The organism is Kitasatospora sp. NPDC057940 (assembly GCF_042887425.1).
Taxonomy (GTDB): domain Bacteria; phylum Actinomycetota; class Actinomycetes; order Streptomycetales; family Streptomycetaceae; genus Kitasatospora.
Window position 1 is genome coordinate 277,720 of the sequence record NZ_JBHVPH010000004.1, and the last position, 111,798, is coordinate 389,517.

The 111,798-nt window shown below is 72.4% G+C and carries 104 protein-coding genes (1 of these 104 only partly in view); 28 read left to right on the forward strand and 76 right to left on the reverse strand.

Annotated elements, in window-relative coordinates:
- A protein-coding gene (locus ACFVTF_RS09575; RefSeq protein ID WP_387811355.1) for a discoidin domain-containing protein crosses the window boundary here: on the forward strand, nt 1–1,715 show its 3' portion. The gene continues 1,432 nt to the left of window position 1, outside the view; only the last 1,715 of its 3,147 coding nucleotides appear in the window; the start codon falls outside the window, past its left edge; it ends in the stop codon at nt 1,713–1,715.
- A gap of 115 nt (nt 1,716–1,830) precedes the next feature.
- On the opposite strand, the gene ACFVTF_RS09580 is transcribed toward ACFVTF_RS09575, so the two are convergent.
- The 19 genes from ACFVTF_RS09580 to hisI all read right to left on the reverse strand — a co-directional run bounded on the left by ACFVTF_RS09580 (nt 1,831) and on the right by hisI (nt 22,881).
- The gene (locus ACFVTF_RS09580; RefSeq protein WP_387811358.1) at nt 1,831–3,288 is read right to left on the reverse strand and encodes an aldehyde dehydrogenase family protein; all 1,458 of its coding nucleotides are present in this window, start codon (nt 3,286–3,288) and stop codon (nt 1,831–1,833) included.
- A gap of 84 nt (nt 3,289–3,372) precedes the next feature.
- A complete protein-coding gene (locus ACFVTF_RS09585) occupies nt 3,373–4,239 on the reverse strand; it encodes a helix-turn-helix domain-containing protein (protein ID WP_387811361.1) in 867 nt (288 codons plus the stop codon).
- Nucleotides 4,240–4,582: 343 nt separating this feature from the next.
- A complete protein-coding gene (locus ACFVTF_RS09590; RefSeq protein ID WP_371516587.1) occupies nt 4,583–6,043 on the reverse strand; it encodes a glutamate synthase subunit beta in 1,461 nt (486 codons plus the stop codon).
- Nucleotides 6,036–10,637 (reverse strand): glutamate synthase large subunit, encoded by a 4,602-nt coding sequence (gltB, locus tag ACFVTF_RS09595; protein WP_387811693.1) that lies wholly within the window; start codon nt 10,635–10,637, stop codon nt 6,036–6,038. The genes ACFVTF_RS09590 and gltB overlap by 8 nt, the downstream gene beginning before the upstream one ends.
- Before the next feature lie 454 nt (nt 10,638–11,091).
- Nucleotides 11,092–11,814 (reverse strand): VIT1/CCC1 transporter family protein, encoded by a 723-nt coding sequence (locus tag ACFVTF_RS09600; protein WP_387811696.1) that lies wholly within the window; start codon nt 11,812–11,814, stop codon nt 11,092–11,094.
- Between the two features lie 160 nt (nt 11,815–11,974).
- Nucleotides 11,975–13,066, reverse strand: coding sequence for a prolipoprotein diacylglyceryl transferase (gene lgt / locus ACFVTF_RS09605; RefSeq protein WP_387811364.1), 1,092 nt, complete (start codon nt 13,064–13,066; stop codon nt 11,975–11,977).
- 143 nt (nt 13,067–13,209) lie between these two features.
- On the reverse strand, nt 13,210–14,073 hold the full coding sequence (locus ACFVTF_RS09610) for a DsbA family protein (RefSeq protein ID WP_371516589.1): 864 nt from the start codon (nt 14,071–14,073) through the stop codon (nt 13,210–13,212).
- A gap of 67 nt (nt 14,074–14,140) precedes the next feature.
- Nucleotides 14,141–14,659: a MauE/DoxX family redox-associated membrane protein gene (locus ACFVTF_RS09615; RefSeq protein WP_350885695.1), complete on the reverse strand. Its 519-nt coding sequence runs from the start codon at nt 14,657–14,659 to the stop codon at nt 14,141–14,143.
- A 176-nt stretch (nt 14,660–14,835) separates the two neighbouring features.
- On the reverse strand, nt 14,836–15,084 hold the full coding sequence (locus ACFVTF_RS09620) for a hypothetical protein (RefSeq protein WP_387811368.1): 249 nt from the start codon (nt 15,082–15,084) through the stop codon (nt 14,836–14,838).
- Between the two features lie 214 nt (nt 15,085–15,298).
- Nucleotides 15,299–16,108 carry a tryptophan synthase subunit alpha gene (gene trpA / locus ACFVTF_RS09625; RefSeq protein WP_363582796.1) on the reverse strand — a complete coding sequence of 270 codons (810 nt, stop codon included), beginning with the start codon at nt 16,106–16,108 and terminating at the stop codon, nt 15,299–15,301.
- A gap of 2 nt (nt 16,109–16,110) precedes the next feature.
- Nucleotides 16,111–17,382, reverse strand: coding sequence for a tryptophan synthase subunit beta (gene trpB, locus ACFVTF_RS09630; protein WP_371516593.1), 1,272 nt, complete (start codon nt 17,380–17,382; stop codon nt 16,111–16,113).
- Between the two features lie 47 nt (nt 17,383–17,429).
- The gene (gene trpM / locus ACFVTF_RS09635) at nt 17,430–17,579 is read right to left on the reverse strand and encodes a tryptophan biosynthesis modulator TrpM (protein ID WP_167745855.1); all 150 of its coding nucleotides are present in this window, start codon (nt 17,577–17,579) and stop codon (nt 17,430–17,432) included.
- A gap of 9 nt (nt 17,580–17,588) precedes the next feature.
- Nucleotides 17,589–18,395, reverse strand: a complete 807-nt coding sequence (gene trpC, locus ACFVTF_RS09640) for an indole-3-glycerol phosphate synthase TrpC (protein WP_371516594.1) — start codon at nt 18,393–18,395, stop codon at nt 17,589–17,591.
- A gap of 347 nt (nt 18,396–18,742) precedes the next feature.
- Nucleotides 18,743–19,186: a DUF2752 domain-containing protein gene (locus ACFVTF_RS09645; RefSeq protein ID WP_371516595.1), complete on the reverse strand. Its 444-nt coding sequence runs from the start codon at nt 19,184–19,186 to the stop codon at nt 18,743–18,745.
- A gap of 129 nt (nt 19,187–19,315) precedes the next feature.
- Nucleotides 19,316–19,570: an HGxxPAAW family protein gene (locus ACFVTF_RS09650; RefSeq protein ID WP_350885707.1), complete on the reverse strand. Its 255-nt coding sequence runs from the start codon at nt 19,568–19,570 to the stop codon at nt 19,316–19,318.
- A 203-nt stretch (nt 19,571–19,773) separates the two neighbouring features.
- The gene (locus ACFVTF_RS09655) at nt 19,774–20,376 is read right to left on the reverse strand and encodes a TIGR02234 family membrane protein (protein WP_371516596.1); all 603 of its coding nucleotides are present in this window, start codon (nt 20,374–20,376) and stop codon (nt 19,774–19,776) included.
- A complete protein-coding gene (locus ACFVTF_RS09660; RefSeq protein ID WP_387811374.1) occupies nt 20,373–20,873 on the reverse strand; it encodes a Uma2 family endonuclease in 501 nt (166 codons plus the stop codon). The genes ACFVTF_RS09655 and ACFVTF_RS09660 overlap by 4 nt, the downstream gene beginning before the upstream one ends.
- A 64-nt stretch (nt 20,874–20,937) precedes the next feature.
- Nucleotides 20,938–22,461: an anthranilate synthase component I gene (locus ACFVTF_RS09665; RefSeq protein ID WP_363582808.1), complete on the reverse strand. Its 1,524-nt coding sequence runs from the start codon at nt 22,459–22,461 to the stop codon at nt 20,938–20,940.
- Between the two features lie 48 nt (nt 22,462–22,509).
- A complete protein-coding gene (gene hisI, locus ACFVTF_RS09670; RefSeq protein WP_063347172.1) occupies nt 22,510–22,881 on the reverse strand; it encodes a phosphoribosyl-AMP cyclohydrolase in 372 nt (123 codons plus the stop codon).
- A gap of 203 nt (nt 22,882–23,084) precedes the next feature.
- Between hisI and ACFVTF_RS09675 the strand changes: the two genes are divergently transcribed.
- From ACFVTF_RS09675 to ACFVTF_RS09685, 3 genes are all read left to right on the forward strand, one after another.
- The gene (locus ACFVTF_RS09675) at nt 23,085–23,654 is read left to right on the forward strand and encodes a hypothetical protein (protein ID WP_387811378.1); all 570 of its coding nucleotides are present in this window, start codon (nt 23,085–23,087) and stop codon (nt 23,652–23,654) included.
- Nucleotides 23,655–23,684: 30 nt separating this feature from the next.
- Nucleotides 23,685–24,329 carry a TIGR03085 family metal-binding protein gene (locus tag ACFVTF_RS09680; RefSeq protein WP_387811380.1) on the forward strand — a complete coding sequence of 215 codons (645 nt, stop codon included), beginning with the start codon at nt 23,685–23,687 and terminating at the stop codon, nt 24,327–24,329.
- Nucleotides 24,330–24,650: 321 nt separating this feature from the next.
- Nucleotides 24,651–25,184, forward strand: coding sequence for an NUDIX domain-containing protein (locus ACFVTF_RS09685; protein ID WP_387811383.1), 534 nt, complete (start codon nt 24,651–24,653; stop codon nt 25,182–25,184).
- 113 nt (nt 25,185–25,297) lie between these two features.
- Here the strand turns inward: ACFVTF_RS09685 and ACFVTF_RS09690 are convergent, their stop codons facing one another.
- Nucleotides 25,298–26,233 (reverse strand): hypothetical protein, encoded by a 936-nt coding sequence (locus ACFVTF_RS09690; RefSeq protein WP_387811386.1) that lies wholly within the window; start codon nt 26,231–26,233, stop codon nt 25,298–25,300.
- A gap of 173 nt (nt 26,234–26,406) precedes the next feature.
- Between ACFVTF_RS09690 and ACFVTF_RS09695 the strand changes: the two genes are divergently transcribed.
- From ACFVTF_RS09695 to ACFVTF_RS09710, 4 genes are all read left to right on the forward strand, one after another.
- Nucleotides 26,407–27,117 carry an ATP-binding protein gene (locus ACFVTF_RS09695; RefSeq protein ID WP_387811389.1) on the forward strand — a complete coding sequence of 237 codons (711 nt, stop codon included), beginning with the start codon at nt 26,407–26,409 and terminating at the stop codon, nt 27,115–27,117.
- Complete coding sequence (locus tag ACFVTF_RS09700; RefSeq protein WP_363618922.1) at nt 27,114–27,248, forward strand: hypothetical protein; 135 nt, start codon at nt 27,114–27,116, stop codon at nt 27,246–27,248. Before ACFVTF_RS09695 ends, ACFVTF_RS09700 begins: the two co-directional genes overlap by 4 nt.
- A gap of 69 nt (nt 27,249–27,317) precedes the next feature.
- The gene (locus ACFVTF_RS09705) at nt 27,318–28,127 is read left to right on the forward strand and encodes an aminoglycoside phosphotransferase (protein ID WP_387811392.1); all 810 of its coding nucleotides are present in this window, start codon (nt 27,318–27,320) and stop codon (nt 28,125–28,127) included.
- A 132-nt stretch (nt 28,128–28,259) separates the two neighbouring features.
- Nucleotides 28,260–29,042 carry a VOC family protein gene (locus ACFVTF_RS09710; protein ID WP_387811395.1) on the forward strand — a complete coding sequence of 261 codons (783 nt, stop codon included), beginning with the start codon at nt 28,260–28,262 and terminating at the stop codon, nt 29,040–29,042.
- A 75-nt stretch (nt 29,043–29,117) separates the two neighbouring features.
- On the opposite strand, the gene hisF is transcribed toward ACFVTF_RS09710, so the two are convergent.
- The 8 genes from hisF to hisD are packed head-to-tail and all read right to left on the reverse strand — an operon-like array spanning nt 29,118 to nt 34,932.
- A complete protein-coding gene (hisF, locus tag ACFVTF_RS09715; RefSeq protein WP_063347178.1) occupies nt 29,118–29,888 on the reverse strand; it encodes an imidazole glycerol phosphate synthase subunit HisF in 771 nt (256 codons plus the stop codon).
- Nucleotides 29,885–30,298: a RidA family protein gene (locus ACFVTF_RS09720; protein WP_387811398.1), complete on the reverse strand. Its 414-nt coding sequence runs from the start codon at nt 30,296–30,298 to the stop codon at nt 29,885–29,887. Before ACFVTF_RS09720 ends, hisF begins: the two co-directional genes overlap by 4 nt.
- A 14-nt stretch (nt 30,299–30,312) precedes the next feature.
- Nucleotides 30,313–31,038: a bifunctional 1-(5-phosphoribosyl)-5-((5-phosphoribosylamino)methylideneamino)imidazole-4-carboxamide isomerase/phosphoribosylanthranilate isomerase PriA gene (gene priA / locus ACFVTF_RS09725; protein WP_387811400.1), complete on the reverse strand. Its 726-nt coding sequence runs from the start codon at nt 31,036–31,038 to the stop codon at nt 30,313–30,315.
- 19 nt (nt 31,039–31,057) lie between these two features.
- Complete coding sequence (gene hisH, locus ACFVTF_RS09730; RefSeq protein WP_350885738.1) at nt 31,058–31,693, reverse strand: imidazole glycerol phosphate synthase subunit HisH; 636 nt, start codon at nt 31,691–31,693, stop codon at nt 31,058–31,060.
- A gap of 29 nt (nt 31,694–31,722) precedes the next feature.
- Complete coding sequence (locus ACFVTF_RS09735) at nt 31,723–31,875, reverse strand: hypothetical protein (RefSeq protein WP_350885740.1); 153 nt, start codon at nt 31,873–31,875, stop codon at nt 31,723–31,725.
- Nucleotides 31,872–32,465, reverse strand: a complete 594-nt coding sequence (hisB, locus tag ACFVTF_RS09740; protein WP_350885742.1) for an imidazoleglycerol-phosphate dehydratase HisB — start codon at nt 32,463–32,465, stop codon at nt 31,872–31,874. The genes ACFVTF_RS09735 and hisB overlap by 4 nt, the downstream gene beginning before the upstream one ends.
- A gap of 5 nt (nt 32,466–32,470) precedes the next feature.
- Complete coding sequence (locus ACFVTF_RS09745) at nt 32,471–33,571, reverse strand: histidinol-phosphate transaminase (RefSeq protein WP_363582829.1); 1,101 nt, start codon at nt 33,569–33,571, stop codon at nt 32,471–32,473.
- Between the two features lie 53 nt (nt 33,572–33,624).
- Nucleotides 33,625–34,932 carry a histidinol dehydrogenase gene (gene hisD / locus ACFVTF_RS09750; RefSeq protein ID WP_371516609.1) on the reverse strand — a complete coding sequence of 436 codons (1,308 nt, stop codon included), beginning with the start codon at nt 34,930–34,932 and terminating at the stop codon, nt 33,625–33,627.
- 91 nt (nt 34,933–35,023) lie between these two features.
- Between hisD and ACFVTF_RS09755 the strand changes: the two genes are divergently transcribed.
- From ACFVTF_RS09755 to ybaK, 3 genes are all read left to right on the forward strand, one after another.
- Nucleotides 35,024–36,601 carry an oxidoreductase gene (locus tag ACFVTF_RS09755; protein ID WP_387811406.1) on the forward strand — a complete coding sequence of 526 codons (1,578 nt, stop codon included), beginning with the start codon at nt 35,024–35,026 and terminating at the stop codon, nt 36,599–36,601.
- Between the two features lie 83 nt (nt 36,602–36,684).
- On the forward strand, nt 36,685–37,413 hold the full coding sequence (locus tag ACFVTF_RS09760) for an LON peptidase substrate-binding domain-containing protein (RefSeq protein ID WP_363582835.1): 729 nt from the start codon (nt 36,685–36,687) through the stop codon (nt 37,411–37,413).
- Nucleotides 37,414–37,531: 118 nt separating this feature from the next.
- On the forward strand, nt 37,532–38,026 hold the full coding sequence (gene ybaK / locus ACFVTF_RS09765) for a Cys-tRNA(Pro) deacylase (protein ID WP_371516611.1): 495 nt from the start codon (nt 37,532–37,534) through the stop codon (nt 38,024–38,026).
- Nucleotides 38,027–38,071: 45 nt separating this feature from the next.
- On the opposite strand, the gene ACFVTF_RS09770 is transcribed toward ybaK, so the two are convergent.
- From ACFVTF_RS09770 to ACFVTF_RS09795, 6 genes are all read right to left on the reverse strand, one after another.
- Nucleotides 38,072–38,911: a hypothetical protein gene (locus tag ACFVTF_RS09770; protein WP_387811410.1), complete on the reverse strand. Its 840-nt coding sequence runs from the start codon at nt 38,909–38,911 to the stop codon at nt 38,072–38,074.
- Nucleotides 38,912–39,031: 120 nt separating this feature from the next.
- On the reverse strand, nt 39,032–39,847 hold the full coding sequence (locus ACFVTF_RS09775) for an ABC transporter permease (protein WP_063347189.1): 816 nt from the start codon (nt 39,845–39,847) through the stop codon (nt 39,032–39,034).
- A complete protein-coding gene (locus ACFVTF_RS09780; RefSeq protein ID WP_387811414.1) occupies nt 39,844–40,842 on the reverse strand; it encodes an ABC transporter ATP-binding protein in 999 nt (332 codons plus the stop codon). The genes ACFVTF_RS09775 and ACFVTF_RS09780 overlap by 4 nt, the downstream gene beginning before the upstream one ends.
- Nucleotides 40,843–40,944: 102 nt before the next feature.
- Complete coding sequence (locus ACFVTF_RS09785) at nt 40,945–42,420, reverse strand: NYN domain-containing protein (RefSeq protein ID WP_387811417.1); 1,476 nt, start codon at nt 42,418–42,420, stop codon at nt 40,945–40,947.
- A gap of 297 nt (nt 42,421–42,717) precedes the next feature.
- Nucleotides 42,718–43,746, reverse strand: a complete 1,029-nt coding sequence (locus ACFVTF_RS09790) for an aspartate-semialdehyde dehydrogenase (RefSeq protein WP_387811420.1) — start codon at nt 43,744–43,746, stop codon at nt 42,718–42,720.
- Nucleotides 43,747–43,846: 100 nt separating this feature from the next.
- Nucleotides 43,847–44,737 carry a dihydrodipicolinate synthase family protein gene (locus tag ACFVTF_RS09795; RefSeq protein WP_387811423.1) on the reverse strand — a complete coding sequence of 297 codons (891 nt, stop codon included), beginning with the start codon at nt 44,735–44,737 and terminating at the stop codon, nt 43,847–43,849.
- Between the two features lie 72 nt (nt 44,738–44,809).
- Between ACFVTF_RS09795 and ACFVTF_RS09800 the strand changes: the two genes are divergently transcribed.
- Nucleotides 44,810–45,697: a LysR substrate-binding domain-containing protein gene (locus tag ACFVTF_RS09800; RefSeq protein ID WP_371516617.1), complete on the forward strand. Its 888-nt coding sequence runs from the start codon at nt 44,810–44,812 to the stop codon at nt 45,695–45,697.
- Between the two features lie 42 nt (nt 45,698–45,739).
- Here the strand turns inward: ACFVTF_RS09800 and dnaE are convergent, their stop codons facing one another.
- The 4 genes from dnaE to ACFVTF_RS09820 form a co-directional block, all read right to left on the reverse strand.
- Nucleotides 45,740–49,273: a DNA polymerase III subunit alpha gene (gene dnaE, locus ACFVTF_RS09805; protein ID WP_371516618.1), complete on the reverse strand. Its 3,534-nt coding sequence runs from the start codon at nt 49,271–49,273 to the stop codon at nt 45,740–45,742.
- Between the two features lie 139 nt (nt 49,274–49,412).
- A complete protein-coding gene (locus ACFVTF_RS09810) occupies nt 49,413–50,318 on the reverse strand; it encodes a hypothetical protein (protein ID WP_387811427.1) in 906 nt (301 codons plus the stop codon).
- A 187-nt stretch (nt 50,319–50,505) separates the two neighbouring features.
- Nucleotides 50,506–50,742 (reverse strand): hypothetical protein, encoded by a 237-nt coding sequence (locus ACFVTF_RS09815; RefSeq protein ID WP_063347197.1) that lies wholly within the window; start codon nt 50,740–50,742, stop codon nt 50,506–50,508.
- A gap of 29 nt (nt 50,743–50,771) precedes the next feature.
- Nucleotides 50,772–51,131, reverse strand: coding sequence for an ATP-binding protein (locus tag ACFVTF_RS09820; RefSeq protein ID WP_387811430.1), 360 nt, complete (start codon nt 51,129–51,131; stop codon nt 50,772–50,774).
- Between the two features lie 207 nt (nt 51,132–51,338).
- Between ACFVTF_RS09820 and ACFVTF_RS09825 the strand changes: the two genes are divergently transcribed.
- Entirely contained in the window at nt 51,339–52,202 is an 864-nt protein-coding gene (locus tag ACFVTF_RS09825) for a helix-turn-helix domain-containing protein (protein WP_387811433.1), read from the forward strand.
- Complete coding sequence (locus tag ACFVTF_RS09830) at nt 52,195–52,386, forward strand: DUF397 domain-containing protein (protein WP_387811436.1); 192 nt, start codon at nt 52,195–52,197, stop codon at nt 52,384–52,386. Before ACFVTF_RS09825 ends, ACFVTF_RS09830 begins: the two co-directional genes overlap by 8 nt.
- Nucleotides 52,387–52,482: 96 nt before the next feature.
- On the opposite strand, the gene ACFVTF_RS09835 is transcribed toward ACFVTF_RS09830, so the two are convergent.
- Complete coding sequence (locus ACFVTF_RS09835) at nt 52,483–52,860, reverse strand: nuclear transport factor 2 family protein (RefSeq protein WP_371516627.1); 378 nt, start codon at nt 52,858–52,860, stop codon at nt 52,483–52,485.
- 201 nt (nt 52,861–53,061) lie between these two features.
- Complete coding sequence (locus ACFVTF_RS09840) at nt 53,062–53,793, reverse strand: SDR family NAD(P)-dependent oxidoreductase (RefSeq protein WP_387811439.1); 732 nt, start codon at nt 53,791–53,793, stop codon at nt 53,062–53,064.
- A gap of 94 nt (nt 53,794–53,887) precedes the next feature.
- Between ACFVTF_RS09840 and ACFVTF_RS09845 the strand changes: the two genes are divergently transcribed.
- On the forward strand, nt 53,888–54,739 hold the full coding sequence (locus ACFVTF_RS09845) for a LysR family transcriptional regulator (protein WP_387811442.1): 852 nt from the start codon (nt 53,888–53,890) through the stop codon (nt 54,737–54,739).
- Nucleotides 54,740–54,775: 36 nt separating this feature from the next.
- Here ACFVTF_RS09845 and ACFVTF_RS09850 read toward each other — a convergent pair whose 3' ends face one another.
- Nucleotides 54,776–55,312, reverse strand: a complete 537-nt coding sequence (locus ACFVTF_RS09850) for a DUF3291 domain-containing protein (RefSeq protein ID WP_387811445.1) — start codon at nt 55,310–55,312, stop codon at nt 54,776–54,778.
- Nucleotides 55,313–55,551: 239 nt separating this feature from the next.
- Nucleotides 55,552–56,295, reverse strand: a complete 744-nt coding sequence (locus ACFVTF_RS09855; protein WP_387811448.1) for an SDR family oxidoreductase — start codon at nt 56,293–56,295, stop codon at nt 55,552–55,554.
- Nucleotides 56,296–56,394: 99 nt separating this feature from the next.
- Between ACFVTF_RS09855 and ACFVTF_RS09860 the strand changes: the two genes are divergently transcribed.
- Nucleotides 56,395–57,297: a LysR family transcriptional regulator gene (locus ACFVTF_RS09860; RefSeq protein ID WP_387811451.1), complete on the forward strand. Its 903-nt coding sequence runs from the start codon at nt 56,395–56,397 to the stop codon at nt 57,295–57,297.
- A 96-nt stretch (nt 57,298–57,393) separates the two neighbouring features.
- Here ACFVTF_RS09860 and ACFVTF_RS09865 read toward each other — a convergent pair whose 3' ends face one another.
- From ACFVTF_RS09865 to ACFVTF_RS09875, 3 genes are all read right to left on the reverse strand, one after another.
- The gene (locus ACFVTF_RS09865) at nt 57,394–58,383 is read right to left on the reverse strand and encodes a sterol desaturase family protein (RefSeq protein ID WP_387811454.1); all 990 of its coding nucleotides are present in this window, start codon (nt 58,381–58,383) and stop codon (nt 57,394–57,396) included.
- A 65-nt stretch (nt 58,384–58,448) separates the two neighbouring features.
- Nucleotides 58,449–59,174: a hypothetical protein gene (locus ACFVTF_RS09870; protein ID WP_387811457.1), complete on the reverse strand. Its 726-nt coding sequence runs from the start codon at nt 59,172–59,174 to the stop codon at nt 58,449–58,451.
- 344 nt (nt 59,175–59,518) lie between these two features.
- Entirely contained in the window at nt 59,519–60,562 is a 1,044-nt protein-coding gene (locus tag ACFVTF_RS09875) for a hypothetical protein (RefSeq protein WP_387811459.1), read from the reverse strand.
- Between the two features lie 210 nt (nt 60,563–60,772).
- Between ACFVTF_RS09875 and ACFVTF_RS09880 the strand changes: the two genes are divergently transcribed.
- Nucleotides 60,773–61,825 carry a HEAT repeat domain-containing protein gene (locus tag ACFVTF_RS09880; protein ID WP_387811462.1) on the forward strand — a complete coding sequence of 351 codons (1,053 nt, stop codon included), beginning with the start codon at nt 60,773–60,775 and terminating at the stop codon, nt 61,823–61,825.
- A 1-nt stretch (nt 61,826) separates the two neighbouring features.
- On the opposite strand, the gene ACFVTF_RS09885 is transcribed toward ACFVTF_RS09880, so the two are convergent.
- Nucleotides 61,827–62,075 carry a hypothetical protein gene (locus ACFVTF_RS09885; RefSeq protein ID WP_387811465.1) on the reverse strand — a complete coding sequence of 83 codons (249 nt, stop codon included), beginning with the start codon at nt 62,073–62,075 and terminating at the stop codon, nt 61,827–61,829.
- A 422-nt stretch (nt 62,076–62,497) separates the two neighbouring features.
- Here ACFVTF_RS09885 and ACFVTF_RS09890 point away from each other — a divergent pair, with 422 nt between their 5' ends.
- Nucleotides 62,498–64,492, forward strand: a complete 1,995-nt coding sequence (locus ACFVTF_RS09890; RefSeq protein WP_387811468.1) for a ricin-type beta-trefoil lectin domain protein — start codon at nt 62,498–62,500, stop codon at nt 64,490–64,492.
- Nucleotides 64,493–64,571: 79 nt separating this feature from the next.
- Here ACFVTF_RS09890 and ACFVTF_RS09895 read toward each other — a convergent pair whose 3' ends face one another.
- On the reverse strand, nt 64,572–65,165 hold the full coding sequence (locus ACFVTF_RS09895; RefSeq protein ID WP_387811471.1) for a TetR/AcrR family transcriptional regulator: 594 nt from the start codon (nt 65,163–65,165) through the stop codon (nt 64,572–64,574).
- 138 nt (nt 65,166–65,303) lie between these two features.
- Here ACFVTF_RS09895 and ACFVTF_RS09900 point away from each other — a divergent pair, with 138 nt between their 5' ends.
- Nucleotides 65,304–66,260, forward strand: coding sequence for an SDR family NAD(P)-dependent oxidoreductase (locus ACFVTF_RS09900; protein WP_387811474.1), 957 nt, complete (start codon nt 65,304–65,306; stop codon nt 66,258–66,260).
- Between the two features lie 67 nt (nt 66,261–66,327).
- Here ACFVTF_RS09900 and ACFVTF_RS09905 read toward each other — a convergent pair whose 3' ends face one another.
- The 6 genes from ACFVTF_RS09905 to ACFVTF_RS09930 all read right to left on the reverse strand — a co-directional run bounded on the left by ACFVTF_RS09905 (nt 66,328) and on the right by ACFVTF_RS09930 (nt 71,210).
- Nucleotides 66,328–66,918, reverse strand: coding sequence for a hypothetical protein (locus tag ACFVTF_RS09905; RefSeq protein ID WP_387811477.1), 591 nt, complete (start codon nt 66,916–66,918; stop codon nt 66,328–66,330).
- Nucleotides 66,915–68,315, reverse strand: coding sequence for a hypothetical protein (locus tag ACFVTF_RS09910; protein WP_387811480.1), 1,401 nt, complete (start codon nt 68,313–68,315; stop codon nt 66,915–66,917). Before ACFVTF_RS09910 ends, ACFVTF_RS09905 begins: the two co-directional genes overlap by 4 nt.
- The gene (locus tag ACFVTF_RS09915; RefSeq protein WP_387811483.1) at nt 68,312–69,124 is read right to left on the reverse strand and encodes an ABC transporter ATP-binding protein; all 813 of its coding nucleotides are present in this window, start codon (nt 69,122–69,124) and stop codon (nt 68,312–68,314) included. The genes ACFVTF_RS09910 and ACFVTF_RS09915 overlap by 4 nt, the downstream gene beginning before the upstream one ends.
- A gap of 32 nt (nt 69,125–69,156) precedes the next feature.
- Nucleotides 69,157–69,984 (reverse strand): anti-sigma factor, encoded by an 828-nt coding sequence (locus ACFVTF_RS09920; protein WP_387811486.1) that lies wholly within the window; start codon nt 69,982–69,984, stop codon nt 69,157–69,159.
- The gene (locus tag ACFVTF_RS09925; RefSeq protein WP_350884320.1) at nt 69,981–70,541 is read right to left on the reverse strand and encodes an RNA polymerase sigma factor; all 561 of its coding nucleotides are present in this window, start codon (nt 70,539–70,541) and stop codon (nt 69,981–69,983) included. The genes ACFVTF_RS09920 and ACFVTF_RS09925 overlap by 4 nt, the downstream gene beginning before the upstream one ends.
- A gap of 153 nt (nt 70,542–70,694) precedes the next feature.
- Complete coding sequence (locus ACFVTF_RS09930) at nt 70,695–71,210, reverse strand: hypothetical protein (protein ID WP_387811491.1); 516 nt, start codon at nt 71,208–71,210, stop codon at nt 70,695–70,697.
- A gap of 64 nt (nt 71,211–71,274) precedes the next feature.
- On the opposite strand from ACFVTF_RS09930, the gene ACFVTF_RS09935 reads away from it, so the two are divergent.
- The 3 genes from ACFVTF_RS09935 (at nt 71,275) to ACFVTF_RS09945 (ending at nt 73,837) form a co-directional block, all read left to right on the forward strand.
- Nucleotides 71,275–71,802: a GNAT family N-acetyltransferase gene (locus tag ACFVTF_RS09935; protein WP_387811494.1), complete on the forward strand. Its 528-nt coding sequence runs from the start codon at nt 71,275–71,277 to the stop codon at nt 71,800–71,802.
- An 86-nt stretch (nt 71,803–71,888) separates the two neighbouring features.
- Complete coding sequence (locus ACFVTF_RS09940; RefSeq protein ID WP_387811497.1) at nt 71,889–73,124, forward strand: sensor histidine kinase; 1,236 nt, start codon at nt 71,889–71,891, stop codon at nt 73,122–73,124.
- Nucleotides 73,121–73,837, forward strand: coding sequence for a response regulator (locus ACFVTF_RS09945; RefSeq protein ID WP_387811500.1), 717 nt, complete (start codon nt 73,121–73,123; stop codon nt 73,835–73,837). The genes ACFVTF_RS09940 and ACFVTF_RS09945 overlap by 4 nt, the downstream gene beginning before the upstream one ends.
- Nucleotides 73,838–73,868: 31 nt before the next feature.
- Here ACFVTF_RS09945 and ACFVTF_RS09950 read toward each other — a convergent pair whose 3' ends face one another.
- The gene (locus tag ACFVTF_RS09950) at nt 73,869–74,498 is read right to left on the reverse strand and encodes a dienelactone hydrolase family protein (RefSeq protein ID WP_363618886.1); all 630 of its coding nucleotides are present in this window, start codon (nt 74,496–74,498) and stop codon (nt 73,869–73,871) included.
- A 140-nt stretch (nt 74,499–74,638) separates the two neighbouring features.
- Here ACFVTF_RS09950 and ACFVTF_RS09955 point away from each other — a divergent pair, with 140 nt between their 5' ends.
- On the forward strand, nt 74,639–76,342 hold the full coding sequence (locus ACFVTF_RS09955) for an alkaline phosphatase D family protein (RefSeq protein ID WP_387811698.1): 1,704 nt from the start codon (nt 74,639–74,641) through the stop codon (nt 76,340–76,342).
- A gap of 71 nt (nt 76,343–76,413) precedes the next feature.
- On the opposite strand, the gene ACFVTF_RS09960 is transcribed toward ACFVTF_RS09955, so the two are convergent.
- From ACFVTF_RS09960 to ACFVTF_RS09985, 6 genes are all read right to left on the reverse strand, one after another.
- Complete coding sequence (locus tag ACFVTF_RS09960) at nt 76,414–77,283, reverse strand: ABC transporter permease (protein ID WP_387811503.1); 870 nt, start codon at nt 77,281–77,283, stop codon at nt 76,414–76,416.
- Between the two features lie 44 nt (nt 77,284–77,327).
- Entirely contained in the window at nt 77,328–80,132 is a 2,805-nt protein-coding gene (locus tag ACFVTF_RS09965) for an alpha/beta fold hydrolase (RefSeq protein WP_387811506.1), read from the reverse strand.
- A gap of 156 nt (nt 80,133–80,288) precedes the next feature.
- The gene (locus tag ACFVTF_RS09970; protein WP_363618884.1) at nt 80,289–80,750 is read right to left on the reverse strand and encodes a GNAT family N-acetyltransferase; all 462 of its coding nucleotides are present in this window, start codon (nt 80,748–80,750) and stop codon (nt 80,289–80,291) included.
- A 1-nt stretch (nt 80,751) separates the two neighbouring features.
- Nucleotides 80,752–81,690 carry an RluA family pseudouridine synthase gene (locus ACFVTF_RS09975; RefSeq protein ID WP_371516652.1) on the reverse strand — a complete coding sequence of 313 codons (939 nt, stop codon included), beginning with the start codon at nt 81,688–81,690 and terminating at the stop codon, nt 80,752–80,754.
- 60 nt (nt 81,691–81,750) lie between these two features.
- Nucleotides 81,751–82,329, reverse strand: a complete 579-nt coding sequence (lspA, locus tag ACFVTF_RS09980; RefSeq protein ID WP_387811511.1) for a signal peptidase II — start codon at nt 82,327–82,329, stop codon at nt 81,751–81,753.
- Between the two features lie 242 nt (nt 82,330–82,571).
- Nucleotides 82,572–83,039, reverse strand: coding sequence for a TraR/DksA family transcriptional regulator (locus ACFVTF_RS09985; RefSeq protein WP_244293330.1), 468 nt, complete (start codon nt 83,037–83,039; stop codon nt 82,572–82,574).
- A gap of 641 nt (nt 83,040–83,680) precedes the next feature.
- On the opposite strand from ACFVTF_RS09985, the gene ileS reads away from it, so the two are divergent.
- On the forward strand, nt 83,681–86,809 hold the full coding sequence (ileS, locus tag ACFVTF_RS09990) for an isoleucine--tRNA ligase (protein WP_387811515.1): 3,129 nt from the start codon (nt 83,681–83,683) through the stop codon (nt 86,807–86,809).
- Nucleotides 86,810–86,993: 184 nt separating this feature from the next.
- Here ileS and ACFVTF_RS09995 read toward each other — a convergent pair whose 3' ends face one another.
- From ACFVTF_RS09995 to rsmH, 16 genes are all read right to left on the reverse strand, one after another.
- Nucleotides 86,994–88,328, reverse strand: coding sequence for a DivIVA domain-containing protein (locus ACFVTF_RS09995; RefSeq protein ID WP_371516654.1), 1,335 nt, complete (start codon nt 88,326–88,328; stop codon nt 86,994–86,996).
- Nucleotides 88,329–88,387: 59 nt separating this feature from the next.
- The gene (locus ACFVTF_RS10000; RefSeq protein ID WP_063347232.1) at nt 88,388–88,669 is read right to left on the reverse strand and encodes a YggT family protein; all 282 of its coding nucleotides are present in this window, start codon (nt 88,667–88,669) and stop codon (nt 88,388–88,390) included.
- A 99-nt stretch (nt 88,670–88,768) separates the two neighbouring features.
- Nucleotides 88,769–89,371, reverse strand: a complete 603-nt coding sequence (locus tag ACFVTF_RS10005) for a cell division protein SepF (RefSeq protein WP_031071810.1) — start codon at nt 89,369–89,371, stop codon at nt 88,769–88,771.
- Between the two features lie 303 nt (nt 89,372–89,674).
- A complete protein-coding gene (locus tag ACFVTF_RS10010; protein ID WP_387811521.1) occupies nt 89,675–90,481 on the reverse strand; it encodes a YggS family pyridoxal phosphate-dependent enzyme in 807 nt (268 codons plus the stop codon).
- Nucleotides 90,481–91,212, reverse strand: a complete 732-nt coding sequence (gene pgeF / locus ACFVTF_RS10015; RefSeq protein ID WP_387811524.1) for a peptidoglycan editing factor PgeF — start codon at nt 91,210–91,212, stop codon at nt 90,481–90,483. Before pgeF ends, ACFVTF_RS10010 begins: the two co-directional genes overlap by 1 nt.
- Nucleotides 91,209–92,423 carry a cell division protein FtsZ gene (gene ftsZ, locus ACFVTF_RS10020; protein WP_371516657.1) on the reverse strand — a complete coding sequence of 405 codons (1,215 nt, stop codon included), beginning with the start codon at nt 92,421–92,423 and terminating at the stop codon, nt 91,209–91,211. The genes pgeF and ftsZ overlap by 4 nt, the downstream gene beginning before the upstream one ends.
- 363 nt (nt 92,424–92,786) lie before the next feature.
- Nucleotides 92,787–93,563, reverse strand: a complete 777-nt coding sequence (locus tag ACFVTF_RS10025; RefSeq protein ID WP_371516658.1) for a cell division protein FtsQ/DivIB — start codon at nt 93,561–93,563, stop codon at nt 92,787–92,789.
- On the reverse strand, nt 93,556–94,662 hold the full coding sequence (gene murG / locus ACFVTF_RS10030) for an undecaprenyldiphospho-muramoylpentapeptide beta-N-acetylglucosaminyltransferase (protein ID WP_063347235.1): 1,107 nt from the start codon (nt 94,660–94,662) through the stop codon (nt 93,556–93,558). The genes ACFVTF_RS10025 and murG overlap by 8 nt, the downstream gene beginning before the upstream one ends.
- Nucleotides 94,663–94,668: 6 nt before the next feature.
- Entirely contained in the window at nt 94,669–95,976 is a 1,308-nt protein-coding gene (gene ftsW, locus ACFVTF_RS10035; RefSeq protein ID WP_387811528.1) for a putative lipid II flippase FtsW, read from the reverse strand.
- Between the two features lie 131 nt (nt 95,977–96,107).
- Nucleotides 96,108–97,562, reverse strand: a complete 1,455-nt coding sequence (murD, locus tag ACFVTF_RS10040) for a UDP-N-acetylmuramoyl-L-alanine--D-glutamate ligase (RefSeq protein WP_387811530.1) — start codon at nt 97,560–97,562, stop codon at nt 96,108–96,110.
- On the reverse strand, nt 97,559–98,620 hold the full coding sequence (mraY, locus tag ACFVTF_RS10045; RefSeq protein ID WP_371516661.1) for a phospho-N-acetylmuramoyl-pentapeptide-transferase: 1,062 nt from the start codon (nt 98,618–98,620) through the stop codon (nt 97,559–97,561). The genes murD and mraY overlap by 4 nt, the downstream gene beginning before the upstream one ends.
- Nucleotides 98,620–100,023 carry a UDP-N-acetylmuramoyl-tripeptide--D-alanyl-D-alanine ligase gene (gene murF / locus ACFVTF_RS10050; protein WP_371516662.1) on the reverse strand — a complete coding sequence of 468 codons (1,404 nt, stop codon included), beginning with the start codon at nt 100,021–100,023 and terminating at the stop codon, nt 98,620–98,622. Before murF ends, mraY begins: the two co-directional genes overlap by 1 nt.
- Entirely contained in the window at nt 100,020–101,585 is a 1,566-nt protein-coding gene (locus tag ACFVTF_RS10055; RefSeq protein ID WP_063347240.1) for a UDP-N-acetylmuramoyl-L-alanyl-D-glutamate--2,6-diaminopimelate ligase, read from the reverse strand. Before ACFVTF_RS10055 ends, murF begins: the two co-directional genes overlap by 4 nt.
- A 93-nt stretch (nt 101,586–101,678) precedes the next feature.
- Nucleotides 101,679–103,856 (reverse strand): peptidoglycan D,D-transpeptidase FtsI family protein, encoded by a 2,178-nt coding sequence (locus tag ACFVTF_RS10060; RefSeq protein ID WP_387811534.1) that lies wholly within the window; start codon nt 103,854–103,856, stop codon nt 101,679–101,681.
- Nucleotides 103,853–104,338 carry a cell division protein FtsL gene (locus ACFVTF_RS10065; RefSeq protein ID WP_387811536.1) on the reverse strand — a complete coding sequence of 162 codons (486 nt, stop codon included), beginning with the start codon at nt 104,336–104,338 and terminating at the stop codon, nt 103,853–103,855. Before ACFVTF_RS10065 ends, ACFVTF_RS10060 begins: the two co-directional genes overlap by 4 nt.
- 133 nt (nt 104,339–104,471) lie before the next feature.
- The gene (gene rsmH, locus ACFVTF_RS10070) at nt 104,472–105,446 is read right to left on the reverse strand and encodes a 16S rRNA (cytosine(1402)-N(4))-methyltransferase RsmH (RefSeq protein WP_363582932.1); all 975 of its coding nucleotides are present in this window, start codon (nt 105,444–105,446) and stop codon (nt 104,472–104,474) included.
- Between the two features lie 574 nt (nt 105,447–106,020).
- Between rsmH and ACFVTF_RS10075 the strand changes: the two genes are divergently transcribed.
- The 4 genes from ACFVTF_RS10075 to ACFVTF_RS10090 all read left to right on the forward strand — a co-directional run bounded on the left by ACFVTF_RS10075 (nt 106,021) and on the right by ACFVTF_RS10090 (nt 111,655).
- Nucleotides 106,021–106,563, forward strand: a complete 543-nt coding sequence (locus tag ACFVTF_RS10075; RefSeq protein ID WP_350884373.1) for a carbonic anhydrase — start codon at nt 106,021–106,023, stop codon at nt 106,561–106,563.
- Between the two features lie 271 nt (nt 106,564–106,834).
- Nucleotides 106,835–107,881, forward strand: a complete 1,047-nt coding sequence (locus ACFVTF_RS10080; RefSeq protein ID WP_371516667.1) for an AAA family ATPase — start codon at nt 106,835–106,837, stop codon at nt 107,879–107,881.
- 1 nt (nt 107,882) lies between these two features.
- Nucleotides 107,883–109,205, forward strand: coding sequence for a DUF58 domain-containing protein (locus ACFVTF_RS10085; RefSeq protein ID WP_371516668.1), 1,323 nt, complete (start codon nt 107,883–107,885; stop codon nt 109,203–109,205).
- Nucleotides 109,202–111,655, forward strand: a complete 2,454-nt coding sequence (locus ACFVTF_RS10090; RefSeq protein WP_387811542.1) for a transglutaminaseTgpA domain-containing protein — start codon at nt 109,202–109,204, stop codon at nt 111,653–111,655. Before ACFVTF_RS10085 ends, ACFVTF_RS10090 begins: the two co-directional genes overlap by 4 nt.
- Nucleotides 111,656–111,798 lie beyond the last annotated feature (143 nt).

Consider the following 111,798-nt stretch of genomic DNA (forward strand, 5'->3'; position numbering starts at 1 on the left):
ACACCTTCAACGGCAGGATGGACGGCGACTTCTACCTCGTCCGTCCCAACAAGGCCACCTACGGCGTCTACGACAGCGTCCGCAGCGAGGCCCTGCTCGCCGGCATCCAGGACTACGAGCTGCTGCACCAGCTCTCCGCCACCAAGCCGGTGCTGGCCCGCGCGCTCATCGGCTCGCTGATCAGCGGCACCACCAGCTTCTCCACCTCCGGCGCGGCGGCCGACCAGCGGCACAAGCAGCTCCTCGACGCGCTCGCCTCCCCCGCCCCGGACGCGGCCTTCCCGTTCACCGACGACTTCGGCGCGGACAAGGACGCCTCCTGGCGCACCGTCCGCGGCTCCTGGTCGGCGGCCGGGGACGGCGGGTACGTGCAGGGTGACGCCAACTCCGGCTGGGACGTGGTCGCGGGCCTGACCGGGCGCGCGTACCAGGACGTCTCGGCCTCCGTCGACGTCCGGATCACCGGAGTCCGGCCCGACGGCGGCGACACCAACTGGGCGGGCATGGTGGTCCGCAACCAGAACCCGACCGAGTCGCAGACCGGGTACCTGGTCGCGCTGCGCAACACCGGCGAGGTGTTCGTCAACCGCAGTGGCGTCCCGCTGGCGTCGGCCAAGGTGCCGGGCTACACCCCGGGCCAGACGGTCAGCCTGCGGGTGTCCGCCCAGGGCGGCACGATCAAGGTGTACGCCGGGGCCGTCCAACTGCTCACCGTGACCGACCAGGGCTACCCGGTCGGCGGCTTCGGCCTCGCCACCGGCGGGGCGTCCGCCCGCTTCGAGCACGTGCGGCTCAACCCGGGCACCGACCCGGCGGAGAACGCCGCCGTCGTCACCTCCAGCACGTACGAGGGCGACGGCTGGAGCACGGCCGCGCTGACCGACGGGCGCCGGGGCCTGGCCACCGGCACCAACGGCTGGAGCAGCAACACCGACGTGAACGCGGACCACAGCGAGTGGGCGCAGCTGGACCTCGGCTCGACCCGGCGGATCAGCCGGGTGGACCTCCACCCGCGCGCCGACGGTCCGGCCGCCGGCAAGGGCTTCCCGGTGGACTTCACCGTCCAGGTCTCCGCGGACGGCTCCACCTGGTCGACCGTCGCCGACCGCAAGAACTACCCGAAGCCGTCGGACGCCTCCGTCCAGACCTTCCCGTTCCAGGCCGCCGACGTGCGCTACGTCCGGGTGACGGGGACCAGGCTCGGCACCGACCCGAACGGCCAGTACCGGATGCAGTTCGCCGAGATCGAGGCGGCGGGCGGCGAGCTGGCGGTCAACCGGCCGGTCCAGGCGTCGAGTTCGGCGGGCCCCTACAGCTGGCGGCCGGCCGCGGTCAACGACGGTATCGCGAACTCCACGCTCGACTACTCGATGGGCTGGAGCAGCGCCCGCTCCGCCGGGCCGGTCGCGAACGAGTGGGTCACCGTGGACCTCCAGGGCCCCAGCCTGATCAGCCGGGTGAGCCTGACCCCGCGCAACGACGGTGCCAACACCGGTCTGGGCTTCCCGGTGGACTACACCGTCCAGGTCTCGGCGGACGGCTCCACCTGGTCGACCGTCGCCACCCGGACGGGCACGCCGCGCCCCGGCGCGGCGCCGCAGGTCCTCACCTTCGCTCCGACCACGGCCCGGTACGTGAAGGTCGCCGGAACCCGGCTGAGCGCCGACCAGTTCGGCGACTACTACCTCCAGCTCGGTGAACTCGGCGTGAGCTGACCCAGGACCGCTCTCGGGCCCCCGACGGGATCCATCCGCCGGGGGCCTCGCGCTGTCCGAAGCGGCATCGTCAAGGGCGGCACCACCGAAAGCCGCACCGCCAGACCAATCACGCTCAGAACGGGAAGGCCGTGCGCCCGTGCTGGACGGAGATCCACTTCACGGTGGTGAACGCGTCCACCGTGGACTCCCCGTTGAGTCGCCCGATGCCGGAGTTCTTCTCCCCGCCGAACGGCACCGCCGGCTCGTCGGCGATGGTCCCGCCGTTGACGTGGATCATGCCGGTCTCGATCCGGTGCGCGACCCGGACGCCGCGCTCGACGTCGCCGGTGTGCACCGCGCCGCTGAGCCCGAAGGGGCTGTCGTTGGCGAGCCGGACGGCCTCGTCCTCGCCGTCGAAGGGCACCACGAGCACGACCGGGCCGAAGAGTTCGCGCTGGAGGATCGGCGCGTCCTCGGCCAGCCCGGTGAGGACGACGGGCTCCATCAGGCTGCCGACCGTGGTGCCGCGCAGCAGTGCGGTGGCGCCGGCGGCGATGGCCTGGTCGACCTGGGCGGTGATGGTGTCGGCCTGGACGGGGTTGATCAGCGGGCCGATCTGGGTGGCCGGGTCCTTGGGGTCGCCGACGGTGAGCGAGGAGATCTTCGCGACGAACTTGGCGGTGAACTCGGCCTCGACGGAGCGGTCGACGAGGATGCGGTTGGCGGCCATGCAGACCTGGCCCTGGTGGGCGAAGCGGCTGAACACGGCGGCGTCCACGGCGTAGTCGAGGTCGGCGTCGTCGAGCACGATCAGCGCGCTGTTGCCGCCGAGTTCGAGCACGGTGCGCTTGAAGTTGGCGGCGGCGACGGTGGCGACGTGCCGGCCGATCCGGTCGGAGCCGGTGAAGGCGATGACCTTGGGCACCGGGTGCTCGATGAAGGCGTCGCCGATCTCGGCGATGTCGGTGACCACGACGTTGAACAGCCCGGCCGGCAGGCCCGCCTCCTCGAAGAGCCGGGCGATCAGGGTGCCGCCGACGATCGGGGTCTCCTGGTGCGGCTTGAGCACCACGCCGTTGCCCAGGGCGAGGGCGGGGGCGACGGCCTTGATCGAGAGGTACAGCGGGAAGTTGAACGGGCTGATCACGCCGACGACGCCGACCGGCAGCCGGTAGAGGCGGTTCTCCTGGCCCTCCGTGATCGAGGGCAGCAGCCGGCCCTCCAGGCCCAGGGCCACCCGCAGGCAGTCCCGCAGCATGTCCTTGACCAGGGAGAGTTCGAAGGCGGCCTTGAGCGCGGTGCCGCCGAGCTCGGCCATGATGGCGTGGGTGATCTCCTCCTCGCGCTCCTCGATCAGGCGCAGCACGCGTTCGAAGACGAGCCGGCGGGCGTAGGGGGTGGTGGCGGCCCACTGCTTCTGGGCCCGTTCGGCGGCCCGGTAGGCCCGGTCGACCTCGGCGGTGGTGGCGACGGTGATGGTGGCGAGCTTGTCGCCGGTGTAGGGGTCGACGTCGACGATGTCCCAGGAGCCGCTGCCGCTGCACCATTCGCCGTCGATGTACTGCAGCGCCAACTCGGAGAAGTACGACATCTGATCCCTCTCGTGCCGGTTCGGGGAACGTCGGCGGGCGAGCCGCTACGGCCCGGTCTGATTGGGCATCATCGTACTGACGTCTCAGAGCTCTTGGCGTACGGAGTACAGGAGCTGCCGGGTCTGTTCGGGGTCGAGGCTGTCGGCGAGCAGCCCTTCCATGGCGTGGCGGTACTCGGCGACCTCGGCCGGCTTGTCGAGGTAGAGCGCGGTGGTGAACTGTTCGACGTAGACGACGTCGGCGAGTTCGGGTTCGGCGAAGCCGAGCACGGTGAAGGCGCCGCTCTCGGCGCTCAGTCCGGTGCAGCCCAGCGGCAGCACCCGGAGCCGGACGTTGGGCAGTTCGCCGAGTTCGAGCAGCCGGTCGATCTGGTTGCGCATCAGCTCGGGGCCGCCCCAGGGGCGGCGCAGCGCGGCCTCGTCGAGGATCGCGAGCAGGCGGGGGCCGCTCTCGGCGGTGAGCACGGCCTGGCGTTTGAGCCGGACCTCGACGCGGCGTTCGATCTCGCCGGGGTCGGTGACGTGGCCGCCGGCGGCGATGACGGCGCGGGCGTAGTCGGCGGTCTGGAGCAGCCCGTGGACGAACTGGACCTCGTAGCTGCGGATCTCGGCGACGGCTTCTTCCAGGCCGACGTAGTTCTGGAACCAGGCGGGCAGCACGTCGCCGTACTCGTGCCACCAGGAGGTGGCGTTGGCGTCCCGGACGAGTCCGAGGACGGTGGCGCGTTCCTGCTCGGCCTCGACGCCGTAGAGGGTGAGCAGGTCGGCGACGTCGCGTTCCTTGAAGCCGACCCGGCCGAGTTCCATCCGGCTGATCTTGGACTCGGAGGCGCGGATCGAGTAGCCGGCCTCCTCGCGGCTGACGCCCCTGGCCTCGCGGAGCTTGCGCAGCTGGGTGCCGAGCAGCAGGCGCCGTACCGTGGCGCCTCCGCTTGTCTGAGTCGTGCTCATCGCGTCAACCTCCGCACTCGCGCAGCAGCCCCCCGGCCGTCGGCGGCAGTCTGCCACCTGGCACCGACGAACAACAGTCCGTCCGGTCAGGCCCTCCCGCGCGGCGTCCGGAACGGGCCTACGGTAGACCCAAGTCCTGGGAAATGTCTGAGAGTTGACACGGCCCTTGACGGGCCGGCCGACTTCGGGGTAGAGCGGGGGAACGCGACGGCGCCCGCCCTCCAACTGGTCGGGGAAGAGGGCAGGCGCCAGGAGACCGCGTTGGCCCGGCGACGCTGGCGGGGGCAGCGGGTTGAGCTCCCGGCGATGCGGCACCGGGGGTTCGGGGGGGCCGGTCGGCCCGTCAGACGACCAGCGGGCGGTCGGTGGGACGGATCGGGGCCGGCAGTGGGGTCTTGCCGCCGAGGTACTTGTCCACCGCGGCTGCGGCCGAGCGGCCTTCCGCGATGGCCCAGACGATCAGCGACTGACCGCGACCGGCGTCTCCGCAGACGTACACGCCATCGACATTGGTGGCGAACCGGCCGTCGCGGCCAATGTTACCGCGCGCGTCCAGGTCCACGCCGAGCTGCTCGACCAGGCCGTTGCGGACGTCGGTGCCGGTGAAGCCCATGGCCAGGGTGACGAGCTGCGCCGGGATGGCCCGCTCGGTGCCGGGGACGGGCTCGAAGCGGCCGTCCTTGAACTCGACCTCGACGAGGTGCAGCTCCTGGACGTTGCCGTCCTCGTCGCCGGTGAAGCGGGTGGTGTTCACGGAGTAGATCCGCTCGCCGCCCTCCTCGTGCGCGGAGGTGACCTTGTAGGTCATCGGCATGGTCGGCCAGGGCTGGTGGCCGGGGCGCTCCTCGGAGGGCCGCGGCATGATCTCCAGCTGGGTGACGGAGGCCGCGCCCTGGCGGTGGGCGGTGCCGACGCAGTCGGCGCCGGTGTCGCCGCCGCCGATGACGACGACGTGCTTGCCCTTGGCGCTGATCGGCGACTCGACGAAGTCGCCCTCCTGCACCTTGTTGGCCAGCGGCAGGTACTCCATGGCCTGGTGGACGCCCTTGAGCTCGCGCCCGGGCACCGCCAGGTCGCGCGCGGTGGTGGCGCCGGCGGCGACGACGACGGCGTCGAAGCGCTCGCGCAGCTGCTGGCCGGTGATGTCCTCGCCGACGTGCACGCCGGTGCGGAAGCGGGTGCCCTCCGCGCGCATCTGCTCGACGCGGCGGTTGATGTGGCGCTTCTCCATCTTGAACTCGGGGATGCCGTAGCGCAGCAGGCCGCCGACGCGGTCGGCGCGCTCGTACACGACGACGGTGTGCCCGGCCCGGGTGAGCTGCTGGGCGACGGCCAGGCCGGCCGGGCCGGAGCCGACGACGGCGACGGTCTTGCCGGACAGCCGCTCCGGGACCTGCGGCGTGACGCCGCCGCGGTCCCAGGCCTTGTCGATGATGGTGACCTCGACGTTCTTGATGGTCACCGCGTCCTGGTTGATGCCGAGCACGCAGGCCGACTCGCAGGGCGCCGGGCAGAGGCGGCCGGTGAACTCCGGGAAGTTGTTGGTCGCGTGCAGCCGCTCGATCGCGCCGACGAAGTCGTCCCGGTAGGCGAGGTCGTTCCACTCGGGGATGAGGTTCCCGAGCGGGCAGCCGTTGTGGCAGAACGGGATGCCGCAGTCCATGCAGCGGCCGGCCTGCTCGGTGATGATCGGCAGGAGGCTGCGCTCGACGTAGACCTCGTTCCAGTCCCGCAGGCGCACGTCGACGGGTCGCCGCTCGGCCAGCTGCTTGGGCGTGGTCAGGAAGCCCTTGGGGTCAGCCATTAGCCGCCTCCATCATCTTGCGAGTGGTCTCGGCCTCGGAGAGGCCATCGCGCTCAGCGGCGTCCTTGGCGGCGAGCACTGCCTTGTAGTCGGTCGGCATGATCGTGGAGAAGCGGGAGACCCCGCTGCCCCAGTCGGCCAGGAGTTCGGCGGCGACGGTGGAGCCGGTCTCCTCGTAGTGCTGCTGCACGGTCTCGCGCAGCCAGTCGCGGTCGGCGGCGGAGGGGGCCTCGATGCCCACCAGGCCGTCGTTGACGTTCGCGGGGCGCAGGTCCAGGACGTAGGCGATGCCGCCGGACATGCCGGCCGCCAGGTTGCGCCCGGTCTCGCCGAGGATGACGACCCGGCCGCCGGTCATGTACTCCAGGCCGTGGTCGCCCACGCCCTCGACGACCAGGGTGGCGCCGGAGTTGCGGACGGCGAAGCGCTCGCCGGCCTTGCCGCGCAGGTGGATCCGGCCGGAGGTGGCGCCGTAGCCGATGGTGTTGCCGGCGATGACGTGGTTCTGGGCGTCGTTGCCGATGGCCGCGGCGTCGCGGGCCGGGCGGACGATCACGACGCCGCCGGAGAGGCCCTTGCCGACGTAGTCGTTGGCGTCGCCCTCCAGCCGCAGGGTCACGCCGCGCGGCACGAAGGCGCCGAAGGACTGCCCGGCGGAGCCGGTGAAGGTGACGTCGATGGTGCCCTCGGGCAGGCCCTCGCCGCGGTAGCGCTTGGTCACCTCGTGGCCGAGCATGGTGCCGACGGTGCGGTTGACGTTGCGGATCGGCAGCTGGATGCGGACGGTCTCGCCGCGCTCCAGGGCGTCCTCGGCGAGCGTGATCAGCTGGTTGTCCAGGGCCTTGTCGAGCGCGTGGTCCTGGGAGGTGGTGCGGTGGCGGGCCGCGCCCTCGGGCAGCTGGGGGACGTGGAAGAGCGGGGCCAGGTCGAGCCCGGCGGCCTTCCAGTGGTCGATGGCGGCGGCCGCGTCGATGTGCTCGGCGTGGCCGACGGCCTCCTCGATCGTGCGGAAGCCCAGCTCGGCGAGGATCTCCCGGACCTCCTCGGCGATGAACTCGAAGAAGTTGACCACGAACTCGGGCTTGCCGGAGAAGCGCTCGCGCAGCACCGGGTTCTGGGTGGCGACGCCGACCGGGCAGGTGTCCAGGTGGCAGACGCGCATCATGATGCAGCCGGAGACGACCAGCGGCGCGGTGGCGAAGCCGAACTCCTCGGCGCCGAGCAGCGCGGCGATGACGACGTCGCGGCCGGTCTTGAGCTGGCCGTCGGTCTGCACGACGATGCGGTCGCGCAGGCCGTTGAGCAGCAGGGTCTGCTGGGTCTCGGCGAGGCCGAGCTCCCAGGGGCCGCCCGCGTGCTTGAGCGAGGTCAGCGGGGAGGCGCCGGTGCCGCCGTCGTGCCCGGAGACCAGCACCACGTCGGCGTGCGCCTTGGAGACGCCCGCGGCGACCGTGCCGACGCCGACCTCGGACACCAGCTTCACGTGGATGCGGGCGACCGGGTTGGCGTTCTTGAGGTCGTGGATGAGCTGCGCCAGGTCCTCGATCGAGTAGATGTCGTGGTGCGGCGGCGGCGAGATCAGGCCGACACCCGGCGTGGAGTGCCGGGTCTTGGCGACCCACGGGTAGACCTTGTGGCCGGGCAGCTGGCCGCCCTCGCCGGGCTTGGCGCCCTGGGCCATCTTGATCTGGATGTCGTCGGCGTTGACCAGGTACTCGGAGGTGACGCCGAAGCGGCCGGAGGCGACCTGCTTGATGGCCGAGCGGCGCTCGGGGTCGTACAGGCGGTCCGGGTCCTCGCCGCCCTCGCCGGTGTTGGACTTGCCGCCGAGGCGGTTCATCGCGATGGCGAGGGTCTCGTGCGCCTCCAGGGAGATGGAGCCGTACGACATGGCGCCGGTGGAGAAGCGCTTGACGATCTCGGAGACGGGCTCGACCTCCTCGACCGGGATCGGGGTCCGGCCGAGGGCGTCCAGCTGGAACAGGCCGCGCAGCGTCATCAGGCGGGTGGACTGCTCGTTCACCCGGTCCGTGTACTGCTTGAAGATGTCGTACCGGCGGTTGCGGGTGGAGTGCTGGAGCCGGAAGACGGTGTCCGGGTCGAACAGGTGCGGCTCACCCTCGCGGCGCCACTGGTACTCGCCGCCGATCTCCAGCGCGCGGTGCGCGGCCGGGATGCCGGAGGCCGGGTAGGCCTTGGCGTGGCGGGCGGCGGTCTCCTTGGCGATCTCCTCCAGGCCGATGCCGCCGAGCTTGGTGGTGGTGCCGGCGAAGTAGCCGTCGACCAGCTCCTGGGAGAGGCCGATGGCCTCGAAGACCTGGGCGCCGCGGTAGGAGGCGACGGTCGAGATGCCCATCTTGGACATGACCTTGAGCACGCCCTTGCCGAGCGCCTTGATCAGGTTCTTGATGGCCTTCTCGGCCTCGACGCCCTGGATGAACACCTTCTGGGCGACGAGGTCCTCGACGGACTCCATGGCCAGGTACGGGTTGACGGCGCCGGCGCCGTAGCCGATCAGCAGCGCGACGTGGTGCACCTCGCGGACGTCGCCGGCCTCGACCAGCAGCGACACCTGGGTGCGCTGCTTGGTGCGGATGAGGTGGTGGTGGATCGCGGAGGTGAGCAGCAGCGAGGGGATCGGGGCGTGCTCGGCGTCGGAGTGCCGGTCGGAGAGCACGACGATCCGGGCGCCGTCGGCGATCGCGGCGTCGGCCTCGGCGGCGATCTCGGCCAGCCGGGCGGCCAGGCCCCGGCCGCCCGCGGCGACCTTGTAGAGGCCGGAGAGCGTGACGGCCTTGAGGCCGGGCTGGTCGCCGTCGTGGTTGATGTGGACGAGCTTGGCCAGCTCGTCGTTGTCGATCACCGGGAAGGTGATGCCGACCGAGCGGCAGGCGGCGGCCTCGGCGGCCAGCAGGTTGCCCTCGGGGCCGAGGTTGCTGAGCAGCGAGGTGACGAGCTCCTCGCGGATGGCGTCCAGCGGCGGGTTGGTGACCTGCGCGAAGAGCTGGACGAAGTAGTCGAACAGCAGGCGCGGCTTCTCGCTGAGCGCGGCGATCGGCGAGTCGGTGCCCATCGAGCCGAGCGCCTCGCCGCCGGTCTTGGCCATCGGCGCGAGGATGACCCGCAGCTCCTCCTCGGTGTAGCCGAAGGTCTGCTGGCGGCGGGTGACCGAGGCGTGGGTGTGGAAGATGTGCTCGCGCTCGGGCAGCTTGGCGAGCTGGATCTGCCCGGCGGCGACCCACTCCGCGTAGGGGTGCTCGGCGGCGAGGGAGGACTTGATCTCCTCGTCCCCGACGATGCGGCCCTCGGCGGTGTCGACGAGGAACATCCGGCCGGGCTGGAGGCGGCCCTTCTTGGCGACCTTCTCCTGGTCGATGTCGAGCACGCCGACCTCGGAGGAGAGGACGACGAGGCCGTCCTCGGTGATCCAGTAGCGGGCCGGGCGCAGGCCGTTGCGGTCGAGCACGGCGCCGATCTGGGTGCCGTCGGTGAAGGTGACGCAGGCCGGGCCGTCCCAGGGCTCCATCAGGTTGGAGTGGTACTGGTAGAAGGCGCGGCGGGCCGGGTCCATGGTGGCGTGGTTCTCCCACGCCTCCGGGATCATCATCAGCACCGAGTGCGGCAGCGAGCGGCCGCCGAGGTGGAGCAGCTCCAGGACCTCGTCGAAGGAGGCGGAGTCGGAGTGCTCCGGGGTGCAGACCGGGAAGATCCGCTCCAGGCCCCGGCCGTTGCGGTTGGCGGGGATGAGGTCGGTGGCGAGCTGGGACTCGCGGGCGCTCATCCAGTTGCGGTTGCCCTTGACCGTGTTGATCTCGCCGTTGTGGGCGACGAACCGGTACGGGTGGGCGAGCGGCCAGCTCGGGAAGGTGTTGGTGGAGAAGCGCGAGTGCACCAGGCCGACGGCGGAGGCGTAGGAGCGGTCCGACAGGTCGGGGAAGAAGGGCTCCAGCTGGCCGGTGGTCAGCATGCCCTTGTAGACGATGGTGCGCGCGGACAGCGACGGGAAGTAGACCCCGACCTCGCGCTCGGAGCGCTTGCGGACGACGAAGGCGGTCCGGTCGAGCTCGATCCCGGCCAGGCCCTCCTTGGCGAGGAAGAGCTGCCGGAAGCGCGGCATGACGCTGCGGGCGGTGGCGCCGAGCAGGTCCGGGGTGACGGGGACGTCGCGCCAGCCGAGGACGGTGAGGTCCTCCTCGGCCGCGATGGCCTCGATCCGGGCGACGGCGTCCGCGTCGGCGGCGTCCTCGTCGGGCAGGAAGGCGATGCCGACCGCGTAGGAGCCGGCGGCGGGGAGCTCGAAGTCGACCTTGCCGCGCAGGAAGGCGTCCGGGATCTGGGTGAGGATGCCGGCGCCGTCACCGGAGTCCGGCTCGGCGCCGGTGGCGCCGCGGTGCTCCAGGTTGCGCAGGACGGTCAGCGCCTGTTCGACGATGGTGTGGTCGGCGATGCCGGTCAGCGTGGCGACGAAACCGACGCCGCAGGCGTCGTGCTCGTTTCGCGGGTCGTACAGGCCCTGAGCGGTAGGTCGCGCATCCGGAACGAGCGCGTACGGCTGGCGGGCTGCGCCGGCCTGGGGCTCGTTGGCGGAGTGCATGGATGCAGGCAGCATCGGCTCTCCCGTCGTCGTCTTTCGGCTGTGTGGTGCAAGGAGGGACGACGTTGGCCCTGATGCGATTTCGTGCAAGTTACATGATGCCCAAGATCCCGGGAAGTGGAATATCTCGTCCACATGGCGGACTGATCCGCAGGTCAAGGGGGGAATGAGAGGACGCGCCACAATGCGCGTCCCCTCGATTGTGCCCGGCGGTCGGCCGCCTGAAACAGGGGCGAAACCCGATCGCCACACGCGACGATCAAGGACGCCTGTGAATCGATCCCGAGGGCTCACCCGCGGATGCGAATCCTCGGCCCCGAGGCCCGAATGGTGAGACTAGGCCAGGCGCCGCCCGGCAGCCGTGTGCGGAACGTCACGCACTGCCCGGCATAGTCATGCACTCTTCCGGGTCGTCACACACACCCCGGCCGGACACACCCCGGCCGGACAGGACCTAGCCGACGTGCCCGCCGATCAGCCACCCCAGCAGGTACGTCACCCCGGCCGCCGCCCCGCCCAGCACCAGCTGCCGCAGCCCGCTGAACCACCAGCTGCGCGCCGTCACCCGCGCCACCACCGCGCCGCACAGGAACAGCCCCACCACCGACAGCAGCAGCGCCGGCATCAGCGAGGTCGCCCCCAGCAGGTACGGCAGCAGCGGCAGCAGCGCGCCCACCGCGAAGCAGACGAAGGACGACCCGGCGGCCACCCACGGTGACGGCAGGTCGTTCGGGTCGATGCCCAGCTCCTCCCGGGCGTGGATCTCCAGGGCCTGGTCGGGGTTGGCGGACAGCTGCCGGGCCACCTCGTGGGCGAGGTCCGGCTCCACCCCTCGGGTGATGTACAGCTGTGCCAGCTCGGCCAGCTCGCCGTGCGGGTTGCGGCTCAGCTCCAGCCGCTCGGCCTCGATCTCGGCCTGCACCAGCTCGGCCTGCGAGGCCACCGAGGTGTACTCCCCCGCCGCCATCGAGCAGGCGCCGGCCACCAGCCCGGCGAGCCCGGTCAGCACCACCGTGCCGCTGGACGCCGAGCCGCCGACCACGCCGGTCATCAGCGCGAAGTTGGAGACCAGGCCGTCCATCGCGCCGAACACGGCGGGCCGCAGCCAGCCTCCGTTCACGTCCCGGTGGTGCCCGGCAGCGGGTATGCGGGGGTGGTGCCCGGCCTCGGGCTCCAGGGTGGTCGCGCTCACGGCAGTTCCCCTCCGTTCGATTCGTCTGCCCCGACCGTAGACCGTCTGACCTGCGCATTTCCAGCAAAGTAAGGCTGTCCGAACAGCGCTTCGGCCGCCCTGCGCGAGCATCGCGCGGGCGGCCGAAGCGGGGGGAACTCCCAGGTCAGGTCAGGTTCTTGGCATTCTTGTCGGCGCTCTCGACGGCTTCGGAGGCTGCCTCCGCGTCCGCCTTTTCGTCCGTGGACTGAGACAGTTCGGCGGTCTCACCGGCCCCGGCGACCTTCTCGGACGGCGCGGGCCTCCCGCCGGCCTTGTCCGCCGGAGCGGCCTTGCCGGCCTTCTCGGCCTTGCCCGACTTCTCGGACACCGCGGCCTTGCCGGACACCGAGGCCTTCTCGGACGGGCCCTGCGCCTCGCCCTCCTCGTCGGCCAGCGGGTCGATGCTCGCCGGGTCCTCCCGGCCGGGCCGCTTCTTGCCCACGACCACCAGGTAGACCACGGCGCCGATGAACACCACGATCGACGTCCAGTCGTTCAGCCGCAGGCCGAAGTAGACGTGCGCCTCGTCGATCCGCAGCCACTCGGTCCAGAACCGGCCCACCGTGTACGCGGCCACGTACAGCGCGAAGGCCCGGCCGTGCCCCAGCTTGAAGCGGCGGTCGGCCCAGATCACCAGCAGCGCGACCCCGACGCACCAGATCGACTCGTACAGGAAGGTCGGGTGGTAGACGCCCTTGACGACCTCGCCGCCCGGGAGCGTCTTGTCGATCTCCAGGCCCCACGGCAGCGTGGTCGGCCGGCCGTACAGCTCCTGGTTGAAGTAGTTGCCCCAGCGGCCCATCGCCTGCGCGAGCGCGATGCCCGGCGCGATGGCGTCCGCGTACGCGGGCAGCGGCACGCCCCGGCGGCGGCAGCCGATCCAGGCCCCGACCGCGCCGAGCGCGACGGCGCCCCAGATGCCGAGGCCGCCCTCCCAGATCTTGAAGGCGTTCCAGGGGTTCTTGCCGGCCCCGAAGTACAGCTGGTGGTCGGTGATCACGTGGTACAGCCGGCCGCCGACCAGGCCGAAGGGCACGGCCCAGACGGCGATGTCGCCGACCGTGTGCTTGGCACCGCCCCGGGCGACCCAGCGCTTGCTGCCGAGCCAGACGGCTACGACGACACCGAGGATGATGCAGAAGGCGTAGGCGCGCAGCGGGATCGGTCCGAGGTGCAGGACGCCCCGCGACGGGCTGGGAATGTAGGCGATATCCATGGCGGTTCCGACGCTACAGGGTCTGCGGCCCCTGCTGGACACCCCCGGGGTCACAGATGCCGAACAACGGGCACCGGGAACGGCGCCGCCGCCCCCTCCGGACGGGGAGGGGGCGGCGGCGGTCACCCGGCGGTGTGCGGGGCTCAGCCCGCGGTCGGCGACGGGTTGTTGGCCTCCGAGGCGGTGCTGGTGGGCGCGGGGGTCTGCCCGTTGGAGCCCGCTGTGCCCAGCTGCTTGCCCTGGTTGGCGGCGTCGACCCACTTCACCAGGTTCGCCGGGGTGATCTCCTCGGCGCCGTTCTTGGGGTAGATCGGCTGGCCGTTGAGCAGCACGGTCGGGGTGGACTTGTAGCTCGATTTGTCGAAGTCCTGCTGCACGGACGACACCCATCCGCCGTACTTGTTGTCGTTGACGCAGGCCTGGAAGGCGGGCGTGTCGAGGCCGTCGACCTGCTTGGCGAGGTTGATCAGGACGGCCTTGTCGCCGAAGGCGTCGCTGGTCTCGTCCGGCTGGTTGCGGTACAGCACGTCGTGGAAGTCCCGGAAGTGCCCGGCGTCCTGGGCGCAGGCCAGCGCGTTGGCGCCGGCCTTGGAGCCCTTGCCCGGGACGGCCCGGTCGATGAACGACACGATGTGGTAGTTGGTGTAGATCTTGCCGGCGTCTTCCAGCTGGTCGACGGTCGAGGAGAACTCGCGCTCGAAGATCCCGCAGGCCGGGCAGCGCGGGTCCTCGTAGACGGTGAGGACGGCCGGGGCGTTGGCCGAGCCGGCCGGGATGACCAGGTTCTTGTCGCCGATCGTCCCGGCGGGGGCGGCGACCGGGGTCTCCGGCTTGGAGCGCTGGTTCTGCACCACGACGCCGGTGACCACGGCGGCGGCGATCACCACGAGCACCGCGCCGCCCACCAACAGCTTCTTCCTGCGCCTGGACGTGGCCTCGTCGGCCGCCCGCTGCTCCAGCATCCGCTCGCGGGCGGTGCGCTTGCCTTCTCGGTTCTTCTCGCTCATTGCCTTGACATCCACAATCGGGGAGGGCCTTCGTGGGGTGGGGTGGGGGTGCCGCGGGGCCGGCCGGTCAGCTCGCCAGCCAGCCGTCCGCCGAGAACCTGGTGCGGGGCCGCCACAGCAGCCACCCGGCCAGCAGGAGGAACCCGGTGTCGCGCAGGATCTCCTGGAGGTACTCGGTCTGCGAGGCGTCGACGTGCCCGCCGCCGCCGAAGCAGCCGCAGTCGATCGAGATGCCGCGCGCCCAGGCGGCGGCGATCCCGGCGATGAAGGTGAGCAGCAGCAGCGCGGAGACGCCGGCGACGATCCGGACGCCGAGGCCGATCACCAGCAGCAGGGCGAGCGCCAGCTCCAGGAAGGGCAGGGCGTAGCCGACCGGCTTGACCAGGCCCTCGGGCAGGATCTCGTAGGCGCGGACGGCCTGGGCGGCCTCCGCCGGGTCGGCGATCTTGGCCAGGCCGGCCCAGCCCCAGACCACCGCGAGGCCGAGCCGGACGACGGTGCCCAGCCACGGACTCCAGGCCGGCACCGGCCGCCGGGCGGGCGGCGCGGGCGCCGGGTCACCGGGCTGCGCTGCCGGGCCGGCCATCAGGGAACCCCCCTCGGGAAACTCGTTCACTTCCTGATGAACCGTAAGGGATGAAGGACGGTTCCTCCATATTCAGGAATTAAGCCGGATGGGTGACGTCTGGTGATGGTGTGTCCGAATCCGGCGAACGTCCGTTCAGGGGCGGCCGGCCGTGGTCGACCAGGTCGGCGCGGCCCTCAGGAGCGGCAGCCGGGCGGCCGGCCGGGGTCGAACAGGTCGGCGCGGCCGTCGTGGTGCGGGTGGGCGGCCCGCTCGGCGGCGTCCCAGCGGGCCGCCTCGGCGCAGGCGTACGCGTCCCGCACGGCCCGCTCGGCACCGCGCTTGGCCAGCGCCTGCCCCACCTCGGTGTGCGCTCCGACGGCGGCGCCGAGCGCCACCGCGGCGGCGGCCGCCCGCAGCAGAACGGCCCGATGGAGACCCGGCACCGGCTCACTCCTTCGCTCGCTCGGCAACCCCCGTGCACCTCGTTCGTGCACTCGTCCCTCCACTCAACGCCGGTCAACCCCGGCTGATGCGTGTGCCCGTCGCTGTTCACCCGTTCGGGGCCGCGCGAGCGCCGCCGCCCGGCGAGCCGGGCGCACGCGAGCGCGACGGCCCGCCGCCTCCGAGGAGGCGGCGGGCCGTCAGGTGGTACGGGGGTCAGCGCCGGCGGACGCCCGCCGCCAGCTCGCCGGCCAGGGCGCGCACCGCGTCCAGCGCGGCCGCCTCGTCGTCGCCGGCCTCCAGGATCCGCTTCACGAACGCGGAGCCCACGATCACGCCGTCGGCGAAGCCCGCCACCTCGGCGGCCTGCTCGGGGGTGGAGACGCCGAGGCCGACGCAGACCGGCAGGTCGGTGGTGGCCCGGGTGCGGGCGACCAGGTCCTCGGCGAGCGAGCCGACCTGGGCGCGGGTCCCGGTCACGCCCATCACGGCGGCCGCGTAGACGAAGCCGCTGCCGGCCGCGGTGACCTCGGCCAGGCGCGGGTCCTTGCTGCTGGGGGCGACCACGAACACGGTGTCGAGCCCGTGCTCGTCCGCCGCCTTGCGCCACTCCTCGGACTCCTCGACCGGCAGGTCCGGCAGGATGCAGCCGGCGCCGCCCGCGGCGGCGAGGTCGGCGGCGAAGCGCGCGGTGCCGTAGCGGTCGACCGGGTTCCAGTACGTCATCACCAGCACCGCCGCCTCGGGGTGCGCGGTGGCGACCTCCTGGACGGTGCGCAGCACGTCCTTGATCCGCACGCCGCCGCGCAGCGCGATGTCGTCGGCGGTCTGGATGACGGCGCCGTCCAGGACCGGGTCGGAGTGCGGGAGGCCGACCTCGACGATGTCGCAGCCGCCCTCGATCAGCGCGTTGATCGCCCGGATGCCGCCGTCGACGGTCGGGAAGCCGCCCGGCAGGTAGCCGATCAGCGCGGCGCGGTCCTCGGCCTTGGCGGCCGCCAGGATGCCACTGAGCTTCGATGCCATGGTCACTTACCCCCGTGGGCCGCGTCGTGGGCCGAACCGGCGGCCGGCTCGTCGTACAGGCCGAAGTACTCGGCCGCGGTGTGCATGTCCTTGTCGCCGCGCCCGGAGAGCGAGACCAGGATGGTGGCCTCGGGCCCGAGCTCGCGGCCCAGCTCCAGGGCGCCGGCCAGCGCGTGGGCGCTCTCGATGGCCGGGATGATGCCCTCGGTGCGGGACAGCAGCCGCAGCGCCTGCATGGCGGCGTCGTCGGTGACGGGGCGGTACTCGGCCCGTCCGGTGTCCTTCAGCCAGGCGTGCTCCGGGCCGACGCCCGGGTAGTCGAGGCCGGCGGAGATGGAGTGCGACTCGATGGTCTGGCCGTCCTCGTCCTGGAGGACGTAGGTGCGCGAGCCGTGCAGCACGCCGGGGTCGCCCTTGGTGAGGGTGGCGGCGTGCTTGGGGGTGTCGGCGCCCTCGCCGGCGGCCTCGCAGCCGATCAGGCGCACGCCGGCGTCGGGGATGAACTCGTGGAAGATGCCCATCGCGTTGGAGCCGCCGCCGACGCAGGCGACGACGGCGTCGGGCAGCCGCCCGGTGCGGTCGAGCACCTGCTGGCGGGCCTCGACGCCGATGACCCGGTGGAAGTCGCGGACCATCATCGGGAAGGGGTGCGGGCCGGCCACGGTGCCGAACAGGTAGTGGGTGGAGTCCACGTTGGCGACCCAGTCGCGGAACGCCTCGTTGATGGCGTCCTTGAGGGTGCGGCTGCCGGAGGTGACGGACACCACCTCGGCGCCGAGCATCCGCATCCGGGCGACGTTCAGCGCCTGGCGCTGGGTGTCGACCTCGCCCATGTAGATGGTGCAGTCGAAGCCGAACAGGGCGCAGGCGGTGGCGGTGGCCACGCCGTGCTGGCCGGCGCCGGTCTCGGCGATGATCCGGGTCTTGCCCATCCGCCGGGTGAGCAGGGCCTGGCCCAGCACGTTGTTGATCTTGTGCGAGCCGGTGTGGTTGAGGTCCTCGCGCTTGAGCAGGACGCGCGCGCCGCCCGCCTCGGCGGAGAAGCGGTGCACGTCGGTCAGCGGGCTCGGGCGGCCGGTGTAGTCCTTGAGCAGGCCGTCGAGTTCGGCGGCGAAGGCCGGGTCGGCCTTGGCCTTCTCGTACTCCTCGGCGACCTGCTCGACGGCGGCGACCAGCGCCTCGGGGATGAAGCGGCCGCCGTAGGCACCGAAGTAGCCTCGGGCGTCCGGCACCTGGGCGCCGGGCAGGTAGTCCTTCGCGGACTTGTCGGACATGGTGGAGTCCTTCGGGAGATGACGACAGGGACGTCTCGTGGCTGGGCTCAGCCGGATGTCCGTCGCCATCGGCGGCCCGGCACCTGCCCGGGCTCGCAGCCGATCACGTAGCGCACCCGCCGCCCCAGCACCCGGCGTGCGGGCGCGCGGCAGCCGCGCGGGCGGCAACCGGGGGCGAGGCGGGTGGCGATCTTCATGTCGGCGGGTCAGTCCTTGTGCCGGACGGCGGGGTGGGCGCCGGCCGCGACCAGGTCGGCGACCGCGGCGCGCGGGTCCTTGCCGGTCACCAGGGACTCGCCGACCAGGACGGCGTCGGCGCCCAGGTTGGCGTAGGAGATCACGTCCAGCGGGCCGCGCACGCCGGACTCGGCGATCTTGACGACGTTGTCCGGGATGGCGTGGACGACGTTGCCGAAGGTGTTGCGGTCCACCTCAAGGGTCTTGAGGTTGCGGGCGTTGACGCCGATGATCCGCGCCCCGGCGTCCACCGCGCGCTTGATCTCCTCCTCGTCGTGCACCTCGACCAGCGGGGTGAGGCCGATCGACTCGGCCCGCTCGATCAGCGACACCAGGGCCGACTGGTCGAGGGCGGCGACGATCAGCAGCGCGAGGTCGGCGCCGTGCGCGCGGGCCTCCCACAGCTGGTAGGCGGTGACGATGAAGTCCTTGCGCAGCAGCGGGGTGTCCACCGCCGCGCGGACGGCGTCCAGGTCGGCCAGCGAGCCGCCGAAGCGGCGCTGCTCGGTGAGCACGCTGATCGCGGCGGCGCCGCCGGCCGCGTAGTCGCTCGCCAGGGCCGCCGGGTCGGCGATCGCGGCCAGCGCGCCCTTGGACGGGCTGGAGCGCTTCACCTCGCAGATCACCCGGACCCCGTCGCCCTTGAGCGCGACGACGCCGTCCTTGGCCTCGGGGGCCTTGGCGGCGAGTTCCTTCAGCTGGTCCAGGGAGACCCGGGCCTGTCGTTCGGCGAGGTCCTCACGGACCCCCTCGATGATCGTGTCGAGCACACTCATGCGCACACCTCGCTTCGCTCAGCAGGCGCTGCGCGCAACACGCACCTGTCAATGGTTCGCTCGCTCACGCGAAGTGCCCCCAACATTTCTGTTCGTTCGCCGGCGACGAGCCGTCCGGGCGGTGGCCCGGCGGCACTTCGATGGTATCGGCACCCGGGGGCGCGGGGCGCATCCGCCCGGTGTGCGTCTCGCGTGCCGGACGCCCCCCTGAGCGGCTCCCAACTGCGGTTTCACCGGTTCTCCGGCGGCGCCCGGACGCGGGTTGCGGACCAAGTGGACCGATGTACGGGCCCCGGTGTGGACCGGTGCGTGAGCCTGCGCGGGTCGCTACCCGTCGGCGTGGGCGATCAAACCAGCAGGGGCGCCAGCCCCGCCCCGACGGGCAGGTTGCGCACCACCGTGAACACCAGCAGCAGCAGGAGGATCAGCACCCAGCGCCGGGCCCCGAGCGGGGGCCTGGGCCGCGGCCCGGCGCCGGTCAGCGCGGCCCAGGCCCAGCGCAGCCACAGCAGCGCCAGGACGCCGAACAGCAGGACGGCCGCGGCGTTGTCGTGCAGCGCGCCGGTGAAGTCCCCGTGGGCCAGCCCGTGGACGCAGCGCAGCCCCCCGCAGCCGGGGCACCACCAGCCGGTGGCGGCCAGGAAGGGGCAGTCGGGGTAGTGCCCGGGGGTGTTCGGGTCCACCGCGGCGACGTAGACGGTGGGGACGGCCACCGCCGCCAGCGCGGCCAGCGGCGGGCCGAGCCGGCGCAGGACGGGCGGCAGGGCGGAGGTGGTGGAGGCGGAGGTCACGCCCCGATTCTGCCCGGGCCGGGCCCGGACAGAACGAAACGGCGGGCGTGGCGCGCCCGCCGTTCGGTACTGCTACGAGTGGGTACTGCTGCGAGTCGTATCCACTGCTCTACTGCGAGGAGTTCGTCGTCAGGCGGCGACGGCGGCCCGGGCCGCGCGCTGCTCCTCGTGCGAGGTGTACACGTTGGCGCTCGGCTGCTTGCCCATGCCCGCCATCGACATGGCCTTGCCGACCACGCCGCCGGCCAGGATGACCGCAATGCCGGCCCAGACCAGCATCACCGACGGGAGGATCATCGCGACCCCCGCGATCCCGAAACCGATGAACGTGATGGTCACGCCGGTCCAGGCGGCGGTGGTGTGACCGTGTGCTGCTGCTGCCATCTGAGTGGTGCTCCTAGCCTCTCGGGGCCCGGCCGGGCCTGCGGGGCCGCCGGCGGGTTGACGGGTTCCATTGTGCCGGGCCACACACCGGCGGCCCAAAGCGGGTGGCGGGTCTATCGCGTCACACCGGCGCCGGGGCCCGCCGAGGCCTGCTGGGGCCCGCTGTGGCCCGGCGGCTCAGGACCGGTGCCCAGGCCCCGCGCTCAGACCGTGGTCGGGTCCTCGCCCCGGTCCAGCGCCTTCCACAGGTCGGCCGGGGTGTCGCTCTTCGCCGGGGCCTTGCGGGTGGGCGCCTCGTAGCGGCTGCCCATGGCCGGCCAGCTCCGGCCGTAGCGGAGGGTGAGCAGCCCGGCGACGGCCAGCAGCAGCCCGCCGGCCAGCGCCACCCAGGGCCAGCCGGTGTGGCCGACCTCGGTGGCCGCCGAGCCGGACAGCGCCAGCTTGCGGGCCGCCTCGGCGTCCAGCGCGGCGGTGTCCCCGGCGCCCGCGGCCGACGCGGCGGCCGCGCCGAGGCCCGCCAGCAGGGTCAGCGCGCCGACCGCGAGCCGGCCCGCGCCGCGCACCGCGAACACCGCGACGGCCGCCGCGAGCCCCACCAGGGCCAGCCCGCCCGGGAGTTCGGAGATCGCGCCGCCGGAGACGGACACCGCCAGGGTGCCGGCGCGGCCCTCGGCCCAGACCCGGCCGACGGCGGTCAGCACCAGCACGGCGCTCAGCACGGTCAGCAGGAGCATCACGCCGAGCGTCCGGCGGCCCGACGCGGGGGCCGGCGGGGCGGGTACGGGGGTCTGGTCAGGTGCGCTCACCCGTCCACTATCCCCCGCCCGGCGTCCGGCCCCGCACCCGGGGTGGGCGGCCCGGCCGGGAACTCGTCCGTCCGCAGCACCAGCGTCCGCCCGGCGAGCGGCAGGAACAGGTCGTTGCCGAACGGCACCCGCTCCGCCTCCCGGTACCCGCCGTCGGCGGACGGGGCGGTGTGCACGGTGCAGGCCGCCGCCGCCGGGTCGACCACCACGTACAGCGGGATCCCGCTGCGCGCGTACGCCAGCGCCGCCTCGGCGAGGTGCGGCCGGGCCACCTCCAGGACGGCCTCGACGTCGCCCCCGGCGTACCGGCCCCGGCCGTCGGGCTCCGCCCCCGGGGCGGTCACCGTCAGGTCGGGGACCAGGTCGGGGGCCCCGGCCGGGGTGTCGGTCACGGCGCCGGCCAGCACCCGGCCGTGCCCGCCCAGCTGGTCCTCGATCTGGGCGGCCGCGTCGAGCACGACCACCCGCCGCAGTTCGTCGGGCGACACCTCGGACATCCCGGCCGCCTCCCTCGACGACTCACGGCTGACAGCTCACGGCTGCCGACTCACGACCGGCGACTCACGACAGTTCCGGCGTCCGCAGCGTATTGGCGGTGGCGACGGCCCGCAGCACGGCCGCCGCCTTGTTGCGGCACTCGGTGTCCTCCCCGTGCGGGTCCGAGTCCGCGACCACGCCCGCGCCGGCCTGCACGAAGGCGGTGCCGTCGCGCAGCACGGCGGTGCGGATCGCGATCGCGGTGTCGGAGTCCCCGGCGAAGTCCAGGTAGCCGACGCAGCCGCCGTACAGGCCGCGGCGGGTGGGCTCCAGCTCCTCGATGATCCGCATCGCGCGGGGCTTGGGCGCGCCGGACAGGGTGCCGGCCGGGAAGCAGGCGGTCAGCACGTCGAAGGCGGTCCGCCCGGGCGCCACCCGGCCGGTGACGGTGGAGACGATGTGCATCACGTGGCTGTAGCGCTCGATGTGCATGAAGTCGACCACCTCCACGCTGCCCGGCTCGCAGACCCGGCCCAGGTCGTTGCGGCCCAGGTCGACCAGCATCAGGTGCTCGGCCCGCTCCTTGGGGTCGGCGAGCAGTTCGGCGGCCAGCGCCGCGTCCTCGTGCGGGGTGGCGCCGCGGTGCCTCGTTCCGGCGATCGGGTGCACCATCGCCTCGCCGCCGGTCACCTTGACCAGCGCCTCCGGGCTGGAGCCGACCACGTCGAAGCCGCCCTCCGCGGTGCCGTCCGGCCCCGGGAAGCGGAACAGGTACATGTACGGGCTGGGGTTGGTGGTGCGCAGCACGCGGTAGACGTCCAGCGCCGAGGCCGGGCAGGGCGCCTCGAAGCGCTGCGAGGGGACGACCTGGAAGGCCTCGCCGGCCCGGATCCGCTCCTTGACCACCTCCACCGCCGCCCGGTACGGCGCGCCGCCGAACGGGGAGCGGGCCTCGCCCGGCCCGGCCGGGGTGAAGGTGGCCAGGCCCGGGTCGACCGGCTTGAGCAGGTCGGCCTCCATGGCGTCCAGCCGGGCCACCGCGTCCGCGTAGGCCTCGTCCACGCCGCTGGCGAGGTCGTTGTGGTTGACGGCGTTGGCGATCAGCAGCACCGTGCCGTCGACGTGGTCGAGCACGGCGAGGTCGGTGGCGAGCAGCATGGTCAGCTCGGGCAGCCGCAGGTCGTCCGGGTTGAGGTCGGGCAGCTTCTCCAGCCGGCGGACGACGTCGTAGCCCAGGTAGCCGACCAGGCCGCCGGTGAGCGGCGGCAGGCCGTCGTCGTCGCGGCGCGGGGTGTGCAGCGCCTCCAGCGCGGCGCGCAGCACCTGCAAGGGGTCGCCGCCGGTCGGGATGCCGACCGGCGGGGTGCCCAGCCAGCGGGCCTCGCCGTCCTCCCCGACGGTGAGGACGGCGGCGCTGCGGACGCCGACGAAGGAGTAGCGCGACCAGCTGCGGCCCTGCTCGGCGGACTCCAGCAGGAAGGTGCCGGGCCGTTCCTCGGCGAGGCTGCGGTACAGGCCGATCGGGGTGAGACCGTCCGCGAGGAGCCTGCGGGTGACCGGGATGACCCGGGTGTCGACGGCGAGCTTGCGGAAGGCTTCGAGATCCATGGCGAGCGGCACCTTCTGGAGTTCCGGTAGGAGGAGCAGGAGGAGGGGTCAGGCGAGCGGGAGCACGTCGGCGTCGAAGCAGGTGCGGTCGCCGGTGTGGCAGGCGGCACCGGTCTGGTCGACCTTCACCAGCAGGGTGTCGCCGTCGCAGTCCAGCGCCACCGACTTGACCGCCTGGGCGTGGCCGGAGGTGTCGCCCTTCACCCAGTACTCGCGGCGGCTGCGGCTCCAGTAGGTGCAGCGGCCGGTGGTGAGCGTGCGGTGCAGCGCCTCGTCGTCCATCCAGCCCAGCATCAGCACCTCGCCGGTGTCGTACTGCTGCGCGATCGCCGGGAGCAGGCCGTCCTCGGTGCGCTTGAGGCGCGCGGCGATCTCGGGGGCCAGGGCGGTGGTGCCGGGGGTGGCGGGTGTGGTGGACATGGGGCCATTGTTGCAGTCCGGTCCGCCGCCCCGGATGCGCCCTGCGCCCCCGTGCCGCGTGCCCCTGCGCGGTGCGCTCACAGCCGCCGGGCCGGATCCGCGCCGCCGGGAGCCCGCCCCGCCCCACCCCGAACATCGCCGTAAAGGGGTGATTTCGGCCAACCGCCTGCCGGGCGGGCCCCGCGTGGGCCATCCTCATGGCCATGACCTCCGAGCAGCAGCCGCCCGCAGCCGCCGACTCCCACCCGTCCCGGGGCCTGGTCCTCGCCGTCGTGGCCGTCCTGGCCGTGCTGCTCGCGGTGGTGGCCACCGTCCTGCTCTGGCCGCAGGAGCGCAAGCCCGCCGCCGCACCGCCCCCGCCCACCCCCACGGCCACCCCGACGCCCACCCCCACGCCGACACCCACCCCGACCAAGACCCCGCCGTACGCCTTCTTCCCGGTCGGCGCCTGCTTCGACCACCCCCAGCTCAGCCCGGTGATCACCAAGGCCGAGGAGCGCCCCTGCACCGGCGAGCACGACGGCCAGGTGATCGCCGACCTGAAACTGGCCGACGGCCTGACCGGCGAGATCCCGATCGCGCTCGCCATGCGCGAGGGCTGCAAGGAGGCCGAGGCCGCCGCCAAGGCCCGCCAGACCGACGGGAAGACGTACTACGGCCGCCAGTTCGGCCCCGCCCAGGCCAACTACCAGCAGGGCTGGCGGGACTACACCTGCACCCTGACGGCCTCCAACAAGCAGGGCGGCCCCAAGCTCACCGGCAACCTGCACTGACCGCGGTCCGTCACACCCTAAGGTGACGCCATGTCGAACCACGCCCTCGCCGAGCGCCACCGTCTCGCCGAACTCCTGGCCGCCGCCGGGCCGGACGCCCCCACCCTCTGCGCCGGGTGGACCACCCGCGACCTCGCCGCCCACCTGGTGATCCGGGAGCGCCGCGCCGACGCGGCGGCCGGCATCCGGGTCGGCGCCCTCGCCGACTGGACCCACCGGGTGCAGTCGGCGTACGCCGAGCGCCCGTACGAGGAGCTGCTGAAGCTCTTCCGCTCCGGCCCGCCGGTGTTCTCCCTGTTCGCCCTGCCCGGCGCCGACGAGGCCGCGAACACCGTCGAGTACTACGTGCACGCCGAGGACGTCCTGCGGGCCGCCGACGACTGGACACCCTCCCCGGTGCCCGCCGGCCGCGCCGAAGCCCTGTGGCGCCGACTGCCGCTCCTGGCCCGCCTCGAAGCCGGCCGCCGCTCCCCCGTCCGCCTGACCCTGCGCCGCCCCGACGGCCAGTCCCTCACCGTCGGCCCCGCCGGCTCCCCCACCGTCCAACTCACCGGCGAACCCGGCGACCTGGTCCTCTTCACCTACGGCCGCGGCACCCACACCACCCTCACCGCAGACGGCTCCCCCGACGCCCTCGAAGCCCTCCGCCACGTCCTCCCCCTGCCCGCGCGGTAGGGCCGACCTCGCATAGCAAAAAGAGGACTTTAGATAGAAAAGAGAAAAAATGATGCGCCGCCCCTCCTGCACCAGGAGGGGCGGCGCATCATGAACAAAGAGCAGATCCGGTCAACAGCGGCGCCCCCTTGGCAGGCCAAGGGGGCGCCGCAACGAAAGCATCAACCGACCCCAGCAGAGAGCACCCTTCGAGCACGTGCATTCTCGATCAACGCCCGCACAGAAGTGGGGCTGATCGAGACCGAGCACCCGACGAGCCAGGACCCACACCATCCACCCGGCTTCTGAGATGCTGTGGGTCCACCGAGAGGGGCCGCAGCGATGCAGTGGAAGATCCACGGGGAACGTCCGATCTACGAGAACCCCTGGGTGAACCTGTGGCTCGCAGACGTCGAGCAGCCGGACGGGCACAGGTGGGAACACCACGTGGTCAAACTGCGACACCTCGCGGTGGCCGCCGTCGTGAACAGCGAGAAGCAGGTCCTCATGATGTGGCGGCACCGCTTCATCACCGACACCTGGGCCTGGGAACTCCCGATGGGGCTGATCGAGCCCGACGAGACCCCTGCGGAGGCGGCGGCCCGGGAGGCACTGGAGGAGACCGGTTGGAAGGTCGGTGAGGTCAAACCGCTGATCTACGCCCAGCCGGCGAACGGCATCACGGACTCCGAGCACTTCGTCCTCCGAGCCGATGCGGTCGAGTACACGGGACCGCCCACCGAACGCAATGAGTCCGACCGGATCGAGTGGATTCCCCTGTCCGCGCTGCGCGGCATGGTCGACCGCCGCGAGATCGTCAGCAGCGGCACGCTCGTGGGCGTGCTCTACCTTCTGCTGGACGAGGCCGGTCTCTGAATCACCTGGCCATGCCGGTGATCCGGTCGACCAGATCCACGACCGAGGCGCTTCTGCGGTAGGGCCCAAGGAGCCAACGGAACTCCTGGAGGTGGGCAACCACTCGGGGAGACTCAACAACCGCCGTGAGGTCGAGGGCCTTTGTGGCAGTGGCGCAAGCCAACTCGACCTCTCGTCGTTGGAGTTGGGTCCGCGCGAGCCAGAAGGTGTGGAACGCGCGCCCTCTGAGGTTCGTCGTTGACTCGCTCCGCAGCGCTTCGGCGATGAGGGGTTCTGATCGCTCCCTGCGCGTTGTCCTGGTAGGTCGCCTGAAGGCTGAGACATGCGAGCACGTTGGCGATGAACAGGCGATCGTCGGCCTCTCTGGCGAACCGGAGCGATTCGGTGAAGTAACCCTGCGCCGTGCTGTACTGCCGCGCGTCGAAGTACGTCCAGGCGGCAAGGCGGGCGAGTTCGGCCGCGATGCCATGAAGACTCCGCCGACAGTTCGGGTCAGCTGTATTCCTTATCGCGCCTGCAACATACCTGAGTTGACCGATCACAGCGGGCCGGAGCGCCCCGCCGCCGCGTTGGTCGTCCCGCCGCCAATAGTCCTCGATGGACGCCTGGAGGGAGCGGAGGACAGTGGGCGTGACCCTGGTTCCGGCTGCGATGGCGAGGATGTCATCCACATTGCCGCTCGTTGGCGAACCCTCGGCCTGCCACGAAACGCGAACAGGACCAGCCGACACTGCCGCGCCTTCGTGAGGCGCGGCAGGCTGTTCCCAACAACGGTCTGCCAGCCCGAGCATGCGGCCGGGAATCCTTAAGCCGTCCGCGATGCGCTCGATGACGGACATGTTGGTGATCTTCGGCCGCCCCTTCATCACCTCTCCCACCCTGCTTGGCGTCAGCTCACACGCCCGGGCGATGCGCGAAGGATGGAATCCCCCTTTGCGCTTGGCGAGTTGGAAGATCCGGGCGAAGTCCCGCCCCCTGCAAGCCGCCACCATCTCGGGGTCCGCGAGCAGTCGGCTGGACAGCCCAGGTGACTCTGTGGACTCGCTCACGACCAGCCACCCCCGACACCAGAAGGATCATCGCTCAGCGTAGCGCGAGATAACTGACCGCAAGTTTACCCATCGTGGGTACACACGCCGGCCTTACCTGAGAGCTGCCGTCTCGGGATTCTGGGAGTCGTCCGGACAGATGCCCGGAGCACCCGACTGAGACGGTCCCGCCGATGAACTACACCGACACCGCCACAATCCCGACCCTGCGCTCCTGGGACGTCGAACCGGATCCGGAGGCCGTCCGACCGGCGCGTCAACTGATTCGGCACGGCGCCGAATCCTGGCGCGTGCCGTTGTCGGACACCGCGTTGCGGGACGTGGAGTTGTGCGCCGACGAGTTGCTGGCCAACGCCATCGAGCACGTGAGGAAGCGCTGCCGCGTGACGGTCCGGTGGACCGGCGTCCGCCTCCGGGTCGAGGTCACGGACAGGAGTCCGCAGCCGCCGGTGAGGAGCGCGGCGGACGACATGGCCACCGGCGGCCGCGGCCTGCTCCTGGTGGAGGCGTTGACCCACTCCTGGGGCTGGTACCCGGCGGAGGAGGGCAAGGTGGTCTGGTTCGAGGCGGCGCCCGACCAACTCGCGACGGGGGGCTCGCGGCTCGCCGTACCAGCCAGCGCGACTCGTGTTCACGCCCGGGCGGGAGTCGCGATGACCGCTACTCCCCCCTCCTCCCGGCACGAGATCCGCCTGATCGACTCCCGAAGCCCCCATTTCTTCCTGCTGGAGTGCTGGGGGATCTACGACCGCGAACAGCACGAGTACCTGCGCGTTCCGGGTTCCTCGGACCGGATCAGGCGCTTCTACACCAAGTCGGCCGCCGAGTCCCAGCTGCGCCACTCAGGCACCCTGACGTTCGAGGAGGAGAAGTGCTCAGCATGACCGCTGTCATGGTCGAGATCACCACCACCCGGCGCGAGGACGACGACGAGACGCTGGGGTTCATCGACGACATGGAGGACTTCGGCGCGGACGCCCTCCCCGGGTGCAACGACGACAACCCGTACCGGTAGGACGCAACCCCGGAGGCCGACGGCTGCGGTGCCGTCGGCCTCCGGGCTGACTCTGGGAGCCTGTGAGCCGTGACCACCACCCGCCTCCGCTGGGCAGACCTGCCCGACTCCGTACGCCGGGCCGTCGCCGCCCGCCTCGGGACGCCGGTCCTTGCCGCGCAGACCGTCTCGGCCGGTTTCAACTCGGAGATCGCCGCCAAGCTCAGCACCGCCAGGGGCGCCGTCTTCGTCAAGGGGATGCAGCTGAGTCACCCACGCGTGTGGACGCAGCGACGTGAGAGGGAGGTCAACCCCTACGTGGAGGGCCTCGCCCCCACCGTCCTCTGGCACCTGGACGTCGATGGCTGGAGCCTTGTCGCGTTCGAGCACGTCGAAGCCCGCCGCGCCGACTACGGCGAAGCCGGGGACCTGGAGCTGGTGGTCGACGCCCTCAGCCGGCTCGGCCGCACCCCGTGTCCCCCGATCGAGCTGCGCCGTGCCGAGCAGCGATGGGCCGCCTACGTGGACGACCCCGAGGTGCTGTCCCGCTTCGCCGGCGGCTGCCTGCTGCACACGGACCTGAACAACGAGAACGTCCTGATCCGCGAGGACCATGCACTCCTCGTCGACTGGGCGTGGGCCACCCGGGGAGCGCCCTGGATCGACCCGGCTCTCTGGGTGGTCTGGTTGATCGCTGCGGGCGGCCACGGCCCGGCTGCGGCGGAAGCGTGGGCCGCCAGGGTACCGGCCTGGCGGGCTGGCGACCCGACCGTGGTGGACGTCTTCGCGCGGGCTCAGGCCCGGATGTGGGCCGAGATCGCCGGAGACGATCCGGACCCGTGGACCGATGGGCTGAACCGGGCGGCTCAGCAGTGGGCCCGGTTCCGGGGGTGTGGCTGAGGGCTCCGGCCGGGCGGCCCCGGCTGCGGATGTCAGTGGTCGGGTGCAGACTCGCAGAGGGTCGGGGAGGGTGCGTGCGCGCGCCCGACGGAGCCGGCCTGGTCACGTCTTCCGTCGAAGGGGCACCACCTCATGCTCACCACCGACTTTCCGGCCGGCGCGCCCTGCTGGATCGACCTCGGCAGCCCGGACATCCCCGCCACGGCCGAGTTCTACGGCAAGGTCTTCGGCTGGACGTTCCAGTCCGGCGGCCCGGAGGCGGGCGGCTACGGCTTCTTCCAGCTGGGCGGCAGGACGGTCGGCGCCGTCGGCCCGCTCGACGAGGGTGACCAGCCGACCTGGACGACGTACTTCCGCACGGCCGACGTGAACGCCACCGCGCAGGCCGCCGAGCAGGCGGGCGGTTCGGTCCTGGTCCCGCCGATGGACGTCATGGGCGAGGGGTGGTTCGCCCAGTTCGCCGACCCGCAGGGGGCCAGGTTCGCGGTCTGGCAGCCGGGTACGACCACCGGCCTGGACGTGGTGTCGGAGGACGGCGCGCTGGTCTGGTCCGAGTTGCACACTTCGGACCAGAGCGCCGGGTTCGGCTTCTACCAGGCGCTGTTCGGCTGGCGGGTGGAGAAGTTCGAGCCGGCTCCGGGCATGGACTACCAGGTGATCTCGACCTCCGAGGGCGACCAGCAGGACACGGCCTTCGGCGGCATCGCCCCGACGATGCAGCCGGGCCAGCCCTCCGCCTGGACGCCGTACTTCGCCGCCGACGACGTGGACGCGGTGATCGCGAAGGCGACGGCGGCCGGCGGCTCGGTGCTGATGCCCGCCGAGAGCGTGCCGAACGTCGGCCGGCTGGCCTGGCTGGCGGATCCGCACGGCACGCCGTTCGCGCTGATCAAGGGCGAGCCGCGGGAAGCGTGAGACAGCAGGCCTGAGAACGCGGAAGGGCCCGCCGTTCCGAAGCCGGAGCGGCGGGCCCTCAAGCCGTACGGACGGTCACCGCACCGGGTGCCCGGCCTCCCGCAGCGCGTCCTTGACCTGCCCGATCCGCAGGTCCCCGAAGTGGAAGACGCTCGCGGCGAGCACCGCGTCCGCTCCCGCCTCGACGGCCGGCGCGAAGTCGGCCAGCTTGCCGGCGCCGCCGGAGGCGATGACGGGCACGGAGACGGTCTTGCGGACGGCCCGGATCATCTCCAGGTCGTACCCGTCCTTGGTGCCGTCGGCGTCCATCGAGTTGAGCAGGATCTCGCCGGCGCCGAGTTCGGCCGCGCGACCGGCCCATTCGACGGCGTCGAGGCCGGTGCCCTTGCGCCCGCCGTGGGTGGTGACCTCGTACCCGGACGCGGTCTCGGTGCCGGGGGGGCAGCGCCGGGCGTCCACGGACAGCACCAGGACCTGCCGCCCGAACCGCTGGGCGATCTCGCGGACCAGTTCCGGCCGGGCGATGGCGGCGGTGTTGACGCCGACCTTGTCGGCGCCGGCCCGCAGCAGCTTGTCGACGTCCTCGACGGCGCGGATGCCGCCGCCGACGGTGAGCGGGATGAAGACCTGTTCGGCGGTGCGGCGGACCACGTCGTAGGTGGTTTCCCGGTCGCCGGAGGAGGCGGTGATGTCGAGGAAGGTCAACTCGTCGGCGCCCTCGGCGTCGTAGAGCTTGGCCATCTCGACCGGGTCGCCGGCGTCGCGCAGGTTCTGGAAGTTGACGCCCTTGACCACCCGCCCGGCGTCGACGTCCAGGCAGGGGATGACACGTACGGCGAGGGTCACGGCTGTTTGCCTTCCAGGGTCTTTGCCAGCCCGGATCGATAGGCGTCGAGCTCGATCTCGACCATCATCCGGGAGTCGATCAGCCCGTCGACCACCACCATGGTGGCCACCGGGCGGGCGGCGTCGAAGAGTTGGTGGTGGGCGCGGCCCACCTCGTCGGCGTCGCGGACGTGGGTGATGTACATCCGGGTGCGGACCACGTCGTCCGCCGTCAGACCGTACGCGGCAAGGGCGTTGAGCCCGACGCCGAACGCGGCGAGGGTCTGCCGGAAGGGGTCTCCCTCGTGCTCGATCCGGCCGTCCACCCAGGCGGTGGAGCCGGCCACGTGCACGTGGTCCCCCGCGGCGACCGCCCGCGAGTAGCCGAACTGGTCCTCCCAGGGGGAGGATCCGCCGACCCTGCCACGCACGATCCGACGTTCCGTCATCCTGAAACCGCCTCCAGGGCCTCTTCGAGGGTGAACTTCTGCTCGTAGAGTGCCTTGCCCACGATGGCGCCCTCGACACCCGCACCGACCAGGCCGGAGATGGCGCGCAGGTCGTCGAGCGAGGAGACGCCGCCGGAGGCGACGACGGGGCGGTCGGTGGCGGCGCAGACGTCGCGCAGCAGCTGCAGGTTGGGGCCGGTCAGGGTGCCGTCCCGGTTGACGTCGGTGACGACGTAGCGGGCGCAGCCCTCCTGGTTGAGCCGCTCCAGCACCTCGAAGAGCTGGCCGCCGTCGCGGGTCCAGCCGCGGCCGCGCAGGGTGGTGCCGACGACGTCCAGGCCGACGGCGATCTTGTCGCCGTGCTCGGCGATGGCCTTGGCGACCCACTCGGGGGCTTCCAGGGCGGCGGTGCCGAGGTTGACCCGGGTGCAGCCGGTGGCGAGCGCGTTGGCGAGCGACTCGTCGTCGCGGATGCCGCCGGACAGCTCGACCTTGATGTCGAGGCGGCCGGTGACCTCGCGCAGCAGCTCGTAGTTGGTGCCGGTGCCGAAGGCGGCGTCGAGGTCGACCAGGTGCAGCCACTCGGCGCCGGCGTTCTGCCAGGCGAGGGCGGCGGCGAGGGGTTCGCCGAAGGAGGTCTCGGTGCCGGACGCGCCCTTGACCAGGCGGACGGCCTGGCCGTCCCGGACGTCGACGGCGGGAAGCAGTTCGAGGCGGCTCATAGTCACAACTCTTCCAAGCTCAGAGGGTGTTGACCCAGTTGGTCAGGAGGGCGGCGCCGGCGTCGCCGGACTTCTCGGGGTGGAACTGGGTGGCCCAGAGCGGGCCGTTCTCGATGGCGGCGACGAAGGGCTGCCCGTGGGTGGCCCAGGTGACGAGCGGGGCGTGGATCCGTGCGCTGTGGGTCTCCAGCTCCCAGTGCCGCACACCGTAGGAGTGCACGAAGTAGAAGCGGGTCTGCGGGTCGAGGCCGGCGAACATCCGGCTGCCCTCGGGCACGTCCACGGTGTTCCAGCCCATGTGCGGGATGACGGGGGCGTCCAGCGGCTCGACGACGCCGGGCCACTCGTCGCAGCCGGCCGTCTCCACGCCGTGCTCGACCCCCTTCTCGAAGAGGATCTGCATGCCGACGCAGATGCCCATGACGGGGCGGCCCCCGGCGAGCCGGCGGCCGATGATCCAGTCGCCCCGGACGGACTTCAGGCCGCGCATGCAGGCCTCGAAGGCGCCGACGCCGGGGACGAGCAGGCCGTCCGCGTTCATCGCGGTGTCGTAGTCGGAGGTGACGGTGACGTCCGCCCCGGTCCGTTCGAGCGCGCGCTGCGCGGAGCGGAGGTTGCCCGACCCGTAGTCCAGGACGACGACGTTCTTGCCCATGTTCAGGTGTCCAGTCTCTCTACGTGTGGCTAGAGGCGCATGATGCCGGAGGCCAGGCACATGACCGAGCCGAACGCGAGCACCAGGATGACGCCCTTGGGCAGCTTCTGCTTCCAGAACGAGATCACGCCGCCGGCCAGGAAGAGGCCGACGAAGATGAGGGCGAGGGCCGCCTTGCTCACAGTGCACCCTTGGTCGAGGGGAGGATTCCGGCCGCGCGCGGGTCGCGCTCGGCGGCGTAGCGCAGGGCTCGGGCCAGCGCCTTGAACTGGCATTCCACGATGTGGTGGGCGTTGCGCCCGTACGGCACGTGGACGTGCAGGGCGATCTGCGCCTGGGCCACGAAGGACTCCAGGATGTGCCGGGTCATCGTGGTGTCGTACGAGCCGATCATCGGCGCCATGCGCTCGGGCTCGGTGTGCACCAGGTACGGCCGGCCGGAGAGGTCCACGGTGACCTGGGCGAGCGACTCGTCCAGCGGCACCGTGCAGTTGCCGAAGCGGTAGATGCCGACCTTGTCGCCGAGCGCCTGCTTGAAGGCGGCGCCGAGCGCGAGGGCGGTGTCCTCGATGGTGTGGTGGGTGTCGATGTGCAGGTCGCCGTCGGTCTTGACGGTCAGGTCGAAGAGACCGTGGCGGCCGAGCTGGTCGAGCATGTGGTCGTAGAACCCGACGCCCGTGGAGATGTCGGTCTTCCCGGTGCCGTCGAGGTCGATCTCGACCAGGACCGCGGTCTCCTTGGTGGTGCGTTCGACGCGTCCGATGCGGGACATACGGGTTACAGCTCCTTGATCACGGTGCGGACGGCGTCCAGGAAGGCGTCGTTCTCGGCGGGCGTGCCGGCGGTGACGCGCAGCCACCCGGGGACGCCGTTGTCACGGACCAGGACGCCCTGGTCGAGGATGGCCTGCCAGACGGCGTGGGTGTCGGCGAAGCGGCCGAACTGGACGAAGTTGGCGTCCGAGTCGGTGACCTCCAGGCCGAGCCCGCGCAGCGCGTCGACCAGCCGGTCGCGCTCCTCCTTGAGCCGCCCGACGTACCCGAGCAGGGTGTCGGTGTGCTCCAGGCAGGCCAGCGCGGTGGCCTGGGTGACGGACGACAGGTGGTACGGCAGGCGGACCAGCTGCACCGCGTCCACCACGGCCGGGTCGGCGGCCAGGTAGCCCAGGCGCAGCCCGGCCGCGCCGAAGGCCTTGGACATGGTGCGGGAGACCACCAGGTTGGGGCGGCCCTCGATGAGCGGCAGCAGCGAGGCCCGGTGCGAGAACTCGACGTAGGCCTCGTCGACGACGACCAGGCTGGGCCCGGCGGCCTGCGCGGCCTCGTAGAGCCGCAGCACGGTGTCGGCGGCGACGGCGGTGCCGGTCGGGTTGTTCGGCGAGCAGATGAAGACCACGTTCGGCCGGTGCTCGGCGATCGCGCCGAGGGCGGCGTCCAGGTCGATGGTGAAGTCGTCGTTGCGCGGGCCGGAGATCCACTCGGTGCCGGTGCCCCGGGAGATCAGCGCGTGCATCGAGTAGGAGGGCTCGAAGCCGAGCGCGCTGCGGCCGGGGCCGCCGAAGGTCTGCAGCAGCTGCTGGAGCACCTCGTTGGAGCCGTTGGCGGCCCAGACCTGCTGCCGGGTGACGGCGAAGCCGGTGGTCCGGCCGAGGTACGCGGCGAGGCCTTCGCGCAGTTCGACGGCGTCCCGGTCGGGGTAGCGGTTGAGGTTGCGGGCGGCCTCGGCGACGCGCTCGGCGATCCGGGCGACCAGCTCCTCGGGGAGCGGGTACGGGTTCTCGTTGGTGTTCAGCTGGACGGGCACGTCCAGCTGCGGCGCGCCGTACGGGGACTGGCCGCGCAGCTCGTCGCGGATGGGGAGGTCGTCGATCCGGGTCACCCGCGTCGCACCAGCCTCAGAAGTCACAGGAGTCACAGAAGGAGTAGCAGCAGTCACGATCCCGGCACCGTCCAGTCGAAGCGCGCCTTGATCGCGTCGCCGTGCCCGGGCAGGTCCTCGGCGTTGGCGAGGTTGACCACGTGCGCGGCGACGTCCGCGAGCGCGTCCCGGTCGTACTCGACGACCTGGACGCCGCGCAGGAAGGTCTGCACGGACAGGCCCGAGGAATGGCAGGCGCAGCCGCCGGTGGGCAGCACGTGGTTGGAGCCGGCCGCGTAGTCGCCCAGCGAGACCGGGGTCCAGCGGCCGATGAAGACGGCGCCCGCGTTGACGACCCTGGCGGCCGCCGCGTGCGGGTCCCGGGTCTGGATCTCCAGGTGCTCGGCCGCGTAGGCGTTGACCACGGTGAGGCCCTGCTCCAGGTCGTCGACCAGGATGATCCCGGACTGCCGGCCGCCCAGCGCCTCGGCGACCCGCTCGCTGTGCTTGGTCCTGGCGACCTGGACGGCGAGTTCCGCCTCGACCGCGTCGGCCAGCGCCGGCGAGTCGGTGACGAGCACCGAGCCGGAGGTCGGTCCGTGCTCGGCCTGGCTGATCAGGTCGGCGGCCACGTCGGACGGCAGCGCGCTGTCGTCGGCGAGGACGGCGATCTCGGTCGGGCCGGCCTCCGAGTCGATGCCGATCCGGCCGGCGAAGAAGCGCTTGGCGGCGGCCACGTAGATGTTGCCGGGGCCGGTGACCATGTTGACCGGCGCGCACTCCTCGGTGCCCAGCGCGAACATCGCGACGGCCTGGGCGCCGCCGACCGAGTACACCTCGTCCACGCCGAGCAGCGCGCAGGCCGCCAGGATGGTCGGGTGGACGCGCCCGCCGAACGCCTTCTGCGGCGGGGACGTCACGGCGATGCCCTGGACGCCCGCCTCCTGGGCCGGCACCACGTTCATCACCACGGAGGACGGGTAGACGGCCAGCCCGCCCGGCACGTACAGGCCGACGCGCTCCACGGGCACCCAGCGCTGGGTGACGGTGCCGCCCGGCACCACCTTGGTGGTGTGCTCGGTGCGGCGCTGGTCGGCGTGCACGGCGCGGGCCCGGCGGATCGACTCCTCCAGCGCGGCCCGCACCTTCGGGTCCAGCGTCTCCAGGGCCTCGGTGAGCTGCTCGGCCGGGACGCGGGTCGACTCCAGCCGGACGCCGTCGAAGCGCTCGGTGATCTCGATCACGGCCGCGACCCCGCGATGGCGTACGTCCTCGGCGATCGGCCGCACCTTCTCCAGGGCGGCCGCCACGTCGAACTCGGCACGGGGCAGCAGGTCACGCGGGTCGTCCAGCGAGCCGCGGAGGTCGATTCGAGAGATCACGCCACCCAGTGTAAGGAGTGGCCGGAACCCCTGGCCCCGCATTTCAGTCCGTGATACGAAAGGCGAGACGACCGGGGGGACGGGGAAAAGCATGCTGGAGCACGCCCCGGAGGGCTGGACCGACACGGAGCGTGAGCTCTGGGAGGCCTTCCGTCGCGGCAACGTCTTCGACCGGCGCAGTGGCGACGCCGCCACCGACGACCCCTTCGGGGACGCCGTCTGGGGCCCCGGGCGGACCGTCCGGGCCAGGGTCCTCGCCCATCTGCTGCTGGCCGGACCGGCCGCCGCCACCGGGCGGGTCGCCTCGCTGCGGCTCACCGGCGTGCTGGTCACCGGCGCGCTCAACCTGGCCGGCGGCGCCATCGGCCACTACGTCGAGCTCCGCGAGTGCCGCTTCGAGCGCAAGATCCTCATCTCGGAGGCCTCGGCCTCGACGCTGCGCTTCGTCACCTGTCTGATCCCCCGCCTGGAGGCCTCCCGGCTCACCACCACCGGCGACCTCCACCTGGCCCGCTGCCGGATACCCGAGGGCGTACGGCTCACCGACGCCAAGGTCGGCACCGACCTGCTGCTCAACCAGACCGTCCTGGGCGGCGACCGCTACGGCCGCGCGCTGTCCGCCGACGGCCTGGCCGTCCACCAGGACTTCGAGGCCGAACGCGTGCACGTGGAGGGCGAGTTGAGCCTGCGCACGGCCCGGATAGGCGGCCGGCTTTCGCTGCGCGGCGCCCAACTGCACGCCGTCCCGCAGAACCGCACCTGCCTCAACGCCGTCCGGCTCACCGTCGGCCACACCCTCTACCTGACCAGCTCCGCCGACGGCGGCTGGTTCGGCTCCCGCAGCTACTACGGCTCCGGTTACGGCCAGAACCCGCCGCCCGGCGCCCCCAGCACCCCGTTCCGCGCCTTCGGCCGGGTCCGGCTCTCCGACGCCCGTTTCGAGAGCGCCTGCCTGATCTCCGGCGAGTTCCACCTGGAGGGTGACGACGAGCTCTCGCTGCGCCGCATCCACACCCCCGAGCTGCGGTTCACCTGCCGGGTCCGCCCCACCGGCACCGTCTCGCTCTCCCGCGCCCGGGTCGGCAACCTCGTCGACACCCCGGACGCCTGGCCGCGCGGCCGCCACCTGGGCCTGACCGGCTTCGTCTACGAGGTGCTGCGCCCCGTCGGGCCCTTCAGCGTCCAGCAGCGGATCGCCTGGCTGGAGGGCTCCTCGGTGGACTTCCAGCCCGAGTCCTACGAGCAGCTCGCCGCCGCCCTGCGCCGCGACGGCGCCGACGACGACGCCCGCGAGGTGCTGTACGCCAAGCAGCGCCGCCGCCACCGAACCCTCCCGCTGCCCGCCCGGATCTGGGGCCGGGTCCAGGACGCCACCGTCGGCTACGGCTACCGCCCCGGCCGGGCCGGCCTGTGGCTGCTGCTCGCCTGGGCCCTGGGCAGCGTGTGGTTCGCCACCCACCCGCTGGAGCCGCTGAAGGCCGACGAGCACCCGCACTGGAACCCGGTGCTGTACACCTTCAGCCAGCTCGTCCCGGTCGTCGAGCTCGGCCAGCAGGGCTGGAACCCCGGGGGCGTCAGCCAGTACGTCTCCGCCGGGCTGGTGATCGTCGGCTGGCTGCTCGCCACGACCGTCGTGGCCGGCGCCACCCGCATGCTGCAACGGGGCTGACCACCCCGGCGGGCCGCCGTCGGGCCCGCCGTCGGGCACAACCCCGACGCGCCGCGACCGCGCGGGGAACTACGCTGTCCGCCGTGACAGAACGGCTCCCGCTCTTCCCGCTGAACAACGTGCTCTACCCGGGCCTCGTGCTGCCCCTGAACGTCTTCGAGGAGCGTTACCGCCGTCTCGTCGCCGACCTGCTCCAACTACCGGCCGACACGCCGCGCCGCTTCGGCGTGCTCGCCATCAAGGACGGCCGCGAGGTCGCCCCGGTCCGCCCCGACGAGGGCCCGGCCGGGCCGCTCGACGGCCTCGGCACCGCCACCGGGGACCCGCTGGAGGCGATGTTCCACATCGGCTGCGTCGCCGACGTCGCCTCCGTCCAGGAGCAGCCCGACGGCCGCTACGAGCTGCTGGTCACCGGCACCACCCGGTTCCGGCTCCGCTCGGCGGACGTCTCCGGCCCGTACCTGACCGGCGAGGCCGAACTCGTCGAGGAACAGCCCGGCGAAGGCTCCGGCGCCCTCGCCGCCGAGGTCGAGCGGGCCTTCCGGGTCTACCAGAAGCGCCTCGCCGGGGCCCGCGAGGCCAGCACCGTCGGACGCCAGGAGCTCCCGGACGACCCGCAGGTGCTCTCCTACCTGGTCGCCGCCGCCTCGGTGTTCGAGACCCCGGTCAAGCAGCAGCTGCTGGCCTGCCCCGACACCGCCCAGCGGCTGCGCACCGAGCTCGACCTGCTGCGCCGCGAGAGCTCCGTGCTCAGCTGGCTGCCATCGCTGCCCGCGGTCGACCTCACCCGCCAGTCGTTCAGCCCCAACTGATCCGGGAAGCCCGCACGCTGGCCCGGGAAACCTGCACGCGGACCCGGGAAGCCCGCACGTAATCCGGGAAGCCCGCACGCTGGCCCGGGAAACCCACACGGCGAAGAAGGAGCCCCCCATGGCGAAGAAGGCGAAGAAGGGCGGACAGGGCACCCCCGCCACCGTCGCCCTGGAGTCCGCCGCCGTCCCGTTCACCGTGCACGCCTACGAGCACGACCCGGCCGCCGCCTCCTACGGCGGCGAGGCCGCCGAGGCCCTGGGCGTCGCCGCCGAGCGGGTCTTCAAGACCCTGGTCGCCGACGTGGACGGCGTGCTCACCGTCGGTGTGGTCCCGGTCGTCGGGCAGCTCGACCTCAAGGCCCTTGCCGCCGCCGTCGGCGGCAAGCGCGCCGCCATGGCCGATCCGGCCGCCGCCGAGCGCAGCAGCGGTTACGTCCTGGGCGGCATCTCCCCGCTCGGCCAGCGCCGCCCGCTGCGGACGGTGGTCGACGCCAGCGCGCTCGCCCACCCCACCGTCTACGTCTCCGGCGGGCGCCGCGGCCTGGAGGTCGAACTCGCCCCGGCCGACCTGGTCACCCTGACCGGCGCCCGCACCGCACCGATCGCCCGCTGACCCCGGCCGACGGGCCCACCCGCGGGTGGGCCCGGGCCCACCCGGTCAGCCCTGCCCGCGCTCCCCCGGCCGCGCGGCGCCCTGCGGCCGCGCACCGTCGTCCGCCCGAGCACCGTCGTCCACCCGCGCAGTGCCGTCCACCCGCGCAGTGCCGTCCGCCCGCGCAGCGCCGTCCGCAGGGGCCTGCGGAGCAGCCGCCCCGTACGGCCCGGCCCAGTACGGCGGCGGGTCCTCCTCGCGCTTGCCGAACGTCGCCGACAGCGCCAGCAGCACCACCATCGCCGCCATCGGCCACACCAGCAGCGCCCCCAGCGCGCCGAGGTCGATGCTCGCGTCGAAGTGCCCGCCGTTGCCGACCCGCCGGGCTTCGGCGATCAGGTCGTTGCTGGGGCCGAGCCACCGTCCGAGCCGCCAGGCGCCGACCGAGCCGAGCAGTCCGCCGACCACCAGTCCGAGCGCGACCGCGATGCCGCCGCCGCGCTGCCGGGTGGCCAGGAAGGCCCCGAGCGCGGTCAGGAGGCCGGCGCCGAGCGCGATCAGGGCGAAGACCGCGTCGGCCCCCGCCCGCTGTTCGCCCTCGGGGTCGGCGTAGAGGATGCGGTCGCCGTCGACGACCAGCGGCACCTTGGGCGCGAGCCAGACCCACAGCCCCGCCATCACCAGTCCGACCGCGATGCAGGCCAGTACCGTGCCCGCGCCGAGCCGCAGCTCGGGCAGCAGCCGCTCCTTGAGCGTGGGGCCCGGCGACTGCGCGACCGCGAGGCCGTCCGGCGGCGGGGTCCCGGCGTCGGGGGCGGGCGGCGGCGCGTACGGATCGGGGGTGATGTCCGGCACCGCGTCCGCGTCGGCGCGGGTGGGGTCCGGAGGCGTGTTCGGTACGGTCACGGACCCCATCGTTTCACGATCGCGGCCGGGACGAGCCGTCGCCCGTGCCTCTCGGAACCCGAGCCCCGTACCTCGCGGAGGCGGACCCCGGCGGACCCCGGACGACCCCCGGGACACCCCCTACCGGGAGACGGCCCGCCGGTAGGCCCAGGTGGCGATCGCCAGCGACACCACGCCGACGCCCGCGCAGACGGCGAGGTCGCCCGCGATCAGCGCCCAGTCCGGGTCGGGTTCGAAGGTCCGGGCGAAGGCCTCGACGCCGTACGTGGAGGGCAGCAGGTCGCGCAGCCACAGGACGGGCTGCGGGAGGTGGTCGACGGGCAGCACGCCGAGCAGCAGCGCCGCCGACATGCCGAGCTGCCCGAGCATGGTGGCGATCTCCTGGCGGGGCGCGAGCAGCCCGCAGGCGGCCCCGAGCCCGGACAGGGCGGCCCCGGCGAGCGGGACGACGGCCAGCAGCACCCACAGCTGCCCGAGCGGCAGCCCGAACATCACGGCGCCGAAGGCCGCGGTGAGGACCGTCCCGGGCAGCGTGAACGAGGCGTAGGCGGCGGCCGCGCCGAGCACCACGGAGGCGGCGGGTACGGGCAGCGTCGCGTAGTGGTCGAGTCCGCCGGTGGCCCGCAGCTTCCCGAAGTACTGGGCGAGCAGGTTGAGGGCGACGAACGCCACCACCAGCACGCTGGACCCGGCGACCACGGAACGCGCGGCCGAGGTCTGCCCGGCGTCCACCACGCCCCGCATCATCACGAGGATGCCGACGGACTGGAAGGTGGCGACGAACAGCAGCGGGATCCGCGCCACCCGGGCCCGGGCGAGCTGCGCCCGGTAGACGGCGGCGAGCGCGGGCAGCAGCCGGGCCGCGGGGGCGAGCGGGGCGGGGGTGCCGCCGGTCGCGGGGGCGGTGGCCTGCGGCGGCACCGAGAGCAGCGTCACTTGGCCAGTCCTCCGTGGCGGCCCCCGAGCTTGAGGTAGGCGTCCTCAAGGCTCGGGGTGGCGAGGGTGAAGTCGTCGAGGGCGGCGAAGGCCGGGCCGGTGGTGACGGCGGCGACCAGTTCGCGGGCCTGTTCGGGGGTGGTGCGGACGGTCCAGCGGCGGCCGGTGCGTTCGGCCCGTTCGGCGAGTTCGGCGACGGCGGGTACGGCGAGCGGCGCCTCGTCCCGCCAGACCAGGTCGAGCCGGACGTCGCCGTCGACGAGGGCCTTGAGCCCGCCGGGGGTGTCGCAGGCGATGACCCGCCCCTCGTCGATGACGGCGACCCGGTCGAGCACGGTCTCGGCCTCGATGACGTTGTGGGTGACGAGCAGGACGGTGGCGCCGCGTTCGGTGCGGCGCCGGTCGACGGCGGTCCAGACGGCCCGCCGGGCGACGGGGTCCATGCCGGTGGTGGGTTCGTCGAGGACGAGCAGCGGCCGTTCCCCGACGAGGGCGGCGGCGACGCAGGCGAGCCGGCGCTGGCCGCCGGAGAGCTTGGCGAGCGGCCGCTGGGCGAGGGGTTCGAGCCCGAGTTCGGTGAGGACGTCGGCGGCTTCGGTACGGGCCCGGGCCCGGGTGAGGCCGCGCAGCCGTCCGGTGGTCTCGGCGGCGAGCGCGACGGTCAGTTCGTCGAGGGCGCTGGATTCCTGGCCGAGGTAGCCGAGCAGCCGGGCGGCCCGTTCGGGGTGGCGGACGATGTCGTGGCCGAGGAGTTCGACGGATCCGGAGTCCGGCCGCAGCAGGCCGGTGAGCTGGCGGACGAGGGTGGACTTGCCGGCCCCGTTGGGTCCGAGCAGCCCGAAGATCTCGCCCTGGCGGACGGTGAGGCTGATTCCGTCGTTGGCCCGGATCTCGGTGGCGCCGGCTCCGCGCCCGGTGCGATAGGTCCTCACGAGGTCGCGCACGGCGACGCACGGCGGGGTGTTCTGGGGTGCTCGCCCTGCCGACTCGTTCACGACCGAAGACTTTACGCGTTCGCACGGGCGAACCGGACAAGGGGGCCTGATCACCGAAAACCGGCACGCGGCCCGCCGGGTCCAACCCGGGCCGTGCGCCCGTCAGTCGTCCACGACGACCATCGATCCGCCGGGCACCCGGACCGCCAGTTCCTTCCAGAATCCGGCCCGGATGGCGTAGCGGTCGTGTTCGTCGATCTGGTCGTCCTTGTGCGCGAGCAGTCCGAAGCGGGCGGCGTAGCGGAGGAGTTCGCCGTCGACCCGGTGCGGGATGCGGGGGTAGTCGGGCCAGAGCACGGTGAGCCGTTCGACGTCGCCCAGTCGGTCGCTCCAGCGGCGGGCGAAGACCTGGCCGACTTCGTGGGCGTCGCCGCCGATGGAGGTGATGTCCTCCTCGCGGTCGGCCCAGCGCTGTTCGGCGGTGGTGAGGTGGGCGAGGGTGGGGAGGCTGTCGCCGGCGGTGACGGCGGGTTCGGGGGCGGGGCGGTCGACCCAGCCGCGGTCGGAGGACCAGCGCAGGACGGGGCCGGCCTGTCCGGCGGCGCCCGTCGAGCCGACGGCCTGCCCGTTGGTGCCGTGCCCGTTCGCCTGCCCGTTCAGGAGCCCGTTGGCGCCGTGTCCGTTGGCGCCGTGCCCGTTGACGAGCCCGTTGCCGCCGTGGCCGTTCGCGAGTCCGGTGCCGCCGTGCCCGTTGACGGCCGAGGCGACGGCGGGGGTGCGCCCGGCGAGGTCCTTGGGGGTGGGGACGACCTTGAGAGCGGCGGCCGGCTGGGGCCGCCCCGCCGCTGGAACCGCCCCTGGAACCGCCCCTGGGACGGCCCCGACGGCGGAGGCCCCGACGGCGGCGGGCACGGCGGCAGCAGGCACGGCGGCCGGCGCGACGGCGGCCGGCCGGACGACCGGGGGCGCCACGACCGGCGCCGCGGCGGGTGCCACCACGGGCGGACCGACGGGCGGGCCGACGGGCGGGGCGGCGAGGATCTTGGCGATCTCCTGGCGGGCGCCGGGCGCGGGGAAGACGCTGGCGTTCTCCCGGAGGCTGAAGGAGCCCTCGATCCACTCCCGGTCGAGCACTCTTCGCTCGTCGGCCTCGCCGACCAGGTCCTCGGACTGGTTGAAGTCGCCGTCGGCGGCCTGGAGCGCCCACAGGTGGACGGCCACGCCGTGTTCCTTGGCGGTCATCATGCCGGGCAGCAGGTCGCCGTCGCCGGTGATCAGGACGACGTCGGCGCAGGCCCGGTTGCGGGCGAGTTCGGAGAGTTCGGCGTGCATGGCGGCGTCCACGCCCTTCTGCACCCAGCGCCCTTCGGCGCGGGTGAGGGCGCCGAGCCGCACGGTGACGCGGGGCAGGACGCGCAGCCGGCGGTGTTCGGGCATCGGGCGCCGGTCGGGGGCGGCGTCGAACCAGTAGATGCGCAGCAGCGGCAGTCCGGTCTCGGCCTCGGCGCGTTCGCGCAGCGCGGTGATCAGCGCGGTGTGGTCGACGGTGACTCTGGAACGGGATGGGTCACCGGCGAGCAGGCTGGCGGCGGCGCCCAGCAGGTATCCGGCATCCACCAGAACGACACAGCGGTCCATCGCGCACCTCTTTCCACTCGCCCTCGTGTGGGGGGTCGGGCCGGGTGGGCGCGGATCCGCCCGTCGTCCGGGCGTGGTGGGGTGAGGGGCCCCCGTGGCCGCCCGATCGTTGGGTCACCTTTTCCCCCTGGTTCGCGCGCCGAACCTCGACGGATGTCGCGGTACCGCAACGGCAAGCCCAACGGAACGCAAAGGCGGGCCCCGTTCAACGACGGGGCCCGCCCTTGGTCACGCCGGGTGGTGCGAGCGGGCGCTCGCCGCCAGGTGCGAGCGCCCACGGCCCGGCGGGGCCGGGTGTCAGCCCTTGAGCTCGGCGGCGACCAGCTCGGCCAGCTGGACGGCGTTGAGCGCGGCGCCCTTGCGCAGGTTGTCGTTGGACACGAACAGCGACAGGCCGTGCTCGACGGTCTCGTCGGCCCGGATGCGGCCGACGTAGCTCGGGTCCTGGCCGGCGGCCTGGAGCGGGGTGGGGATGTCGGACAGCTCGACGCCGGGGGCGGCGGCGAGCAGTTCGGCGGCGCGCTCGGGGCTGATCGGGCGCTCGAAGCGGGCGTTGATCTGGAGCGAGTGGCCGGAGAAGACCGGGACGCGCACGCAGGTGCCGGCGACCTTGAGGCCCGGGATGCCGAGGATCTTGCGGCTCTCGTGGCGGAGCTTCTGCTCCTCGTCGGTCTCGTTGGAGCCGTCCTCGACGACGGAGCCGGCCAGCGGCACCACGTTGAAGGCGATCGGGCGCTGGTAGACCTTGGGCTCGGGGAACTCGACGGCGGAGCCGTCGTGGGCGAGCGCGGCGGCGCCGTCGACGACCTTGGCGGCCTGGTCCTGGAGCTCGGCCACGCCGGCCACGCCGCTGCCGGAGACGGCCTGGTAGGTGGAGACGACGAGCGCGGCGAGGCCGGCCTCCTCGTGCAGCGGGCGCAGCACGGGCATGGCGGCCATGGTGGTGCAGTTCGGGTTGGCGATGATGCCCTTGGGCCGGTCGGCGATGGCGCCGGGGTTGACCTCGGAGACGACCAGCGGGACGTCGGGGTCGCGGCGCCAGGCGGAGGAGTTGTCGATGACGACGGCGCCGGCCGCGGCGGCCTTGGGGGCGAGGGCCTTGGAGGTGGAGCCGCCGGCCGAGAAGATCACGATGTCCAGGCCCGTGTAGTCGGCCGTGGCCGCGTCCTCGACGGTGACCTCGGTGCCCTGCCACGGCAGGGTGCGTCCGGCCGAGCGGGCCGAGGCGAACAGCCGCAGCTGCTCGACCGGGAAGTTGCGCTCCGCCAGGATCTCGCGGACCACGCCGCCGACCTGGCCGGTGGCCCCGACAATGCCGATCTTCATTCCGACTACTCCTCTGGATGGTGCTGTCTACAGCCGCACTCTGCCCATCATGCCTTGTCACGCGGGTGCGGCGGCCTGCTGTTCCACGGTGTGAGAGCGACTAGTGGTCCAGACCACTCACCAGCTTCAGCGCCGCCTCGACCTCCGCATCCCCGGCCGGCAGCAGCGGCAGCCGGACGTCCGGGGTGGGGATCCGGCCCTGGGCGTGCAGCACGCCCTTGATCACCGTCGGGTTCGGCGCGGCGAAGGCGGCCAGCGCCAGCCCGGTGAGCCGGTGCCCGAGCGCCCGGGCCCGGGCGTCGTCCCCGGCCTGCCAGGCCTGCGTCAGCTCGACGAACCGGGCGGTGGCCAGATGGGCGGAGGCGAGGATGCCGCCGGCCGCGCCGAGCGCCAGCAGCGGGGACAGGAAGGCGTCCTCCCCGGTCAGCACCGCGAAGTCGGCGGGGGCGGCGGCGAGCAGTTCCACCGCCGTCTGGTCCACTCCCCCGGTCGCGTACTTGACGCCCACCACGCCGTCCAGCGCGGCGAGTTCGAGCAGCGCGGCGGCGGACAGCTGCTGCCCGGTGCGGTACGGGATGTGGTAGGCGACCAGCGGCAGCGGGCTGCTCCCGGCGAGCGCCCGGAAGTGCGCGACCGTCCCGGCCTCGCCCGGCCGCAGGAACGCCGGGACGGTGACCAGCGCGGCCGCGGCCTGCGGCACCCGCTTGCCGAGCGCGGCCAGCGACTCGGCGGTGGAGCGGGTGTCGCCGCCGTGCGCGCCGACGGTCAGGAGGGCCCCGCGGCCGGCGCAGGCGGCCGCGGCGGTCTCGACCACGGCCCAGCGCTCGTCCTCGCTCAGCGCGGCGGGCTCGCCGGTGGTCCCGAGGGCGACCAGCCCGGCCGCGCCGGCCTCCAGCAGTTCGGCGGCGAGCACCGCGAGGGCGTCCAGGGCGACCGTGCCGTCCGCGGCGAAGGGCGTGATCAGGGGGACGTGGATACCGGTGAGTTCCATGGGCACGATCCTGCGGCCCGCCGATCACCCAGGTCCAGTTCACATTCGTGATGCTTCTCGTAAGCTGAGCCGATGCTCGACGTCCGACGCCTGCGCCTGCTGCGCGAACTCGCCCACCTCGGCACCATCGCCGCCGTCGCCGAGGCGCTCTCCTTCAGCCCTTCGGCGGTGTCCCAGCAGCTGTCCGTCCTGGAGAAGGAGGCGGGCGTCCCGCTGCTGGAGCGCACCGGGCGGCGGGTCGCGCTCACTCCGGCCGGGCGCAACCTCGTCCGGCACGCCGAGGCGGTGCTCGCCCTGCTGGAGCAGGCGGGCGCCGAACTCGCCCACGCCCGGCGGGGCCTGGCCGGCCCGCTGCGGATCGGCACCTATCCGTCGGCGGCCCGCGCGATCATCCCGGCGGTGCTGGGCGAGCTGGCCGCCTGGCATCCGGGCCTGGAGCCGATGGTGACCGAGGTGGATCCGGCGGGCGTCGCGGCGGCGCTGCGCGCGGGCGAGCTGGACGTCGCGCTGGTCCACGAGTACGACCTCGTCCCGGCCGATCCGGAGCCGGGCCTGGCGGTGACCCGCCCGGTGTTCACCGAGCCGATGTACCTGGCGGCCCGCGCCCCGGGCACCGTCGCCGAGCAGCGCGGCGCGCCGTGGATCATGGCGCCGCGGGGCACGCTCTGCCACAGCATGGCCGTCCGGGCCTGCGAGGCCGCCGGGTTCGCGCCCCGGATCCGGCACCAGATCGACGACTTCGCGACCGTCCTGGCCCTGGTGGCGGCCGGCCAGGGCGTGGCCCTGGTCCCGCAGCTGGGCGCCGCGCAGCCCCCGCCCGGCGTGGTCCTCACCCGGCTGCCGATGTACCGCCGCACCCGGGCCGCCTTCCGGGCGGGAGCCGGTTCGCACCCGGCCATCTCGGCCTTCGTCTCCGCCCTGCACACGGCCGTCCCCCCGGGCCTGGGCGGGCACGGCTGATCCCCCGCGCCTCGCCGAGAGGCACGGGGGATCAGGCGCACGTCAGCCCGCCAGGCAGCTCGGCCCGAGCAGCTGCTTGAGGTCCCCGAACAGCGCCGGGTCCGACTTCACCCGGTGCCGGTCCAGCCGCAGCACGGTCGTCTTGTTGCGGCCCTCCAGCCGCACCCGGACCTCCGTGGTGCCCCGGTGGCTGCCCAGCACCTCGCCGAGCCGGGCGATCAGCGGCGGGGTGATCTTCACGCTCGGGATGTTGATGATGATCGGCGCCTCGGCGTGCGCGTTCGACAGGTCCGGGACGGACAGCTCCATCCCCATCAGTCGCGGCACGTCCTCCCGCTTGTCCAGCTTGCCGCGCACGAACACCACGGCGTCCTCGACGAGTTGGGCCGAGACCAGCTGGTAGCTGGCGGGGAAGAACATGCAGTCGATCGAGCCCGCGAGGTCCTCGACGGTCGCGATCGCCCAGGCGTTGCCCTGCTTGGTCATCTTGCGCTGGAGGCCCGAGATGATGCCGCCGATGGTGACGATGGTGCCGTCGGGCCGTTCGGCGAGGTCGGCCACCGCGCAGTCCGCCTTGTCGGCGAGCACGTGCTCGATGCCGTGCAGCGGGTGCGAGGAGACGTACAGGCCGAGCATCTCGCGCTCCTGGGTGAGCAGGAAGGACTTCTCCCACTCCTCCTCGGAGAAGACGACGTCGAGGCCGAAGCTGGGCTCGTCGGAGACGGCGTCCCCGCCGAACAGGTCGAACTGGCCCTCGGCCTCCTTGCGCTTGACCCCGACGACGTTGTCGATCATCGGCTCGAACTGCGCGCTGAGGCCCTTGCGGGTGTGCCCGAGCGAGTCGAAGGAGCCCGCCTTGATCAGCGATTCGACGGTCCGCTTGTTGCAGACCACCGACTCCACCTTGTCGAGGAAGTCCGGGAAGGAGCTGAACTTCCCCTTCGACTTGCGGGTGCGGATCATCGACTCGACGACGGGGCCGCCGACGTTGCGGATCGCGGTGAGGCCGAACCGGACGAGCGTGTCACCGTGCGGGGTGAAGTCCGAGTCCGACTCGTTGACGTCCGGCGGCAGCACCTGGATGCCCATCTTGCGGCACTCGTTGAGGTAGATCGCCGACTTGTCCTTGTCGTCCTTGACGGACGTCAGCAGGCCGGACATGTACTCGGCCGGGTAGTTCGCCTTGAGGTAGGCCGTCCAGTACGAGACCAGCCCGTACCCGGCGGTGTGCGCCTTGTTGAACGCGTAACCGGAGAAGGGGACCAGGACGTCCCACACCGCCTGGATCGCCGCGTCCGAGTAGCCGTGGTCCCGGCAGCCCTTCTGGAAGGGCACGAACTCGGCCTCCAGGATCTCCTTCTTCTTCTTGCCCATGGCCCGGCGCAGCAGGTCGGCCTGGCCGAGCGAGTAGCCGGCGAGGATCTGGGCGGCCTTCTGCACCTGCTCCTGGTAGACGATCAGGCCGTACGTCGGCTTGAGGATCTCCTCCAGGGGCTTCTCCAGCTCCGGGTGGATCGGGGTGATCTCCTGCTGGCCGTTCTTGCGCAGCGCGTAGTTGGTGTGCGAGTTGACGCCCATCGGGCCCGGTCGGTACAGCGCGAGGACGGCGGAGATGTCTTCGAAGTTGTCGGGCTTCATGAGGCGCAGCAGCGAGCGCATGGGGCCGCCGTCGAGCTGGAAGACGCCGAGCGTGTCGCCGCGGGCCAGCAGCTCGTAGGTCGGCTTGTCGTCCAGGGGCAGATCAAGCAGGTTGATCTTGATGCCCTTGTTCTTCTCGATCGCCTTGACGGCGTCGTCCATGATCGTCAGGTTGCGCAGGCCGAGGAAGTCCATCTTGAGAAGGCCGAGGCCCTCGCAGGTGGGGTAGTCGAACTGCGTGATGGTGACGCCGTCGGTGTGCCGGGTCCAGACCGGGATGTGGTCGGTCAGCGGCTCGGCGGACATGATGACGCCGGCCGCGTGCACGCCGGGCTGGCGGATCAGGCCCTCGATGCCGCGCGCGGTGTCGATGACCTTCTTCACATCCGGGTCGGTCTCGTAGAGCCCCCGGATCTCGCCGGCCTCGCTGTAGCGCGGGTGGCTGGTGTCCGTGATGCCGGACAGCGGGATGCCCTTGCCCATCACGTCCGGCGGCATCGCCTTGGTGATCCGGTCGCCCATCGCGTACGGGTAGCCGAGGACGCGCGAGGAGTCCTTGATGGCGGCCTTCGCCTTGATGGTGCCGTACGTGACGATCATGGCGACCTTGTCGGATCCCCACTTCTCGGTCACGTACCGGATCACGTCACCGCGCCGGCGCTCGTCGAAGTCGATGTCGACATCGGGCATGGAGATGCGCTCGGGGTTGAGGAAGCGCTCGAAGATCAGGCCGTGCGGGATGGGGTCGAGGTCGGTGATGCCCATCGCGTACGCGACCAGCGAGCCGGCCGCCGAACCACGGCCGGGGCCCACCGCGATGCCCTGCTGCTTGGCCCACATGATGAAGTCGGCGACCACGAGGAAGTACGCCGGGAACCCCATCTGGATGATGGTGTCCATCTCGTACTCGGCGAGCTTCTTGTGCTCCTCGTCGTACCCGCCCGGGAAGCGCCAGTCCATGCCCTTCCACACCTGGGACTTGAAGAAGTCCGCCTCGGACTCGAAGCCCTCCGGGATCGGGAAGCGCGGCATGAGGTTGCGGAACTTGAACATGCCCTCGGTGTCGACCCGGGAGGCGACGAGGAGCTGGCTGTTGCGGCAGCCCTCCTGCCAGGCGTCCGAGGAGTCCAGGGCGTACATCTCGGCGGCCGACTTGATGTAGTAGCCGGTGCCGTCGAAGCGGAAGCGGTCCGGGTCCGAGAGGTTCTTGCCGGTCTGCACGCAGAGCAGCAGGTCGTGCGCCCCGGCGTCGGCCTCGGTGGTGTAGTGCGAGTCGTTGGTGACGACCGGGGGGATGTTCAGCTTCTTGCTGATCTCCAGCAGCCCGTCGCGGACCCGCTTCTCGATGTCGAGGCCGTGGTCCATCAGCTCCAGGAAGTAGTTCTCCTTGCCGAAGATGTCCTGGTAGTCGGCGGCCGACTTCACCGCCTCGTCGAACTGGCCCAGGCGCAGCCGGGTCTGCACCTCGCCGGACGGGCAGCCGGTGGTGGCCATCAGGCCGCCGGACAGGTCGGAGATCAGCTCCTTGTCCATCCGGGGCCACTTCACCAGCCAGCCCTCGGCGTAGGAGCGCGAGGTCAGCTTGAAGAGGTTGTGCAGGCCCTCCTTGTTACGGGCCCAGATGGTCTTGTGGGTGTAGGCGCCGGAGGCGGAGACGTCGTCCCGCTTCTGGTGCGGCTGGCCCCACAGGATGCGCTTGGTGTTGGAGCGGGACTCCGGCGCGACGTACGCCTCGATGCCGATCACCGGGGTGATCCCGGCGGCGGTCGCCTGCTTGTGGAACTCGGCGGCGCCGTACATGTTCCCGTGGTCGGTCATCGCGACGTGGGTCTGGCCCAGCCGCTCGACCTCCTTGAACATCTGCTTCAGCCGGGCGGCACCGTCCAGCATCGAGTACTCGGTGTGGACGTGCAGATGCGCGAACGGCTGATCGCTCAAGGCGGGGCCTCCGGAGGCGAGTGCGGGTCTGGTGGGCCGGCGAACGCGCGGGTACGCGCAGGTCACGGAAGGTGCCTGGAAACGGATGTGGCCCGGACCACCTCGTGGGGTCCGGACCATCACTCACACGTTCACCCGTCTACTCTAGCTCCCCTTCGGAGGCGGCTCCCTCCGGCTCGGAGCCTCCCGAGCTCAGCCCGGCGAGTCGCGCCCCGGCGGCCTCGCGAACCTCCGGCCGCTCCATCGGATCGTCCCGCAGGTGGGCGAGGCGATCGCGGACGTGGGGGCGGTCGGGGGCGTGCGCGACGGCCAGCAGGCGGGCGTCGGCCTCGCAGTCCCAGAGGCATTCGGTGTACACCTCGGCCAGCCCGGCGGGGGCGACGGCGGCCAGTGCCTCCAGGTAGGCGGGGCGCTCGGAGGAGTGCGGTGTCCACAGCCAGAAGCGGCGCAGCAGCGACGCGGCCCCGGCGGCTTCGGGGCCGAACCGGGCCAGGCCCCGGGCGGTGTGCACCGGGCCGCACCACTCCTGGGCCGCCCACTGCCGCTCCAGCTCGCCCGTCGCCACGGACGGATCACTCGCGCCGCCGCCGTGCTCCGGCGGCAGGGTGCACGGGCTCGCGCTGTGCCGCCCGGGGGCCGGGTCCGTCGAGCCGCGGGGGCCGCGCCGCTTCCGGACGTCCTGCCCGGCCGCCCGGTGCTCGCCCTCGCCGACGTGGGAGCGGAGTGCGGCCCGGGCCTCGGCGGAGCCGCCGAGCGCCAGCAGCTCCAGGACTCCGGTGGCCCGCAGGCAGGTGTCCTCGTCCCCGGCCAGCAGTTCGACGATCGGTCCGACCGGCAGTTCCAGGTCCCGGACGAGCCGCGCCAGGTAGAGGTGCCGGTCGTCCGCCTCTCGGTCCCAGCGCCAGTCCCAGCGGATGCACCCGTAGACCAGCTCGGCGGCTGCCGCCGGGTCCTCCGCCGCCATCTGCGCGCCGAGGCCCCGGCCGCGCTGCAACAGCCCGGGCAGGGTGCCTGCCGGGGCGTACTCGTATCTCCGCTGTGCCACGTGCCCAATCGTCCCTTAGCCCCCGACGGCTGGGCGGCGGGGGCTGGGGGGTGGGGGCTGGGGGGTGGGGGTCAGGGGCTGGGGGGTTAGTTGTCCTCGTCGGGCGGGGTCGCCTTGAGAGCCGTGATGACACCGAGGGCGACCGTGGCGATCGCCAGGGCGAGGAGGACGGCGAAGGCGGTGGCGATCAGGAAACGCACGAGTCGTCGCCTCGCTCGGCGGCGAGGAGGAGGGAGAGGAGGTTGAGGAGGGTGGAGGCGGGGGCGGCGTTGAAGCGGACGAGGATGCGGCCGTCGATGGTCTTGTCGGTGGTGGCCGAGGGCCAGATCAGGCCGAACCTCCGGCCACGTTCCTGGACTTCGGCGAGGAGCGTGTGGATGTGGTCGTCGGTGTAGTGCCGGATCCGGGGGTCGGTCGGCAGCATGGGGCGACGGCGAGGGAGGGGGAAGGGCATCAGGCGGCGTCCAGCTCGAACCAGACGGACTTGCCGCGTTCCTGGGGGTCCACGCCCCAGCGGTGGGTGAGTCCTTCGATGAGTTGGAGGCCCCGGCCGGACTGGGCGAGGGGCGCCGGCTGTTGCTTCTCGGGGAGGATCGGGCTCTCGTCGCTGACGGACACCCGGAGGGTGGAGCCGACGGCGAGGATGAGGACGAGCGGCGCAGGGGTGCCGCCGTGCCGCCAGGCGTTGACGAGCAGTTCCACGAGCGCGAGTTCGGCGTCGTCGGTGACCGAGGTCGGGTACCCGCAACGACCCATCGCGTCGCGGAGCGACTGGCGGGAGATGGCGAGGGAGGGCGTGTTGAGGTGACGCATGGGAGTTCTCCCGAGGCGTGATGGTGAGGGAAGAACCGGCGGCATGCCGCCGAAAGCCCAGCAATAGGGCTTTGTTGACGATCCGTCGGATCGCTGTGACATCGACCATAGCGCAGTCTGACTTCAATTGAAGGCGACCTGGCTCAGGTTCCCTCTTCCGTGCGAAGCGCGGCAGACTGGTCCCAAGCGCCCCATCGAGAGGACACCATGCCGCTTCGCCGCGAACCGACCCTGCGCCAACGTCGGCTGGGGGCAGAAATGCGAAAGATGCGAGAGCAGGCAGGACTCGGCGGCAGTCAACTCGCTCGTGAGCTCGGCTTGGCACCAACTCAGGTGACACAGATGGAGAACGGAAAAATCGGCGTCAGCGCCGAACGGCTGCGCACGGTCGCCGAAGCCTGCGGCTGCTCCAACACACCGCTCATCGACGCCCTCGCCGATATAGCTGTCGAACGAGGAAAGGGCTGGTGGGAGAAGTATCGCGGCGCCCTGTCCATCGACTTCCTGGAGATCGCAGAGCTTGAGGCAAGCGCACACAGGATCTCGACATGGGCCACGACCTACATCCCCGGACTGCAACAGACCGAGGCCTATGCGGCTGCAGTGTTCTCCCGGTTTGCTCCGTCCATCCCCAACCATGACCTCGATGCCAGGACCACATTCCGCATGCAGAGGCAACAAGAGGTCCAGCTACGCGGGGCGCCCTACGTCTCCTTCATCCACGAGGCAGCCCTGCGAATGCAGTTCGGGGGACCTCGGGTCCTCGCCGATCAGCTCGCCAGCCTCATCAAGGACTCCCTGTCTGGCCGACTCTCGGTCCGCGTCGTGCCTTTCGATCTCGACACCTTCCCCGGCGGGGGCGAGAACATCATGTTCGTCGAAGGCCCCGTGCCTGAGCTCGCTACGCTCCAGATGGATACTGCGGTGGGAGTGATGTTCTTCGACTCCCCGGCAGGCCTGGCCCGCCATCGAGCAGTATTCGAGCACCTGGACACCGTCGCGCTCGCCGAGACCGAGTCGCGGGAGTTCATCCAATCCGTTGAGGATGAAATGCGAGGCAAGTATGCGTGACTCCGAGTGGCAGAAGTCCAGCTTCAGCGGGGCTTCTAACGAGTGCGTGGAGGTCCGCACGGTCGACGGGACGGTCGAACTCCGCGAGTCCGACGAGGGCCACCTCACCATCCCCACCACCCCCGCCCACTTCGCCGTCTTCCTCCAGGCGGCCAAGGCCGGCGAGTTCGACCACCACGCCTAGACACACCACGGCGCAGGAAGTCGACCAGCCCGACTTCCTGCGCCAAACAACCAACGGGAGACGAGTTCACCAGAGGGACAGCGCCAGCAGGACGACTCAGGAGTCGGACGGCTCGATCTCCCCCGCAAAGACGATGACCTGGTCGATGAGGCTCCGCCGCAGATGGACGACGTCCGTTCCCGCCAGGCGGGGGCCTCCGTCCGGCGTGGTGAAGACCCACTGGTACCGGGCCCACTCGCCAGGCATGTCCACCGCCGAGCAGCGCGCCATCGTGCCGGCCCCCGCCGGGTGGTGCCGGATGTCCAGCACGAACTGCTCGACCGCCGCGATTCCTTCGCTGCGACCCAACGGCCCCCAGAAGACCACGTCCGAGGTCAGGGCCTGGGAGAGCAGGGCAGTCACATAGCTGTCGTCCGAGGCGTTGAACGCGGAGATGAAGGTGTCGATCGCGGAGCGTGCCGTCTCTTCCTGCATGCCCCAGTAATACCAGCCGTTGCGCGCGTGCTCGTCCCGCGAGCCGCCTTCCGATCACGTCGGACCATCCCGGTCACAGCACTGGACACACCACGACGCAGGAAGTCGGCCGACCCGACTTCCTGCGCCGAACAACCAACGGGCCCAGATGGCGCGGGCGGCGAGGCGGCCTCACCCCGGCGGGTGAGGCCCTCGTGCGCATCACCAGGGCACTACGCCGGCGTCCTCGAAGAACTGACCGGTCGGGCCGTCGTCGGGCAGGGTCGCGAGCTTGATGGCGATCGCCGCGCCCTGTTCGGGGGTGCGCACGCCGCGGAAGCCGTTGAGGTCGGTCGCGACGTAGCCGGGGCAGCCGGCGTTGATCAGGATCTTCGTGCCGCTCAACTCCCGGGCGTACTGGAGGGTGACGGCGTTCAGGAACGTCTTCGACGGCGCGTACGCCACGGCCACCGGACCCGCCGTCTGCTCGGCGGCGGCTCCTGACTGGCGGGTGAGGGAGCCGACGCTGCTGGACATGTTCACGATCCGCGGCGAGGCGGAGCGCCGCAGCAGCGGCATCATCGCGTTGGTGACGCGGATGACGCCGATCACGTTGGTCTCCACGACCGTCCGGATGGTGGCGGGGTCGACCCGGGTGGGTTCCTGGGGCATGCCGCCGGTGATGGCCGCGTTGTTGACGAGCACGTCGAGGCGCCCGGCGCGTTCCTCGATCAGCCGGGCGGCGGCGGTCGCGCTCGCGTCGTCGGTCACGTCCAGCGGTACGCCGAACGCGTCGACGCCGGCCGCGCGCAGCCTCTCCACCGCGGCCTCGCGGCGCCGGTCGTCGCGGGCGCCGACGCCGACCCTCCAGCCGAGTGCGCCCAGGCCCGCGGCGATCTCGTAGCCGATTCCCTTGTTCGCGCCGGTGACCAGCGCAGTCGTTCGTTCGCTCATGGGGCCATGCTGCCGTCGGCCCCCGGTCGGGGTCCAAGACCGATCGGGTCGACACCGATACCGTCCGGGTATTGATCCGGAGTACCGTGGCCGGATGGAGACCCGGGAACTGCGCTACTTCGTCGCTGTCGCCGAGGAGCTGCACTTCGGGCGCGCCGCGCAGCGCCTCGGGATCGCGCAACCGCCGCTGTCACGGGCGATCCAGCAGCTCGAACGCCGGCTCGGGGCAACGCTGCTGGATCGGACCAGTCGCACCGTCACGCTGACCGGGGCCGGCTCGGTCCTGCTGGTCGAGGGTCGGGCGGCCCTGGAGGCGGTCGACGCCGCCGAGCGTCGGACCCGCCGCGCCGCCGCCTCCCCCACCGGCCGGCCCGGCCTGGTCCTGGTCACGAAGGCCAGCGCGTCCAGCGAACTGCTGGCGGAACTGCTCGACGCGTACGCCGCCGAACCCGGCGCAGTCCCCGTCGACGTCATCCTGTGCGGCCCGGCCGAGCAGGCACGGTTTCTGTTCGAGGGCCGGGCCGACGTGGCGCTGCTGCACCGGCCGTTCGACTCGACGGCCAGGCTCCACACCGAAGTACTCGGCACGGAGGGCCAGGTGGTGGTCCTGCCGGCCGGGCATCCGCTCACCGACCGGGACCATGTGCACATGGCCGACATCACGGGGCTTCCGGGCCTGCCCCTGCCGCGCTGGCCCAGCCCCGACGGCACCTACCCACCCGGCCCCGGGCCCCAGGTCCGCGACCACGCACAGCTGTTGCAGCTCGTCGCGCTCGGCCGGGCTTGCGCGGTCTCGCCGGAGTCGTGCCGAGCCCAGCTGCACGGTGACCTCGCGGCCGTGCCCGTGCTGGACGCGCCGAAGGTCACCACCGTGATCGCCTGGCCACCGCACAGCCGGTCCAGGGCCGTCGCCGACTTCGTCCGGACGGCGACACGTCTGCGCTAGTTACGCCATGCCCGGCCGGGTTCCACCTGTCGGCGGTCACACTCCGGGCCTCGGCCTGGTCGGAGTTCCGTCCGGGGCGAACGCGTGGTGGAAGGTGAAGGCGTGCGGCGCGGAGCCGTGGTCGTGGAGCTGTTCCAGCCTCGAAACCCCGTCCTGCCAGGTGGGTATCACGCCGTCGGAGACCCACCAGAACACGTAGGCCGGGCGTCCTGTCCTCTCGAACCAGTCGTAACGCCTGTTCAGCGCCTCACGGTGCAGGCCGGTGTAGATGGCGTCGAAGGCGGAGTGCGGGTCGGTCCAGAGCGAGAGGGTCGCGGCCAGGGCGGTGGTGTCCGCCGTACGGCCCTTGCCGTACCAGGCCGGCACGGCGAACTCTCCCCATGCGCCCCAGTCCAGGTCGAAATGCGGGCCCTGGCCGCCGCCCGCCGCTTCGGCATGAGCGAGGTACCCGGGGTGCCGGCTGATCGTCCGGTAGACGGTCTCGCCGGTGTCGTGGAGTTCGCGCGTGAGAGGGGCGGGATCGGCGAGAGGTGACTTCAGGACACCGAACGTGTACAGCGCAAGATGAGCCATGCGTCTCTCCCTGGTTGGAAGTGCCTGCTGTGGGCCCGGCCACGGGTGGCGCGGCCCGAGAGAACTCCCGTACGACCGTGGGCGATCGCCGAGAACCAGGGGTGAAGGTAGCCGCCTCCGCGGCCCCTGTCGAAGTTGCGTTTTCCCCGCCCGAATGGCCTCTTGCGCCGGCCGTTGCGGGCGCCCCGAACAGCCGGCGGATCGCGAGACGCCCCACCCCGAGCCTTCTGCAACAAGCTTTAGAGTTGCGAAGCCCCTCCGTCGACAGGGAACTCCGCCCCCGTCGAGAAGGTCGCGCCGAACGCCAAGTACGCCACCGCGGCGGCCACTTCCTCGGGCGCCCCCAGCCGCTGCATCGGGTTCGTGCTCCGATAGGCGTCCTTCATCACCTCGACGGCGTCGGCAGGCACGGAGCGGTCCAGGATGCCCGTGTCGATCGGTCCGGGGCTCACGGCGTTGACCCGTACCTTGCGCGGCAGCAACTCGCGGGCCAGGGTGCGCGTCATCGACCGCAGGGCCGCCTTGCTCGCCGAGTAGACACTGAGCGCGTCGAGGCCCAGGACGTTCACCACCGACGTCGTGAGGACCACACCGCTCCCCTCGCGCAACAGCGGCGCCAACGCCTGCACCGTGAAGTACGGGCCCTTGGCGTTGACGCCGAACAGCGCGTCGTACATCTCCTCCGTCGTCGAGTCGAACGGCGCGGACGCGGTGACGCCGGCGTTGACGAACAGCGCGTCCACCGCGCCGAACCGCTCCCGGACCGTGCCGGCCAGCGCCTTGATGTCCGTCAGGGACGCGGCGTCGCTGCGGACGGCGACCGCCTTGTCCCCCAGGTGCTCCAGCGCGGCGTCCAGGGTGGCCCGGGTACGGCCGGTGATCAGTACGTGCGCCCCACCGTCCGCGAACAACCGGGCCGCAGCCAGGCCGATACCGCTGCTTCCGCCCGTGATCACGATCTTCTTGCCGTCATAAGTGGTCATGCCCTCAAGCCAACTGCCCACCCGCACACCCCGTCCAAGACCTGTTCCGCATGCCGCCATGCCCCAGGCGCATGACGGCGTGCGACGTACCCTGGGCGAATGGACCTCGACCTGCGGCTCGTCCGCTACTTCACGGTCGTGGCGGAGTACGGCAACTTCGGCCGGGCCGCCACCAGGCTCCACCTGGCGCAGCCTTCGCTGAGCCGTCAGATCCAGCGACTGGAGACTCAGCTCGGGGTCCGGCTGTTCGACCGCTCGCCGCAGGGCAGCAGCCTCACCGACGCCGGTCAGGCCTTCCTCTCCAGGGCCCGGACACTGCTCCAGGAGGCCGAGCAAGCCGCTCGCACGGCCAGGGCCGCCGTCCAGCCCCGTACCATCACCGTCGGCTACGCCGAAGGACTGGTCATCACCGCCTGTGTGCAGGAACTGCGCCGCCGGCACCCTGACGGCCAGGTCCGCACCAGGCACCTCGACTGGCGGGACACGCACGCCCTCGCCGAGGGGCGGGTCGACGCCCTCGTCGCGTACAGGCCCCTGCCCCTGCCCACGGACGGCTTCCGGGTGACCGAACTCCACGAGGAGTCGCGGGTGCTGGTCACGTCGACAGGTCACCGCCTGGCGAACGAGAAGACCGTCAGCGCACGGGCTCTGTCGGACGAGGAACTGGTCGCCTGCGTCAGCACTCCGGTGCTCTGGAGCATGCCCAAGCCCGTCGGCAACCGCCCGGCACCACCCCCGCCCGCGATCGACGACAGCTTCGAGGACAAGCTGGAACTCATCGCCACCGGCCACTGCGTCGCGGTCTTCCCTGCCGGCGATCGACGCGCCGCTGTGCGCGAGGACATCGCCCTGGTGCCCGTCGTCGACATCGATCCCTGCGAGGTCGTGCTCGTCACGCGCGCCGACGATCCCAACCCGCTGCTCGGATCGCTGGAGGACGTCGCACGTACCTTGCTCGGCCCGGCCTCCCGACGGGAGAACGACGGCCTGCCGGTCAACTGAACCCCTGGCCTCCGAGAGGGGCCGGCTCAACCCGTCCGACGCCCGACTGCGCAGGAAGTCGGCCGGCCCGACTTCCTGCGCAGCCCCGGCGGAGGATCAGGCGGTGCCCGCTTTTTCCTCGACCAGGACGGCACCGGAAGCCGGTTCGGTCTTGCGCAGCGGAAGCTTGGACCAGCGGAACGGAGCCAGCAGCAGGCCGACGTAGGAGTCCGGCAGCCGGACCTGGTCGGCCAGGCCGATGTCCTCGGGCGGCATCCGGTCAGCGGGCAGGTAGAAGGTCCCGAACAGCAGATCCCACACGACGACCTTGCCGCCGAAGTTCTTGTTGGCCTCGCGCAGGTCCCTGGAGTGGTGCCAGCGGTGCCCCTCCGGTCCGGGCACCAGGTAGTTCAGCGGGCCCAGCCGGACGTCCATGTTGGAGTGCATGGTGACGCCGTGGCAGTTGTAGAAGGTCAGCAGGATGATCAGGCCGGAGAGGCTGTGCAGCGTCCACCCGGTCAAGGCCAGCGGGAAGACGATCGCCACGTCGTCGAGGAAGAAGTCGACGGGGTGGAACCGGGCGGAGTTGAGCCAGTAGAGCCGCTCCGAGCTGTGGTGCACCGCGTGGAAGCGCCAGAAGACCCGCGAACCGTGAATCCAGCGATGCATCCAGTAGTAGAAGAACTCTCCCACCAGGAGCGCCAGCGCGGCCTGGGCGACGGGAGGCCAACTCGTCGGCCACAACGTGCTGTCCAGCTCTTCGGAGAGCAGGACGGATCCGGCGAACAGGACCGAGAGGAACAGCGGCTCGATCAGCCGGGCGACCACCAGCAGGGCCACCAGGCTGGAGGTGGCGTCCGAGACGACGTCCTTGCGCGAGCGGTTCCAGCCCTCGTAGAACGGCTGGACCCGCTCCAGGACGGCCACGTACACCGAGGCGAACAGGGTGACCATCGGCACGATGGCCCACTGCGGGAACGAGGTGTCGACCAGGGTGATGGATGCCCCGAGCGTCAGCACCATGAGGATCGGATAGCTGAGGTAGCGGATGGTGAAACGCAGGGCTCTGCGTGCGGCGCCGAGTTCTCTCTCGGTTGCTGAGTTCATTCCTGATCTCCCCGTGGACTTCATCGGACTTCTTCTGCACCCCTCCGCGCGGAACGGGCAGGTGTCTATTGGCTTTCGGCGATCTGCTGCCAGATCCGGACCGGCCCCAGCGGCGCGAATCCGTTCGCCTCGGCGGCCGCCAGCTCCGCGTCCCGCTCGTATCCGACCAGGTCGACTCCCGGCGCCTCCTCGTGAGCACAGGAGACGAGACCGGCCCAGGTCCGGGCGGATTCCCCCGGGGGGCCGAAGACGTTCGTCACCCCCGCCACACCGTGGCTCAGGTGGAGCACGGCTCCCGCCACCAGGCTGTCGCCCGAGAATCCCCCGAGGAAGACCACGTCGTCATCGAGCAGAAGGGTTTCGGGGAACGTGTTCACCGAGGTGTCGCCGCCACCCGCCCATGCCTGCTCCCACGTCCGCAACCCATCGGCGCCGGTGACACGCCGCCACCGCTGGTCGGCACCGCCCCGTGACGCCACCGGCGCCGGGGCCGCGACGGCGGCCGGCCGGTGGATCCACTCCGCCTCGATGAGAACCCGGTAGTTCCCCGGGAGGAGGTCGGCGTTGGCGAAACTGTCCTTGACGAAAAGCGGTCCCAGCGGCGCCTCCCGCAGGACGTCGAGAACCTCCGAGCCGGACATCGTCGGGCTCAGGATCACCAGGTTCGGGTAGTACGTGAGGCTCTTCTTCAGATTCACCCACGCGACGTCGGAGATTTCTCCGGAGAACCCGTGCGCCCGACACATCGCCTCGCACCAGGACGAGTTGTTCCGGGCGGCGGCGAGCAGCATCGGCGCCACCGGGGGGCCGTCGGCCGCAGCCCGGCCATGGCCGAACCATCCCGCCGCGAGGGCCGCACCCGAGCGAACGGATCGGCACCAACGGACCCACAACCTCGTTACGTCCACCAACTCCCTTTCGTCAAGGCCGACCGCCTTCAACGTCCTTCGTACACATCAGTGTTGCGCGGTGCCCCGCCATGATCACGCCTGCTCATGACCACGTCAAGATCCTTTCCAGGGGTACTTCCCTGCGCCGGTCCGAGAATGCCGAGTCCCGACTCCGAGCCCCTGCCCGCAGCACGGCCCGGGTCACCCGGGGTCGTGCTGCGGGCAGGCCGACCGTCGCGAGACGGTCAGGGGGTGCACATGGCCAGGGCGCGGCTCTGGCCGCTGTGCGCGCGGACCGTCCAGGCGTTCGGGTTCTGGGGGTCGGGGGCGTTGAGTTCGACGTCGTCGTCGACATCGCCGGTGGCCATGGTCCGCAGACGGGCGTCCTGGCCGCCGCCGGCGAGCTGCGTGCCCTGAGGACAGGCCGCGCGGACCTGCTGGCCGTCCTTGGACCAGTCGGAGGCGACCACGGTGGGCACGGGCGCGCCGGCGACGCACATGGCGAAGGAGCGCACGGGCCCGCTCTTGGCCTGGACCATCCAGGTGTTGGCGCTGTCGGGGGCCGGACCGTTGGCCTCGATGCCGTCGCTGAGCGCACCGAAGCCGTTGGTGTCCAGGCGGGCGTCCTGGCCGCCGCCGACCAGGCCGGTGCCGCTCGGGCACGCCGCCTTCGCGATCCACCCGTCCTTCGACCAGGCGGAGACGACCACCTTCACCGCGGGGGCTCCGGCGGCGCACAGCGCCAGGGCGCGCGCCTGACCCTTCTTGGCCTGGACGGACCAGGTGTCAGGGGTGTTCGCGTCGGGGGCGTTCAGCTCGACGTCGTCGTCGACGTCGCCGGTGGCCATGGTCTGCAGGCGGGCGTCCTGGCCGCCGCCGATCAGGTGCCGGCCCGCGGGGCAGGTCGCCGTGGCGATCCAGTGGTCCTTGGACCAGTCGGAGGCGACGACGGTGGGCACGGGCGCGCCCTTGGCGCACATCGCGATGGCCCGGACCGAGCTGCTCTTGGCCTGCACCATCCAGGTGTTGGCGCTGTTCGGGTCAGGGGCGTTGGCCTCGACGCCGTCGCTGAGCGCGCCGAAGCCGTTGGTGGCGAGGTGGGCGTCCTGGCCGCCGCCGACCAGACCGTAACCGGCGGGGCAGGCCGCCTTCGCGATCCACCCGTCCTTCGACCAGTCCGATGCCACGATCTTCACCGTCGGAGCGTTGTCCGCCGATGCCGACGGCACCCCCGCCACCACGGCGCCCGCCGCGAGCACCCCTGCGAGGACGACACGGGTCCTGTTCATCACACAAGTCCTTCCACACATCTCGAAAACCGCTGCGATCATGGGGAGTTCGCGCCGAGTCTCCCGCTCGGGTCCCCCTCCGCCACGCCGCAGTCGACCCGAATCCCCCGATCGGGTGACGAACCGGCGCCGACGCGGCCGAGGACCGGAGGCGCGGTCGGGCCGACAATTCCCGCGCGCACTCGCGGTTTCGTGCACCAGAATGCCCGCATGGAAACGGACACCGTGGCGGAACTGGTCACGCGGGCACTGTCGGCAAAGCGCGCCATCACCGCCTCGGACGACCCGGACGACCACGACGGCTGGAACGAGTACGCACCGGTGCTGTGGCAGGCGGCGGCCGACGAGGCGGCGCTGCCGCTCGGCCTGGAGCTCATCGGCTCCGCCGATCCGATCGAGCGCGCGGTGGGCTGCGACCTGCTGCGCGACACCAACTACCACCACGAGGCAGTCCGCACCGAGACGGCCACCGCGCTCGTCGCCCTCGCCCAGCGGGAGACCGAGGGCGGCGTGCTGAGCTCCCTGGCGCGCGCGATCGAGAAGACGCGCGACCCGCGCGCCGTCCCCGTCCTCGTCGCCCTCGCCGGGCACCCCGCCGCCGAGGTCCGCGAGGAGGTGGCCCGCTCGTTCGCGGAGGTCCTCACCGGCCTGCCGGACGGGCCGGACATCCACACCCTCATCGGGCTGACCCAGGACCAGAACCCGCACGTCCGCGACTGGGCGACGTTCACCCTCGGCGTCCAGTCCGGGGCGGACAGCCCCGCGATCCGGGCCGCGCTCTGGGCGCGGACGGCCGACGAGCACGACGAGACCCGGATGGAAGCGATCCACGGACTGGCCGGTCGGCGCGACCCCCGCGTCATCCCGCTCCTGGCCGAACTGGTCGGCAACCCCGAGGGCGCACACGCCCTCACCTTCAGCGCGGAGCCGATCACGGGCGCCCCCGAACTCCTGCCGCCCCTCCCGGAGTACGAGCCCGGCGACGACTGGACCACCGACGCCGTGAACGCCTGCAACCCGGTGCGGCGGGCCCGCCTGGACGCCTTCGCCTGGGAGCTCGTCCGCACACTCCACCGGCTCCGTCCCGACCTGGACGCCGCCGTCGCGATGGAACGTTTCGGCTGGGGCCGCTCCCTCGACATCCACGCCGCCCCGGAGCCGACGGGCTACGACATCGAGGCACTGCTCACCCGCGCGGACGGCGACCCCGTACGCGCCGCCGAACTGGTCTCAACCGAGCTGCCGAGGATCCAGCCCGCCTGATCTAGCCCCTGGCGCCCCTGCCGCGCAGGAGGTCCGCGATGCGCGCGTCGACCTGCTCGCGGTCGTAGCCCCGCCACACGACCTCGAACGCCGGCGGGGGCGGCGGTGAACCGGCTTCGGACAAGGCACTGAGGTAGCGGTCGACTTGCTGGCGCTCGTAACCACGCCGCACCAGGTCGAAGCCACGGAACTCTGACGTTGTCGACACTTCGCAGGCCCTCCCATCTTCTGCGTCCGCGTCCGTCGCCATGGCACTGGCGACGGAAACGCCGGTGCGGCCACCGGTACCCACCGGCGTGGCCGCAGCTCACACCCTAGCCCCACCCACCGACAGACGGCAGGCAACCTCCGGACCGTCAGAAACCCGTCAGCCCCGCCCCGTCCGGCCCGGTCGCAGCGGCAGCACCCCCCGGACGCGCCAGCCACGATCGTGTGGACCAGCGGACAGGTCCCCGCCGAGGGCGCCGGCTTGACCCGCCCGGCGCGGGTCCTCGGCCTTTCCACGGCCGGCCACCGGCATTGTGCGCGGTCCGCGGAGTCCACCGTTCCGGGGCGGAGCGTGAAAAGGCGTCAAGACCTCCCGGCCCGCCATATGGATTCCGTATGGAGTCGCGGGACGGAGGATTCCGGAACCTACGATCCATCTTTGCCGACCAGAAAGATGAATCCGATATGAAATCCCTGTCCCGCCTCAAACGCGCCCTGGCCTGCGGGATCGCCGCAGTCGCCATGGTCTCCGGCCTGAGCGCACAGGCCCAGGCCGCGCCTGCGGCAGCCCCCGTGGACAAGACCTGCGGCACCCCGGCCTCGCCGGGCGGCGGCAACTGCATGACCGCGCTGATCGGCTCCGCCTTCGACACGATCAGGCTCATGCGCAACGCCGCCAACCTCAACAAGCTGGACAACGCGGAGTTCACCCAGAGCACCGCGTCGAAGTTGAGCGCGAGGTTTCCCGGGTTCAACGTCATGGTGTTCAAGACCGTGGGCACCGACCTGTATGACACCGAGTGGTTCAAGAACGAGTACAAGTCCGACATGAAGGGGGTGTTGATCGACACCACCTACAAGCTCAACCATTTCCTGGACAAGGAGAAGAAGGAGCCCTCCGGCTACGACATATTCCGGATCTGGGTCTTCCAGGGGGATTCGACCATTCGCAACCGCGGCGACGGCGGTTACATGAACTGGGCGTTCATCGGCAATGACGGCGACACCGTCAAGAAGGAGCCGTGGACCTGCCGGGCGGGCACCGCGCGGCCCTACAAGTGCGACGGCGACGTGCGCACCATCCACTTCCCCGCGCGGTCCGGCTACGGCACCAGGACCGGCAGCCTGACCCCCGACTCCAGCCCCGGCTACCACGCCTGCCTGGACGTCAACGGCAACGGCAACGCGAACGGCACCCCCGTGCAGATGTGGGAGTGCAACGGCAGCGACGCCCAGAAGTGGACCTACAACGGGTACAAGCTCCAGGCGGCCAACGGCAAGTGCCTCGACCTGGAGGCCAACAGGACCGCGAACGGGACCAAGCTCCAGGTCTGGGACTGCCTGGAGATCCCCGGTCAGCGCTGGAACATGTCGGCCGGCGGCGGTTTCCGGCACATGACGGACATGGAGGACCGCTCCAAGGACGTCTGCATCGACGACTTCAACGGCCAGACCTCCAACGGCAGCACGGTGGCGGCCTGGGCCTGCGGCTCCGAGGACCGGCGCGACGCGCCCAACCAGAACTGGGCCTGGGGCGGCACCCCGCCGACCACCAACCCGCCCACGCCCGGCGGGGGCGGCGGCAGCAACGGCGCCGACGTGACCCTGAAGCTCGACAACGGCCTGGGCGCCGTCCCGGTCAACGGCGCCGCCGGCGCATCGGTCGTCGCCGGGATCCGGGGTGGCAACGAGTCCAAGTGGAAGCTCACCCCGGTCGGCGGCGGTCGCTACCGGATCACCAGCTCGTACGGGCTGGAACTCACCGAGAACGGCAACTACATGGCCGAACTCCAGCCGTGGAGCAACTCCTCCCGGCAGAAGTGGGAGCTCGTCGGAGTCGGCAACGGCAAGTACCAGATCCGGATCTCCGACGACGACTGCCTCGCCCACGACGCCGACTTCAAGCAACTCGGCGTGTGGACGTGCAAGTCGGGCTGGCAGCAGGCGTGGGTGCTGGAGTCCGCGTCCGGCGGCGTGATCACCCCGACCGACCCGACCAACCCGACGAAGCCGGACCCCAAGCCCAAGCCGGACCCCAAGCCGAAGCCGGACACCAAGCCGACCGTCCCGACCGAGCGGCCGCTGTTCCTGAAGCTCTCCAACGGCCTGGGCGCGTCGGCCCCCACCGAGACCTCGACCTGGGGGGCGCCGATCGTGGGCGGGATCCTGGGGTACAAGGGGTCCACCTGGACGATCAAGCCGCTGGGCGGGGACCGCTACCGGATCGTCAACGACCTCGGGTACAACCTCACCGAGAACCCCGACACCTACGTCGCCGAGCAGCAGGCGTGGGGCGGCACCTCCAACCAGAAGTGGCAGTTCGTCGGCCTCGGCAACGGCAAGTACCGGGTCCAGATCGACGACGACAACTGCCTCACCCACGACTCCGACTTCAAGCAGCTCGGGGTGTGGAGCTGCGAGGGCGGCTGGAAGCAGGAGTGGACCTTCCAGCTCCTCTGACCGGCCGCACCAGGCCGCAGCCACGACGAAGGACGAAGGGCGCCAGCCGCGTACGGTTGGCGCCCTTCGTCCGTTCTTCTCAGCCGACGCCCCGCCCGGAGGCGGCGTGGTAGCGCAGGCCGTCCATCAGGAGGTCGAGGAGGCGTTCCATCCGGGCGTGGTGCTCGGGGGTGGTCGCGGCCATGGACAGGCCGCTGAGGCTGAACAGCACGTCCTCCGGTTCGACGTCGGCGCGCAGCGCGCCCGACTCGGCCCCGGCCCGCAGGAGTTGCGTGATCGCGGCGGTCAGCATCGCGCGGCTGTGCGAGAAGGGGTTCCCGCCGGAGGCCATGAGCGCGCGCAGCGCGTCGGACATCCCGCGCTTGGTGGTCATGTAGCGGACGAAGCCGTCCATCCAGGCGCGCAGCGCGGCGGCGGGTTCCGTGCCGTCCAGCAGTTCCGCGGCGGAGTCGCACAGCTTGGCGAGTTCGCTGCGGTAGACCGCCTCGACGAGTTCCTCGCGGGTGGCGAAGTGCCGGTAGAGGGTGCCGATGCCCACGCCGGCCTCCTTGGCGATCGCCCCGAGCGTCGCGTCCGGTCCGTCCTGGGCGAAGGCCCGCGCGGCCACTTCGATCAGTCGGTCGCGGTTGCGGCGCGCGTCGGCGCGCAGCGGCCGGGGGTCGGCGGTGGTCACGGCTGGTCCTCCTCGGGTTGCAAACGGAGGATGCTCCGCTTAGCCTGGAGACATGCGGAGGGCCCTCCGGTTTCCACTCTACCGGCCGCCCCCTCCCGCGCACCCCCAGCTCCGGTCACCCAGCCAGACGGGAAGATCATGAACGCCAACACCCCGCGCCTCACCACCCCCTTCGGCGCCGAGTCCACCGCCGCCGAGGTCATCTCCGGCGTCGACCTGACCGGCCGCCGCGCCGTCGTCACCGGCGGTGCCTCCGGCATCGGCGTCGAGACCGCACGCGCCCTCGCCTCGGCCGGCGCGCAGGTCACCCTCGCGGTCCGCGACCTCGACGCCGGCGCCCGCACCGCCGAGGACATCACCGCGACCACCGGCAACAAGGACATCCGGGTCGCGCCGCTGGACCTCGCCGACCAGGCCTCCGTCGCCGCGTTCGTCACCGCCTGGGACGGGCCCCTGCACATCCTGGTCAACAACGCCGGCGTGATGGCCTCGCCCGAGCTCCGCACGCCGGAGGGCTGGGAGCTCCAGTTCGCCACCAACCACCTCGGGCACTTCGCGCTGGCCACCGGCCTGCACGCGGCCCTGGCCCGGGACGGCGGCGCCCGCGTCGTGGCCGTCAGCTCCAGCGCGCACCACCGCTCCCCCGTCGTCTTCGAGGACATCCACTTCCGCGAGCGCGCCTACGAGCCCTGGTCCGCCTACGGCCAGTCCAAGACCGCCAACGTCCTGTTCGCGGTCGAGGCCGCCAAGCGCTGGGCCGCGGACGGCATCACCGTCAACGCCCTGATGCCCGGCGGCATCCGCACCGCCCTCCAGCGCCACGTCTCCGAGGAGGAGCTCGACCGGCTGCGCGCCCAGGCCGCCAACGGCGCCGAGCTGCTGTGGAAGACCACCGAGCAGGGCGCGGCGACCTCCGTCCTGCTCGCGGCCTCACCGCTGCTGGCGGGCGTCAGCGGCCGCTACTTCGAGGACTGCAACGAAGCCGTCCGCGGCGAACTCAGCGCCCGCAACGGCGTCTCCGCGCACGCCCTCGACCCCGAGGCGGCCGCCCTGCTCTGGCAGGTCTCGCACGACACCCTGGGCAGCCGCGACTGACGGCCCGCAGCAGAACGCCCCGCTCCCCCCTGCTCACAGTGGGGAAGCGGGGCGCGGGGCGGGCCCGTTACCTGCGCGGCCCCGCCAGGGCGTAGGCCCCGGCGCCGATCACCAGCAGGGCCACCGCGGTCCAGGTCGACGCCTCCGTGCCAGCGGGGTAGGACATCCAACCGAACGCCTTCCCCACGGTGTTGGGCGGCAGCGGCGGGGAGAGGACGGCGAACGCGAGCCACGCGGTCGGCAGGGTCCAGGCGAGCTGCGCCCCGCACACCACCGCCCCGAACGCGGCCAGGCCGGCCAGGCCTGCGGCGTCCCGCACGACGACCTCGGTGGGGGCGAACCTCGGCCCCAGCGCCTGGACCGCCAGCATCGCCGCTCCCGCGACCACGCCGATCAGCAGCGCGTGCGCCGCCCGGCGGGGCACCCACCGGATCGCGGCCGTCCTGTCCAGTGCGGAGTCCTGCCCGCCGAGCCCGACGGAGCCGGCCGCCACGCTCGTGGCGAGCACGAAGTACACGATCGGGTTGACCGCGTCCTCCTCCATCACACCCGTGCTGCCGCCCCGGTTGAAGACCCACACCACCAGCGCGGTGATCGCGACCGCGGCGGCCGACGTGGACACCTGCCGTGAACGCGCGTACAGCATCAGCCACCTCATCGCGCCACGCCCCCGGCCAGCTTCGTGACCTGCTTGTACGCCTGGCAGGAGAGAGCGGCGGCGTGCAGCTCGACGATCCGCGCGCGCTGCTCGGCCGGCGGCAGCGCCATCAGCTTCTGCCACGCGAGATCGGCCTCCGCCCAGGTCTCCAGCGCGTACGAGTTGGAGCCCTTCTCCTGCAGCGGCTGGAGCTGGGTGTCGTGGAGGGCCCAGCTCACGGCGATGCTCTGGGCAGGGATGTCGTGGCTCCCCCCGCCCTCCTTGTCGTTGTCCGGGTAGCAGCTCGGCGCCAGGCCCCTGGCGATCAGCGCGCGGGTCAGCTTCTCGCCCTTCGCGTCGGCGAGCATCCGGTCGCCGAAGTCGACCAGCAGCACGTCCGCGGAGAGTTCGCGCGCCTCGGCGAGCTCGTGCAGCGCGCTGTCCTCCCGCACCGAGGCCGGCGCCTTGTCGCCCAGGGCGTCGCGCAGCACGGGCATCGCCTCCTTGCTGCGCTGCGCGAGCTCGGCCAGGCGTGAACGGCTCGCCTCTGTCACGCACACCGGCCCGTCGCACACCAGTGCCGCGGCGGCCTTGTCGACGACGTAGGTGTCGCGCGCGGCGGCCGGGAGGACCAGCAGGGCCAGGCCCAGACCGGCCAGGACGGGAGTCACCGCGAGCAACCGGGCCCGGCGGGTCGCGGCCGCCAGCAGCGCGAAGCCGGTGGCGAGCAGGCCGAGCAGCCAGAGCGTCTGGCCGAGGTGGACGGAGCCGGACAGGGTCAGCAGCATCTGCCGCGGCTCCACGGTCGCCGGGGACAGCTGGGTGAACCGGTTCGACACCCCGCCCGTCGGCACCAACCCCTCATTGTTCATGCGCAGGAACAGGCCCGTCCCCACGAAGACGATCACCACCAGGGCCGGCGGGGTGAGGGTGGAGGGCAGCGCCCGCGCGACGCCCATGCCGAACACGGCGCCCGCGACCAGGGCCAGTGCCGCCACCAGCGAGATCGGCAGCCAGCCGAGGGACGCGTAGGTGGTCGGACCGGCCGCCACCTGGGCTCCGCCCACCAGCACCAGCAGACCGAAGCCCACCGCCGCCGCGAGCCCGATCGCACCGGCCGGCAGCGCCGCACGGCGCCAGGCCGGCAGCGACGTGGTCGTCAGCAGCTCGGTCATCCGCGAGCGGGATTCGCGCAGCCCGTACACCGCCCCGATGCCGATCACGAACGGCCACCAGAAGGCCAGCAGGGACCGGGTCCACATGGCCATGGTGGTCCACTGGGCCGTCCACGCCGCGGTGCCGTGCCACCAGAACGCGTCGAACGGGAAGAAGACCGCCAGGCTGCCGGCCAGGACGACGATGCCGGCCCACGGGGCGGCGGAGCGCCTCAGCTCCGTCCGCAGCACACGTCCGTTCACCAGGCGCTCCCCTGCTGGCCGGAGTTGCGGAGCAGCGCCGAGTAGCCGCGCTCCAGGGGGCTGTCGCCCGGGTGGTCGGCGGTGCCCGCCGCACCGAGCTCGTCCGGCGTGCCCTGGAAGACGAGGCGGCCGTCGGCGAAGAGCACCACGTCGGAGCAGGCGGCCGCGACGTCCTCGACCAGGTGGGTGGAGACGACCACGCAGGTGTCGCGGCCCAGGTCCTGCAGCAGCTCGCGGAAGCGCAGCCGCTGCGCCGGGTCCAGGCCGGCCGTCGGCTCGTCCAGCAGCAGCACCGCGGGGGAGTTGACGATGGCCTGGGCGATGCCGGCCCGCCGCACCATGCCGCCGGACAGGGTCTTCATCCGGTGGTCGGCGCGGTCCGCCAGGCCCACCCGTTCCACGGCCCGCTGGACGGCCCCGGGGATGTCCGCCTTCGGCACCTCCTTCAACCAGGCCATGTACTCGACGAACTCGCGCACCGTGAAGCGCTTGTAGTAGCCGAAGTCCTGCGGCAGGTAGCCGATCTGGCGGCGCAGGGCCCGGTGGTCGCCCACCCTGCCCCCCAGGGGGGTGCCGAGCATCTCCAGCTCGCCCTCGGTGGGGCGCAGCACGGTGGCCAGCGTCCGGATCAGGGTGGTCTTGCCCGCCCCGTTGGGCCCGAGGAGCCCGTGGGCACCGATGCCCAGGGAGAGGTCGAGCCCGTCGACGGCCATCTTGCTCCGTCCGACGCGTACCCTCAGGCCGCTGGCCCGGATCTCCCAGGCGTAGGTCTTCGGCGCGGTGTCGGCCGCGCTCGCCGTATAGGTCATGCGATGGTCCCTTTCCAGGGTGGACATGGGTTTCACAGCGTTGAGTACGCGTCCCTGCGAGTGATCACGGCGCAGACGCCGAGCGTGAGGAGCAGCCCCCACACGGGCAACTGGTCGCGGTGGAAGGCGAGTTCGAGGACGGCGGGGATGCGGCCGGTGACGAAGGCGGGTACCACGACGGCAGCGCCCCACACGGACGCCAGCCCCACGGCGGCGCGGGTCACGCCGATCACGCTGCCCAGCGCCAGGGCGGTGGAGGTGAAGGCCAGGGAGGGCAGCAGCCACTGCCCGGCCGTCATGTTCCCGGTCAGCCATCCCCCCAGCAGGAGCCCGGGCACGACCACCACGAGGACCGCGGTGGTGCGCCTGAGCAGCAGGGCCAGGCCGGCCCGGGCGGTCGAGGCGGTCAGTTCGTGCGCCGGGTCCAGTCCGCGCGACCACGATGCGGCGACACCGCACAGCGGCAGCACCGGCGCGATCAGCGCCACCATCGAGGAGCCGCCGAAGACCTTCGCCGGCGCGGCCACGTCCAGCAGCAGCGCCATCAGGGTGACGACGGCGGTCATCGCCATCCACGGGGTCATGGCCGGGGTCAGCCAGGCCGACACCCAGGTCGGGCGGTGCCGCCGCCGGGGTGCCCCGACGGCCGCGTCCAACTGCGCGTCCAGACCGGCCCGGACGGTGTCGACGAGCGCGGCGACGCCGGGCGCCTCGGTGGCCACGGAGGCCGCCAGCAGGCTCCGGCACGGCGCGCACGTCTCCAGGTGGGCTTCCAGCGCCCACACCGTGTCCGCGGCCATCGCCGTGTCACCACGCGCGTAGTCGTCGATCAGCCGCCTCGACGCGTGTTCCGCGTTCATGCCAGCGCCTCCCGCATCGCGATCCGGGCCCGGCGGGCACGGGTCTTGACCGTGCCTTCGGGCAGTCTGAGCAGGACGGCGGTCTCCCGGACGGAGAGCCCGTCGAGCACCGTCGCCTGCAGTACGTCTCGGAGTTCCGGCGCCAGCCGCCGCAGGGCGTCGCCCACGTCGCCGCCGACGGTCCCGGCGAGCGCCTCCTCCTCCGCCGCGGGCACCACGGCCCGCTCGGCGGCGGCGGCCGGCGGTTCGGCGTGGTGGGCGCGGCGGCGGAAGGCGTCGACGAGGCGGCGCGCCGCGATCGTCCACAGCCACCCGACGGCCGTCCCGCCGACGGCGCTCCCGGCGAACGCGCCGGCCGCGCGCCACACCGCCAGGTAGGTCTCCTGCATGACCTCGGCGACGATCTGCTCGTCCGCGCAGCGGCGGCGCAGCCGCACCGCCAGCCACGGCGACGTGCGCCGGTACAGCTCGTCGAACGCCGCGCGGTCACTTCTGGCGATCAGCCGGACGAGGCGTTCCTCGTCCAGCTCGTCCAGTGCTCTCCTGCGTGATCTCACACCAGCCAGACGCCCGCGACCGCGCGCAGGTTCTGCGTTCGGCGTGACCTGCGTCACATGAAAGCAGCGCAGGAAGTCGGCCTGTCCGACTTCCTGCGCTGCGGCGACCTCGATGCCCGGATCAGGCACCTGCGGTGGCCAGGTCCTGGCGCTCTACCGCTCCTCCGCTGCCCGCGCCAGCAGCGCGATCTCGGCCGCCACCGCCTCCGGCTCGGCCGCGACGCTGACGTGGGCGACGCCGTCCAGCCCGGGGTGCGCGCCGACCCGCACCGCCCGCTCGGCGTTGCGCAGCAGGTCGAAGTCGTTGATGTCGTTGCCGAAGGCCGCGTACGCGCCGATGCCCATCGACGTCAGCGCCTCCCACTTCGTCGTCGAACCGGGCGCGAAGTCGATGATCGCCTCGTCGAGGTGGTGGTTCACCATCAGCCCGAGCCCCCGGCCGGCCTCGGCGAGTGCTGCCATGTCCGACGCCTCGACGACCAGGAACTTCACCACCTCGGGCAGCTCGGCCAGCTCCACCCGGCTCGCCAGGCCGCCCTGGTCGACGCGGCCCCGGATCGGGTGGTCCACCGGCCCGGTGTACGCGTAGTCCCAGGGCCCGTCCGCGAGGTAGCCCGCGATGTGATCCCCACGACGCCGCCCCGACACCCGTTCGACCGCGATCGCCACCGGTGCTCCGGCCTCGCGAAAACCGCTTGCCGGGCGGGCGGCGGCCCCCGTACCGTCGCCCGGCGTGACCCCGACCCTGCGTACCCGGCGCCTGCTGCTCGACCCGTACGTCCTCGCGGACGAAGAGGACTTCGTGGCGCTGTTCCAGAACCGGCAGGTGTCCCGCTGGATGGGCGACGGCCCGCAGTCCGAGGCCGAGGACCGGGCCCTGTTCGGCCGCGTCTTCACCCAGGTCTACGCCTCGAACCGGTTCGACGTCTGGGCCGTCCGGCAGGGCGGCCGCCTCGTCGGGCACGCCGAGATCAAGCCCACCACCGTGGTCGAGGGCTTCGAGATCGTCTACGCGCTGGCCCCGGAGGCGTGGGGCCGCGGCCTGGGCACCGAACTGGCGGCCGCGATCGTCGACTACGGCTTCACCGCCCTGGGGCTGACCGAGGTGCACGCGACGGTCGCCGACGCCAACCTCGCTTCGCTGGCGCTGCTGGGCAGGATCGGCTTCCGGCACGTCCGCGACATCGCGGAGGACGACGGCAGCACGACCCGCCTGCTCACCCGGGGCCGCGCCGATGCCGCCGGGGCCGCCTCGCCGTAGCTCTCCCGCCGGAGCCGGACGGCCCGACCGAACGCTCCCCCGATCGGGGGAGGCCCCCCATGAGCTGCGCCGCGATACTGGTGATCATGATCAGGGGAATCCGGCCGCTGCTGCGCGGCTCCACGTACTCGGGTGTGCTGTTCGCCTTCCTCGGCGCACTGGCGAGCCTGCCGCTGCTGCCGTTCGCGATGCTGCCGGCGATGGCCTGGCCGTCCGCCCCCTACCTCGCGCAGGCGGTGCTCACCCTGCTGGTCTGGGCGGCGCTGCTCGCCGTGGTCGGGCTGGCCCGCACCACCCGGCGGGTGCTGACCAGCGGTGCCCGCCGACTGCTCAGGGTGCCGCTGCCGGATCCGGCGCCCGGCACCCTGCCGGCGGACCTCCCCGGCACCGACCGCTGGCGCACCCCGCTCTGGCTGCTGCTGCACGTGGCCCTGGGCTGGGTGGGGGGCCTGGTCAGCCTCGTCCTGCTCGGCGCGGCCGTGGCCCTACCGGGCGGCTGGGTCTCCGGTGACGCCCGGCTGAGCTGGCCCGGCCGGTCGGTGCAGGTGACGGGCGTCTGGAGCTGGGTGGTGGCGGCGGCCTGCCTGCTGCTGGCGCCGGTGGTGTGCGCGGCGGTGGCGAGCGCCCTGCGCGCTCTGGCGCCGAAGCTGCTGGGGCCGTCGGCGGCCGAGCGGCTGGCGATGGCGGCGCACCGGGAACGACAGCTGGCCGAACGCAACCGGCTGGCCCACGAGTTGCACGACTCGATCGGGCACACCCTGACGGCGGCCACGATCCAGGCGGCGGTGGCGGGCGAGGTGCTCTCCGCCGACCCGGTGGCGGCTCGGGCCGCCATGCGCAGCATCGAGGAGTCGACCCGGGCCGCCCTGGAGGACCTGGACTACGTACTGGGCGCGCTGCGCGAGGAGGAGTCGGGGGCGGCCCCGGCCCGCACCTTGGCCGACCTGCCGGAGCTGCTGGACCGGCTGCGGCACGCCGGCGCGGTGGTGGAGCCGGAGCTGTCCGGCGAGCTGGCGCAGGTGCAGGGGACGCTCTCCCGGGCGGCGTACCGGATCCTCCAGGAGGGGCTGACGAACGCGCTGCGGCACGGAGCCGGCGGCCCGATCGAGGTCCGGGTGGCGGCCGGGCCGGACACCCTGGAGCTCAGCGTCGTCAACCGGACCGGGACGGGCCCGCGCCAGGGCGCCTTCCCGACGTCCGGCCACGGCCTGCCGGGCCTGACCGAGCGGGTCCGGCTGCTGCACGGCGAGATCGAGGCCGGGCCGGATGGGCCCCGGGCCTGGCGGCTGGCCGTGCAGCTGCCCGTACGGTTGTCGGCATGACCGGCCCCGACCCCACCGACGCCGCGCCCGACGACCGGAGCAACGCCCCGGGCAACGCCCCCGTCACCCTCCTGATCGCGGACGACGACGAGGTGACCCGCAGCGGCCTGCGCACCCTGCTCTCGGTGCAGCCGGGGATCACGGTGGTCGGCGAGGCGGCCGACGGCGTCGCCGCGGTCGAGCAGGCGCAGCGGCTTCGGCCGGACGTCGTCCTGATGGACGTACGGATGCCGCGCCGCAACGGGATCGAGGCCACCCGGCAGCTGCTGGCCGAGTCGGCCGCGCCGCCGAAGGTCGTGGTGATCACCACCTTCGAGAACGACGGCTACGTCACCGCCGCGCTCAGCGCGGGGGCGAGCGGATTCGTGCTGAAGCGGCTTCCGGTGCGGCAGATCGCGGAGGCGGTGCGGGTGGCGGCGGCCGGGGAGGCGATCCTCTTCCCGGCGGCGCTGCGCCGGATGGTCTCCGCCCGCCCGCTGGACTCCGCCGAGGCGCTGCCCCGGGCGGCGTTGACGGTGCGGGAGGAGGAGGTGCTGCGGTCGATGGCCACGGGCCAGTCCAACCCGGAGATCGCGGAGTCGCTCAGGGTGAGCCTGGAGACGGTGAAGACGCACGTCGGGAACGTGCTGACCAAGCTCGGCGCGCAGAACCGGACCCACGCCGTGGTGATCGCGTACGAGTCCGGCCTGGTGGTGCCGGGGCTCGCCGGCTGACCGGCCGCCCCGACGCCCCCTCGCCTCCCGGTCAGGAATCCAGCTCGCCGAGGAAGTCCAGCGCGATGGCCCAGGCCCGCTCCGCCGCCTCGGCGTCGTAGTCGGCCAGCTCGGTGTCGGTGAACAGGTGCCCGGCGCCCCGGTAGCGGTGCACCTCGACGTCGGCCCCGGCCCGCCGCATCCCCAGGTACCAGGCGTTCAGCCAGTCCTCGGTCTCGAACGGGTCCGGCTCGGCGACGTGCAGTTGTACCGGGATCTCGGTGGCCGCGTCCTCGCGCAGGTCGGAGGTGCCGTGCAGGAGCAGCAGGCCGCGGGCCTTGTCGTCGGCGAGGGCGAGGTTCTGCGCGAGCGAGCCGCCGAGCGAGAAGCCCGCGTAGACCAGGCCGCCGTCCGACAGCGGAGCGGCGGCGGTGACGGCACGGCGCAGCAGTTCCTCGCTGCCGCCGACCTCCTCCTGGTACGCCAGTCCGGCCTCGATGTCGTCGAAGGTCCGCCCGTCGTACAGGTCCGGGGTGTGCACGGTGTGCCCGGCGGCGCGCAGCCGGTCGGCGGCGGCGTGGACGGCGGGGCGCAGCCCGAGGGCGGAGTGGAAGAGGACGATCTGGGCCACGGTCGGGGTCCTTCGGCAGCTGAGGGCGGGTACTCCCCCATGATCCCGCATGTTCCGGCGACCCGACTTCCCCGGCCCGCCGGCCCCGGGCAACCACGCGCGCCCGCTTCACAACAGGTCGTCAGTTCACCTGATTTACCTACGCTTTACCAACGGGTAACCTTCCGGACGTGAACGATCTTGTCCATGACATGACCCCCGCCCACCCGCGCCGCCGCCAGGTCCTGAAGGCGGGCGCGCTGGCCGCCGGCGCGACCGCCGCCCTCCCGATCGCCCTCCCCACCCCCGCCGAAGCCGCCGAGCCGGCCCAGGCCGCCCAGGCCGCCCAAACCGCACAGGGCCCCGAAGCCGCCCCCCGCTTCCTGCACGGCATAGCCTCCGGCGACCCCCTCCCCGACGGCGTCCTGCTCTGGACCAGGGTGACGCCCCGCCCCGAGGCCCTCCCCGGCTCGGGCCTCGGCCCCGACACCGAGGTCCGCTGGGAGCTGGCCGCCGACCAGGCCTTCACCCGCGTCGTCGCGAGCGGCACGGTGACCGCCACCGCCGCCGCCGACCACACCGTCAAGGCCGACGTCCGCGGCCTGACCCCGGACACCCCCTACTGGTACCGCTTCACCGCCACCACCACCGCCGGTACCGGCAACGCCGTCTCCCCCACCGGCCGCACCCGCACCACCCCCGCCACCGACGCCGCCCTCTCCCGGCTGCGGTTCGGCGTCGCCTCCTGCGCCAACTGGGAGGGCGGCTACTTCTCCGCCTACCGCCACCTCGCCGCCCGCGGCGACCTGGACGCCTTCCTCTTCCTCGGCGACTACATCTACGAGTACAGGACCGGCGAGTTCTGCGCCCGCGGCACGGTCGTGCGCCCGCACGCCCCCACCCACGAGATCCTCACCCTCGCCGACTACCGCACCAGGCACGGCCAGTACAAGACCGACGACGACCTCCAGGCCCTGCACGCCAAGCTCCCGACGATCGCGATCTGGGACGACCACGAGTTCGCCAACGACGCCTGGTCCGGCGGCGCCGAGAACCACACCCCGGGCACCGAGGGCGCCTGGGCCGACCGGATGGCCGCCGCCAAGCAGGCCTACTTCGAGTGGATGCCGGTCCGGCCCTCGATCGCCGGCACCACCTACCGCCGCCTGCGCTACGGCAAGCTCGCCGACCTGCACCTGATGGACCAGCGCTCGTTCCGCTCCCAGCAGGCGAAGACGGGCAGCGGCGCCGTCGACTCGGCCGACCGCACCCTCACCGGCCGCGCCCAACTGGACTGGCTCAAGGCCGGGTTGTCCGCCTCCGACACCACCTGGCGGCTGATCGGCAACGAGGTGATGATCTCCCCGGTCGCCTTCCTCTCGCTGCCCGACTACCTGCTGCGCCCGCTGGCCAAGCTGCTCGGCCTGCCCGGCGAGGGCGTGGCGGTCAACCCCGACCAGTGGGACGGCTACACCCACGACCGCCGCGAACTGCTCGGCCACCTCAAGGCGAACGGCATCACCAACACCGTCTTCCTGACCGGCGACATCCACTCCGCCTGGGCCGCCGACGTCCCGAACGAGGCCGCCACCTACCCGCTGTCCGGCAGCGTCGCCACCGAGTTCGTGGTCACCTCGGTGACCTCCGACAACGTCGACGACCTGCTGAAGGTCGCCCCGCAGACCGTCTCACTGGCGGCCGGCACCGCGATCAGGACGGCCAACCCGCACGTCAAGTGGGTCGACCTGGACTCGCACGGCTACGGGGTCCTGGACATCACGCCCGAGCAGACCCAGATGGACTACTACGTCCTCTCCGACCGCACCCGCAAGGACGCGACCAGCAGCTGGACCCGCTCCTACCGCACCCGCACCGGCACCCAGCGGATCGAGCGCGCGAACGCCCCGATCGCCTGACCCCGCCCCGGGCCCCACGACTGTCACCCGGGCCCGCCGCACCCACGCGGCGGGCCCGCAGCACGACGGCCCTACGACACCACGTCCTTGCGCGCGAACCCCCGGAAGGCCAGCGCGAGCAGCACCGCCGCGTACGACAGCGACAGCGAGACGCCCTGCACCATGCCGCCCCACTCCAACTGCGGCTGCAGGGCGTCCGCCCAGGCGTACTGCCAGTGCGCGGGCAGCCACTCCCGCAGGCCCCCCAGCGCCGTGACGGCGTCCAGCACCCCGGTGATGATCGACGCGAACACCGCCCCGCCGACGGCGCCCAGCGGCGCGTCCGTCGCCGTGGAGAGCCAGAACGCCAGCGCGGCGATCACGATCTCGGCGAGGAACACGTAGGCCGCCGCGACGGCCAGCCGGGGCAGCGCCTCCCCGGCCGAAAGGCTGGCCCCGGTGGGCAGCTTGAGGTCCCCCCAGCCGTACGCGGCGGTGCCGACCAGCAGCCCGATCAGCGGCAGCATCGCCACCGCCACCGCCGAGAACGCCAGCCCGACCGCGAACTTGCGGGCCAGCAGCCGGGCCCGGGGCACCGGCGCGGCCAGCAGGTAGCGCAGCGAGGACCAGCTCGCCTCGGAGGCGACCGTGTCGCCGCAGAACAGCGCCACCGGGATGACCAGCAGGAAGCCGGTGCCCACGAACAGCATGGTGGCGGCGAAGTTGGGCCCGGACGCGGTGGCCAGGTCGATGAAGGTGGTCCGGTCGGGGCGGCTCGGGGTGCCGCCGATCTGGAACGCGGCCAGCATCACGAACGGCAGGGCGGCCAGCACCGCGCCGATCACCAGGGTGCGGCGGCGCCGCAGTTGGCGCATCGCCTCCACCCGCAGCGGCAGCGTCCGGCCCGCCCGGTACCCCTCGGCGTGGTCCGCCGACACGACGCCGCTCACATCACCACTCACATCGCCGCTCACGTCACTGCTCGCCCCACCGCTCACGCCACCGCTCACGCCGCACCTCCGATCAACGACAGGAACGCGTCCTCCAGCCGCCGCTGCGGCCCGGCGCTCTCCACCGGCACGCCGAGGCGCACCAGTTCGGCCAGCAGTTCGTGCGCCGCCAACCCGTCCAGGCGCACCAGCAGCCCGCCCTCGACGGCCTCCGCCGAACCGACCCCGGCCAGCCCGCCCACCTTCTCGACGACCGACCCGGGCTCGTACCCGGCGGGCACGCCGAGGAACAGCAGCTCGCCCGCGCCGACGATCTCGCCGACGGCTCCGGTGGTGATCAGCCGCCCGCGGTCCATCACCACCAGGTCCGTGCAGCTCTGCTCGACCTCGGCGAGCAGGTGGCTGGAGACGATGACGGTACGGCCGGCGGCGGCGTACCGGATCATCACCTCGCGCATCTCGCGGATCTGCGGCGGGTCGAGCCCGTTGGTCGGCTCGTCGAGGATCAGCAGGTCCGGCATGCCGAGCATGGCCTGCGCGATGGCGAGCCGCTGCCGCATGCCCTGCGAGTAGGTCCGCACCGCGCGGTCGAGCGCCTCGCCGAGACCGGCGATGGCCAGCGCCTCGTCGAAGCGGGCGTCCTCCTCCGGCCGGCCGGTGGCCTGCCAGTACAGCCGCAGGTTGGCCCGGCCGGTGAGGTGCGGCAGGAAGCCCGCGCCCTCGACGAAGGCGCCGACCCGGGAGAGCACCGGTGCGCCGGGGCGCACCAGGTGGCCGAAGATCCGGATCTCGCCCGCGTCGGGCCGGATCAGGCCCATCAGCATCCGCAGCGTGGTGGTCTTGCCGGCGCCGTTGGGCCCGAGCAGGCCGAGCACCTGCCCCTGCTCCACCCGGAAGCCCAACTCCCGCACCGCGTAACGGTCCTGAACGCCCTTGTAGCGCTTGCTCAGGCCGGTGATCTGCAACGGCACCCCGGCCAGCGCCGGATCGTACGCCGGCCCGTCGCCCGCCCCCCGCCGACGGCGGCGCAGCAGCCGGGGCGACAGCACCAGGCCGAGCGCCACCACGACGGCCGCCAGCGGCAGCAGCCAGGTGCGCGCGGGCAGCGGCGTGGCCTCGGTGACGAGTCCGTCGTCGGTCGGCACGGTGAGCGCCCCGGCCGGCGCGACCCGGTAGGTGGCGGGCTCGACGGGCGAGGCGTACGCGAGGTCGGTGGCGGCCAGGACGAGCCGCAGCCGGTGCCCGGCGGCGAAGGTGTGGTCGACGGCGGGCAGCGCGACCGTGACGGTGCGGCCCGCGTCGGCGCCGGTGACCCGCAGCGGGGCGGCGAGCTGCTGCGGGAGCACGGACTTGCCGTCCGGGCCCACGTCGTACAGCTTGGCGAAGAGCACCGCGTCCGGCCGGTCGGCGTGCACCTGGACGGGCACGGTGGGCTGCCCGGTCAGGTGCAGCGGCTGGTCCAGCGGCGCGGAGTCGAAGGCGGCGTGCTGGCCGGGGAAGTCGAGCGACAGCCCGGCGCCCAGCGAGGCCGCCTGGCTGAGCGCGCCGATCCCGGGCAGCGTCGAGATCCCGGGCGGGGCGCCGCCGGGCGGGTTGGCGATGGTCTGCTCGCCGCCGGCCAGTTCGACGCCGTGGGAGCCGGTTCCGCCCAGGCCCGGGTAGCGGTCGGCGGAGGCGCCGCGCAGCACGGCCTGGAAGCCGGTGGAGTCGACGCCCCCGGTGCGGGTGACGCGGAACGCGGGGCCGGTGTCGTCGCCCCGCCCCTTCAGGTAGTGGTCGAACCAGGCGGTGACCCGGTCGTCGACCCGGGCGCTGGTGTCGGTGCCGCCGTCGTGCCCGCCGGCGAACCAGTCCACCGCGACGGGCGCGCCGTTGGCCGCGACGGCCCGGGCGATCCGGTCGCCCTGGTCGAGCGGGAACAGCGAGTCCTGCTGGCCCTGCACGACCAGGGTGGGCGCCTTGAGCTGCGCGGCCACCGAGGACGGGCTGGAGCGGTCCAGCAGCGCGACGGCCTCCGGGTCGGCGTGCCCGGCGGTGGCGACCCGGTCGTACATCTGGCAGAGCGACTCCAGGAACCGCCCGCAGCCGACCGGCTCGCCCGCGGCGTCGCCGCCCTGCCCCGACCCGCCCTGCCCGGCCCCGCCGCCGCGCGGCGCGCCGCCGGAGGGCCCGAGGTCGCCGGCCGCGCCGGTGGTGAAGAAGATCCCGGCCCAGAGCTTCTTGAACACCCCGTCGACGGCGCCCGAGCCCTGCACGCCCTGCGGGAACAGCGCGTCGGCCAGGTTCCACCAGGTGATCTGGGTGGCCACCGCGTCGATCCGGTGGTCGTACGCGGAGGCCAGCAGCGAGACGGCGCCGCCGTACGAGGCGCCGGTGATGCCGACCCGGGGGTCGCCGGGCCCGTCGAGCTGCACCTCGGGCCGCTGGGCCAGCCAGTCCACCAGGTGCTTGACGTCCTCGACCTCGCGGTCGGGCGCGTTGAGGCCGATCTTCCCGCCCGAGTGCCCGAAGCCGCGCGCCGACCAGGTCAGCACCGCGTAGCCCTGCCGGGCCAGCTGCTGGGCGCGTTCGCGCTCGCCGTCCTTGGAGCCGCCGAAGCCGTGCGCGAGCAGGACCGCCGGGCGCGGGGTGCTGCCGGTGGTGAAGAAGGAGGTGTCCACCTGGACCTGCTGGTCGCTGCCGGGGGTCTCCGGCATGGCGAGGAAACGGTCCTCCTGATGGACCGCCGGCTCACCGCCGGACGCCACCGTCGCCGTACCGACCCCGGCCACCACCACCAGGGCCACCGCACCGGCCACCACCCTGCGCCGCACCGTCGTACCCCGGCTGCGCCACCGGCGCCAAGCCCCACCGAACTCCATGGGGGCTGATCGTATCCGCCCCCCGGGTAGGCGTCCGATAAGGCCACCGCCGAAGCCGCCGCTTCCGCCCCGTTCACCCCGTTGCGCCCCGGTACGGCACGGGACGACGAAGATCCCCGCACCCCACCAGGGGTACGGGGATCCGCAGGAGGCGCCCTACAGCACCCGCGTCATCGTCCGGTGCGGTATCCCCGCGTCCTCGTACACCGGGCCCTCGGCCGCGTACCCCAGCCGCTCGTAGAACCCCAGCGCCCGCACCTGCGCGTGCAGCTCCACCTCGACGGCCCCGCGGTCGAGCCCGGCCGCCTCGATCGCCCGCACCAGCTGGGCCCCGAGCCCGGTCCCCCGGGCCGCCGACACCACCGCGAGGCGTCCGAGCAGCACCCGGCCCTCGACGCCCCCGGTGAGCTTCAGCGCCTGCTCCCCGAAGATCAGCCGTCCGGTCCCGAGCGCGGTCCCGTCCGCCGCCACGGCCAGCAGGTGCACCGAGGTCGCGTCGTACTCGTCGTACTCCAGCTCCTCCGGCACGTTCTGCTCGACGATGAACACCTCGCGCCGCACGTCCCGCACCAGCGCCAGGTCCGCGGCGCCCGCCGCGGTCCGGATGGCCGCCGTCATCTCAGCTTTCCGACGAGATGATGTCGAGCGCCTTGCGCAGGTCGGGCGAGTACTCGCTGGAGAACTCGACCCACTGCCCGTCCGCCGGGTGCTCGAAGCCGAGCGACACGGCGTGCAGCCACTGCCGGGTCAGCCCGAGCCGCTTGGCCAGCGTCGGGTCGGCGCCGTAGGTCAGGTCGCCCACGCAGGGGTGGCGCAGCGCGGACATGTGCACCCGGATCTGGTGGGTGCGCCCGGTCTCCAGCTTGATGTCGAGCAGCGAGGCCGAGCGGTAGGCCTCGATCAGGTCGTAGTGGGTGACGGACGGCTTGCCGTCCTTGGTCACGGCCCACTTCCAGTCCGAGCTGGGGTGCCGCCCGATCGGGGCGTCCACGGTGCCGCTCAGCGGGTCCGGGTGCCCCTGCACGAGGGCGTGGTAGCGCTTCTCGGTGATCCGGTCGTGGAACTGCCGCTTGAGGTCGGTGTACGCGCGCTCGGACTTGGCGACGACCATCAGCCCGGAGGTGCCGACGTCCAGCCGGTGCACGACGCCCTGGCGCTCGGCGGCGCCGGAGGTGGAGATCCGGTACCCGGCCGCGGCGAGCCCGCCGATGACGGTGGTGCCGGTCCAGCCGGGGCTGGGGTGGGCGGCGACGCCGACCGGCTTGTCGACGAGCACGATGTCCTCGTCGTCGTGGATGATCCGCATGCCCTCGACCGGCTCGGCGATGATCCGCACGGGGGCGGCGGGGGCCGGGATCTCGACCTCCAGCCAGGAGCCTGCGGTCACCCGGTCCGACTTTCCGGCCACGGCGCCGTCGAGCGTCACCTTGCCCTCGGCGGCCAACTCGGCGGCCTTCGTCCGGGAGAAGCCGAACATCCGGGCGAGGGCGGCATCGAGGCGCTCGCCCTCCAGGCCGTCGGGTACGGGGAGGCTGCGGATCTGCGCTGCGGTACTCACCCGTACGAGTATGCCGGAACCGCGGCCCTCCGCCGCCCGCCCGACCGCCCGGGGCCCCTGCTACTCGCTCTTGCCGCCCTGCTGGTGGACGGTGCCGTCCGGGTTGCTGCCCCGGAAGGAGAGCAGCACCACGAGGATCCCGCCGCAGACGATCGCCGAGTCGGCGAGGTTGAAGACGGCGAAGTGCTGGACGGAGATGAAGTCGACGACGTGCCCGCGGAAGACGCCCGGCGAGCGGAACAGCCGGTCGGTGAGGTTGCCCAGGGCCCCGCCGAGCAGCAGCCCGAGCGCGATCGCCCAGGGCAGGCTGTACAGCCGGCGGGCGATCCGCCAGATCACCACGATGACGGCCGAGGCGATCATCGTGAAGACGACGGTCAGCGCCTGCCCCATGCCGAAGGCGGCGCCGGAGTTGCGGATGACCTGGAAGGTGACGACGTCCCCGATCACCTTGATCGCCGCGTGGTTCTCCAGCCGGGCCACGACCAGCAGCTTGCTGCCGAGGTCGATCAGGAAGGCGAGCAGCGCGATGACCATCAGCACGCCGACCCGCCGACGGCCCTTCGGCGCCTCCGCCGCGGCCGGGGCGGTCGCCTCGGCGGGCTCAGCAGGCTCCGCGGGCTCGGTGGACTCGGCCACGGCCACCTCCACGGCTTCGGCGGGGGTCGGGACGGCGTCGTCCCGCGTCTGGGGGGAACCTTGCGTACTGATGATCCGCTCCGCTGCCGGTGGAGCTCCCCCGGTTGGAGGTGGGGGAGAGGGTGGGCCCGTGGTCGCCGTACCGGACACCTCCGAACCGGAGGTGTCCCGAGGAATCAGGCGACGTTACGGGGTCGAGCGTACGGCAAGCCCGACCCCCTGCGCCGCCCCGGTCGGCCGCGTCAGCGGCGTTCCTGCTTGGCCTTGCACTGCACGCAGAGCGTGGCCCGGGGGAAGGCCTGCATCCGGGCCTTCCCGATGGCCTGCCCGCAGGACTCGCAGGTGCCGAAACCGACGCCCTCCAGCCTGGTCAGGGCCCGCTCGGTCTGGGCGAGGCTGTCCCGGGCGTTGTTGGCGAGCGCGAGCTCGCTCTCCCGCGAGATGTTCTTCGTACCGGCGTCCACCTGGTCGTCACCGGCTCCGTCGTTGGAGTCACGCATCAGGCCGGAGATGGCCGCCTCGGCGGCGTCGATCTCGTTCTGCAGCCGCTCCAGCTCGCTGATGAGCTCGGTGTGCAGCTCGTGGACCTCGTCGGTGGTCCACGGGTCCTCGCCGGGCCGGACCGGCAGCGTGGCCGGGTCCACCGACTCGGCGCCGCGCGGCACGGTGACGGTGTCGGTGCTGCTCTTCTGCCGTGCGGTAGTGGTCACGGTCCCCTCCCCTGGATCGGCCGCCACGGCCTTGCGTGCCCGCTTGGTGGCGGTACCCGCGCCGGTTGCCTTCTCAGCCATGGCTTCGACCCCATCTACGAACGAATCGAGCCGCCGGTTCCCGGCGGCCTCCAGTGCCGGAACGATAATCCCGATCAAAACCGGTCACAACATGACATTCCGACGCCCCATGATGATCCCACCCAGGCAGCCGCCCCAGCCGCCACGCCCCGCGCGCTGACCAGACTTGTGCCCAGATCACCCCCGCCTAACCACCGCCGCCGCCGGCCCCGGAGCGCCCCGGCCGTCCATCCCGGGGAAAAACGATTTGGACAAACCGACTCGCCCGGCCGATACACTGGCCCTGCAAGGCGCAGATGGGACGAGTACCGACGTACGCAGCCACCAGCGACCCGGGGACGGTGCGAGCCCGGGGGTGTGCACGGCGGGAAGATCACCCCGGAGCCGCCGGAAGAACGGCCGCCCGCCACCGCGCGGGCCGGCCCACTAGACCCGGCAGCAAGCCCAAACAAGAGGGCCGCAGCAGCACCGCGGCCAAGGAGGGTGGTACCGCGGGGCGGCTCGCCGTCTCGTCCCTCCGTCGGATCCCGTTCACATCCGCCGGAGGTATGACGCCCGCGATGAGCACCTACAACTCCGTCCCCGCACAGGTGGACCTGCCCGCCCTGGAACACCGGATCCTGTCGTTCTGGCAGGACAACAAGATCTTCCAGCGCAGCCTGGAGCAGTCCGAGGGCCGCCCCGAGTGGGTCTTCTACGAGGGCCCGCCGACCGCCAACGGCATGCCCGGCGCGCACCACATCGAGGCCCGCGTCTTCAAGGACGTCTTCCCCCGCTTCCGGACGATGAAGGGCTACCACGTCGCCCGCAAGGCCGGCTGGGACTGCCACGGCCTCCCGGTCGAGCTCGCCGTCGAGAAGGAGCTGGGCTTCTCCGGCAAGCAGGACATCGAGGCGTACGGCATCGCCGAGTTCAACGCCAAGTGCCGCGAGTCGGTGACCCGCCACACCGACGCCTTCACCGAGCTGACCACCCGCATGGGGTACTGGGTCGACCTCGACGAGGCCTACCGGACGATGGACCCGTCGTACGTCCAGTCCGTCTGGTGGTCGCTCAAGCAGATCTTCGACAAGGGCCTGCTGGTCCAGGACCACCGGGTCGCCCCCTGGTGCCCGCGCTGCGGCACCGGCCTGTCCGACCACGAGCTGGCCCAGGGCTACGAGACCGTCGTCGACCCCTCGGTCTTCGTCCGCTTCCCGCTGACCAGCGGCCCGCTGGCCGGCCGGGCCGCGCTGCTGGTCTGGACCACCACCCCGTGGACCCTGGTCTCCAACACCGCCGCCGCCGTCCACCCGGAGGTCACCTACGTGGTGGCCACCGACGGCGAGGAGAAGCTGGTCGTCGCCGAGCCGCTGCTCGCCAAGGCCCTCGGCGAGGGCTGGGAGGCCACCGGCGAGTCCTTCACCGGCGCCGAGATGGAGCGCTGGGCCTACCGCCGCCCGTTCGACCTGGTCGAGATCGAGAACGCGCACTACGTCCTCAACGCCGACTACGTCACCACCGAGGACGGCACCGGCATCGTCCACCAGTCGCCCGCCTTCGGCGCGGACGACCTCGCGACCTGCCGCAGGTACGGCCTGCCGGTGGTCAACCCGGTGCTCGCCGACGGCACCTTCGCCCCCGAGGTCCCGCTGGTCGGCGGCCAGTTCTTCAAGAAGGCCGACGAGGCCCTGGTCGCGGACCTCAAGGAGCGCGGCCTGCTCTTCCGCCACCTCCCGTACGAGCACAGCTACCCGCACTGCTGGCGCTGCCACACCGCGCTGCTCTACTACGCGCAGCCGTCCTGGTACATCCGCACCACCGCGGTCAAGGACGCCCTGATCCGGGAGAACGAGGCCACCAACTGGTACCCGGAGAACGTCAAGCACGGCCGCTTCGGCGACTGGCTGAACAACAACATCGACTGGGCGCTCAGCCGTAACCGCTACTGGGGCACCCCGCTGCCGATCTGGCGCTGCGAGGAGGGCCACCTCACCTGCGTCGGCTCGCTGGCCGAGCTCTCCGAGCTCACCGGCACCGACCAGAGCGAGCTCGACCCGCACCGCCCCTACATCGACGACGTGACCTTCGCCTGCCGCGAGTGCGGCGGCGCCTCGACCCGGGTCCCCGAGGTCATCGACGCCTGGTACGACTCGGGCTCGATGCCCTTCGCCCAGTACGGCTACCCGTACCAGAACAAGGAGCTGTTCGAGAAGCGCTACCCGGCGCAGTTCATCTCCGAGGCGATCGACCAGACCCGTGGCTGGTTCTACACGCTGATGGCGGTCGGCACCCTGGTGTTCGACAAGAACAGCTACGAGAACGTCGTCTGCCTGGGCCACATCCTGGCCGAGGACGGCCGCAAGATGTCCAAGCACCTGGGCAACATCCTGCAGCCGATCCCGCTGATGGACCAGCACGGCGCCGACGCCGTCCGCTGGTTCATGGCCGCCGGCGGCTCGCCCTGGTCGGCCCGCCGGGTCGGCCACGGCACCATCCAGGAGGTGGTCCGCAAGACCCTCCTCACCTACTGGAACACCGTCGCCTTCCAGGCCCTGTACGCCCGCACCGCCGGCTGGTCCCCCTCCGCGGCCGATCCGGCCCCGGCCGACCGCCCGCAGCTGGACCGCTGGGTGCTCTCCGAGCTGAACACCCTGGTCCGCGAGGTCGACGCCGCCTTCGAGGCGTACGACACCCAGCGCGCCGGCAAGCTGCTGTCCGGCTTCGTCGACGACCTGTCCAACTGGTACGTCCGCCGCGGCCGCCGCCGCTTCTGGCAGGGCGACGCGGCCGCGCTCGCCACCCTGCACGAGGCGCTGGAGACGGTCACCCGCCTGATGGCCCCGATGACCCCGTTCATCACCGAGCAGGTCTGGCAGGACCTGGTCGTCCCGGTCGCCGCGGACGCCCCGGCCTCGGTCCACCTGGCCACCTGGCCGCAGGCGGACGAGTCGCTGATCGACACCGACCTCTCCCGGCACATGGCGCTGGTCCGCCGCCTGGTGGAGCTCGGCCGGGCCACCCGCGCCGAGTCCGGCGTGAAGACCCGTCAGCCGCTGTCCCGCGCGCTGATCGCCGCCCAGGGCTGGGACGAGCTGCCCGCCGACCTGCGCGCGCAGATCGCCGAGGAGCTCAACGTCTCCACCCTGGAGTCGCTCGCCGAGGTCGGCGGCTCGCTCGTCGACACCAGCGCCAAGGCCAACTTCCGCGCCCTGGGCAAGCGGTTCGGCAAGGGCGTGCAGGACGTCGCCAAGGCGGTCGCCGCCACCGACGCCGCCCGCCTGGCCGCCGAACTGCGCGCCGACGGCGAGACCTCGGTCGAGCTGAACGGCGAGCCGGTCACCCTCTCCCCGGACGAGGTGATCATCACCGAGACCCCGCGCGAGGGCTGGGCCGTCGCCAACGAGTCCGGTGCCACCGTCGCCCTCGACCTGGCCATCACCCCGGAGCTCAGGCGGCTCGGCGTCGCCCGCGACGCCATCCGCCAGATCCAGGAGGCCCGCAAGAACTCCGGTCTCGACGTCGCCGACCGGATCGTCCTGCGCTGGCGGGCCACCACCGAGGAGACCGCCGAGGCCATCGCCGAGCACGGCCCCCTCGTCGCCGAGGAGGTCCTGGCCACCGACTTCGCCGCCGGCACGGCCGACTGGGACTCCGAGACCTTCGCCGACGAAGCCCTCGGCCTCGCCTTCCAGCTCCGCAAGGCCTGACCCGCTCCGAAGCCGCCGTCACCCCGCCCGGGGCGACGGCGGCTTCGCCGTACCCGCGCGCCCCCGGAGCGACGTCACCACCCCGCGCGCGCCCGTCCCCCGTCCCCATCCGTACACAGCAGAGCGCCCCCTGTCCGACCCGTGGGTCGAACAGGGGGCGCTCTCAAAAGGTCGCGCTACAACCTCAGTTGTCGCCGTCCTCGTCGATCAGGAAGCCCCGCATCGGCGCCGGAGCCTGCTGCATCGGCTGCGGAGGCTGCGGGCGGACGGCTGCCATCGGCTGCGTCATCCCGGCCGGCTGCATCTGCGGCGCGCCGGTGTTGCCACCGGACGCCTGGCCGCCGAAGCTCGGCGCCGGCGGGTTGCCGCCGAAGGAGCTCTGACCGCCGAACGACGGCGCGTTGCCGCCGAAGGCCGGCTGGTTGCCACCGAAGGCCGGGGCACCGCTCATCGCACCGGCACCGGCCGGAGCCATCGACGAGGCCGCCGGCGGCAGCGACGCGGTGGCGGGGATCCGCGGCGGGGCGAGCGAGTCGTCGGCCTGCGACTCCAGCTGGCGCAGCTGGGTCTCCAGGTACGACTTCAGGCGCGTCCGGTACTCGCGCTCGAACGCCCGCAGGTCCTCGACCTTGCGCTCCAGCGTGGCGCGCGCGGACTCCAGTGAGCCCATCGCGACGCGGTGCTTCTCCTGCGCGTCCCGCTCCAGGGCGTCGGCCTTGGCACGGGCGTCGCGCTCCAGGCCCTCGGCGCGGCTGCGGGCCTCGCCGACGATCTTGTTGGCCTCGGAACGGGCCTCCGAGATCGCCTGGTCGGCGGTCTGCTGAGCGAGCGCCAGGACGCGGGCGGCACTGTCGCCACCGGGGCCCTGCTGCTGCATGGGGGCGCCGAGCGGGCCGCCCATCTGCTGCTGCTGCGGGCCGCCCATGGGGCCGCCCATCGGCTGCATCTGCTGCTGCTGGCCCATGCCCTGGCCCATCGGGTTGCCCATCTGCTGCGGACCACCGGGGCCGCCCATGGGCTGGAGCATCTGACCGCCCATCGGCTGCACCAGCTGCTGCTGGCCGCCCATGGTCTGGTTCATCTGCTGCTGCGGGCCGCCCATCTGCTGGGGGCCGGCGGGGAGCTGCGGGGCGCCGGAGGGCAGGCCGAGCGGCTGGTTGCCCATCTGCTGCTGCTGCGGGCCGCCCATCTGCTGCTGCTGCGGACCGCCGGGGCCCATCTGCTGCTGCGGGCCGGGGCCCTGCTGGCCGGGAACCGGCGGGCCGGATATGGCGGCCGGGACGGGAGCGCCGGAACGGGCGTCCTGCGGCGGCTCCTTCCGCATGTTCGCCTGGTTCTGCGCGGCGGCGCGAGTCGCGGCGGCCAGCTTGGCGCGCAGGTCCTCGTTCTCGCGAAGCAGGCGGGTCAGCTCTCCTTCGACCTCGTCGAGGAAGGCATCGACCTCGTCCTCGTCATAGCCTTCGCGCAGGCGGACGGTCGTGAACTGCTTGTTCCGAACGTCCTCGGGGGTCAATGGCATCTCTTCACCTCAACGTGATCGTCGGCACACCGGCATCCTGTCGCATCGCTCACCTACGACTAGGGCCGCACAAGCGAGATCAGGACATACACAATGATCATCAGTACGAAGAAGGACAGGTCGAGCGCCACGCCCCCGAAACGCAACGGCGGAATGAACCGCCGAAGAAGCTTGAGCGGCGGATCCGTGACAGTGTACGTGGCCTCCAGGACCAGGACCATGGCCTTGCCGGGCCGCCACGAACGCGCGAACTGGAAGACCCAGTCCATGACCAGTCGCACGAGCAGGAACACCAGGAAGACGGTCAGGGCGTAGTAGAGCACCGCCCACACGATGTCCATCGCGTTTCCCTCTCCCCGGTTCCGGGCCCTCGGGCCCGCCGCTCGTCACCTGTCGCTAATCCACTGTTGATCAGATCCACACGTAAAGTCGTGGCCGGGTCAGCTCTGGTTGAAGAACCCACCCTCGGCGATCCGAGCCTTGTCCTCCGCCGTGACATCGACGTTAGCAGGCGACAGCAGGAACACCTTCTGTGTCACGCGCTCGATACTGCCGTGCAGACCGAAGACGAGTCCAGCGGCGAAGTCTACGAGTCGCTTCGCGTCGGTGTCGTCCATCTCGGTCAGATTCATGATCACGGGGGTCCCGCCACGGAACTGTTCCCCGATGGTACGGGCCTCGTTGTAGGTCCGCGGGTGCAGCGTGGTGATGCGGTAGGGCTCTCGTTCGTTCACTACCTTGGGCATGATCACCGGGGCGCTCTTCTCCAGGTTGTGGCGGCGTTCGGGTGTGATGGACGACACTGGGGCCATCCTCGGGGTCTCCTGCCGGATCGGCACCGCGGCCGGGACCGGCTGCGGAGTGATCGAGGAGACCGGGGCGGGCGCGGCGGCCGGCCGGGGGATGTCCTCGGTCCGCTGTCCCGTTCGAATCGGCTCGGGGTCCGCGTCGTAGTCGTCGTCAGGGTCGTACCCCTGACCGTCGTACGTCTCGTCCTCCACGAGGCCGAGGTAGACCGCCATCTTGCGCATTGCGCCGGCCATGCTCCTGTCTCCTCCGCTCATAGCCACCTCGCTGGCGCTCGGTGGCGGCTTCGCGAGACGCGCACCTTCCGATGGTCGCTCGCTCTGCTCGCTCCGTGCGGACCGGCTCCGTCCCGGCGGCCAGGCCGTGCGGCCCTGCCTGCGGATTCCGCGGTCCACCCACGACGGCCCGTCAGGCCGACGGCCGGTCAGAGTTCTTGGGGTGGGGGCCGCGGAGCTGCGATCCACGGTTCGCTAGCGCTCCGAGGAGCTGCTAGATTCTGTCCTATTTTGTCCTGCAGTCTGATCTACTACCCGGTGACGTTACCTGAGGGGTGACCTCACTCCGAGTACCGCCGTTCCGACGCGCACATGTGTCGCCCCGGCGGCAATCGCCTGCTCAAGGTCACCGCTCATCCCTGCGGAGACCATGGTGGCAGCAGGATGGGTCGTGCGTACTGCGGTTGCGATTTCCGTCAGCCGCTCGAAGGCGCGGAGCGGGTCCCCGGCGAGCGGACCGGCCAGCGGAGCGACGGTCATCACACCGTCCAGCCGCAGGCCGGGCGTGTCGGCGATCGCGTCCGTGAGTTCCGCGACATCCTCCGGGGCGACTCCGGCCCGGTGGGCCCCCTCGCCGTGCTCCTTGTCCAGGGCCACCTGCACCAGGCAACCCAGCTCCGGGCGCTCGGACTTGAGCACCGCCGCGGAGAGCGATCCGACCAGCCGCAGCCGGTCCACCGAGTGCACGTGGTTCGCGTACCGGACGACCGAGCGGACCTTGTTGGTCTGCAGCTGTCCGACGAAGTGCCAGTCAAGAGGAAGGTTTCTGCACTGCTCTGCCTTGGGTGCGGCGTCCTGGTCGCGGTTCTCCGCGACATCCGTCACACCCAGTCCGGCCAACAGCGCGGTGTCCTCGGCGGGGTAGGTCTTGGTGACGACGACCAGGGTGACCTCGTCACGCGGCCGTCCGGCAGCCGCACAGGCGTCGGCGATCCGCCGCTCGACCACGTCGAGGTTGGTCCCCAGCTCCTCGTACCGGGCCCGCTGCCCCTCCGTCAGGGTCTCCAGCCAGCCCTGGTCGGGAAGGCCACCGCGACCACCCGGGAACGGTCCGTAGATGTCGTTCGTCATCAATGATCAGAGCCCAACCAGACGTAGCTCGCGAGTCGGCCGGTGCGCTGCTCGCGGCGATAGGAGTAGTGATCCGCGGATTCGAGGGTGCAGACCGGTGACCGCACCACCTCGGTGACCCCGGCGGCGGCCAGCTGGGCCGCGACCCCCTCGGCCACGTCCAGCGCCGGCGTTCCCCAGGAGGTCTCGGCGAACGCGGCGGGCACCACCGCGGCGACCTCCGCCCGCAGGCCGGCCGGCACCTCGTAGCACCGGCCGCAGACCGACGGGCCGGTGGCCGCGGCGATCCGGCCGGGCTCGGCCCCCAGTTCGACCATCGCCCGCACGACCGCGGGCACCACCCCGGCCGCCAGTCCGGGCCGGCCCGCGTGGGCCGCGCCCACCACGCCCGCCACCGGGTCGGCCAGCAGCACCGGAGTGCAGTCGGCGGTCAGGACGGCGAGCGCGAGCGGCCGGTCGGTGACCACCGCGTCCACCGTGGGGGCCTCCCCCGGCGACTGGCGCTGCGTCACCACGGCGACCTGCGCGCCGTGCACCTGGTTCATCCAGACCACGTCGGCCGGGTCGAGCCCGAGCTCCCCGGCGGCGATCGCCCGGTTCTCCCGGACGGTCCCGGGGTCGTCCCCCACCGCCCCGCCGAGGTTGAGCTCCCCGTACGGCGAAGTGCTCACCCCGCCCCACCTGTCGGTGAAGGCGAAGTGAGCACCCGCGCGTACGGCGTGATCGATCACTTAAGGAAATCCGGGACGTCGAGCTCCTCCGCCGGGCTCTCGACGAACGGCTGCCGGACCGGCTGCACCTGCGGCGGCACCGGGGCGGTGGTCACGGTCTCGGTGGCGCGCGGCGCGGCGTGGGTCTCCCCCTCCGAACGCGACGTCACCGAGCCGATGCTCCCGTAGGACGGCCGGGTGGCCGGGCGCTCCGGGGCGGCCGGCGGCGTGGCCGCGGCGGCGGGGGTGGCCTTGACCACCGGGTCGCGGACGATCGCCGGCGGCTGCCCGCCGTCGAAGCCGGCCGCGATGACGGTGACCCGGACCTCGTCGCCGAGCGCGTCGTCGATGACCGCACCGAAGATGATGTTGGCCTCGGGGTGCGCGGCCTCGCTGACCAGCTGGGCCGACTCGTTGATCTCGAACAGGCCGAGGTCGGAGCCGCCCGAGATGGAGAGCAGCACGCCGCGGGCGCCGTCGATCGAGGCCTCCAGCAGCGGCGAGGAGATCGCCATCACGGCGGCCGCCTTGGCGCGGTCCTCGCCGCGGGCCGAACCGATGCCCATGAGCGCCGAACCGGCCTCCGACATGACGGACTTGACGTCGGCGAAGTCGAGGTTGATCAGGCCGGGGGTGGTGATCAGGTCGGTGATGCCCTGGACACCGGAGAGCAGGACCTGGTCGGCCGAGCGGAACGCGTCGAGCACGCTGACCTGGCGGTCCGAAATGGACAGCAGCCGGTCGTTCGGGATCACGATGAGGGTGTCGACCTCTTCGCGCAGGCTCGCGATGCCGTCCTCGGCCTGGTTGGCGCGGCGGCGGCCCTCGAAGGTGAAGGGGCGGGTGACCACGCCGATGGTCAGGGCGCCGAGCGAACGGGCGATGTTGGCGACCACGGGAGCGCCGCCCGTGCCCGTGCCGCCGCCCTCACCCGCGGTGACGAAGACCATGTCGGCCCCCTTGAGGACCTCCTCGATCTCCTCGCGGTGGTCCTCGGCGGCCTTGCGGCCGACCTCGGGGTTGGCGCCGGCGCCGAGGCCCCGGGTGAGTTCACGGCCCACATCGAGCTTGACGTCGGCGTCGCTCATCAGGAGGGCCTGCGCATCGGTGTTGATCGCGATGAACTCGACGCCCTTGAGACCGACCTCGATCATCCGGTTGATGGCGTTGACACCACCGCCGCCGATTCCGACGACCTTGATGACTGCGAGGTAGTTCTGCGGTGCTGCCACGTCGAAGGCCTCTCGCCTCGAATTTCCGGGTCGGCCCGACCCGACGGGGGATCGTACCGACGGATGTCGATGGGTAGGGAGCCTGGTTTCTGACTGAATGTCCGAAATGCCGACCGCCGACCCCAACCCTAAACTTGACCTTTAGGGTTAGTCCTGTGCCTCCGTCACATCACCAGGGGGCACAGTCTGGTGACACAGGACACTAGGTGGCTCCAGGCACGTGTTTCAACGAACACGCCGAGCTTCCCCTTTTCTTTTGAGCCTATGTGATCATCGGCCGGCATATGAAACCGGGGTGACCACCAAGGGTCGGGCCGACACTTCACAGCGTCAACCCCTCCCTCAGGCACAGAACCTACCGGATCATCCCGACACCGCCGGCGCCTCCGGCGCACTCACGTCGAAGTTCGAGCCCTTCTGAGCCATCAACGCGACCAGTGCCCGGGCCTTGCGATCGGTCTGCTCGGGGCTCCCCCAGCGCACCGTCGCACCCCCGCTGAGCTGCAGCTGAATATCGTCGTACGAGTGCACCAGCACCGCTCCGGCCCGCTTCGCCACCTCCGGCGGCAGTCCGGCGGCCACCGACACCGCGCCCTGAACCAGTTGCGAACGGGAGATCACCCCGTCCGCGTCCTTCGCCTGCTGACTGAGCCGCAGTTCCACCACCGGCACCCCCTCCGGCGGGGCCGCCTCGGTGGCGAAGCTCACGCCGGTGGCGTCCACCTGGGTGAACTGACCGTCCTCCCCCTTGACGGCGGCCACCGCCGTGCGCTGGACGACCTTCACCCGCAGGGTGTGCGGCCAGCCCCGCCACACCTCGGCCTTCGCCACCCGGGGGATCGCCTCCACCCGGCGCTGGACGGCGTCCAGGTCCACTCTGGCCAGCGGGCCGTCACCGATCCCGCCGATCGCCTCGCGGACCTGGTCCGCCGTCAGCTTCTCGTCCTTCGGTCCCTGGACCGCGACCTCGCGCACGTCCAGCACCGAGGAGAAGAACACCACCCAGGCCAGCACGCCCAGCACCGCGGCGCCGAGCACGCTCAGCACCACGATGCCCCGCCGGGAGAGCCGGAGCCGAGGAGCGGACTCCTCGGCCTCCAGCTCTTCCTCCAGCGGGTCGGCGAGCCGGCCGTCAGCCACGGCGGCGACCGCCGCGGGAGGCCTGGATCGCCTCGTAGACCATGCCGACCAGCAGGTCGTCGGCGTCCCGGCGGCCGAACTCCGCGGCGGCCCGGCTCATGTCCCACAGCCGCTGCGGGTCGGTGAGCACCGGCAGCACGTTCTGCAGCACCCACTCCGGGGTCAGCTCGGCGTCGTCCACCAGCAGGCCGCCGCCGGCCTTGACCATCGGCTGGGCGTTCAGCCGCTGCTCGCCGTTGCCGATCGGCAGCGGGACGAACGCGGCGGGCAGCCCGACGGCGGCCAGCTCGGCGACGGTCATGGCGCCGGCCCGGCAGAGCATCAGGTCCGCCGCCGCGTAGGCGAGGTCCATCCGGTCGACGTACGGCACCGCGCGGTACGGCGGCATCCCGGGGATGTCCTCGACCTGCGGCAGCTCGTTCTTCGGGCCGACGGCGTGCAGGATCTGCACGCCGTACTGCTGGAGCCGCGGGGCGATCGCGGTGACCACCTCGTTGAGCCGGCGCGCGCCCTGGGAGCCGCCGGAGACCAGCAGGGTGGGCAGCCGCTGGTCGAGGCCGAAGTAGTGCCGGGCCTCCGGCCTGGCGGCGCCCCGGTCCAGGGTGGCGATGGTCCGGCGCAGCGGGATGCCGATGTACCGGGAGTCGCGCAGCTTGCTGTCCGGCGTGGAGACCGCGACGAAGTCCGTGTAGCGGGCGCCGATCTTGTTGGCCAGGCCCGGACGGGCGTTCGCCTCGTGCACCACGATCGGCACCCCGGCCCGCTTGGCGGCCAGGTACGCGGGCATTGCGACGTAGCCGCCGAAGCCGACCACGGCGTCCGCGTTGACCCGCTCGATGATCTCCTGGGCGGCCCGGACGGTGCCGCGCAGCCGGCCGGGGACGGTGATCAGCTCGGGGGTGGGCTTGCGGGGCAGCGGGACGGCCGGAATCAGCTCCAGCTGGTAGCCGCGCTCCGGCACCAGCCGGGTCTCCAGTCCGCGCTCGGTTCCCAGGGCGGTGATCCCGATGGACGGGTCGTGCCTGCGGAGGGCGTCCGCGAGGGCCAGCGCCGGCTCGATGTGACCGGCGGTCCCCCCGCCGGCGAGTACGACATGCACCGAAATTCACCGCTCCCTGCGTGCCGGCCCCGGGGCCGGGCGCGCTGTGGTTCGTCGTCGTGGCAGCACCCGGGCCAGTCGTCTCCTGATCCGGGAGTTCTTGCTCCGGGCGGCCAGCGCCGCCTTCGCGCCCGAGGTGCTGCGCGCCAGGCACAGCAGCACACCGATCGCGGACATGGCCGACAGCATGGCGGAACCGCCGTAGGAGAACAGCGGGAGCGGGACGCCCGCGATGGGCAGCAGTCCCAGTGCCGACCCCAGGTTGATCATGGCCTGCGCCATGATCCAGGTGGTGGCGGCTCCCGCGGCGTACCTGACGAAGGGGTCCTTCGTACCGATGGCCACACGGATACCCGCGTAGCCTAGTGCCGCGAAGAGACCGATCACCGACAGCGTCCCCACCAGGCCCAGTTCCTCGCCGGTCGCGGCGAAGATGAAGTCGGTGTGCGCCTCGGGCAGCTGGCCCCATTTCTCCACGCCGGCACCGAGACCGGTGCCGAAGCCTCCGCCGAGCGCGAACGAGTACACGCCGTGCAGCGCCTGGAAGCAGGCCCCGTCCGGGTCGGGCTTGGTGACGCCGATGCAGCCCAGGCGCTCCGCCCGGTGCGGGACGGTGATCACCAGCGCGGTGCAGACCACCACGGCCACCCCGACGGTGGCCACGAACAGCCGCAGCGGCGCGCCGACCATCCAGAGCAGCGCGAACAGCATCGCCACCAGGATCATCGAGGTGCCCATGTCGCCGCCGAGCATGATCAGCGCGAGCAGCAGCAGGGCGCCCGGCACCAGCGGGACGAGCAGGTGCTTCCAGGTGGTGAGGGTGCCGGCCTTCTGCTTGCGGGCGAGCAGGTCGGCGCCCCAGAGCACCAGCGCGAGCTTGGCGAACTCCGAGGGCTGGAACTGGAAGAAGCCGAAGTCCAGCCAGTTCTGGTTGCCGTTGATCCGCACCCCGATGCCGGGCACGGCGACCAGCGCGAGCGCGCCGATCACCCCGAACATCACCGGGTAGACGATCACCCTCAGCACCGCCAGCGGCACGGAGGCGAAGCCGATCAGCAGGACCAGGCCGAGGATGGCCGCGATCAGCTGTTTGAGGAAGTAGTACTGCGCCGAGTGGTGCTGGCCCAGGGCGAGGATCTGGGAGGCCGAGAAGACCATCATCAGGCCGAGCACCACCAGCAGCAGCGTCGTGCCGATGACGAGCAGGTAGGGCGTGAGCGGCCGGTCCAGCCAGTACCGCATCCGGTACCGGAAGGCCCGTACCCGGGCCAGCGGTCCGGCCGACTTGTACTTGGTCGTGGTGGCCGAGATCACGCGCCACGGCTCGGCGGCATCCCGCTCCGGTGCTCCGGAACCCGCCCTGCCCTGCCCAGCCACTCCCCGCTCACTCTCTCTTCACGGCTCACCCGCCGCCGGGCCGCTCCGGCCCGGTACGGCCCTTCGGCTCACTCCCCGCGGTCCGCCAGCTGCCGGACCGCGGCGGCGAAGAGGTCGCCGCGCTCGCCGTAGTTGGTGAACATGTCCATCGAGGCGCAGGCCGGTGCCAGCAGCACCGTGTCACCCGGCCGGGCGAGCGAGGCGGCCGTCCGGACGACCTCCGCCATCGCCACCGCGCCAGTCTGGCCCTCGGCCGCCTCGATCACCGGGACATCCGGAGCGTGTCGCTCCAGTGCCTCCCGGATCAGCGCGCGGTCCTCGCCGATCAGCACGGCGGCGCGCAGCCGCCCGGCCGCGCCCTGGACCAGGTCGTCGAAGGTCGCGCCCTTGGCCAGGCCGCCGGCGATCCAGACGACCGGCCGGTAGGCGGCCAGCGAGGCCGCGGCGGCGTGGGTGTTGGTGGCCTTGGAGTCGTCGATGTAGGTGACCTCGCCGACCACGCCGACCTCGGCGATCCGGTGGGCGTCCGGGCGGAAGGCCCGCAGGCCCTCCCGGACGGCCTTCGGCTCGACGCCGTACGCCCGGGCCAGCGCCGCCGCGGCGAGCGCGTTGGCGATGTTGTGCGGGGCCGGCGGGTGCACGTCCTCGACGGCGCCCAGCTCGGCCGCGTTCTTGGCCCGGTCGGCCACGAACGCGCGGTCCACCAGCAGCCCGTCCACCACGCCGAGGTTCGACAGGGCGGGCGCGCCGAGGCCGAAGCCGATCGCCCGGCAGCCCTCCTCGACGTCGGCCTCGCGGACCAGCGCCTCGGTGGCCGGGTCGGCCAGGTTGTACACGCAGGCGACGGTGTTGCCCTGGTAGATCCGGCCCTTGTCGGCGGCGTACGCCTCCATCGAGCCGTGCCAGTCGAGGTGGTCGGGGGCCAGGTTGAGCACGACCGCCGAGTGCGGGCGCAGCGAGGGCGCCCAGTGCAGCTGGTAGCTGGAGAGCTCGACGGCGAGCACGTCGTACGGCTCCTCGGCGAGGACCGCGTCCAGGACGGACACCCCGACGTTGCCGACGGCGGCGGTGCGCCTGCCGGCGGCGGTGAGGATCGAGGCGAGCATCTGGACGGTGGTGGTCTTGCCGTTGGTGCCGGTGACGGCCAGCCAGGGGGCGGGCTCGCCGGTGGCGGGCAGCGGCCGGCGCAGGCGCCAGGCGAGTTCGACGTCGCCCCAGACCTCGATGTCGGCCGCCGCGGCGGCGGCGAACAGCGGGCGGTCGGGCGCCCAGCCGGGCGAGGTGACGACCAGCCGGGTGCCCTCGGGCAGGCTGTCGCCGTCGCCGAGGCGGACGGCGACGCCGAGCGCCTCCAGCCCGGCGGCCCGGGCGGTCAGGCCCGCGCCGCTGCCGCCGTCCACCACGGTGACGTGGGCACCGAGGTCGTGCAGGACGCGCGCGGCACTGATGCCGGAGACGCCGAGCCCGGCGACGACGACGGGCAGGTCCGCGAACTGCGAATCGATCAACTGGGGGTTCGTCATCCGGTCCGGTATCCCGCGTAGAAGAGGCCGAGGCCGACGGCCACGCAGAGCCCCTGGATGATCCAGAACCGGACCACGACCAGGACTTCGCTCCAGCCCTTGAGTTCGAAGTGGTGCTGCAGTGGTGCCATCTTGAAGACGCGCTTGCCGGTCATCCGGAACGAGCCGACCTGGATGATCACCGACAGGGTGATGATCATGAAGAGGCCGCCGAGCAGGATCAGCAGCAGCTCGGTGCGCGAGCAGATCGCCAGACCGGCCAGGGCGCCGCCGAGGGCGAGCGAGCCGGTGTCGCCCATGAAGATCTTGGCGGGCGAGGTGTTCCACCAGAGGAAGCCGAAGCAGGAGCCCATCAGGGCCGCGGCGACCACCGCGAGGTCCAGCGGGTCGCGGACGTCGTAGCAGCTGACGGTCGCGGTGACGGAGTAGGCGCAGCTCTGCCCGTACTCCCAGACGCCGATGAAGGTGTAGGCGCCGAAGGCCATCACCGAGGCACCGGTGGCGAGGCCGTCCAGACCGTCCGTCAGGTTCACGCCGTTGGAGGTCGCGGCGATCATGAAGTAGGCGAAGATGACGAACAGCACGGGGCCGATCGACCAGCCGTAGTCCCGCACGAAGGACAGGTGCTGGGACGCCGGGGTGAGCCCGCGGTCGTCGTGGAACTGCAGCGCCAGCACGGCGAAGGCCAGGCCGACGATGGACTGGCCGGCCAGCTTCGCCTTGGCCCGCAGACCGAGCGAGCGGCGCTTGACCACCTTGATGTAGTCGTCCAGGAAGCCGACCAGGCCCAGACCGGTCGTCAGGAAGAGCACCAGCAGGCCGGAGGCCGTCGGGCTCTCGCCCGTTATCGCCTTGGTCCCGAAGTAGGCGATCAGGGTCGCCAGGATGAAGGCGATGCCGCCCATGGTGGGCGTGCCCTTCTTGCTGTGGTGCGCCTTCGGCCCGTCGTCACGGATGTACTGGCCGTAGCCCTGCCGGGCGAGCAGCTTGATCAGGGCGGGGGTACCGACCAGCGACAGGATCAGGCCGATCATGCCGGAGAAGAGGATCTGCTTCATTACGCGGCCACACCGTCCGAGAGGAGGGCCTCGGCCACCTTCTCCAGCCCCACCGAACGGGACGCCTTCACCAGGACCACATCCCCTGGCCGAAGTTGACTGCGCAGCAGCTCGACCGCCGCGTCCGCGTCGGACACCAGCACCGACTCCTCACCCCACGAACCTTCGTTCCTCGCGCCGAGTTCCATGCAGGCCGCCTCGCGTCCACCGACCGCCACCAGCTTGGTGACGTCCAGTCGGACGGCGAGCCGCCCGATGGCGTCGTGCTCGGCCAGGCTCTCCTCGCCGAGCTCCCGCATCTCGCCGAGCACCGCCCAGGTGCGGCGGCGCTCCGGGCCGCGTCCCCCCATCGAGACCAGCGCCCGCAGCGCGGCCCGCATCGAGTCGGGGTTCGCGTTGTAGGCGTCGTTGACGACGGTGACACCATCGGCCCGGTCGACGACCTCCATGCGCCAGCGGGACAGCGCACCCGCTTCGCCCAGGGCGGTCGCGGTGTCGTCGACGGACATCCCGAGCTCCACCGCCACCGCAGCGGCGGCGAGGGCGTTCGAGACGTGGTGCTCACCGTACAGGCGCAGCTGCACGGGCGCGGAACCGGCCGGGGTGGTGAGCGTGAAGGACGGCCGTCCGGCGGCGTCCAGCCGAACGTCCGTCGCCCGGACGTGGGCGTCCGGGGATTCCCCGAACAGGACCACCTTCGCCCTGGTACGGCTGACCATCGCGCGCACCAGCCGGTCGTCCGCGTTGAGGATCGCGGCGCCGTCGGCGGGCAGCGCCTCGACGAGCTCGCCCTTGGCCTCGGCGATCGCCTCCTGCGAGCCGAACTCGCCGACGTGCGCGGTGCCGACGTTCAGCACCACGCCGATCCGGGGCGGCGTGATCGAGGTGAGGTACTCGATGTCGCCCTTGTGCCGGGCACCCATCTCCATGACCAGGTGCCGGGTACTGGGCTCGACCCGCAGCGCGGTCATCGGGTGGCCGATCTCGTTGTTGAGCGAGCCGGGCGGGTAGACCGTGTCACCGAGGCGCTGCAGCAACTGGGCGATCAGGTCCTTGGTGCTGGTCTTGCCGGCCGAGCCGGTCAGCGCGACGACGGCGGTGCCCTCGGCGCGGGCGACCACGGCCCGGGCCAGCTTGCCGAGCGCGTCCACCACACTGTCGACCAGGATGGCGGGCACGCCGACCGGGCGGTCGGCCAGCACCGCGACGGCGCCGGCCCCGACCGCGACGGCCGCGTAGTCGTGGCCGTCCACGCGCTCGCCGACGAAGGCCGCGAACAGGCCGCCGGGGCGTACCTTCCGCGAGTCGACCTCGACCGGGCCGGTCACCAGGGCTCCGGGGTCGGCGCCGTCCAGGGTGCCCCCGACTGCGGCGGCCACCTCGGCGAGGGTCAGTGCGATCACTGCTGCTCTACTCCTCGGTCGCCCCGGGCGGCCGTGGTCTGCGTGATGGATTCGCGCAGCACCTCCCGGTCGTCGAAGGGGCGGATCTCGTCTCGTACGTACTGGCCAAGTTCGTGGCCCTTGCCGGCCACCAGCACGGTGTCCCCGGCGTGGGCGCGGGCGACGGCGATCCGGATCGCCTCGGCCCGGTCGGGGACGACCAGGACGGTCCCGCGCTCGGCCTCGGGCACCGCGGCGGCGCCGGTCAGCATGCTGGCGAGGATCGCCAGCGGGTCTTCGCTGCGCGGGTTGTCGCTGGTCAGCAGGGCGGTGTCGGCGAGCCGGGCGGCGATGGCGCCCATCGGGCCGCGCTTGTGCGGGTCGCGGTCCCCGCCGCAGCCGACGACGACGTGCAGCCGGCCCTTGGTGACCTCGCGCAGCGAGCCGAGGACGGCCTGGAGGGCGTCCGGCTTGTGCGCGTAGTCGACCACGGCGACGAACGCCTGTCCGGCGTCCACCCGCTCCAGCCGGCCCGGCACGCCGGGCACCGCGGCGACGCCGGCCACGGCCCGCTCCAGCGGCAGGCCGGCGGCGACCAGCAGGGTGATCGCGGCGAGCGCGTTGGCCACGTTGAACGGGCCGGGCAGCGGCACGGCCGCGTCGGCCTCGGCGCCGTCCGGGCCGAGCACCCGGAAGGTGGAGCCGACCGGGCCGAGCTGGACGTCCACGGCCCGCCAGTCGGCCTCGACGGCGCCGGTGGCGGAGAAGGTGGTCACCGGGATCTTGGCCTCGGCGGCCAGCCGGCGGCCGTACTCGTCGTCCACGTTGACCACGCCGTGGCGGGACTTGCCGGGCTGGAAGAGCCGGGCCTTCGCCTGGAAGTAGTCCTCCATGTCCGGGTGGAAGTCGAGGTGCTCGGGGGTGAGGTTGTTGAACAGCGAGACGTCGTACGTCACCCCGTCGGTGCGGCCGTAGACCAGCGCGTGGCTGGAGACCTCCATGGTCACCGCGTCCGCGCCGCGCTCGGCCATCACGCCGAGGATCGCGTGCAGGTCGGTGGCCTCGGGGGTGGTGCGCTCGCTCTTGATCCGCTCGTCGCCGACCCGCATCTCGACGGTGCCGATCACCCCGGGGGCGCGCCCGGCGCCGAGCAGGCCGCCCTCGACCAGGTAGGAGGTGGTGGTCTTGCCGTTGGTGCCGGTCAGCCCGATCATCAGCAGCCGCTCGGAGGGGCGGCCGTAGACGGCTGCCGCGAGCTCGCCCATCCGGGCCCGCGGCCGGTCGACGACCAGCAGCGGCAGGCCGGTGCCGGCCGCCAGCTCGGCGCCGGCCGGGTCGGTGAGCAGCGCCGCCGCGCCCGCCGCCGCGGCCTGGGCCGCGAAGGCCGCGCCGTGGTGGTTGGCGCCGGGGAAGGCCACGTACACGTCGCCGGGGCGCACCGCCCGGGAGTCGTGGGTGACGCCGCTGACGAGGCCCCCCTCGACGGGGTCGAGGCCCAGCTGGCGGGCCAGTTCGGCGAGCGGCAGGGCGGCGGTCCCGGCCGGGCGGGGCGGACTCACGGTGATTTGATCGGGTTTCGGCACGGCGGGAAGGCTATCCGCCGAAGGGTGTCCAGGGCCAAACCGGCCCTTCGCCGCGCCGCCGTCCGACCCGACCCGCTCGTTGCTCATGCTCGCTCACGGCTTCCACTCGACGGGCAGGTTGGGCGCCTCGCTGCCGCTGGGCGGGACCTGCATGGTCTTCAGGGTGAACTCCATCACCTGCTTGAACACCGGTCCGCACAGCTGGCCGCCGAAGTGGCCGTTGACCGGCCCCTGGAGGGTGCAGGAGACGGTGTACCGGGGGGCGTCGGCGGGGGCGAAGCCGATGAAGGAGGCGGTGTAGCCGTCGTAGCCGACGCCGTTGGCGGCCCCCCGGTTGGCGGTGCCGGTCTTGCCGGCGACCCGGTAGCCGGGGATGGCGGCCTTGCCGCCGGTGCCCTGCTCGTCGTCGACGACCGACTCCAGCATCGAGGTGAGGGTCTTGGCGGTCTCTTCGCTGACCACCCTGGTCTGCTCGCCCGGCGGGGTCGCGGTGTACTTGCCGTCCGGGCTGGTGGTGCCCTGGACGATGCTGGGCGCGACCCGGACGCCGCCGTTGGCGATGGTCGAGTAGACCGAGGTGGCCTGCAGCGCGTTCATCTGCATCGGGCCCTGGCCGAAGGAGGTGTTGTACTTCTCCGAGGCGACCAGGTCCTCCGGCTTCTTGAGCTTCCCGGCCGTCTCGCCGGGGAAGTTCAGGCCGGTCGGCTGGGCGACGCCGAACTTGCGCATGTAGCTGTCCAGGATCTGGTTGGCCTTCAGCTGGTCGCCGTCGCCGAGCGTCTCCATGGCCTCGATGGTGCCGATGTTGGAGGACTTGGCCAGCACCCCGGCCAGGGTCAGGTACCAGGTGTTGTGTACGACGTCGTCCTTGAACTGCTGGCCGGCCCGGACCAGCGGGTAGGGCACCGTGACCTTGGTGTCCCAGGTGGCCTTGCCGGTGTCCAGGACGGCGCCCAGGGTCATCAGCTTGGCGGTGCTGCCCGGCTCGTACGCGTCGACCAGCGCGGCGTTGCCCATCTGGGACTGCTTGGCGGTGCTCAGGTCGTTCGGGTTGAAGCCGGGCGCGGTGGCCATCGCGAGGACCTGACCGGTCTTCACGTCCTGGACGACGACGTAGCCCTTCTCCGCCCCGGAGTTGGCGACCTGGTCGGTGAGCGCCCGCTGGGCGGCCCACTGGATGTCCCGGTTGATGGTCAGCTTCACGTCGGTGCCGGGCACGGCCGGGTCCATCGAGCCCCCGGCGGTGGGCACCAGCCGGCCGCCCGCCTGGGCGTAGCTGCTGTGCCCGTCCTTGCCGGCCAGCTGCTTCTGGTACTGGAGCTCCAGGCCGCCGGCGCCCTCGCCCTCGCCGTTGACGAAGCCGACCAGGTTGGCGGCCAGGCCGTCGGCGGGGTAGATCCGCTTCTGGGTCTCCCGGTTGAACACCCCGGCCAGCGGGTTGGCGCACTCGTTGTCGACCCGGGTGCGTCCGCCCTGGTCGGCGGCCTTGGTCAGCTGCCGCTTCTGGGCCTGGCAGGTCCGCGAGCCGGCCTGCTTCTCCAGGCCCGCCTTGAGGTCGCTGATCTGGCTCTTGACCGCCGGGGTCTGCTGGGCGGCGAGCCGCTTGTAGCGGGTCTTGGGGGTGTGCAGGTCGGCGGCGATCTTGTCCTTGGACACGCCGAGGATCGGCGCCAGCAGGGCGGCCGCCTGCTCCGGGGCGTCCGGGATGCCGGTCGCCGCCGGGGTGAACATCGCCGGGTCGGCGGTGATGTCGTACGCGTCGACGGTGGCGGCCAGCGCCACCCCGTCGGAGGACGTTATCGAGCCGCGCTCGGCGGTGATCGGGATGTTCAGGTAGCGGTTGGTGTTGGCGTCGGCGGCCAGCGCGTCGGAGTCCAGCAGCTGGAGCTGCACCAGGCGGCCGGCGAACACCGAGAACACCAGCGACATCACCACGGTGATCACCCGCAGGCGGCGCTTGGGCTCGGCCAGCCGGAGCGCCTTGGGGCGCAGCGGGCGGCGCGGCCGGACGGCGGCCTGGCTCCGGGCCGGCGGGCGGCCCTCGGGGCGGCGCTGCTGCGGTGCCCGGGGCGTACGGGCGGCGGCGGCCTTGGCGGGCTGGCCCTTGGACTGCTGCCCCTTCGCGGGCTGGCCCTTGACGGGCTGCCCCTTCGCGGGCTGGGCCTTGCCGGCGGACTGGCCGCGCGGCGCGGCCGCGCGGGGCGCGGCGCCCTTGGGCGGCTGGCGGCGGCCGTTGCCGGCGCCTCCTGACGGCTGACGTGGCGTGCTCATCGGCCCGCACCTCCGGTCGACGGCGCGGGCGCGGCCGGGGAGGCCGGGTTGATCTGGACCACGGAGTCACCGGCCGTGGCCGCCGGGCTCGGTGCGCCCGGGGGCGCACCCGTCGGGGCACTCGGCGCCGGCTGCCTCATCGGCCACGGGTCGACCGTCGAGCGCTTGACCGGCGGGCTGTCCTGCGCCGGTCCGGGCGTACCGATCACCTTGCCGCCGTTCGGGATGTCCAGGAAGGCCATCCCGCCGGCCGGGACCATGCCCAGCTCGGCGGCCCGCCGGGCCAGCGCGTCCGGCGCCGAGCTCTGGTCGATCTGGTGCTGGAGGCCCTGCTTCTCGTCGGTCGCCACGGTGGTCTGCTTCTGCAGTCGGGACAGTTCGAAGGAGCCCTCGTTGAGCGCCGTGTTCAGCGCCAGCAGCCCGAGCAGCCCCGCCGCGAGCAGCACCACCACGAGCACCGCGAACGGCGTGCGCCCCCGCACCGGACGCCGCCCCGGCCGGACCGTGATCCGCGCCCTGCCCTGTCCGGGGAACGATCCCCGCCCCGCCCGGACCCCACCGGCCACCGGCCCCACTGCTCTCCTCCGCCCTTCGGACCCCGCCGGGGCCAACGTTTCAGCCCCGCTTGCTACGGTCCCTGATCCTCTCCGCCACCCGCAGCCGTACGGGCGCGGCGCGCCGGTTCTCCTCGATCTCCTCCTCCGTGGCCAGCTCGGCACCACGGGTGATCAGCTTGAGCCAGGGCTGGTGCTCCTCCGGGATGAACGGCAGCCCCGGCGGCGCGGTGTTGGTCGATCCGGCGGCGAAGTACTGCTTCACCAGCCGGTCTTCCAGCGACTGGTAGGACATCACGACCATCCGACCGCCGATCGCCAGGGCCTCCAGCGCACCGGGGATCGCCCGGTCCAGGACCTCCAGCTCGCCGTTGACCTCGATCCGCAGCGCCTGGAACGTCCGCTTGGCCGGGTTCCCGCCGGTCCGGCGGGTCGCCGCCGGAATGGCGTTCCGCACCAACTCCACCAGACGCGCGCTGTTGGTGAACGGTTCCTTCTCCCGCTCCCGGAGGATCACCGAGGCGATCTTCCCGGCGAACCGCTCCTCGCCGTAGACCTTGAGGATCCGGGCCAGCGCGCCGTGGCTGTAGGTGTTCAGCACCTCCGCCGCGCTGATCCCCCGGGTCTGGTCCATCCGCATGTCCAGCGGCGCGTCCTGCGCGTACGCGAAACCGCGATCGGCCTCGTCCAGCTGCATCGAGGAGACGCCGAGGTCGAACAGGACGCCGTCCACCCGGTCGATGTCCAGGCGCTCCAGCACCTCGGGGATCTCGTCGTAGACGGCGTGCACCAGGGTGGCCCGGTCGCCGAAGGGCGCCAGCCGCTCGCCGGAGAGCTTCAGCGCCTGCGGGTCGCGGTCCACCGCGACCAGCCGCACCTCGGGGAACTGGGTGAGCAGCGCCTCGCTGTGCCCGCCGAGGCCGAGGGTGGCGTCCACCACCACCGCCCCGGGGCGCGAGATCGCCGGAGCCAGGGCGTCCATGCACCGCTGCAGCATGACCGGAACGTGCTTGGGGCCCGGATCGTTGGTGGTCATGCGCGGTGGCGCCCTTCCTCAGGTGCGGAGCAGCCCGACGACCGGGAGCTCCGACCATTCTCGCCCACCACTGCTCGACGCGACGACGCGGCCCGTGGTCCCCGCCCGCTCCAGGGGGAAGATCGTGACCGCCCGGCGCCGGGGAAGGTGCGCCAGGTGGGCACGGAGCGGGTGGAGGCCACGGGCCGCATCGACCGGGCCACCCGGGCCGGAAAAGCCCGGTTGACGGGATCCGGCGGGTGTGCTCCACTGCGCCGCAAACTCTATCGCGCGGGCCCCGCCAGTCAATGGTCCGCTCCGGCGCACCACCCGGGCGGCGGTACGGATCACCGCAGGTCGCAGCCGTGGGAGCGGCCCCACGGAGGTGCCGGCCGGGGGCCCGCGGGAGCGGCCGCGCGCCCCACCCGCGCACCCGTCCCGCGGGCGCTCCGGGACCAGCCCGGACAAACCCTCCCGAACGCGTGGAACGGTCCTCCCACGGTCCTCCTGTTGTGGTGATGCGCTCGATCACAGCGGCCCGATCTGTAGCTCTCCTCCCCACCGCGGACGCCCGAATCGCACTAACGTCGCCACCATGACAGTGACCCCCGACCGGCCGACGCCGACCGACGCTGCCGACTCCCCGCGACCCGCCATCATCGACCGCTTCGTCACGGACAACCGCGAGTACGCCGTGACCTTCCGGGACGGCGGCATGGACGCCCGCCCGGTCCAGAAGATCGCCGTGGTGGCGTGCATGGACGCCCGCCTCGACCTGTTCGCGGCGCTCGGCCTCGAACTGGGCGACGCCCACGTCATCCGCAACGCGGGCGGCGTCGTCACCGACGACACCATCCGCTCCCTCACCATCAGTCAGCGCGCCCTCGGCACCCGCTCGGTCGCGCTGATCCACCACACCGGCTGCGGCCTGCTCGGGCTGACCGAGGACTTCCGCCGCGAGCTGGAGCTGGAGGTCGGCCAGCGCCCGCAGTGGGCGGTGGAGGCCTTCGTCGACCTCGACGGCGACGTCCGCCAGTCCATGCAGCGGGTCCGCACCTCGCCCTTCCTGCTGCACACCGACGACGTCCGCGGCTTCGTCTTCGACGTCCACACCGGGCTCCTACGCGAAATCGACTGACCCCCGTACCCGCACCACCGCCCCGCACCGCGCACCGCCCGGCCAACGGCGTCCGGGCATCCGGGCCCGTCCCGAGGGTGACTTCTGGTCACCGGTCAGGGGAGAATGCGCCTGCCGGTCAGACCCCGAACCACCTGGGGCGGCCAGGCCGCAGGCCGCTGTCCCGGCGCCGGATCCCCGACGGAACCGCCCCCGGGAAGGCCGCGTCAAGCATGGGGTGGGGTCCGGCCTCGGGGTGAGGCGGGCACAGGGTGCCAGGGAGCGTATACGGGTGACGAGCTACAGCGATCAGGCCGGTCTCGGCAGTCCTGCGGGGGGCGGCCAGGGGACGGACGGGTACCACCGGGCCGGACTTCCGGAGCTCGCCGCGGTCGTGGACCGGATCCGCGCCAACATCGAGAGCGTGATCGAGGGCAAGCCGGAGGCCGTCCGGATCGCCCTGACCGTCCTGCTCGCCGAGGGCCACCTGCTGCTGGAGGACGTGCCCGGCGTCGGCAAGACCATGCTGGCCAAGGCGCTCGCCCGCTCGGTCGACTGCACCGTCCGCCGCATCCAGTTCACGCCCGACCTGCTGCCCTCGGACGTCACCGGCACCAACATCTACGACCAGCACCAGCGCGACTTCGAGTTCCGCCCGGGCGCGATCTTCGCGCAGATCGTGGTCGGCGACGAGATCAACCGCGCCTCGCCCAAGACCCAGTCCGCGCTGCTGGAGTCGATGGAGGAGCGCCAGGTCACCATCGACGGCACCAGCTACGAGCTGCCCTCGCCGTTCATGGTCGTGGCCACCCAGAACCCGGTCGAGATGGAGGGCACCTACCCCCTGCCGGAGGCCCAGCGGGACCGCTTCATGGCCCGGATCTCGATCGGCTACCCCAGCCCCGAGGCCGAGTTCGCGATGCTCGACGTGCACTCCGGCGCCAGCCCGCTGGAGGACCTCCAGCCGGTGGCGCACGCCGCCGACATCCTCAAGCTGGTCGACCTGGTGCGCAGCGTGCACATCGCCGACCCGGTCCGCCGCTACGCCGTCGACCTGGTCGGCGCCACCCGCACCAGCCACGAGCTGCGGCTGGGCGCCTCGCCGCGCGCCACCCTGCACCTGGTCCGGGCCGCCCGCGCCGCCGCCGCGCTCGACGGGCGCGACTACGTCACCCCGGACGACATCCAGCGCCTGGCCGTGCCCGTCCTCGCGCACCGCCTGATGCCGACCGCCGAGACCCAGCTCAGCCGCCGCACCGCCGAGCAGATCGTGACCGACCTGGTCGCCCGGCTGCCGCTGCCGCGCCCGCAGGGCGGCCCGGCCGGCCGGAGGGGCTGAGGTGGCCCCGTCCGACCCGACGTCAGGACTGCGGGCCGGGCTGCGCGGCCTCACCACCCGGGGGCGCTCCTTCCTCGCCGCCGGCGTCACCGCGGTCGGCTGCGCCTACCTGCTCGACCAGGACGCGCTGCTGCGCGTCGGCGTGCTGCTCGCCGCACTGCCGCTGGCCGCCGCGCTGGTGGTCGCCAACACCCGCTACCGGGTGGCCAGCGGCCGCCGGCTGAGCCCGCGTCGCGCGGTGGCCGGCCAGGAGGCCCGGGTCCACCTGCGGGTCGACAACGTCTCCCGGGTGCCCACCGGGCTGCTGCTCCTGGAGGACAAGGTCCCGTACGTGCTCGGGCCGCGCCCGCGCTTCGTGCTGGACCGGGTCGAGCCGCGCGGCCACCGCGAGGTCTCCTACCGGGTCCGCTCCGACCTGCGCGGCCGCTACCCGCTCGGGCCGCTCCAGCTGCGGCTGTCCGACCCGTTCGGGATGTGCGAGGTGAACCGTTCCTTCTCCGCCTCCGACGTCCTCACCGTCGTCCCCCAGGTCCAGGCCTTGCCGCACGTGCGGCTGAGCGGCGAGTGGGGCGGCCAGGGCGAGAGCCGTGCCCGCACCCTGGCGCTGGCCGGCGACGACGACGTGATCCTGCGCGAGTACCGGCCCGGCGACGACCTGCGCCGGGTGCACTGGAAGTCCACCGCCCGGTACGGCGAACTGATGGTGCGCCGCGAGGAGCAGCCGCAGCGGGCCCGGGCGACCGTCCTGCTGGACACCCGGGAGATCGGCCACCGGGGCAGCGGCCCCGCCTCCTCCTTCGAGTGGGCCGTGAGCTGCGCCGCCTCGGTCGCCGTGCACCTGCTGGAGCGCGGCTACCAGACCCAGCTGCTCACCGACACCGGCCAGTGGGTGCCCGGCCCCGGCGCCGGCGGCGGCAACACCGCGGCCGACGCCTCCGGGCTGATCCTGGACGCGCTCGCGGTGGCCGACCTGTCCGACGGCGCCGGCCTCTCCCGCGCCGAGGAGCCGCTGCGCGCCGGCGGCGAGGGACTGCTGGTCGCCGTGCTCGGCGAACTCGACGAGGCGCAGACCGCCCGGCTGGCCCGGCTGCGCAACCGCACCGGCGGGGCCGTCGCGTTCCTCCTCGACACCGGCACCTGGGCGGGCCTGCGGATGCTCGCCCCCAACACCGGCGGCGACGAGTTCCGCAACCGGGTCCGGCAGCTGCGCGAGGCCGGCTGGACCGTCCTGCCGGTCAGCTCCGGGGACTCCGTCCCGGACCTCTGGCAGGCCGCCGACGGCGCCAAGACGACCTCCCCCTACCGAGAAGAGACCGGCGCGTGACCACCCGGGCCAAACTGACCGTCTACTCGGCGCTGGCCACCGCCCTCGCGTCGCTCTGCCTGACCCCGCTGCTCACCACCAGGAGCTGGGTCACCCACGCCTTCCTGGTGATCGCGGTGATCGCGGCGGTCGGCGCGGGCCTGCGGCGGGCCCCGCTGTACCGCTGGACGGTGCCGGTCGGCCAGCTGCTGGTGCTGTTCCTGCTGATCCTGATCGGCTTCGCCGGCTCCGCCTCGCTGCTGGGCGGCGTGGTGCCCGGGCCGTCCTCGCTGCGCGCCCTCGACCACGTCGTCAGCTCCGGCCTGGACGACATCCAGGTGTACGCCATCCCGGCGCCGCCCAACCCCGGCCTGCGGCTGATCCTGGTCGCCTCGGTCGGCCTGGTCGCCGTCGTGGTGGACACCGTCGCCGTGACGTACCGGCGCTCGGCGCTGGCCGGGCTGCCGCTGCTGGCGCTGTACTCGGTCGGCAACGGGCTCTCCGGGGACCACGGCAGCTGGCTCTGGTTCGCCCTGGCGTCGGCCGGCTACCTGGTGCTGCTGTTCGCCGAGGGGCAGGACCGGGTCTCCCGCTGGGGCCGGGTCTTCCACGGCGGCTCGCGCGAATCGACGAGCTCCGGCCGGGTCAGCCCGGGCGGCCAGCAGGTCGGCGTCCTCGCGCTGGTCGCGGCGCTGTTGCTGCCGGTCGTCCTGCCGCACTGGGACTCCGGCCTGCTGAGCCCCGACTCCGGCGGGTCCTCGGGCAAGGGCTCCATCGGGTCGGCCACCAGCCTCGACCCGCTGGTCAGCCTGGAGTCGGCGGTCACCAAGCCCACCAACAACGAACTGCTCAGCTACACCCTGGACAGCGAACTCGCCGACCAGATCTACCTGCGCACCGGGGCGCTGGACCAGTTCGACGGCACCAACTGGCGGCTCGGCAGCACCACGGTCAACGACCTCCCGTCCTCGTTCCCCGCCCCCGAGGGCCTGCGGGACGCCAACCTCCCCCGGATCGAGGGCGAGTTCCAGATCAGCGACCGGCTGGAGAAGAGCTGGCTGCCGATGCCCTACCCGGCCGCCTCCGTCCAGGTCCCCAACCGGTCCGACTGGAAGCTCGACCCGTTCACCCGCACCGTCCTGCCGACCAACGACCGGGCGATCCGCAGCCTGCGCTACCACGTCAGCGCGCTGGACGTGCGGCCCACCGCGAACGAGCTGCGCACCGCGTCGACCGCGCCGCAGGACATCCGGGACCACTACACCGCCCTCCCCCAGGACCTCCCGCCGGTCGTCGCGCAGCAGGCCCACGAGGTCACCGCCAAGGCGACGAACGACTACGACCGGGCGATGGCGCTGGTGAACTGGTTCACCGGCCCGCAGTTCCAGTACGACACCGCGGTCAACGGCGGCACCGGCAGCAACGCGATCGCGGTCTTCCTGCGCGACCGCAAGGGCTTCTGCGTCCACTTCGCCTCCACCATGGCGGCGATGGCCCGCACCCTGAAGATCCCGTCCCGGGTGGCCGTCGGCTTCACCCCCGGCGACGCCAAGGGCGGCAACGTCTACTCGGTGACCGGCCGGATGTACCACGCCTGGCCCGAGCTGTACTTCACGGGCTACGGCTGGCTGCGCTTCGAGCCCACCCCGAGCCGCGGCGTCCAGCCCCGCTACACCGAGCAGTCCACCACCCCGACCAGCGCGCCGACCCAGCAGCCGACCGCCTCCGCGCAGAGCTCGGCGCCGGTCGCGGCGCCGACCGACAGCAAGGACTGCGACGCCAAGCAGCGCCAGCTGGGTGAGTGCGGCGGGAAGAGCAAGGCCGTCAGCAGTGCCGCCGAGGACTCCTGGCTGCTGTCCGGGCAGGTCCTGGGCAGCGCCGCCGTGGTGGTGCTGGTGATCGCGCTGCTGCTGGTGCCGATGCTCTGGCGGTCGGCGCTGCGCCGGCGCCGGCTCGGCTCCGGCGGCCGGCGCGGGCCCGGCGGCGGCCCGGCCGAGCTCACCGACGCCCAGGTGCTGGCCGTCTGGGACGAGCTGATCGACTCCGCCTGGGACCTCGGAATTCCCCCGGACGAGTCACGCACCCCGCGCTCGGCCGCCCGGCGGATCACCGAGAAGGCCGCGCTGGACGCGGACTCAGCGGCGGCCGCCGGGCGGCTGGCGCTGGCCACCGAACGGGTGCTCTACGCCCCGGCCGGCCAGGTCACCACCGCCCCGCTGTCGGCCGACGTCCGGACCGCCCGGCAGGGCCTGCGGGCCACCGCCAGCCGGGCCGGGCGGACCAGGGCGGTACTGCTGCCGCCGTCCTCGGCCCAGCTGTGGTGGCGGATCTCCGACGCCCTGCGGGCGGCCCGGGAAGCGGTCGGCACCAGGGTCGGCCGGGTGTCCGCCGCGGTCAGCGGCCCGGTGCGGCGGGTGGTCTCCCGGCGCAAGCGCGAGCCGGAGTCCGAGCAGGCCTCCAGGGAGTCCTGAGCGGGGCCCGGGCGAACGGGCCGTCGCACGGACAGGAGAACGCCGGGGCGGGCAGTCGATCGACTGCCCGCCCCCGCCTTGGTCCCGCCGGGGGGGGCTTATAAACATATAAGACCCCACCAGAAAATCCCCAAAGACCGAAG

Excerpts from the sequence above, each read along its gene's own strand:
- ACFVTF_RS09580 (WP_387811358.1), bottom strand. The coding sequence starts at position 3,288 with ATGTCGTACTTCTCCGAGTTGGCGCTGCAGTACATCGACGGCGAATGG.
- ACFVTF_RS09585 (WP_387811361.1), bottom strand. The coding sequence starts at position 4,239 with ATGAGCACGACTCAGACAAGCGGAGGCGCCACGGTACGGCGCCTGCTG.
- ACFVTF_RS09590 (WP_371516587.1), bottom strand. The coding sequence starts at position 6,043 with ATGGCTGACCCCAAGGGCTTCCTGACCACGCCCAAGCAGCTGGCCGAG.
- gltB (WP_387811693.1), bottom strand. The coding sequence starts at position 10,637 with ATGCACTCCGCCAACGAGCCCCAGGCCGGCGCAGCCCGCCAGCCGTAC.
- lgt (WP_387811364.1), bottom strand. The coding sequence starts at position 13,066 with ATGGATATCGCCTACATTCCCAGCCCGTCGCGGGGCGTCCTGCACCTC.
- ACFVTF_RS09610 (WP_371516589.1), bottom strand. The coding sequence starts at position 14,073 with ATGAGCGAGAAGAACCGAGAAGGCAAGCGCACCGCCCGCGAGCGGATG.
- ACFVTF_RS09615 (WP_350885695.1), bottom strand. The coding sequence starts at position 14,659 with ATGGCCGGCCCGGCAGCGCAGCCCGGTGACCCGGCGCCCGCGCCGCCC.
- trpA (WP_363582796.1), bottom strand. The coding sequence starts at position 16,108 with ATGGCATCGAAGCTCAGTGGCATCCTGGCGGCCGCCAAGGCCGAGGAC.
- trpB (WP_371516593.1), bottom strand. The coding sequence starts at position 17,382 with ATGTCCGACAAGTCCGCGAAGGACTACCTGCCCGGCGCCCAGGTGCCG.
- trpM (WP_167745855.1), bottom strand. The coding sequence starts at position 17,579 with ATGAAGATCGCCACCCGCCTCGCCCCCGGTTGCCGCCCGCGCGGCTGC.
- trpC (WP_371516594.1), bottom strand. The coding sequence starts at position 18,395 with ATGAGTGTGCTCGACACGATCATCGAGGGGGTCCGTGAGGACCTCGCC.
- ACFVTF_RS09650 (WP_350885707.1), bottom strand. The coding sequence starts at position 19,570 with ATGGCAGCAGCAGCACACGGTCACACCACCGCCGCCTGGACCGGCGTG.
- ACFVTF_RS09660 (WP_387811374.1), bottom strand. The coding sequence starts at position 20,873 with ATGTCCGAGGTGTCGCCCGACGAACTGCGGCGGGTGGTCGTGCTCGAC.
- ACFVTF_RS09665 (WP_363582808.1), bottom strand. The coding sequence starts at position 22,461 with ATGGATCTCGAAGCCTTCCGCAAGCTCGCCGTCGACACCCGGGTCATC.
- hisI (WP_063347172.1), bottom strand. The coding sequence starts at position 22,881 with ATGTCCACCACACCCGCCACCCCCGGCACCACCGCCCTGGCCCCCGAG.
- ACFVTF_RS09675 (WP_387811378.1), top strand. The coding sequence starts at position 23,085 with ATGACCTCCGAGCAGCAGCCGCCCGCAGCCGCCGACTCCCACCCGTCC.
- ACFVTF_RS09680 (WP_387811380.1), top strand. The coding sequence starts at position 23,685 with ATGTCGAACCACGCCCTCGCCGAGCGCCACCGTCTCGCCGAACTCCTG.
- ACFVTF_RS09685 (WP_387811383.1), top strand. The coding sequence starts at position 24,651 with ATGCAGTGGAAGATCCACGGGGAACGTCCGATCTACGAGAACCCCTGG.
- ACFVTF_RS09695 (WP_387811389.1), top strand. The coding sequence starts at position 26,407 with ATGAACTACACCGACACCGCCACAATCCCGACCCTGCGCTCCTGGGAC.
- ACFVTF_RS09700 (WP_363618922.1), top strand. The coding sequence starts at position 27,114 with ATGACCGCTGTCATGGTCGAGATCACCACCACCCGGCGCGAGGACGAC.
- ACFVTF_RS09710 (WP_387811395.1), top strand. The coding sequence starts at position 28,260 with ATGCTCACCACCGACTTTCCGGCCGGCGCGCCCTGCTGGATCGACCTC.
- priA (WP_387811400.1), bottom strand. The coding sequence starts at position 31,038 with ATGAGCCGCCTCGAACTGCTTCCCGCCGTCGACGTCCGGGACGGCCAG.
- hisH (WP_350885738.1), bottom strand. The coding sequence starts at position 31,693 with ATGGGCAAGAACGTCGTCGTCCTGGACTACGGGTCGGGCAACCTCCGC.
- hisB (WP_350885742.1), bottom strand. The coding sequence starts at position 32,465 with ATGTCCCGCATCGGACGCGTCGAACGCACCACCAAGGAGACCGCGGTC.
- ACFVTF_RS09755 (WP_387811406.1), top strand. The coding sequence starts at position 35,024 with ATGCTGGAGCACGCCCCGGAGGGCTGGACCGACACGGAGCGTGAGCTC.
- ybaK (WP_371516611.1), top strand. The coding sequence starts at position 37,532 with ATGGCGAAGAAGGCGAAGAAGGGCGGACAGGGCACCCCCGCCACCGTC.
- ACFVTF_RS09785 (WP_387811417.1), bottom strand. The coding sequence starts at position 42,420 with ATGGACCGCTGTGTCGTTCTGGTGGATGCCGGATACCTGCTGGGCGCC.
- ACFVTF_RS09790 (WP_387811420.1), bottom strand. The coding sequence starts at position 43,746 with ATGAAGATCGGCATTGTCGGGGCCACCGGCCAGGTCGGCGGCGTGGTC.
- ACFVTF_RS09795 (WP_387811423.1), bottom strand. The coding sequence starts at position 44,737 with ATGGAACTCACCGGTATCCACGTCCCCCTGATCACGCCCTTCGCCGCG.
- ACFVTF_RS09800 (WP_371516617.1), top strand. The coding sequence starts at position 44,810 with ATGCTCGACGTCCGACGCCTGCGCCTGCTGCGCGAACTCGCCCACCTC.
- ACFVTF_RS09815 (WP_063347197.1), bottom strand. The coding sequence starts at position 50,742 with ATGCTGCCGACCGACCCCCGGATCCGGCACTACACCGACGACCACATC.
- ACFVTF_RS09820 (WP_387811430.1), bottom strand. The coding sequence starts at position 51,131 with ATGCGTCACCTCAACACGCCCTCCCTCGCCATCTCCCGCCAGTCGCTC.
- ACFVTF_RS09825 (WP_387811433.1), top strand. The coding sequence starts at position 51,339 with ATGCCGCTTCGCCGCGAACCGACCCTGCGCCAACGTCGGCTGGGGGCA.
- ACFVTF_RS09830 (WP_387811436.1), top strand. The coding sequence starts at position 52,195 with ATGCGTGACTCCGAGTGGCAGAAGTCCAGCTTCAGCGGGGCTTCTAAC.
- ACFVTF_RS09835 (WP_371516627.1), bottom strand. The coding sequence starts at position 52,860 with ATGCAGGAAGAGACGGCACGCTCCGCGATCGACACCTTCATCTCCGCG.
- ACFVTF_RS09840 (WP_387811439.1), bottom strand. The coding sequence starts at position 53,793 with ATGAGCGAACGAACGACTGCGCTGGTCACCGGCGCGAACAAGGGAATC.
- ACFVTF_RS09845 (WP_387811442.1), top strand. The coding sequence starts at position 53,888 with ATGGAGACCCGGGAACTGCGCTACTTCGTCGCTGTCGCCGAGGAGCTG.
- ACFVTF_RS09850 (WP_387811445.1), bottom strand. The coding sequence starts at position 55,312 with ATGGCTCATCTTGCGCTGTACACGTTCGGTGTCCTGAAGTCACCTCTC.
- ACFVTF_RS09855 (WP_387811448.1), bottom strand. The coding sequence starts at position 56,295 with ATGACCACTTATGACGGCAAGAAGATCGTGATCACGGGCGGAAGCAGC.
- ACFVTF_RS09860 (WP_387811451.1), top strand. The coding sequence starts at position 56,395 with ATGGACCTCGACCTGCGGCTCGTCCGCTACTTCACGGTCGTGGCGGAG.
- ACFVTF_RS09865 (WP_387811454.1), bottom strand. The coding sequence starts at position 58,383 with ATGAACTCAGCAACCGAGAGAGAACTCGGCGCCGCACGCAGAGCCCTG.
- ACFVTF_RS09870 (WP_387811457.1), bottom strand. The coding sequence starts at position 59,174 with ATGCTGCTCGCCGCCGCCCGGAACAACTCGTCCTGGTGCGAGGCGATG.
- ACFVTF_RS09875 (WP_387811459.1), bottom strand. The coding sequence starts at position 60,562 with ATGAACAGGACCCGTGTCGTCCTCGCAGGGGTGCTCGCGGCGGGCGCC.
- ACFVTF_RS09880 (WP_387811462.1), top strand. The coding sequence starts at position 60,773 with ATGGAAACGGACACCGTGGCGGAACTGGTCACGCGGGCACTGTCGGCA.
- ACFVTF_RS09885 (WP_387811465.1), bottom strand. The coding sequence starts at position 62,075 with ATGGCGACGGACGCGGACGCAGAAGATGGGAGGGCCTGCGAAGTGTCG.
- ACFVTF_RS09890 (WP_387811468.1), top strand. The coding sequence starts at position 62,498 with ATGAAATCCCTGTCCCGCCTCAAACGCGCCCTGGCCTGCGGGATCGCC.
- ACFVTF_RS09900 (WP_387811474.1), top strand. The coding sequence starts at position 65,304 with ATGAACGCCAACACCCCGCGCCTCACCACCCCCTTCGGCGCCGAGTCC.
- ACFVTF_RS09905 (WP_387811477.1), bottom strand. The coding sequence starts at position 66,918 with ATGAGGTGGCTGATGCTGTACGCGCGTTCACGGCAGGTGTCCACGTCG.
- ACFVTF_RS09915 (WP_387811483.1), bottom strand. The coding sequence starts at position 69,124 with ATGACCTATACGGCGAGCGCGGCCGACACCGCGCCGAAGACCTACGCC.
- ACFVTF_RS09920 (WP_387811486.1), bottom strand. The coding sequence starts at position 69,984 with ATGAACGCGGAACACGCGTCGAGGCGGCTGATCGACGACTACGCGCGT.
- ACFVTF_RS09940 (WP_387811497.1), top strand. The coding sequence starts at position 71,889 with ATGATCAGGGGAATCCGGCCGCTGCTGCGCGGCTCCACGTACTCGGGT.
- ACFVTF_RS09945 (WP_387811500.1), top strand. The coding sequence starts at position 73,121 with ATGACCGGCCCCGACCCCACCGACGCCGCGCCCGACGACCGGAGCAAC.
- ACFVTF_RS09950 (WP_363618886.1), bottom strand. The coding sequence starts at position 74,498 with ATGCGGGATCATGGGGGAGTACCCGCCCTCAGCTGCCGAAGGACCCCG.
- ACFVTF_RS09955 (WP_387811698.1), top strand. The coding sequence starts at position 74,639 with ATGACCCCCGCCCACCCGCGCCGCCGCCAGGTCCTGAAGGCGGGCGCG.
- ACFVTF_RS09965 (WP_387811506.1), bottom strand. The coding sequence starts at position 80,132 with ATGGAGTTCGGTGGGGCTTGGCGCCGGTGGCGCAGCCGGGGTACGACG.
- ACFVTF_RS09970 (WP_363618884.1), bottom strand. The coding sequence starts at position 80,750 with ATGACGGCGGCCATCCGGACCGCGGCGGGCGCCGCGGACCTGGCGCTG.
- ileS (WP_387811515.1), top strand. The coding sequence starts at position 83,681 with ATGAGCACCTACAACTCCGTCCCCGCACAGGTGGACCTGCCCGCCCTG.
- ACFVTF_RS09995 (WP_371516654.1), bottom strand. The coding sequence starts at position 88,328 with ATGCCATTGACCCCCGAGGACGTTCGGAACAAGCAGTTCACGACCGTC.
- ACFVTF_RS10000 (WP_063347232.1), bottom strand. The coding sequence starts at position 88,669 with ATGGACATCGTGTGGGCGGTGCTCTACTACGCCCTGACCGTCTTCCTG.
- ACFVTF_RS10005 (WP_031071810.1), bottom strand. The coding sequence starts at position 89,371 with ATGGCCGGCGCAATGCGCAAGATGGCGGTCTACCTCGGCCTCGTGGAG.
- ACFVTF_RS10010 (WP_387811521.1), bottom strand. The coding sequence starts at position 90,481 with ATGACGAACGACATCTACGGACCGTTCCCGGGTGGTCGCGGTGGCCTT.
- murD (WP_387811530.1), bottom strand. The coding sequence starts at position 97,562 with ATGACGAACCCCCAGTTGATCGATTCGCAGTTCGCGGACCTGCCCGTC.
- mraY (WP_371516661.1), bottom strand. The coding sequence starts at position 98,620 with ATGAAGCAGATCCTCTTCTCCGGCATGATCGGCCTGATCCTGTCGCTG.
- ACFVTF_RS10060 (WP_387811534.1), bottom strand. The coding sequence starts at position 103,856 with ATGAGCACGCCACGTCAGCCGTCAGGAGGCGCCGGCAACGGCCGCCGC.
- rsmH (WP_363582932.1), bottom strand. The coding sequence starts at position 105,446 with ATGACCACCAACGATCCGGGCCCCAAGCACGTTCCGGTCATGCTGCAG.
- ACFVTF_RS10075 (WP_350884373.1), top strand. The coding sequence starts at position 106,021 with ATGACAGTGACCCCCGACCGGCCGACGCCGACCGACGCTGCCGACTCC.